Source organism: Spirilliplanes yamanashiensis, from assembly GCF_016863475.1.
Classification (GTDB): domain Bacteria; phylum Actinomycetota; class Actinomycetes; order Mycobacteriales; family Micromonosporaceae; genus Spirilliplanes; species Spirilliplanes yamanashiensis.
Genome location: NZ_BOOY01000016.1, coordinates 1 through 112,704 on the forward strand (window position 1 = coordinate 1; position 112,704 = coordinate 112,704).

The 112,704-nt window shown below is 76.2% G+C and carries 103 protein-coding genes and 1 riboswitch (1 of these 104 only partly in view); of the genes, 57 read left to right on the forward strand and 46 right to left on the reverse strand.

The window, feature by feature from the left end:
* Positions 1-1,155: discoidin domain-containing protein (locus Sya03_RS30950; RefSeq protein ID WP_239107325.1), on the forward strand; the 1,155-nt coding region annotated here is incomplete at its 5' end.
* 52 nt (positions 1,156-1,207) lie between these two features.
* On the opposite strand, the gene Sya03_RS10875 is transcribed toward Sya03_RS30950, so the two are convergent.
* Positions 1,208-1,828 (reverse strand): hypothetical protein, encoded by a 621-nt coding sequence (locus Sya03_RS10875; protein ID WP_203938115.1) that lies wholly within the window; start codon positions 1,826-1,828, stop codon positions 1,208-1,210.
* Positions 1,829-1,878: 50 nt separating this feature from the next.
* The gene (locus Sya03_RS10880) at positions 1,879-3,582 is read right to left on the reverse strand and encodes a sensor histidine kinase (RefSeq protein ID WP_203938116.1); all 1,704 of its coding nucleotides are present in this window, start codon (positions 3,580-3,582) and stop codon (positions 1,879-1,881) included.
* A 68-nt stretch (positions 3,583-3,650) separates the two neighbouring features.
* On the opposite strand from Sya03_RS10880, the gene Sya03_RS10885 reads away from it, so the two are divergent.
* The 3 genes from Sya03_RS10885 to Sya03_RS10895 all read left to right on the forward strand — a co-directional run bounded on the left by Sya03_RS10885 (position 3,651) and on the right by Sya03_RS10895 (position 5,367).
* Entirely contained in the window at positions 3,651-3,953 is a 303-nt protein-coding gene (locus Sya03_RS10885) for a hypothetical protein (RefSeq protein ID WP_203938117.1), read from the forward strand.
* Between the two features lie 117 nt (positions 3,954-4,070).
* Positions 4,071-4,643, forward strand: a complete 573-nt coding sequence (locus Sya03_RS10890; RefSeq protein ID WP_203938118.1) for a DoxX family membrane protein — start codon at positions 4,071-4,073, stop codon at positions 4,641-4,643.
* A gap of 88 nt (positions 4,644-4,731) precedes the next feature.
* A complete protein-coding gene (locus Sya03_RS10895) occupies positions 4,732-5,367 on the forward strand; it encodes a response regulator (RefSeq protein ID WP_203938119.1) in 636 nt (211 codons plus the stop codon).
* 10 nt (positions 5,368-5,377) lie between these two features.
* On the opposite strand, the gene Sya03_RS10900 is transcribed toward Sya03_RS10895, so the two are convergent.
* Both Sya03_RS10900 and Sya03_RS10905 read right to left on the reverse strand, forming a co-directional pair.
* Positions 5,378-6,385, reverse strand: coding sequence for an AraC family transcriptional regulator (locus Sya03_RS10900; RefSeq protein ID WP_203938120.1), 1,008 nt, complete (start codon positions 6,383-6,385; stop codon positions 5,378-5,380).
* An 86-nt stretch (positions 6,386-6,471) separates the two neighbouring features.
* The gene (locus tag Sya03_RS10905; protein ID WP_239107391.1) at positions 6,472-7,404 is read right to left on the reverse strand and encodes an Acg family FMN-binding oxidoreductase; all 933 of its coding nucleotides are present in this window, start codon (positions 7,402-7,404) and stop codon (positions 6,472-6,474) included.
* Positions 7,405-7,557: 153 nt separating this feature from the next.
* Between Sya03_RS10905 and cobF the strand changes: the two genes are divergently transcribed.
* Positions 7,558-8,313 (forward strand): precorrin-6A synthase (deacetylating), encoded by a 756-nt coding sequence (gene cobF / locus Sya03_RS10910; protein ID WP_203938121.1) that lies wholly within the window; start codon positions 7,558-7,560, stop codon positions 8,311-8,313.
* On the opposite strand, the gene Sya03_RS10915 is transcribed toward cobF, so the two are convergent.
* Both Sya03_RS10915 and cobN read right to left on the reverse strand, forming a co-directional pair.
* Positions 8,310-8,588, reverse strand: coding sequence for an Rdx family protein (locus tag Sya03_RS10915; protein WP_203938122.1), 279 nt, complete (start codon positions 8,586-8,588; stop codon positions 8,310-8,312). The two genes, cobF and Sya03_RS10915, sit on opposite strands and share 4 nt — an antisense overlap.
* Positions 8,588-12,127: a cobaltochelatase subunit CobN gene (gene cobN / locus Sya03_RS10920; RefSeq protein WP_203938123.1), complete on the reverse strand. Its 3,540-nt coding sequence runs from the start codon at positions 12,125-12,127 to the stop codon at positions 8,588-8,590. The genes Sya03_RS10915 and cobN overlap by 1 nt, the downstream gene beginning before the upstream one ends.
* Positions 12,128-12,178: 51 nt before the next feature.
* Positions 12,179-12,249, reverse strand: a riboswitch (cobalamin riboswitch).
* A gap of 129 nt (positions 12,250-12,378) precedes the next feature.
* Here cobN and Sya03_RS10925 point away from each other — a divergent pair.
* The 5 genes from Sya03_RS10925 to Sya03_RS10945 all read left to right on the forward strand — a co-directional run bounded on the left by Sya03_RS10925 (position 12,379) and on the right by Sya03_RS10945 (position 16,542).
* A complete protein-coding gene (locus Sya03_RS10925; protein WP_239107328.1) occupies positions 12,379-13,521 on the forward strand; it encodes a ferredoxin-like domain-containing protein in 1,143 nt (380 codons plus the stop codon).
* 11 nt (positions 13,522-13,532) lie between these two features.
* Positions 13,533-14,153, forward strand: a complete 621-nt coding sequence (locus Sya03_RS10930) for a precorrin-8X methylmutase (protein ID WP_203938124.1) — start codon at positions 13,533-13,535, stop codon at positions 14,151-14,153.
* 2 nt (positions 14,154-14,155) lie between these two features.
* On the forward strand, positions 14,156-15,643 hold the full coding sequence (locus tag Sya03_RS10935; protein WP_203938125.1) for a precorrin-2 C(20)-methyltransferase: 1,488 nt from the start codon (positions 14,156-14,158) through the stop codon (positions 15,641-15,643).
* A 69-nt stretch (positions 15,644-15,712) separates the two neighbouring features.
* A complete protein-coding gene (locus tag Sya03_RS10940; protein WP_203938126.1) occupies positions 15,713-16,030 on the forward strand; it encodes a peptidoglycan-binding domain-containing protein in 318 nt (105 codons plus the stop codon).
* The gene (locus Sya03_RS10945; RefSeq protein ID WP_203938127.1) at positions 16,027-16,542 is read left to right on the forward strand and encodes a hypothetical protein; all 516 of its coding nucleotides are present in this window, start codon (positions 16,027-16,029) and stop codon (positions 16,540-16,542) included. The genes Sya03_RS10940 and Sya03_RS10945 overlap by 4 nt, the downstream gene beginning before the upstream one ends.
* Here Sya03_RS10945 and Sya03_RS10950 read toward each other — a convergent pair.
* From Sya03_RS10950 to cbiE, 3 genes are read right to left on the reverse strand one after another with little or no spacing between them, the layout of a single operon-like run.
* Complete coding sequence (locus tag Sya03_RS10950) at positions 16,515-17,282, reverse strand: cobalt-precorrin-6A reductase (RefSeq protein WP_306891565.1); 768 nt, start codon at positions 17,280-17,282, stop codon at positions 16,515-16,517. The genes Sya03_RS10945 and Sya03_RS10950 overlap by 28 nt on opposite strands.
* On the reverse strand, positions 17,279-18,019 hold the full coding sequence (gene cobM, locus Sya03_RS10955) for a precorrin-4 C(11)-methyltransferase (RefSeq protein ID WP_203938128.1): 741 nt from the start codon (positions 18,017-18,019) through the stop codon (positions 17,279-17,281). The genes Sya03_RS10950 and cobM overlap by 4 nt, the downstream gene beginning before the upstream one ends.
* Complete coding sequence (cbiE, locus tag Sya03_RS10960; protein ID WP_203938129.1) at positions 18,016-19,224, reverse strand: precorrin-6y C5,15-methyltransferase (decarboxylating) subunit CbiE; 1,209 nt, start codon at positions 19,222-19,224, stop codon at positions 18,016-18,018. The genes cobM and cbiE overlap by 4 nt, the downstream gene beginning before the upstream one ends.
* Positions 19,225-19,364: 140 nt before the next feature.
* Between cbiE and Sya03_RS10965 the strand changes: the two genes are divergently transcribed.
* The 5 genes from Sya03_RS10965 (at position 19,365) to Sya03_RS10985 (ending at position 24,923) form a co-directional block, all read left to right on the forward strand.
* Complete coding sequence (locus tag Sya03_RS10965; protein WP_203938130.1) at positions 19,365-20,285, forward strand: hypothetical protein; 921 nt, start codon at positions 19,365-19,367, stop codon at positions 20,283-20,285.
* Positions 20,286-20,352: 67 nt separating this feature from the next.
* Positions 20,353-21,168 carry a universal stress protein gene (locus tag Sya03_RS10970; RefSeq protein ID WP_203938131.1) on the forward strand — a complete coding sequence of 272 codons (816 nt, stop codon included), beginning with the start codon at positions 20,353-20,355 and terminating at the stop codon, positions 21,166-21,168.
* Positions 21,169-21,198: 30 nt separating this feature from the next.
* Positions 21,199-23,016: a glycoside hydrolase family 15 protein gene (locus Sya03_RS10975; protein WP_203938132.1), complete on the forward strand. Its 1,818-nt coding sequence runs from the start codon at positions 21,199-21,201 to the stop codon at positions 23,014-23,016.
* The gene (locus Sya03_RS10980) at positions 23,001-24,053 is read left to right on the forward strand and encodes a glucose 1-dehydrogenase (RefSeq protein ID WP_203938133.1); all 1,053 of its coding nucleotides are present in this window, start codon (positions 23,001-23,003) and stop codon (positions 24,051-24,053) included. The genes Sya03_RS10975 and Sya03_RS10980 overlap by 16 nt, the downstream gene beginning before the upstream one ends.
* An 84-nt stretch (positions 24,054-24,137) precedes the next feature.
* On the forward strand, positions 24,138-24,923 hold the full coding sequence (locus Sya03_RS10985; protein ID WP_203938134.1) for a universal stress protein: 786 nt from the start codon (positions 24,138-24,140) through the stop codon (positions 24,921-24,923).
* A 2-nt stretch (positions 24,924-24,925) separates the two neighbouring features.
* On the opposite strand, the gene Sya03_RS10990 is transcribed toward Sya03_RS10985, so the two are convergent.
* From Sya03_RS10990 to Sya03_RS11005, 4 genes are all read right to left on the reverse strand, one after another.
* Entirely contained in the window at positions 24,926-27,628 is a 2,703-nt protein-coding gene (locus tag Sya03_RS10990) for a putative bifunctional diguanylate cyclase/phosphodiesterase (RefSeq protein ID WP_203938135.1), read from the reverse strand.
* A 138-nt stretch (positions 27,629-27,766) separates the two neighbouring features.
* Entirely contained in the window at positions 27,767-28,531 is a 765-nt protein-coding gene (locus Sya03_RS10995) for an ATP-binding protein (RefSeq protein WP_203938136.1), read from the reverse strand.
* 58 nt (positions 28,532-28,589) lie between these two features.
* Positions 28,590-30,305, reverse strand: a complete 1,716-nt coding sequence (locus Sya03_RS11000; RefSeq protein ID WP_203938137.1) for a CheR family methyltransferase — start codon at positions 30,303-30,305, stop codon at positions 28,590-28,592.
* A 60-nt stretch (positions 30,306-30,365) separates the two neighbouring features.
* Entirely contained in the window at positions 30,366-31,370 is a 1,005-nt protein-coding gene (locus Sya03_RS11005) for a chemotaxis protein CheB (protein ID WP_239107330.1), read from the reverse strand.
* Between the two features lie 220 nt (positions 31,371-31,590).
* Here Sya03_RS11005 and Sya03_RS11010 point away from each other — a divergent pair, with 220 nt between their 5' ends.
* From Sya03_RS11010 to Sya03_RS11020, 3 genes are all read left to right on the forward strand, one after another.
* Positions 31,591-32,718 carry a SigB/SigF/SigG family RNA polymerase sigma factor gene (locus Sya03_RS11010; RefSeq protein ID WP_203938138.1) on the forward strand — a complete coding sequence of 376 codons (1,128 nt, stop codon included), beginning with the start codon at positions 31,591-31,593 and terminating at the stop codon, positions 32,716-32,718.
* 98 nt (positions 32,719-32,816) lie between these two features.
* Positions 32,817-33,257: a DUF4383 domain-containing protein gene (locus Sya03_RS11015; protein ID WP_203938139.1), complete on the forward strand. Its 441-nt coding sequence runs from the start codon at positions 32,817-32,819 to the stop codon at positions 33,255-33,257.
* A 155-nt stretch (positions 33,258-33,412) separates the two neighbouring features.
* A complete protein-coding gene (locus tag Sya03_RS11020; protein ID WP_203938140.1) occupies positions 33,413-33,802 on the forward strand; it encodes a DUF1761 domain-containing protein in 390 nt (129 codons plus the stop codon).
* Here the strand turns inward: Sya03_RS11020 and Sya03_RS11025 are convergent.
* Together Sya03_RS11025 and Sya03_RS11030 are read right to left on the reverse strand one after the other, a co-directional pair.
* Positions 33,774-34,622, reverse strand: coding sequence for an SDR family NAD(P)-dependent oxidoreductase (locus Sya03_RS11025; RefSeq protein ID WP_203938141.1), 849 nt, complete (start codon positions 34,620-34,622; stop codon positions 33,774-33,776). The genes Sya03_RS11020 and Sya03_RS11025 overlap by 29 nt on opposite strands.
* Complete coding sequence (locus Sya03_RS11030; protein ID WP_203938142.1) at positions 34,622-36,070, reverse strand: flavin-containing monooxygenase; 1,449 nt, start codon at positions 36,068-36,070, stop codon at positions 34,622-34,624. The genes Sya03_RS11025 and Sya03_RS11030 overlap by 1 nt, the downstream gene beginning before the upstream one ends.
* A 157-nt stretch (positions 36,071-36,227) precedes the next feature.
* Between Sya03_RS11030 and Sya03_RS11035 the strand changes: the two genes are divergently transcribed.
* From Sya03_RS11035 to Sya03_RS11045, 3 genes are all read left to right on the forward strand, one after another.
* Positions 36,228-36,674, forward strand: a complete 447-nt coding sequence (locus Sya03_RS11035; RefSeq protein WP_203938143.1) for a PepSY domain-containing protein — start codon at positions 36,228-36,230, stop codon at positions 36,672-36,674.
* 64 nt (positions 36,675-36,738) lie between these two features.
* Complete coding sequence (locus Sya03_RS11040; protein ID WP_203938144.1) at positions 36,739-37,665, forward strand: ATP-binding cassette domain-containing protein; 927 nt, start codon at positions 36,739-36,741, stop codon at positions 37,663-37,665.
* A complete protein-coding gene (locus Sya03_RS11045) occupies positions 37,662-38,444 on the forward strand; it encodes an ABC transporter permease (protein ID WP_239107332.1) in 783 nt (260 codons plus the stop codon). The genes Sya03_RS11040 and Sya03_RS11045 overlap by 4 nt, the downstream gene beginning before the upstream one ends.
* 177 nt (positions 38,445-38,621) lie before the next feature.
* Here the strand turns inward: Sya03_RS11045 and Sya03_RS11050 are convergent, their stop codons facing one another.
* Together Sya03_RS11050 and Sya03_RS11055 are read right to left on the reverse strand one after the other, a co-directional pair.
* Positions 38,622-38,984, reverse strand: a complete 363-nt coding sequence (locus Sya03_RS11050) for an STAS domain-containing protein (RefSeq protein WP_239107334.1) — start codon at positions 38,982-38,984, stop codon at positions 38,622-38,624.
* Positions 38,981-39,265 carry an STAS domain-containing protein gene (locus Sya03_RS11055; RefSeq protein WP_239107336.1) on the reverse strand — a complete coding sequence of 95 codons (285 nt, stop codon included), beginning with the start codon at positions 39,263-39,265 and terminating at the stop codon, positions 38,981-38,983. Before Sya03_RS11055 ends, Sya03_RS11050 begins: the two co-directional genes overlap by 4 nt.
* A gap of 136 nt (positions 39,266-39,401) precedes the next feature.
* Here Sya03_RS11055 and Sya03_RS11060 point away from each other — a divergent pair, with 136 nt between their 5' ends.
* Genes Sya03_RS11060 through Sya03_RS11070 form a run of 3 tightly spaced genes read left to right on the forward strand, consistent with a single transcriptional unit; the run spans position 39,402 to position 41,985 of the window.
* Positions 39,402-40,079, forward strand: a complete 678-nt coding sequence (locus Sya03_RS11060; RefSeq protein WP_203938146.1) for a response regulator transcription factor — start codon at positions 39,402-39,404, stop codon at positions 40,077-40,079.
* Complete coding sequence (locus Sya03_RS11065) at positions 40,076-41,428, forward strand: sensor histidine kinase (protein ID WP_203938147.1); 1,353 nt, start codon at positions 40,076-40,078, stop codon at positions 41,426-41,428. The genes Sya03_RS11060 and Sya03_RS11065 overlap by 4 nt, the downstream gene beginning before the upstream one ends.
* Entirely contained in the window at positions 41,425-41,985 is a 561-nt protein-coding gene (locus Sya03_RS11070; RefSeq protein WP_203938148.1) for a GerMN domain-containing protein, read from the forward strand. Before Sya03_RS11065 ends, Sya03_RS11070 begins: the two co-directional genes overlap by 4 nt.
* On the opposite strand, the gene Sya03_RS11075 is transcribed toward Sya03_RS11070, so the two are convergent.
* From Sya03_RS11075 to Sya03_RS11105, 7 genes are all read right to left on the reverse strand, one after another.
* On the reverse strand, positions 41,961-42,884 hold the full coding sequence (locus tag Sya03_RS11075; protein WP_203938149.1) for a GlxA family transcriptional regulator: 924 nt from the start codon (positions 42,882-42,884) through the stop codon (positions 41,961-41,963). The two genes, Sya03_RS11070 and Sya03_RS11075, sit on opposite strands and share 25 nt — an antisense overlap.
* A gap of 7 nt (positions 42,885-42,891) precedes the next feature.
* Positions 42,892-43,488, reverse strand: a complete 597-nt coding sequence (locus tag Sya03_RS11080) for a cysteine hydrolase family protein (RefSeq protein WP_203938150.1) — start codon at positions 43,486-43,488, stop codon at positions 42,892-42,894.
* Between the two features lie 70 nt (positions 43,489-43,558).
* A complete protein-coding gene (locus Sya03_RS11085; RefSeq protein WP_203938151.1) occupies positions 43,559-44,419 on the reverse strand; it encodes a tryptophan 2,3-dioxygenase in 861 nt (286 codons plus the stop codon).
* A gap of 15 nt (positions 44,420-44,434) precedes the next feature.
* Positions 44,435-45,367 (reverse strand): CPBP family intramembrane glutamic endopeptidase, encoded by a 933-nt coding sequence (locus tag Sya03_RS11090; RefSeq protein ID WP_203938152.1) that lies wholly within the window; start codon positions 45,365-45,367, stop codon positions 44,435-44,437.
* Between the two features lie 94 nt (positions 45,368-45,461).
* Positions 45,462-48,557, reverse strand: a complete 3,096-nt coding sequence (locus Sya03_RS11095; RefSeq protein WP_203938153.1) for a PDDEXK family nuclease — start codon at positions 48,555-48,557, stop codon at positions 45,462-45,464.
* A gap of 151 nt (positions 48,558-48,708) precedes the next feature.
* Positions 48,709-49,314 carry an adenylate/guanylate cyclase domain-containing protein gene (locus Sya03_RS11100; protein ID WP_203938154.1) on the reverse strand — a complete coding sequence of 202 codons (606 nt, stop codon included), beginning with the start codon at positions 49,312-49,314 and terminating at the stop codon, positions 48,709-48,711.
* A 36-nt stretch (positions 49,315-49,350) separates the two neighbouring features.
* Entirely contained in the window at positions 49,351-51,933 is a 2,583-nt protein-coding gene (locus tag Sya03_RS11105) for a CHAT domain-containing protein (RefSeq protein ID WP_203938155.1), read from the reverse strand.
* A gap of 107 nt (positions 51,934-52,040) precedes the next feature.
* On the opposite strand from Sya03_RS11105, the gene Sya03_RS11110 reads away from it, so the two are divergent.
* From Sya03_RS11110 to Sya03_RS11120, 3 genes are read left to right on the forward strand one after another with little or no spacing between them, the layout of a single operon-like run.
* Positions 52,041-53,414 carry a S8/S53 family peptidase gene (locus tag Sya03_RS11110; RefSeq protein ID WP_203938156.1) on the forward strand — a complete coding sequence of 458 codons (1,374 nt, stop codon included), beginning with the start codon at positions 52,041-52,043 and terminating at the stop codon, positions 53,412-53,414.
* Positions 53,415-53,430: 16 nt separating this feature from the next.
* The gene (locus Sya03_RS11115; RefSeq protein ID WP_203938157.1) at positions 53,431-54,048 is read left to right on the forward strand and encodes an RNA polymerase sigma factor; all 618 of its coding nucleotides are present in this window, start codon (positions 53,431-53,433) and stop codon (positions 54,046-54,048) included.
* The gene (locus tag Sya03_RS11120; protein WP_203938158.1) at positions 54,026-54,484 is read left to right on the forward strand and encodes a hypothetical protein; all 459 of its coding nucleotides are present in this window, start codon (positions 54,026-54,028) and stop codon (positions 54,482-54,484) included. The genes Sya03_RS11115 and Sya03_RS11120 overlap by 23 nt, the downstream gene beginning before the upstream one ends.
* Before the next feature lie 11 nt (positions 54,485-54,495).
* Here the strand turns inward: Sya03_RS11120 and Sya03_RS11125 are convergent, their stop codons facing one another.
* On the reverse strand, positions 54,496-56,151 hold the full coding sequence (locus Sya03_RS11125; RefSeq protein ID WP_203938159.1) for a methyl-accepting chemotaxis protein: 1,656 nt from the start codon (positions 56,149-56,151) through the stop codon (positions 54,496-54,498).
* A 169-nt stretch (positions 56,152-56,320) separates the two neighbouring features.
* On the opposite strand from Sya03_RS11125, the gene Sya03_RS11130 reads away from it, so the two are divergent.
* Entirely contained in the window at positions 56,321-58,297 is a 1,977-nt protein-coding gene (locus Sya03_RS11130) for a response regulator (RefSeq protein WP_203938160.1), read from the forward strand.
* A gap of 77 nt (positions 58,298-58,374) precedes the next feature.
* Positions 58,375-59,340: a sulfite exporter TauE/SafE family protein gene (locus Sya03_RS11135; protein ID WP_203938161.1), complete on the forward strand. Its 966-nt coding sequence runs from the start codon at positions 58,375-58,377 to the stop codon at positions 59,338-59,340.
* A gap of 9 nt (positions 59,341-59,349) precedes the next feature.
* Here Sya03_RS11135 and Sya03_RS11140 read toward each other — a convergent pair whose 3' ends face one another.
* The gene (locus tag Sya03_RS11140) at positions 59,350-59,892 is read right to left on the reverse strand and encodes a hypothetical protein (RefSeq protein ID WP_203938162.1); all 543 of its coding nucleotides are present in this window, start codon (positions 59,890-59,892) and stop codon (positions 59,350-59,352) included.
* A gap of 124 nt (positions 59,893-60,016) precedes the next feature.
* Between Sya03_RS11140 and Sya03_RS11145 the strand changes: the two genes are divergently transcribed.
* Positions 60,017-61,276 carry a sensor domain-containing phosphodiesterase gene (locus tag Sya03_RS11145; RefSeq protein WP_203938163.1) on the forward strand — a complete coding sequence of 420 codons (1,260 nt, stop codon included), beginning with the start codon at positions 60,017-60,019 and terminating at the stop codon, positions 61,274-61,276.
* Here the strand turns inward: Sya03_RS11145 and Sya03_RS11150 are convergent, their stop codons facing one another.
* The 4 genes from Sya03_RS11150 to Sya03_RS11165 are packed head-to-tail and all read right to left on the reverse strand — an operon-like array spanning position 61,277 to position 67,121.
* The gene (locus Sya03_RS11150) at positions 61,277-61,951 is read right to left on the reverse strand and encodes a potassium channel family protein (RefSeq protein ID WP_239107338.1); all 675 of its coding nucleotides are present in this window, start codon (positions 61,949-61,951) and stop codon (positions 61,277-61,279) included.
* Positions 61,941-63,263 carry a TrkH family potassium uptake protein gene (locus Sya03_RS11155; protein ID WP_239107340.1) on the reverse strand — a complete coding sequence of 441 codons (1,323 nt, stop codon included), beginning with the start codon at positions 63,261-63,263 and terminating at the stop codon, positions 61,941-61,943. Before Sya03_RS11155 ends, Sya03_RS11150 begins: the two co-directional genes overlap by 11 nt.
* 23 nt (positions 63,264-63,286) lie before the next feature.
* Positions 63,287-65,728 carry an ATP-dependent helicase HrpB gene (gene hrpB / locus Sya03_RS11160; protein ID WP_203938308.1) on the reverse strand — a complete coding sequence of 814 codons (2,442 nt, stop codon included), beginning with the start codon at positions 65,726-65,728 and terminating at the stop codon, positions 63,287-63,289.
* A 7-nt stretch (positions 65,729-65,735) separates the two neighbouring features.
* Positions 65,736-67,121 carry an MFS transporter gene (locus Sya03_RS11165; protein WP_203938309.1) on the reverse strand — a complete coding sequence of 462 codons (1,386 nt, stop codon included), beginning with the start codon at positions 67,119-67,121 and terminating at the stop codon, positions 65,736-65,738.
* A 195-nt stretch (positions 67,122-67,316) separates the two neighbouring features.
* Between Sya03_RS11165 and Sya03_RS11170 the strand changes: the two genes are divergently transcribed.
* Positions 67,317-67,586 (forward strand): hypothetical protein, encoded by a 270-nt coding sequence (locus tag Sya03_RS11170; RefSeq protein WP_203938164.1) that lies wholly within the window; start codon positions 67,317-67,319, stop codon positions 67,584-67,586.
* A gap of 44 nt (positions 67,587-67,630) precedes the next feature.
* Entirely contained in the window at positions 67,631-69,016 is a 1,386-nt protein-coding gene (locus tag Sya03_RS11175; RefSeq protein WP_203938165.1) for an ATP-binding protein, read from the forward strand.
* On the opposite strand, the gene Sya03_RS11180 is transcribed toward Sya03_RS11175, so the two are convergent.
* A complete protein-coding gene (locus tag Sya03_RS11180; protein WP_203938166.1) occupies positions 69,006-69,797 on the reverse strand; it encodes an MBL fold metallo-hydrolase in 792 nt (263 codons plus the stop codon). The two genes, Sya03_RS11175 and Sya03_RS11180, sit on opposite strands and share 11 nt — an antisense overlap.
* Before the next feature lie 81 nt (positions 69,798-69,878).
* Here Sya03_RS11180 and Sya03_RS11185 point away from each other — a divergent pair, with 81 nt between their 5' ends.
* Positions 69,879-70,541, forward strand: a complete 663-nt coding sequence (locus tag Sya03_RS11185; protein ID WP_203938167.1) for a DUF998 domain-containing protein — start codon at positions 69,879-69,881, stop codon at positions 70,539-70,541.
* A gap of 10 nt (positions 70,542-70,551) precedes the next feature.
* Entirely contained in the window at positions 70,552-71,901 is a 1,350-nt protein-coding gene (locus Sya03_RS11190) for an FAD-binding oxidoreductase (RefSeq protein ID WP_203938168.1), read from the forward strand.
* Between the two features lie 30 nt (positions 71,902-71,931).
* Here Sya03_RS11190 and Sya03_RS30955 read toward each other — a convergent pair whose 3' ends face one another.
* A complete protein-coding gene (locus tag Sya03_RS30955; protein ID WP_239107341.1) occupies positions 71,932-72,711 on the reverse strand; it encodes a hypothetical protein in 780 nt (259 codons plus the stop codon).
* Positions 72,712-72,749: 38 nt separating this feature from the next.
* On the opposite strand from Sya03_RS30955, the gene Sya03_RS11200 reads away from it, so the two are divergent.
* Entirely contained in the window at positions 72,750-72,902 is a 153-nt protein-coding gene (locus tag Sya03_RS11200) for a hypothetical protein (protein ID WP_203938169.1), read from the forward strand.
* Positions 72,903-72,925: 23 nt separating this feature from the next.
* Positions 72,926-73,789, forward strand: a complete 864-nt coding sequence (locus tag Sya03_RS11205) for a PfkB family carbohydrate kinase (protein WP_203938170.1) — start codon at positions 72,926-72,928, stop codon at positions 73,787-73,789.
* 7 nt (positions 73,790-73,796) lie between these two features.
* On the opposite strand, the gene Sya03_RS11210 is transcribed toward Sya03_RS11205, so the two are convergent.
* Positions 73,797-74,912 (reverse strand): carboxylate-amine ligase, encoded by a 1,116-nt coding sequence (locus tag Sya03_RS11210; RefSeq protein ID WP_203938171.1) that lies wholly within the window; start codon positions 74,910-74,912, stop codon positions 73,797-73,799.
* Positions 74,913-74,961: 49 nt separating this feature from the next.
* On the opposite strand from Sya03_RS11210, the gene Sya03_RS11215 reads away from it, so the two are divergent.
* The 3 genes from Sya03_RS11215 to Sya03_RS11225 all read left to right on the forward strand — a co-directional run bounded on the left by Sya03_RS11215 (position 74,962) and on the right by Sya03_RS11225 (position 77,453).
* Entirely contained in the window at positions 74,962-76,416 is a 1,455-nt protein-coding gene (locus Sya03_RS11215) for a GGDEF domain-containing protein (RefSeq protein ID WP_203938172.1), read from the forward strand.
* 94 nt (positions 76,417-76,510) lie between these two features.
* Positions 76,511-76,711 carry a hypothetical protein gene (locus tag Sya03_RS11220; RefSeq protein ID WP_203938173.1) on the forward strand — a complete coding sequence of 67 codons (201 nt, stop codon included), beginning with the start codon at positions 76,511-76,513 and terminating at the stop codon, positions 76,709-76,711.
* Positions 76,712-76,799: 88 nt separating this feature from the next.
* Positions 76,800-77,453, forward strand: a complete 654-nt coding sequence (locus Sya03_RS11225; protein WP_203938174.1) for a DUF998 domain-containing protein — start codon at positions 76,800-76,802, stop codon at positions 77,451-77,453.
* Between the two features lie 6 nt (positions 77,454-77,459).
* On the opposite strand, the gene Sya03_RS11230 is transcribed toward Sya03_RS11225, so the two are convergent.
* Entirely contained in the window at positions 77,460-79,118 is a 1,659-nt protein-coding gene (locus tag Sya03_RS11230) for an FAD-binding dehydrogenase (protein WP_203938175.1), read from the reverse strand.
* Between the two features lie 86 nt (positions 79,119-79,204).
* Here Sya03_RS11230 and Sya03_RS11235 point away from each other — a divergent pair, with 86 nt between their 5' ends.
* Positions 79,205-80,326 carry a PucR-like N-terminal domain-containing protein gene (locus tag Sya03_RS11235; RefSeq protein WP_203938176.1) on the forward strand — a complete coding sequence of 374 codons (1,122 nt, stop codon included), beginning with the start codon at positions 79,205-79,207 and terminating at the stop codon, positions 80,324-80,326.
* Here the strand turns inward: Sya03_RS11235 and Sya03_RS11240 are convergent.
* On the reverse strand, positions 80,316-80,726 hold the full coding sequence (locus Sya03_RS11240; RefSeq protein WP_203938177.1) for a MarR family winged helix-turn-helix transcriptional regulator: 411 nt from the start codon (positions 80,724-80,726) through the stop codon (positions 80,316-80,318). The genes Sya03_RS11235 and Sya03_RS11240 overlap by 11 nt on opposite strands.
* Before the next feature lie 151 nt (positions 80,727-80,877).
* Between Sya03_RS11240 and Sya03_RS11245 the strand changes: the two genes are divergently transcribed.
* On the forward strand, positions 80,878-82,590 hold the full coding sequence (locus tag Sya03_RS11245) for an ABC transporter ATP-binding protein (RefSeq protein ID WP_239107393.1): 1,713 nt from the start codon (positions 80,878-80,880) through the stop codon (positions 82,588-82,590).
* Between the two features lies 1 nt (position 82,591).
* On the opposite strand, the gene Sya03_RS11250 is transcribed toward Sya03_RS11245, so the two are convergent.
* Positions 82,592-83,593, reverse strand: a complete 1,002-nt coding sequence (locus Sya03_RS11250; RefSeq protein WP_203938179.1) for a LacI family DNA-binding transcriptional regulator — start codon at positions 83,591-83,593, stop codon at positions 82,592-82,594.
* A 104-nt stretch (positions 83,594-83,697) separates the two neighbouring features.
* Here Sya03_RS11250 and Sya03_RS11255 point away from each other — a divergent pair, with 104 nt between their 5' ends.
* Together Sya03_RS11255 and Sya03_RS11260 are read left to right on the forward strand one after the other, a co-directional pair.
* Positions 83,698-86,067, forward strand: a complete 2,370-nt coding sequence (locus Sya03_RS11255; protein WP_203938180.1) for a beta-glucosidase family protein — start codon at positions 83,698-83,700, stop codon at positions 86,065-86,067.
* Positions 86,068-86,129: 62 nt separating this feature from the next.
* The gene (locus Sya03_RS11260; RefSeq protein WP_203938181.1) at positions 86,130-86,954 is read left to right on the forward strand and encodes a phytanoyl-CoA dioxygenase family protein; all 825 of its coding nucleotides are present in this window, start codon (positions 86,130-86,132) and stop codon (positions 86,952-86,954) included.
* A gap of 9 nt (positions 86,955-86,963) precedes the next feature.
* On the opposite strand, the gene Sya03_RS11265 is transcribed toward Sya03_RS11260, so the two are convergent.
* Positions 86,964-87,371 carry a VOC family protein gene (locus Sya03_RS11265; protein ID WP_203938182.1) on the reverse strand — a complete coding sequence of 136 codons (408 nt, stop codon included), beginning with the start codon at positions 87,369-87,371 and terminating at the stop codon, positions 86,964-86,966.
* A gap of 83 nt (positions 87,372-87,454) precedes the next feature.
* Between Sya03_RS11265 and Sya03_RS11270 the strand changes: the two genes are divergently transcribed.
* On the forward strand, positions 87,455-89,323 hold the full coding sequence (locus Sya03_RS11270) for an ABC transporter ATP-binding protein (protein ID WP_203938183.1): 1,869 nt from the start codon (positions 87,455-87,457) through the stop codon (positions 89,321-89,323).
* Here the strand turns inward: Sya03_RS11270 and Sya03_RS11275 are convergent.
* Positions 89,278-90,663, reverse strand: a complete 1,386-nt coding sequence (locus Sya03_RS11275) for an SMI1/KNR4 family protein (protein ID WP_203938184.1) — start codon at positions 90,661-90,663, stop codon at positions 89,278-89,280. The two genes, Sya03_RS11270 and Sya03_RS11275, sit on opposite strands and share 46 nt — an antisense overlap.
* Positions 90,664-90,703: 40 nt before the next feature.
* Positions 90,704-91,378: an MBL fold metallo-hydrolase gene (locus Sya03_RS11280; RefSeq protein ID WP_203938185.1), complete on the reverse strand. Its 675-nt coding sequence runs from the start codon at positions 91,376-91,378 to the stop codon at positions 90,704-90,706.
* 78 nt (positions 91,379-91,456) lie between these two features.
* Here Sya03_RS11280 and recQ point away from each other — a divergent pair, with 78 nt between their 5' ends.
* Positions 91,457-93,301 (forward strand): DNA helicase RecQ, encoded by a 1,845-nt coding sequence (gene recQ, locus Sya03_RS11285; protein WP_203938186.1) that lies wholly within the window; start codon positions 91,457-91,459, stop codon positions 93,299-93,301.
* A gap of 47 nt (positions 93,302-93,348) precedes the next feature.
* Here the strand turns inward: recQ and Sya03_RS11290 are convergent, their stop codons facing one another.
* From Sya03_RS11290 to Sya03_RS11300, 3 genes are all read right to left on the reverse strand, one after another.
* Entirely contained in the window at positions 93,349-95,649 is a 2,301-nt protein-coding gene (locus Sya03_RS11290) for an MMPL family transporter (protein WP_203938187.1), read from the reverse strand.
* A gap of 9 nt (positions 95,650-95,658) precedes the next feature.
* A complete protein-coding gene (locus tag Sya03_RS11295; protein WP_203938188.1) occupies positions 95,659-96,210 on the reverse strand; it encodes a TetR/AcrR family transcriptional regulator in 552 nt (183 codons plus the stop codon).
* Between the two features lie 91 nt (positions 96,211-96,301).
* Positions 96,302-97,510, reverse strand: coding sequence for an MFS transporter (locus Sya03_RS11300; protein ID WP_203938189.1), 1,209 nt, complete (start codon positions 97,508-97,510; stop codon positions 96,302-96,304).
* A 39-nt stretch (positions 97,511-97,549) separates the two neighbouring features.
* On the opposite strand from Sya03_RS11300, the gene Sya03_RS11305 reads away from it, so the two are divergent.
* Both Sya03_RS11305 and Sya03_RS11310 read left to right on the forward strand, forming a co-directional pair.
* Complete coding sequence (locus Sya03_RS11305; RefSeq protein ID WP_203938190.1) at positions 97,550-98,224, forward strand: class I SAM-dependent methyltransferase; 675 nt, start codon at positions 97,550-97,552, stop codon at positions 98,222-98,224.
* A gap of 62 nt (positions 98,225-98,286) precedes the next feature.
* Positions 98,287-99,312 carry a LacI family DNA-binding transcriptional regulator gene (locus tag Sya03_RS11310; protein WP_239107345.1) on the forward strand — a complete coding sequence of 342 codons (1,026 nt, stop codon included), beginning with the start codon at positions 98,287-98,289 and terminating at the stop codon, positions 99,310-99,312.
* A 1-nt stretch (position 99,313) separates the two neighbouring features.
* On the opposite strand, the gene Sya03_RS11315 is transcribed toward Sya03_RS11310, so the two are convergent.
* On the reverse strand, positions 99,314-99,874 hold the full coding sequence (locus Sya03_RS11315) for a TIGR03086 family metal-binding protein (RefSeq protein WP_203938192.1): 561 nt from the start codon (positions 99,872-99,874) through the stop codon (positions 99,314-99,316).
* Positions 99,875-99,938: 64 nt separating this feature from the next.
* Here Sya03_RS11315 and Sya03_RS11320 point away from each other — a divergent pair, with 64 nt between their 5' ends.
* A complete protein-coding gene (locus Sya03_RS11320; RefSeq protein ID WP_239107347.1) occupies positions 99,939-100,694 on the forward strand; it encodes a helix-turn-helix domain-containing protein in 756 nt (251 codons plus the stop codon).
* A gap of 25 nt (positions 100,695-100,719) precedes the next feature.
* A complete protein-coding gene (smpB, locus tag Sya03_RS11325; RefSeq protein WP_239107349.1) occupies positions 100,720-101,232 on the forward strand; it encodes an SsrA-binding protein SmpB in 513 nt (170 codons plus the stop codon).
* Positions 101,233-101,257: 25 nt separating this feature from the next.
* Here smpB and Sya03_RS11330 read toward each other — a convergent pair whose 3' ends face one another.
* Positions 101,258-102,835, reverse strand: a complete 1,578-nt coding sequence (locus Sya03_RS11330; RefSeq protein WP_203938194.1) for a DHA2 family efflux MFS transporter permease subunit — start codon at positions 102,833-102,835, stop codon at positions 101,258-101,260.
* A 323-nt stretch (positions 102,836-103,158) separates the two neighbouring features.
* On the opposite strand from Sya03_RS11330, the gene Sya03_RS11335 reads away from it, so the two are divergent.
* On the forward strand, positions 103,159-104,379 hold the full coding sequence (locus tag Sya03_RS11335) for a glycoside hydrolase family 26 protein (RefSeq protein WP_203938195.1): 1,221 nt from the start codon (positions 103,159-103,161) through the stop codon (positions 104,377-104,379).
* A gap of 9 nt (positions 104,380-104,388) precedes the next feature.
* Positions 104,389-105,009, forward strand: a complete 621-nt coding sequence (locus Sya03_RS11340; protein WP_203938196.1) for an L-threonylcarbamoyladenylate synthase — start codon at positions 104,389-104,391, stop codon at positions 105,007-105,009.
* A 4-nt stretch (positions 105,010-105,013) separates the two neighbouring features.
* Here Sya03_RS11340 and Sya03_RS11345 read toward each other — a convergent pair whose 3' ends face one another.
* A complete protein-coding gene (locus Sya03_RS11345) occupies positions 105,014-105,505 on the reverse strand; it encodes a hypothetical protein (RefSeq protein WP_203938197.1) in 492 nt (163 codons plus the stop codon).
* A gap of 37 nt (positions 105,506-105,542) precedes the next feature.
* On the opposite strand from Sya03_RS11345, the gene ligD reads away from it, so the two are divergent.
* From ligD to Sya03_RS11370, 5 genes are all read left to right on the forward strand, one after another.
* The gene (gene ligD, locus Sya03_RS11350) at positions 105,543-106,496 is read left to right on the forward strand and encodes a non-homologous end-joining DNA ligase (RefSeq protein ID WP_203938198.1); all 954 of its coding nucleotides are present in this window, start codon (positions 105,543-105,545) and stop codon (positions 106,494-106,496) included.
* Between the two features lie 107 nt (positions 106,497-106,603).
* On the forward strand, positions 106,604-107,185 hold the full coding sequence (locus Sya03_RS11355) for a P-loop nucleotide/nucleoside kinase family protein (RefSeq protein WP_203938199.1): 582 nt from the start codon (positions 106,604-106,606) through the stop codon (positions 107,183-107,185).
* A 76-nt stretch (positions 107,186-107,261) separates the two neighbouring features.
* Positions 107,262-108,257, forward strand: a complete 996-nt coding sequence (locus Sya03_RS11360; protein WP_203938200.1) for a LacI family DNA-binding transcriptional regulator — start codon at positions 107,262-107,264, stop codon at positions 108,255-108,257.
* Positions 108,254-109,630, forward strand: coding sequence for an FGGY family carbohydrate kinase (locus Sya03_RS11365; RefSeq protein WP_203938201.1), 1,377 nt, complete (start codon positions 108,254-108,256; stop codon positions 109,628-109,630). Before Sya03_RS11360 ends, Sya03_RS11365 begins: the two co-directional genes overlap by 4 nt.
* Positions 109,631-109,640: 10 nt before the next feature.
* A complete protein-coding gene (locus Sya03_RS11370) occupies positions 109,641-110,561 on the forward strand; it encodes a hypothetical protein (RefSeq protein WP_203938202.1) in 921 nt (306 codons plus the stop codon).
* Positions 110,562-110,617: 56 nt separating this feature from the next.
* Here the strand turns inward: Sya03_RS11370 and Sya03_RS11375 are convergent, their stop codons facing one another.
* On the reverse strand, positions 110,618-111,616 hold the full coding sequence (locus tag Sya03_RS11375; RefSeq protein WP_239107397.1) for a LacI family DNA-binding transcriptional regulator: 999 nt from the start codon (positions 111,614-111,616) through the stop codon (positions 110,618-110,620).
* 232 nt (positions 111,617-111,848) lie between these two features.
* Here Sya03_RS11375 and Sya03_RS11380 point away from each other — a divergent pair, with 232 nt between their 5' ends.
* Positions 111,849-112,704, forward strand: the 5' portion of a protein-coding gene (locus tag Sya03_RS11380) for a zinc-dependent alcohol dehydrogenase family protein (protein WP_203938204.1). Its footprint extends 170 nt past the window's final position; only the first 856 of its 1,026 coding nucleotides appear in the window; the start codon lies at positions 111,849-111,851; its stop codon lies beyond the right edge, outside the window.

Here is a 112,704-nt window from a genome sequence, read left to right on the forward strand (position 1 = left end):
GTCTCGGCGAACCCGCTGACGGTGCGCTTCTCGGACGGCACGAACCTCACCGTGCCGGCCGGCAAGACGGTGACCAGCGGCGCGCTGACCTGGAGCGGCGGCAACGCCTCGGGCGGCGTCGTGGTCCCGGACCCGACGACGCCGACGCCGGGGCCGACCACCCCGAGCCCGGACCCCACCACGCCGACCCCGGGCCCGACCACCCCGAGCCCGGACCCCACCACGCCCACGCCGGGCCCGACGACGCCGACCCCGGGCCCGACCACGCCGGGCCCGACGACGCCGCCGTGCTCGCCGACCGGCACCCTGCTCTCGCAGGGCCGCACCGCCACCGCCTCCAGCAACAGCGCGCAGGCCGCGCGGGCGGTCGACGGCAACCGCGGCACCCGGTGGACCAGCACCGCGAGCAACAACCAGTGGCTGCGGGTCGACCTGGGCGCCGCCCGCACCATCGGCAAGGTGGAACTGGACTGGCACACCAGCTACGGCCGCGGGTACCAGATCCAGACCTCCGCGGACGGGGTCACCTGGACCACGGTGCACACCACCACCGACGGCACCGGCGGGCGTGAGCTCGTCGACGCCAAGGGCACCGGCCGGCACGTCCGGTTCCAGGGCACGGCGCGCGGCACCAGCGGCGGCTACTCGCTGTACGAGTTCCGGGTGTACGCGGCCTGCCCCGACCCGGTCGTGGCCACCCGGCACCTGCAGGCCGACGGCGCCCTCGCGGCGGCCGCCGGACCGGCCGGCACGGTCGCGCTGACCGCTGCCGCGGGCAACCACGACGGCTCGCCCGTCAACGCCCGGGTGTTCACGGCGACCGGCGTGTCCGGCACCCACACCGGCGCGGCGACGCGCTTCGACCTGGGCGTCGACGCGGGCTCCAACGTCGGCAACGGCACCCAGGTCCGGGTGTCGTACGACCTGACCGGCGACGGCACCTGGGAGCGGGTCGAGACGTACCGCTACTTCGCCACGGACCCGGTGCCGGGCGCGGAGCGCTACACCGAGGCGCAGGGGCTCTCCTCCGGCGTCGGCACGCTCGGCGACCTGGTCAACGGCCAGGTCAAGGTCGAGGTGTGGAACGCGATCGGCAGCACGGCCAGCACCCTGGCCGTGGGCGCCGGCTCGACGGTGACGCTGCCGCTGCGCTGACGCCACCACCGACGGACGGCCCCGCGACCCCGTGTCGTGGGGCCGTTCCGCGTCAGCGGGCCGCCACCACCGCGGCCGGCTCGGGGCGCACCGCCCAGCCCTCGACGGCGGCCGCCAGCGCGACGGCCGACAGCGCCTCACCCACGCCCAGCCACGTGTCGCCCACGCCCGGCGGCCCGACGACCAGCCGGATCACGCCGTCGGCGCCACCGGCGACCAGCAGGCCACCGGAGCACTCGGCGGCGGCGGCGCGCAGCCGGTCCAGCACGTCGGCCGGCACCGGGCCGGACGCCTCGGCAAGGGTCGGCCGCAGCGCGATCGCCCGGTGCAGGCGCACGGCGTCGGGGGTCGGCCGTTCGAACGCCGTCAGGCGCAGCCGGGCCAGCAGCTCCGGACGGTCGGGCTCGGGCCGCCGCTCGACCTCGGCGACGGCGCCGAGGCCGGCCAGGGCGACGCACGCGTGGTGCAGCGCCGATCCGCCCGCCACCAGTCCGGCCGGGCTCCGCTCGCCCGCGAGCACCAGGTCGGCGCGGGTGCCGGCGATGGCCCAGCGGCACTGCGCCGCGGCCGGCCGGGGTGCGCGGTCGGCGGCGCGGGCGGCACGGGCGAGGGTCTGCTCGGCGCGGAGGTGCCGAGAACTCCCGCCGCGGTCGGTGAAGACGATGGTGGCCATTCCCCGACGGTCCCCGACGGCCGCGCCGCCGCGTAGGGCCGATGGTCCCGTTACAGCGGGACGGTCCAGGTCACGACGGTGCCGCGGGGATCGCCGGGCTCCAGGCTGCAGGTGCCGCCCAGCTCGTCGGCGCGGCGGCGCAGGTTGCGCACCCCGCCCACGCTGGCGACGTCGCGGTCCACCCCGATCCCGTCGTCGGAGACCTGCACGGTCAGCCGGTCGGGGCGGGCGGCGACGGTGACGTGCACCGTGGTGGCCTGGGCGTGCCGGGCCGCGTTCGACAGCGCCTCGCGCAGCACGGCGACGACCACCGGGCGCAGCTCGTCGGGCACCACCGTGTCGATCGGGCCGTCGGTGACCAGCTGCGGGCGGAAGCCCAGCGGGCCGCGGGCCTCCTCCACCAGGGCGCGGACCTCCGAGCGCAGCGCCCCGTTCACCGGGGTGCGCAGCTCGAAGATGGCGCCGCGGATGTCGCGGATCGTGGTGTCCAGGTGCTCGACGATCGTGTCGATGCGCTCCTTCGCCTGCGGGCGCACCCCCTGCAGCGCGACGCCCTGCAGCTGCATGCCGGCCGCGAACAGCCGCTGGATCACCACGTCGTGCAGGTCGCGGGCGATCCGTTCCCGGTCGCCCAGCACCGCCAGCATCTCCCGCTCCTCCTGGGCGCGGGCCCGCTCCAGCGCCAGCGCCGCCTGCCCGGCGAACGTCTCGACCAGCGCCACGTCCGGCCCGTCCAGGTACGCGGCGGCGCCCGCCCGGTACGCCACGGCGAGCACGCCGAGCGTCTCGCCGTCCGCGGCGAGCGGCACCAGCAGGGCCGTGCCCGTCGGCAGCGGCACCGCCCACTCGGCGGCGGCGCCCAGGTCCTCGACGACCGCGATGTGCCGTTCGCGCACCACGGCGCCCAGCTCGCCGTCGCGCGCCGACACCACCGACCCGGCCAGCCCGGCCGGCACCTCGCCCGCCACCACCTCGACGGCCAGCTCGCGGCCGCCGTCGTCGGTGAGCACCAGGGCCAGGCACGCCTCGGCGACCTCGCGGGCCCGCTCGGCGACCAGCCGCAGGGCGGTGGCCCGGTTGATCTCGCCCAGCAGCACGCCGGTGATCTCGCCGGCCGCCTCCAGCCACCGCTGCCGGCGCTGTGTCTGGTGGTAGAGCCGGGCGTTCTCGATGGCGGCGCCCGCCGCCACCGACAGCGCCCGCATCAGCTCCTCGTCGTCGTCGGTGAACTGCCCGCCGCCCTCCTTCTCGGCCAGGTACAGGTTGCCGAACACCTGGTCGCGGATGCGGACCGGGACGCCGAGGAAGCTGTGCATCGGCGGGTGGTGCGGCGGGAAGCCGTACGCCCGGGGGTGGGCCGTGATGTCCGGCAGCCGGATCGGCCGCGGGTCCTCGATGAGCAGGCCCAGCACGCCGTGGCCGTGCGGCAGGTCGCCGATGAGGTCGTGGTTCTCCTTGCTGAGCCCGTGGGTGATGAAGTCCGTGAGCGTGCGGTCGGGGCCGACCACGCCGAGCGCGCCGTACTTCGCGTCGGTGAGCCGGCACGCGGCGGCGACGATCCGCTCCAGGGTGCTGTGCAGGTCGAGGTCGGTGCCGATGCCCACCACGGCGTCCAGCAGGGCGCGCAGCCGCTCCCGGCTCGCCGAGACCTCGCCCACCCGGTCGAGCAGCTCCTGGAGGAGCTCGTCGAGCCGGACGCGGGACAGCGGGGACAGCGGCAGCGACGGCGCCTGCCAGCCCGGTTCGTCGGCCATGCCGTGGATCCTATCGGCGGGACCTGCGGCCCTGTCCCCGATACTGCGGGCCCGGCACGCTGGCGGCCATGGCGATCGTGTCGTTCGTGCTGCGCACCCGGGGGCTGCGGTGGCTGCTGGACCGACGGCTGTGCGAGATCCGGTACACCTCGGCGCGCGGCCGGGCCGTGGCGCTGCCTGTCGCGTACCGCCGGGCCGGCGAGGGCGCGCTGCTCGTGACCGTCGGCCGGGCCGGGCGCAAGACCTGGTGGCGGCACTTCCGGCACGGCCCGCGCCCCTGCCGGGTGCTGCTGCGCGGCCGCGTCGTGCCGGCCACGGCGGAGGCCGTCGGCACCGCACCCGTCACGGTGTTCGTGACCCTGACCGGCTGACCGGCGCTTGGGGGACCAAGGTCCCCCCGGGTCCTGTCGGGCGGCCCTGCCCGCCCGGGTGACCCCGGATGTCTCATGGAGTCGACAACGAGAGAGCACCACAGACCAACCGAAGGGATGATCGTCATGACCGCGACGATCGAACGCCTCGCCAACCACCGGGCGACCGGGACCGAGCAGCCCGCCGCTGCCGAGACGACCGCCGCGAAGGCCACCCGCTACACCCTCGCCGGGCTGCGGCTGGCGCTCGGCTGGATCTTCCTCTGGGCCTTCGTCGACAAGCTGTTCGGCCTCGGCTTCGCCACCCCGGAGAAGAACGCCTGGATCAACGGCGGCAGCCCCACCAAGGGCTTCCTCGGCAACGCCGTCCAGGGCCCCTTCGCCGACTTCTACAAGAGCTTCGCCGGCGCCGCCTGGGCCGACTGGCTGTTCATGATCGGCCTGGCCGCCATCGGCACCGCCCTGATCCTCGGCATCGGGATGCGCATCGCGGCCGCCGCCGGCGGGCTGCTGCTGGTCCTCATGTGGACCGCCGTCCTGCCCCCCGAGAACAACCCCTTCATGGACGACCACCTCATCTACGCGGGTGTCCTCGCCGTCCTCGCCCTCACCGCCGCCGGCGACACCCTCGGCCTCGGCAAGCTCTGGGCCCGGATCCCCCTGGTGCAGCGACTGCCCTTCCTGAAGTGAGCTGATCGTCCCGCGGCCCGCACCCCTCCCCCGGGGTGCGGGCCCTTCGTTGTGCGCCGAATCGCCGCGCGGGCGGTAGAAAGGACAGATGATCCGTGTCTTCCTGCTCGACGACCACGAGGTCGTCCGCCGTGGCCTCGACGACCTGCTCACCGCCGCCGGCGACATCGAGGTGGTGGGCGAGTCCGGCTCCGCGCAGGAGGCCGTGCGCCGCATCCCTGCCCTGAAGCCCGACGTGGCGGTGCTCGACGGCCGGCTGCCCGACGGCAGCGGCATCGACGTCTGCCGCGACGTCCGCGCCGTCGACCCCAGCATCAAGGGCCTCATCCTCACCTCATACGAGGACGACGAGGCCCTCTTCGCCGCCATCATGGCCGGCGCCGCCGGCTACGTCCTCAAGCAGATCCGCGGCACCGACCTCGTCGACGCGATCCGCCGCGTCGCCGCCGGGCAGTCCCTGCTCGACCCCGCCGTCACCCAGCGGGTGCTGGAGCGGATCCGGCACGGCGCCGAGCAGCCGCGGGAGCTGCGCGACCTGACCGACCAGGAGCGGCGCATCCTGGAGTACATCGCCGAGGGGCTCACCAACCGGCAGATCGCCCAGCAGATGTTCCTCGCCGAGAAGACCGTGAAGAACTACGTGTCCAGCCTGCTGGCGAAGCTGGGCCTGGAGCGCCGCACCCAGGCGGCCGTGCTGGCGACGAAGCTGCTCGGCGAGCACTGAGCGGGGCGGGTCAGCCCTCGCCGCGCAGGGTGTCCCGGGGCCCGACGCCGTAGCGGGAGCGGTACCGGGCGGCGAACCGGGCCGGGTGCCCGAACCCCCACCGGCGCGCCACGGCGGCGACCAGCCCGTCGGCGAGGTCCACCGGCGCGTCCGCGGCCAGCAGCTCGGCCCGGGCCGCCGCGAGGCGTTCGCGCCACACAAAGGACATCGGGCCCACCCCGAACCGGCGGCGGAACCCGTGCCGCAGCGTCGGCACGCCCACCCCCGCGATCCGGGCCAGCTCGCCCGCCGTGTACGCGCGGGCGGGGTCGGCCCGGACGGCGTCCGCCACCCGGGTCAGGGCGCGCGCCGGGCACGCCGGCGCGCCGCCCGTGGCCGGGTCGACCGCGGCGAGGGCGTCGCGGAACTGGTGGCCCGTGCTCAGCAGCAGCGCGGCGATCAGCGCCTCGGCCAGCGGATCCGCCACGGCGGGGCACTGCGCCAGCCCGGCCGGTTCCTCGATCCCGGCGGCGAACCAGCGGATCAGCCCGGCGCAGATCCGGCCGTGGCCCGCCCGGGTGTCCATGCGGGCGGACAACCGGATCGGGCCGCGGACCGGCCGGTCCAGCTCGGCGGCCAGCTGGCCCTCCACGGCGGCCCGGCGCAGCCGCAGGGCGATGAAGTGGCAGTCGGCGCCGGAGCGGTGCAGGACGGTGTCGCCGACCGGCCGGTACACCCCCGCGTGGCCCGGGGCGCCGGTGACCGGCCGGCCGGCCTGCGCGGCGGCGAACGAGCCGGTCAGCGGCAGGTTGACGTGGTAGTCGCCGAGTTCGCCGCAGGCGCCGGCGATCTCCGCCCCGTAGCGCATGTCGCCGACCGTGAACGGGCCGGCGTGCAGGAAGGCGAACCGGGCGGCGAACCCCGCCGCCGGGTCGGTCAGCCGCAGCGTGCGGGGGTACAGGTGGGCGCCGCACACCTCGCGCGCCTCGTCCAGGTCGGTGGTGGTCAGCCGCACCACGGCCGCGCCGGTCACGTCCATGACTCCTCCAGGACGGGTCGCCGATGCCTGCCACCATCGTCGTGGGTGCGGCGGGGCCGCGGCAACCCGGCGCGCGGGCGCCGCCGCTACTGCGCCCGGGAGGTGTCCACGGTGGCGCGCGGCGCCAGGCGCGGGGTGACGGCGGGACCGGCGTGCTCCGGGTCCGCGATGCCCAGCCGCAGCACCAGGTACGGCCAGCCGAACCCGGAGATCAGCCGGCGCAGCGCCGAGCGGGTCACGTCCACCTCGATCACCGCGCTCAGCGGCAGCAGCGCGACCCCGTTCACCGTCGCGGTCAGCCACGCCGCCGACAGCGCCTCGCCGGCCCGCAGCCAGTCGGCGCGGTCGTCGCCGGGGCCGTACAGCACCCCGTACACGGCGGCCCGGTCGTGGCCCTCCCCCACCGGCAGCGTGCCCGGCCGGCCGAAGTCGCGGGCCGGGACCGTCGTCGCGGGCGGCACCGCCGGCACGGCGCTCGCCGGCACGCCCAGGCCGTCGCCGCGGCTCGTCCAGTAGGCCAGCTCCGCCTGGGCGCGCTCGTCCGCGGCCTCCACCGCGGCGGCCCGGTTCGCCGCCGCCGCCAGGTCGTACACCTGGCCGGGGTCCAGCACGTGCAGGTGGACGCCCTCGGCGCGGGCCGCCTCGGCCAGCACCGACACCGCCGCCGCGGACAGCGGCTCGGCGCCGAGCGGCCGGCGGTCGGTGTGCCGCACCCACATGCTCTGCACCAGCCGCATCGCGGCCGGGTCGGGGGTACGGGCCTCGCCGGGCAGCACCACGGCCAGCAGGTCCGGCCGGGCCGGGTCGGGCAGCCGGTGGATCACCGCCTCCCAGCCCTCCGCGGCCAGCGCCACCCGGGCGTGGTGCAGGGCGGCGCCGCAGCTCACGATCGCCAGCCGCCCTTGCGGGTCGACGGCGGCCAGCTGCCGGTGGGTGTCGAGGGTCAGCTCCAGGCGGTCCGGCAGCACCGTCCACCGCCACGGCTGCGTGTTGTGCACGGACGGGGCCCGGCCCGCCATCGCGGCGGCGTCGGCGAGCGCCCGGGTCAGCTCGGCCACAGTTCCTCCCAGTGCATGCGGTCCTCCCCCCACGGTGCCGCGCGGGGCGCCGGACGACCTGAGGCGAAGGTCCCGTCCCGGCGGGCCCTGTGGCGTACGGCAGACTCCTACCCCGTGCGACAGATCGACGTCATCGGGATCGGCGCGGGCGACCCCGGCCACCTCACCCTGCAGGCCGTGGCCGCCATCGCGCGCGCCGACGTGTTCTTCCTCCTCGACAAGGGCGAGGCCAAGGACAGCATGATCCGGCTGCGGCGGGACATCCTCGCCGCCCACGCCAGGCCGGGACACCGCGTCGCCGAGGGCCGCGACCCCGACCGCGACCGCACCCCCGCCGACTACACCGGCACGATCGCCGACTGGCGCACCCGCCGCGCCGCCGTCATGGCGGGCCTCATCGCCGACCTGGCCGACGGCGAGACCGGCGCCTTCCTCGTCTGGGGCGACCCGGCCCTGTACGACAGCACCATCGCCATCCTGGACGAGATCCTCAGCGCCGGCGGCGTCCCGTTCACCTACACGGTCGTGCCCGGCGTCAGCAGCGTCTCCGCGCTGGCGGCCCGGCACCGCACCGGCCTCAACCGGGTCGGCCGCCCGTTCCAGGTCACCACCGGCCGCCGCCTCGCCGAGGGCTGGCCGGACGGCGTCGACGACGTGGTGGTCATGCTCGACGCCCAGCAGGCGTTCACCGCCTACACCGGCCAGGACGTGCACATCTACTGGGGCGCCTACCTCGGCACCCCGGACGAGATCGCCGTTGAGGGGCCGCTGGCGGAGGTCGCCGACGAGATCCTCCGGGTCCGCGCGGAGGCCCGCGAGCGGCACGGCTGGATCATGGACACCTACCTGCTGCGCCGCGGCGGGAGTTAGTGCCGGCGGTCCGAGTGGCCCAGGTCGAGGTCCGGAGCGATGCGGTCGCGGACCAGGCGCTTCAGCTCGGGCAGCTCCGGGAAGCCCTGCGCCTTGCGCGACCAGATCGGCTCGCCGTCCAGGCGGATCTCGAAGACGCCGCCGGTGCCCGGCACCAGCGCCACCTCGCCCAGTGTCGTCGTGAACGTGGTCAGCAGCTCCTGGGCCGTCCACGCCGCGCGCAGCAGCCAGCGGCACTGCGTGCAGTACTCGATCTCCAGGCGCGGCCCGGGCATCAGTCGTCGCCCTCCAGGTCGCCCTCGGTGTCCAGGTAGACCTGGCGCAGGGCGGCGAGGGTATCGGGCGACGGCTGCTCCCACAGGCCGCGGTCGGCGGCCTCCAGGAGCCGTTCGGTGATGCCGTGCAGGGCCCACGGGTTGGCCTGGGTCATGAACTTCTGGTTGTCCGGGTCGAGCACGTACGACGCGGCCAGCTGCTCGTACATCCAGTCGGCGACCACGCCGGCGGTGGCGTCGTAGCCGAACAGGTAGTCGACGGTGGCGGCCAGCTCGAAGGCGCCCTTGTAGCCGTGCCGGCGCATCGCGGCGATCCAGCGCGGGTTGACCACGCGGGCGCGGAAGATGCGGGCGGTCTCCTCGGTGAGGCTGCGGGTGCGGGTGGCGTCCGGGTTGGTGGAGTCGCCGACGTACGCGGCCGGGGCCTTGCCGGTGAGCGCGCGCACGGTCGCGATCATGCCGCCGTGGTACTGGAAGTAGTCGTCGGAGTCGGCGATGTCGTGCTCGCGGGTGTCGATGTTCTTCGCGGCGATGTCGATGCGCCGGTAGGCGTTCTCCATGTCCGGGCGTGCCGGGGCGCCGTCGAGGCCGCGGCCGTAGGCGAAGCCGCCCCAGACGGCGTAGACCTCGGCGAGGTCGGCGTCGCCGCGCCAGGTGCGGCTGTCGATGAGCGGCAGGATGCCCGCGCCGTACGCGCCCGGGGCGGAGCCGAAGATGCGGGTGGTGGCGCGGCGGCGGTCGCCGTGGGCGGCCTCGTCGGCGCGCACGTGGGCGCGCACGAAGTTGTCGGCGTCGGGCTCGTCCAGGCCGGCGACGAGCTGCACCGCGTCGTCGAGCAGGGCCACGACGTGCGGGAACGCGTCGCGGAAGAAGCCGGAGATGCGCACGGTGACGTCGATGCGGGGGCGGCCCAGCTCGTCCAGGCCGATCGGCTCCAAACCGGTGACGCGCCGCGACGCGGGGTCCCAGACCGGGCGGACGCCCAGCAGGGCGAGGATCTCGGCGATGTCGTCGCCGGCGGTGCGCATGGCGCTGGTGCCCCACGCGGACAGCCCGACCGAACGCGGCCAGTCGCCGTGGTCGGCGCGGTAGCGGGCGAGCAGGCTGTCGGCCATCGCCTGGCCGGTCTCCCAGGCGAGCTGGCTGGGGATGGCCTTGGGGTCGACGGAGTAGAAGTTGCGGCCGGTCGGCAGCACGTTGATGAGCCCGCGCAGCGGCGAGCCGCTGGGCCCGGCGGGCACGTAGCCGCCGTCGAGGGCGTGCAGCACGTTGGTCAGCTCGTCGGTGGTGCGGTCCAGGCGCGGGACGACCTCCTCGGCGGCGAACCGCAGCACCCGCGCGACGGTCGCGTCGGGGGCGACCCGGTCGGCGGCGGCCGGGTCCCAGCCGGCGGCCTCCATGGCGGCGACCAGCTCGCGGGCCTGCGCCTCGACGCGGTCCACGTCGGCCCGGTCGGCGGAGGACTCGCTCAGGCCCAGGGCCTCGCGCAGGCCGGGCAGGGCGGCGACCTGGCCCGCCCACATCTGCCGGGCGCGCAGCATCGCCAGCACCAGGTCGACCCGCGCCTCGCCCTGCGGGGCCGCGCCGAGCACGTGCAGGCCGTCGCGGATCTGCACGTCCTTGACCTCGCACAGCCAGCCGTCGACGTGCAGCAGGAAGTCGTCGAACTCCTCGTCGCCGGGGCGGACCTCCAGGCCGAGGTCGTGGTCGAGGCGGGCGGCCTGGATGAGCGTCCAGATCTGGGCGCGGATGGCCGGCAGCTTCGCCGGGTCGAGGGTGGCGATGGTGGCGTGCTCGTCGAGCAGCTGCTCCAGCCGGGCGATGTCGCCGTAGGACTCGGCGCGGGCCATCGGCGGGATCAGGTGGTCGACGAGGGTGGCGTGGGCGCGGCGCTTGGCCTGGGTGCCCTCGCCCGGGTCGTTGACGAGGAACGGGTAGATCAGCGGCAGGTCGCCCAGCGCCGCGTCGGTGCCGCAGCTCGCCGACATGCCGACGTTCTTGCCGGGCAGCCACTCCAGGTTGCCGTGCTTGCCGACGTGCACCATGGCGTGCGCGCCGAAGGAGTCGGCCAGCCACCGGTACGCGGCCAGGTAGTGGTGGCTCGGCGGCAGGTCCGGGTCGTGGTAGATGGCGACCGGGTTGGCGCCGAAGCCGCGCGGCGGCTGCACCATCAGCACCACGTTGCCGCTGCGCACGGCCGCGAGCACGATGTCGTCGCCGTCGACGTACAGCTCGCCGGGCGCCGGGCCCCAGTGCTGCTCGACGCCCTCGCGCAGGTCGGCGGGCAGGGTGGCGAACCACTGCCGGTACCGCGCGGCGGGGATGCGGACCGGGTTGCCGGCCAGCTGCTCCTCGGTGAGCCAGTCGGGGTCCTGCCCGCCCGCGGCGATGAGGCCGTGGATGAGCGCGTCGCCGTCCGCGGTCTCGTGCTCGCCGACGTCGTAGCCGTGCTCGCGCATCGCGGCCAGCAGCCGCACCACGGAGGCGGGGGTGTCGAGGCCGACGGCGTTGCCGATGCGGGAGTGCTTCGTCGGGTACGCCGACAGCATGATCACGATGCGCCGCTCGGCCGGCGGGACGTGCCGCAGGGCGGCGTGCCGGACGGCGAGGCCGGCGACGCGCAGGGCGCGCTCCGGGTCGGCGACGTAGACGCTGAGGCCGTCCGGGTCGATCTCCTTGAACGAGAACGGCACGGTGATGATGCGCCCGTCGAACTCCGGGATCGCGACCTGGGTGGCGGCGTCCAGCGGGGACAGCCCGTCGTCGGACGCCTCCCAGGCGGCGCGCGGGCTGGTCAGGCACAGGCCCTGCAGGATCGGCACGTCGAGGTCGGCGAGCACGCCGACGTCCCACGCCTCGTCGTCGCCGCCCGCGGTGACGGTGGCGGGCTTCGTGCCGCCCGCCGCCAGCACGGTCACGACCAGGGCGTCGGCGGTGCGCAGCTCGGCGAGCAGGTCGTCGGGCGCGGTGCGCAGCGACGAGGTGAAGATGGGCAGCGGCCGGCCGCCCTTGGCCTCGATGGCCTGGCACAGCGCCTCGACGAACGCCGTGTTGCCGGCCATGTGGTGGGCCCGGTAGTAGAGCACGGCGACGACGGGGCCGGTGGCCTCCGAGACGCGGGGCAGCCCGCCCCAGTCGGGGGCGGGCGCGGGGGCGGCGAAGCCGTGGCCGGTCAGCAGGACCGTGTCGCTCAGGAAGTCGTGCAGCGCGGCCAGGTTCGCCGGGCCGCCGTGCGCCAGGTACGCGTGCGCCTCCGCGGCCACCCCGGCGGGCACCGTGGACAGCTTCATCAGCTCCGCGTCGGGGGCCTGCTCGCCGCCGAGCACCACCACGGGGACGCCGTTCGCCAGCAGCGCGTCGAGGCCCTCCTCCCACGCGCGCCGCCCGCCCAGGATGCGCACCACGACCAGGCCGGCGCCGTCGAGCAGGGCGGGCAGGTCGGCCGGGGCGGTGCGGGCCGGGTTCGCGAGCCGGAAGTCCCGGCCGGCGGCGCGGGCGCTGAGCAGGTCGGTGTCGGACGTCGACAGCAGAAGCAGCACGGCTCTCCCCCTCGGGGTCCGCGCCCCGAATCGTGGTGTCCGCGGCGACCGGAGTTCCTGGCTGCCCCCGGGTGAGGGGATCACAGTGGCGGGACCGCGCCGGACTTGCACCGGGCTTCCTCCGCTGCGTCGCCGCGCGTGTTGCCCACACTCTCCTGACCCGGCCCGCCCCGCGTCAAGGACGGTCGCCCGGTGTGACGTGCCCGACCGGGCGCCGGGCGGCGCCGGGGGCCGCCCGTAGTATCCGGCGGGTGCCCACCCCGCCCCCCGGCCGCCGCCCGGGTCCCGACGCGTGCCCCGGCGCGCTGCGGCTGCACGCCGCGGCCGACGGCCCGCTAGCCCGGGTCCGCGTGCCCGGCGGCGTGGTGACCGCGGCGCAGCTGCGGGCGGTCGGCGCGCTCGCCCGGGCGCACGGCGACGGGCACGCCGAGCTGACGTCGCGGGCGAACCTGCAGCTCAGGGCGCTGCGGGCGGAGCCGGTCACGCTGGCGGCGGCGCTGCGCGCGGCCGGGCTGCTGCCGTCGGACACCCACGAGACGGTGCGCAACATCCTGGCCTCGCCGCTGGCGGCCACCCGCCTGCCGGTGGCCCGGCTCGACGCGGGCCTGTGCGCGGACGCCCGCCTGGCGGACCTGCCCGGCCGGTTCCTGTTCGCCCTCGACGACGGCGCCCTCGACGTGGCCGCCCGGGCCGACGTGGCCGCCGTGCCGGCCGGCGGCGCCACGGCGATCCTCCTCGCAGGCGCCGACGCCGGGGTCCGGGTCGCGGACCCGGTGGCCGGGCTGCTGGCGGCCGCGCACGCCTTCCTCGACGAGCGGGCCGCCCAGGGGGGCACGGCCTGGCGGCTGGCGGAGCTGACCGACGGCCCGGCCCGCGTCGCGGCCCGGCTGGGCGGCGCCCTGGACGGGCCCCGGCTCGCCGTGCGGCCCGGCTCGCCCGTCGCGCCCGGGCTGCTCCCGGGGCCCGCGGGGCCCGCGGTGTCCGCGCTCGTCCCGCTGGGCCGGTTGCACGCCGACCAGCTCGACGCCCTCGCCGCCGCCGGCGACCCCGTCGTGGTGACCCCGTGGCGCGGCGTCGTCGTGCCCGGCCTCGCCGACCCGGCGCCGCTGGCCGCCGCCGGGCTGGAGACCTCGCCCGGCAGCCGGTGGGCCGGGGTGAGCGCCTGCGCCGGCCGGCCCGGCTGCGCGAAGTCCCACGCCGACGTGCGCGCCGCCGCGGACGCCGCGACCCGGCCCGGCGGCGGGCGGCCCGTGCACTGGACCGGCTGCCCGCGCGGCTGCGGCGCCCCCGCCGGCGACCACGTCCGGGTCGAGGCCACCGCCACCGGCTGGACGGTCGACGGCCGCCCGGCGGCCACCGGCGACCTGGCGGCGGCCGTCGCGGCCGCCCGATGACGGAGGAACGCATGCACGAGTACGTTCGCGACGGCGCGGAGATCTACCGCCGGTCGTTCGCGACGATCCGGGCCGAGGCCGACCTGGGCCGGTTCGACGCCGGCGAGGCCCGCGTCGCCGTCCGGATGATCCACGCCTGCGGCATGGTCGACCTGGCCGCCGACATCGGGTTCAGCCCGGGGGCCGTGGCCGCCGGGCGGGCCGCCCTGCTGGCCGGGGCGCCGATCCTGTGCGACGCCCAGATGGTGGCGTCCGGGGTGACCCGCACCCGGCTGCCCGCCGGCAACGACGTGGTGTGCACGCTGCGCGACCCGGCCGTCCCCGGCCTCGCCGCGCGGCTGGGCAACACCCGCAGCGCCGCCGCCCTGGAGCTGTGGCGCGACCGGCTCGGCGGGGCCGTGGTGGCGATCGGCAACGCCCCGACGGCCCTGTTCCACCTGCTCGACATGGTGGCGGCGGGCGCGCCCCGGCCCGCGCTGGTGATCGGCGTCCCGGTCGGGTTCATCGGGGCGGCCGAGTCGAAGGACGCCCTGGCGGCGTCCGGGCTGGAGCACGTCGTGGTGCGCGGGCGCCGCGGCGGCAGCGCGATCACGGCCGCGGCGGTCAACGCCCTGGCCAGCGAGGAGGAGTAGCGGTGACGGGTCGTCTGTACGGCGTCGGGCTGGGGCCCGGGGATCCGGAGCTCGTCACCGTCAGGGCGGCGCGGCTCATCGAGGGCGCCGACGTGATCGCGTACCACGCGGCCCGGCACGGGCGGTCGATCGCCCGGTCGGTGGCCGAGCCGTACCTGCGGGCCGGGCAGATCGAGGAGGCGCTGATCTACCCGGTGACCACCGAGACCACCGACCACCCGGGCGGCTACCAGGGCGCCATCGACGAGTTCTACGCCGCGGCGGCGGAGCGGCTCGCCGCGCACCTCGACGCGGGCCGCGACGTGGTGGTGCTGGCCGAGGGCGACCCGTTCTTCTACGGCTCCTACATGCACATGCACAAGCGGCTGGCGCACCGCTACCCGGCGGAGGTGGTGCCGGGCGTGACGTCGGTCAGCGCGGCCGCCGCGGTGCTCGGCCGGCCGCTGGTGGAACGCGACGAGGTGCTGACCGTGCTGCCCGGCACGCTGCCGGCCGACGAGCTGGCCGCCCGGCTCGCCGCCACCGACTCGGCCGCGGTGATGAAGCTGGGCCGCACGTTCGCCGGGGTGCGGGAGGCGCTGGAGCGCGCGGGCCGGCTCGACGAGGCGTTCTACGTGGAGCGCGCCACCATGGCCGCCGAGCGGCGCGGCCGCCTCGCCGACGTCGACCCCGCCACCGTGCCGTACTTCTCGCTCGCCCTGCTGCCGAGCCGCGCCGGCCTGCCCGAGCCGCCCGCGGCCGCGGCGGCGCCGGGGCGCGGCGGCGTCACCGTCGTCGGGCTGGGCCCGGCCGGCCGCGAGTGGCTGACCCCGGAGGCGCAGGCCGCCCTGGCCGAGGCCGACGACCTGGTGGGCTACGGCCCGTACCTGGACCGGGTGGCGCCGAACCCGCGGCAGCGCCGGCACGCCTCCGACAACCGGGTGGAGGCCGAGCGGGCCGCGTTCGCCCTGGACCTGGCGCTGCGCGGGCGCCGGGTGGCGGTCGTGTCGGCGGGCGACCCCGGCGTGTTCGCGATGGCCGCCGCCGTGCTGGAGGTCGCCGAGGACCCGCAGTGGAAGGACGTCAGCGTCCGGGTGCTGCCCGGGCTGACCGCCGCGCAGGCCGTGGCGAGCCGGGTCGGCGCCCCGCTCGGGCACGACTTCTGCGTGCTGTCGCTGTCCGACCGGCTCAAGCCGTGGGAGGTCATCGAGCGGCGGCTCGCGGCCGCGGCGGCCGCCGACTTCGTCATCGCGATCTACAACCCGGCGTCGAGGTCACGCACCGCCCAGCTGGTCCGGGCCCGCGAGGTGCTGCTCGAACACCGCGACCCGGCCACGCCCGTGGTGATCGGCCGCGACGTCGGCGGCAGCGGCGAGTCGGTGCGGGTCACCACCCTCGCCGAGCTGGACCCGTCCGGCGTGGACATGCGCTGCCTGCTCATCGTCGGCTCGTCGCAGACCCGCTCCAACGGCACGACCGTCTGGACGCCGCGCACCTACCCCGCCCTTTAGGGCGCACCTCCGGACGTTGTCCGCGCCGCCGCGCGAGCCCACCCTCGGGAGCTGAGGAGAGGGGGCGCGATGGCGGACGAACCGGAGCTCACCGAGGGCGCCGAGGGCGAGTGGGTGTCCTACCTGCAGCAGTGGCTGGCCACCCTGGGCTCGTACCAGGGGCAGGTGGACGGGCAGTTCGGCCCGGTCACCCGGGCGGCCGTGGAGCACGTGCAGGACCGGTACGGGATCGGCGGGTCCGGCGCGGCCGGCGCCGAGACGTGGAACCTCATCGCGGCCGCCCGCGACAGCGGGCCGCTGGAGGCCGGCATCGAGTGGGGCGACCAGCAGCTCGACGAGGTCGACGTGCCCGAGATCGGCGCCGACGAGGAAGGGGTCCGGGCATGAGCGGCGAGGGCGGCGACAAGTTCACCAACTGGGGCAAGTTCGCCTGGGACATCCTGAAGGACAACCGGCCGGCCGTGAACACCGAGGCCGACTACGTCAACGCGGTGCCGGCGAACGCGAGCTGGGCCGACCTGTCGGCGCCGCACGGCACCAACCACTTCACCTGGAAGTGGGTCGGGCCGGGCTGGATCATCCGCGACTTCTGGTTCGACATGATGCTCAGCTGGACGTACGGGGCGCGGTGGCGCGGCGGCGGCGCGTACATCACCAACGCGGTCGTCACCGTCACCGACTACAGCGTCGGGGTGGGCGGCTACGACATCCGCATCGCCTGCCGGGTCGGCAACATCGAGAACGGCGGCTCGGAGACCGCGCCGTACCCGCGCATCCCGATCGACGTCAGCATCGGCTACAGCAACTGGCTGTACGGCGGCGGCGGCACCTGCCGGTTCCTGGTGGCGGGCACCGGGGCGGGCAACGCCACCTACGACTCGTCGGCCCGGGACGTCTGAGACGTCTGAGCCCTCAGCCACGCGGCGGCCCCGGCGACCGTCCCCACCGCGGGGACGCCCGCCGGGGCCGGCGGCCGGTCCACCACCACCACGGGGATGCCGCGCTCGCGGGCGGCGGCCAGCTTGGCGGCGGCCAGCTCGCCGCCGCTGTCCTTGGTGACCAGCACGTCGATGCCGTGCTCCGCCATCAGCGCCCGCTCCCCGGCCAGGGTGAACGGGCCGCGGTCGAGCACCACGGTCAGCCGGGCGGGCAGCGGCGGCGCGGGCGGCTCCACCGACCGGGCCAGCACGTGCGCGGACAGGCGGGCGTACGCGGCGAAGCTCTGCCGGCCGGTGGTGACGAAGATCCGCTTCCCCAGCGTGCCGGCCAGCGCCGCGGCGGCCTCGACGGTGGGCACCCGCCGCCAGTCGTCGCCGGGCTCCTGCCGCCACGGCGGGCGGCGCAGCGCGAGCAGCGGCACCCCGGTGGCGGCGGCCGCGGCGGCCGCGGACCGGCTGATCGCGGACGCGAACGGGTGGGTGGCGTCGACGAGCGCGCCGACCCGCTCGGCGCGCAGGTAGGCGGCCAGCCCCTCGGCGCCGCCGAACCCGCCGATGCGCAGGCCGCCGGCCGGGATGATCGGGTCGTCGGTGCGCCCGGCGAGCGAGCTGACCACCGTCAGGGCCGCCTCGCCGGCGCACGCCGCGGCCAGCTCGCGGCCCTCGGCGGTGCCGCCCAGGATCAGGACGCGCAGGCTCACCGGCAGCGCGCCGACGAGTAGAGGTGGCTGTCGGGGAACTGCTCGGCGGTCAGCGCGGCGCCGACGACGATGACGGCGGTGCGCACAATCCCGGCCGCCTCCACCGCGGCCGCGATCGTGCCCAGCGTGCCGCGCACGATCAGCTCGTCGGGGCGGCTGGCGCGGGCCACCACGGCGACCGGGCAGTCCGGCCCGTAGACGGGCGCCAGCTCGGCGGCCACGGCGGCGATCCGCTGCACGGCCAGGTGCAGCACCATCGTGGCCCGGCTCGCGCCGAGGGTGGCCAGGTCCTCGCCGGGCGGCATCGGGGTGGCCCGCTGCGCGATCCGGGTGAGCACCACCGACTGGGCGACGCCGGGCACGGTGAACTCCCGGCCCAGCGCGGCGGCCGCCGCCGCGAACGCGGGCACGCCGGGGGTGACGTCGTACGGCACCCCGGCCGCGTCCAGCCGGCGCAGCTGCTCGGCGACCGCGCTGAACACCGACGGGTCGCCGGAGCACAACCGGGCGACGTCGTGGCCGGCGGCGTGCGCGGCGACCAGCTCGGCGACGATCTCGTCGAGGGTCAGCCCGGCCGTGTCGACGAGCCGGGCGCCGGGCGGGCACCAGGCCAGCAGCTCCGGCGGGACCAGGCTGCCCGCGTACAGGCAGACCGGTGAGGCGGCGATCAGGTCGCGGCCGCGCACGGTGATGAGGTCGGCGGCGCCGGGGCCCGCGCCGATGAAGTGGACGGTCACGGCCGGGTCACCGCCCAGATCGTCACGGGCATCAGGGGTCTCCATCCGGTGAAGCCGCCGACGGGCGCGGCGCGGTGCACGGCGAGCCGGGTGAGGTCGCCGCCGAGGCGGGCGTGCGCGGCGGCGAGGACCTGCTCGCTCTCGATCGTCACGGCGTTGGCGACGAGCCGGCCGCCCGGCGCGAGCGCGGCCCAGGCGGCGTCGACCATGCCGGGCGCGGTGACCCCGCCGCCGACGAACACGGCGTCGGCGGGGCCGGCCAGCTCCGCGAGGGCCTGCGGCGCCCGCCCGGTGACGACGGTCAGCCGCGGCACGCCCAGCGCTTCGGCGTTCGCCCCGATCCGCGCGGCGCGGACCGGGTCGGGTTCGACGGCCACCGCCCGGTTGGCGGGGTGCGCGCGCAGCCACTCGATGGCGATGCTGCCCGACCCGGCGCCGACGTCCCAGAGCAGCTGCCCGGCGGCGGGCGCGAGCCGGGCCAGCGTGACGGCCCGGACCTCGCGCTTGGTGAGCTGGCCGTCGGAGTCGTACGCGTCGTCGGGCAGGCCCGGGGTGGTCGGCAGCAGCGGGGCGTCCGGGCCGGCCACGCACCGCACGGCGACCACCCGCAGCGGGTCGCCCGGCGGGTGCGGCCACGCCGCGGCGGTGCCGGTCAGCACGCGTTCGGCCGGCCCGCCGAGCTGTTCGAGCACGGTGACCGGGCTGTCGCCGTACCCCCGGGCGGTGAGCAGGGCCGCGACCTGCGCGACGTCGGCGCCGAGGACGAGCACCCGGCGGCCGGGCTGCACGGCCGGGTGCAGCGCGGCGACGGGCGCGGTGACCAGGCTGACCACCTCGGTGTCGTCGAGGCGCCAGCCGAGGCGCGCCGCGGCGAGCGACGCCGACGACGGGTGCGGCAGCACCCGCAGCCGGTCGGGCCCCAGCAGCCCCGCCAGGGTGGCGCCGATGCCGTGCCACATCGGGTCGCCGCTGGCCAGCACGCAGACGGCGCGCCCGCGGTGCGCGGCGAGGACCCCCGGCAGGGCGGGCACCAGCGGCGACGGCCACGCCTCGCGCCGGGCGCCGACCGCGGCGGGCAGCAGGCCGAGCTGGCGCGGGGCGCCCAGCACGACGTCGGCGGCGGTCAGGGCGGCGCGGGCGGCGTCGCCCAGGCCGGCCCAGCCGTCCGCGCCGACGCCGACCACGGTGACGGGGGGTTCGAGCACGCCGTGACGCTATCGGGTGCCGGTGCGCCGGTGCGGGCGGCGGGGACGTCGCAGTGGTGTCCGTCTCGGCACGCCCGGCCCGCCGGGACCGGCCTTTCCGGCGTGGCCGCCCGGCGGCGGGCGTGGGTAGCGTCGGCGCCGTGCTGAGCCCTGCCGTGCGGGTCGTGGGCCCGCTGCGCGGTGTCGCCCCGGACGGGGTCCGCGCCGCCCTGGCCGGCCTGCACACCCTCGACCCGCGCCACCCCCTGCTCGGCGGCGCGCCCGACGGCGACGCGCTCGCCCGCCGGCTGCGCACGGCGGTGCGGGCGGCGCCCGGCGCCGGCCCCGCCGAGCTGGCGCACCTGCTGCTCGCGCCCGGCGCCGCCCGGGTGCTGGTCGGCGACGCGCACGTCGCCACCCGGCTGGCCGCCCCAGAGCCGATGCTGCGGGAACTGCTGCTGGCGGCGGCGCAGCGGCGGGCCGCCCGGCCGCTGCCCGTGCCGCCGCCCCGCGGGTGCCGCCCGGCGGTCCGGCCGGCGCCGCCCGACCCGCGCCCGCTGCGCGACTGGCACCCCCGGCCGGCGACCGCGACCGCCGTCGCCGGGCCGGGCGCGGCGGCGCCGGGCACGGGCGCCGCCGCGCTGACCGTGCGGGTGGCCCGCGCCCTGCGGGCCGTCGGGCTGCCACCGCACGGCGTGGGCGCCGTCGTCGACGGGCGGCGGCTGCCCGCGGCCGACCTCACCGACCCGGCCGCGGTGGCGGCGGCGCTGCGCCGCGCCCGCCCGGCGCGGCCCGACCCGGCCGTCGTCCCGCCGAGCGTCGTGGCCGCCGAGCCCCAGCCCCGCCTCACGCTGCGCCGCGCCGACCACGGGCTGCTCGCCGACCTGCCGTGGGCGGCCGGGCCGCGCGCCGACGTCACCGCGGCGGGGCACTGCCCGCCGGAGGGCGTCGTCGTGGCCGCCACGACCCTGGGCGGCGAGCTGCACCTGACGGCCACGTTCCACGCCACGACGTTCCCGGCGGAGCTGGTCGCCGCGGCGCTGCGGCTGGCCGCCGGGCAGCCGGCCCCCGGCCGCGGCTGACCACCGGCCGCCCGGGGCGGGGCTTTCGGCCCTGCCCAGGACCGCCGGGCCCGCGCAGGCTGGGCCCATGGGAACCATCGAGATCGTCGTCGGGACCGACGGGTCGGCCCCCGCCACCGCCGCCGTCCGCTGGGCCGCCGAGGAGGCCGCCCGCCGGCACGCCGTCCTGCGCATCGTGCACGCCGCCGACGCCGACGTCGGCGAGGAGATCGACGGCCTGCTCGCGCACGCCGAGTCGGTCGTGCGCAGCGCCGTCCCGCACGTGCCGGTCCGCCGCCAGATCGGCCAGGGCGACCCCGCCGACGTGCTCCTCGCCGCCGCCGCCCGAGCCGCGCTCGTCGTGATCGGCCACCGGGGCCGCGGCGGCTTCGCCAGCCTGCTGCTCGGCTCCGTCGGCCACGACGTGACCACCCGGTCGCTGTGCCCCGTCGTGGTGGTGCGCGGCAAGGTCGGCGAGCGCCTCGGCAGCCCCGTCGTGGTCGGCCTCGACGGCTCCGGCGAGTCCGCGTACGCCGCCCGGCTCGCCTTCGAGCACGCCGATGCCGCCGGCTGCGGCGTCCTGGCCGTGCGGGCCTGGCAGCCGATCACCCCGTGGGGCCCCGGCATGACCCCGCTGCCGTACGACCCGGACGCGTTCGAGGCGGCCGAGCGCGCCGCCCTGGCCACCGACCTCGCCCCGTGGCGCGAGAAGTTCCCCGACGTGCCGGTCGGCACGCTGGTGGCCCGCGGCGCCCCGGCCCCGGTGCTGGTACAGGCGTCCACATCGGCCCGGCTCGTCGTGGCGGGCAGCCGCGGGCACGGCATCGCGGGCACGCCGCTCGGCTCCGTGGGCCTGCACCTGCTGCACCACGCCGACTGCCCGGTCCTGCTCGCGCACGGCTGAAACGGCCCTCGCCGGGGTAAGCAGCCAGCCATGGCGCTGCCCATCGAGGACTACGCGATCGTCGGGGACACGCAGACCGCCGCGCTCGTCGGCAAGGACGGGTCGGTCGACTGGCTGTGCGTGCCCAGGTTCGACTCCGGGGCGATCTTCGCCGCCCTGCTGGGCACCGAGAGACACGGGCGGTGGCTGCTGGCGCCCGCCGAGGACGTGCGGGCGGTGCGCCGGCGGTACCGGGGCGACTCGCTGGTGCTGGAGACGGAGTTCGACACCGACTCCGGCACGGTGCGGGTCATCGACTTCATGCCGCCGCGCGGCGAGGCGCCCGACCTGGTGCGCATCGTCGAGGGGGTGCGCGGGCGGGTGCCGATGCGGATGGACCTGCGGCTGCGGTTCGACTACGGGCGGGTGGTGCCGTGGGTGTACCGGGAGCAGGGCGACCTGGTGGCCGTGGCCGGGCCGAACGCGGTGTGGCTGCGCACGCCCGTCGAGACGTTCGGCGAGGACCTGGCGACGCGGGCCGAGTTCACGATCGGCGCGGGCGACCGGGCACCGTTCACGCTGACCTGGCGGCCGTCGCACCTGCCGCCGCCGCAGCCGCTCGACCCGGTCGTCGAGCTGGGCGCGACGGAGGGGTTCTGGCAAGGCTGGATGTCGGCGTGCACCTACGACGGCGAGTGGCGCGAGGCGGTGGTGCGCTCGCTGCTGACGCTGAAGGCGCTGACGTACGGGCCGACGGGCGGGATCGTCGCGGCGGCCACCACGTCGCTGCCGGAGCAGCTCGGCGGGGTGCGCAACTGGGACTACCGGTTCTGCTGGCTGCGCGACGCCACGATCACGCTGCAGTCGCTGCTGTACTCCGGCTTCCAGAGCGAGGCCCAGGAGTGGCGCAAGTGGCTGCTGCGGGCCATCGCGGGCGACCCGGCCGAGATGCAGATCATGTACGGGGTGGCGGGCGAGCGGCGGCTGGAGGAGTACATCGCCGACTGGCTGCCCGGCTACGACGGCAACCCGGTGCGGATCGGCAACGCGGCCGCCGAGCAGTTCCAGCTGGACGTGTACGGCGAGGTCATGGACGCCCTGCACCAGGGCCGCCGGGCCGGGCTGAAGCGCAACGACCCGGCGTGGGGCCTGCAGGTGAAGCTGATGGAGTTCGTGGAGGCGCACTGGCGCGACCCGGACGAGGGCATCTGGGAGGTGCGCGGCGGCTCGAAGCAGTTCACCCACTCGAAGCTGATGGCGTGGGTGGCCGCGGACCGGGCGGTGAAGGCCGTGGAGACGTTCGACCTGAAGGGCCCGGCGGCGCGCTGGACGGCGCTGCGCGACGAGATCCGCGCCGACATCCTGACCCACGGCTACGACGAGCGCCGGCGCACGTTCACCCAGTTCTACGGCTCCGCGGAGCTGGACGCGGCGATGCTGATGGCGCCGCTGGTGGGGTTCCTGCCGGCCTCGGACGAGCGGATCCGCGGCACGGTCGCGGCGATCGAGTCGGAGCTGCTGCAGGACGGCTTCGTGCAGCGCTACACCCAGCCGCCGGGCGAGGGGGTGGACGGCCTGCCGTCGGGCGAGGGCGCGTTCCTGGCGTGCTCGTTCTGGCTGGCCGACAACTACGCGCTGATGGGCCGCGACGACGAGGCGCGGGAGCTGTTCGAGCGGCTGCTGGCGCTGCGCAACGACGTGGGCCTGCTGTCGGAGGAGTACGACGCGAAGGCGGGCCGGCTGGTGGGCAACTTCCCGCAGGCGTTCAGCCACGTGCCGCTGATCGACACGGCGCGCAACCTGTCGGCGCGGTCGACGGGCCCGTCGCAGGAGCGCCAGGAGGAGGGGCTGCGATGCCCGCGGGTCTGACGGTGCGGCCGGGCACGCCCGGCTCGCTGGAGCTGACCGAGCTGCCGGAGCCGGTGCCGGGCGACGGCGAGCTGCTGGTGGACGGCCTGGCCGTGGGCGTGTGCGGCACCGACCGGGAGATCATCGCCGCCGAGTACGGCACGGCGGCGCCGGGGCGCGAGCGGCTGGTCATCGGCCACGAGTCGCTGGGCCGGGTGCGCTCGGCGCCCGACGGCAGCGGATTCGCCCCGGGCGACCTGGTCGCGGGCGTGGTGCGCCGCCCGGACCCGCAGCCGTGCCTGGCGTGCGCGCACGGCGAGTTCGACATGTGCCGCAACGGCGGCTACACCGAGCGCGGCATCAAGGACCTCGACGGGTACGCGGCGCAGGCGTGGACGGTGGAGGCCGCGTACGCGGTGCGGCTGGACCCGGCGCTGGAGCGGGTGGGCGTGCTGATGGAACCGGCGTCGGTGGTGGCGAAGGCGTGGGAGCAGATCGACCGGGTGGGCGGCCGGTCGGTGTTCGAGCCGCGCACGGTGCTGGTCACCGGGGCGGGCCCGATCGGGCTGCTGGCGGCGCTGATCGGGGTGCAGCGCGGCCTCGACGTGCACGTGCTGGACGTGGTGGCCGACGGCCCCAAGCCGGCGGCGGTGCGCGCGCTGGGCGCGCGGTACCACGCGGGCCCCGTGGCGGACGTGGCCGCGAAGCTGGGCCCGGACGTCATCGTGGAGGCGACGGGCGTGCCGTCGGTGGTGTTCGAGGCGATCGCGGGCACCGGCGCGTACGGCGTCACGTGCCTGACCGGGGTGTCCCGGCCGGGCCGCCGGTCGCGGGTGGACGTGGGCGCGGCGAACCGGGAGCTGGTGCTGGAGAACGACGTGGTGGTGGGCTCGGTGAACGCGAACATGCGGCACTGGGCGGCCGCGGCGCAGGTGCTGGGCGCCGCCGACCACGGCTGGCTGGACGGCCTCATCACCCGGCGGGTGCCGCTGGAGCGTTTCGCGCACGCGTACGAGGCGCAGCCGGACGACATCAAGACGGTGATCACGCTGGGCTGACCGCCGCGGGGACGGGTCTTCCGGCCCTGCCGCACGGCGCCGCCGCGGGCGAGGCTGAGGGCAGTCCCGCCCCGAGGAGGAGCCATGCGGATCGTCGGCACGTACCCGCGCGCGGAGGTCGTCGCCGGGGTGGACGGCTCGGGCGCGAGCCTGGCCGCCGTCCGCTGGGCCGCCCGGGAGGCGCGCCGCCGCGACGCCGTGCTGCACCTGGTGCACGTGCGCGACGCCCGGGCCGGTGAGGCCGGGATGCTGTTGTCCCACGCGGAGTGCGCGGCGCGCGAGGCGGCGCCCGGGGTGCCGGTCCGGGCGCGGACGGCCGCGGGCGACCCGGCCGACGTGCTGGTGCGCGCCGCCGCGGGCGCGGAGCTGGTGGTGCTGGGCCACCACGCCGAGCCCCGACCGGTGGAGCTGCTGACCTCCGTCGGGCAACACGTCGCCTCGCACGCGCCGTGCCCGGTCGCGGTGGTCCGCGGCGCGGGGGCCCGGCCGCCGGTGTGCGGCGAGGACCGGCGCCCGGTGGTGGCCGGCCTGGACGACTCGCCCGGGGCGGCGCGCGCCCTGGGGCTGGCGTTCGAGGAGGCCGACGCGGCCGGCTGCCACCTGGTGGCGGTGCGGGCGGGCACGGCGGCGGCGGGGCTGGCCGCGCTGCTGGAGCCGTGGCGCGAGAAGTACCCCGACGTGCAAGCGATCGCGGTGGCCCGGCCCGGCCCCACGGCGCGGGTGCTGACCGAGTCGACCCACGCGGCCCGGCTGATCGTGGTCGGCCCGAGCCGGCTGGGCGGCCTGGCCGGCGCGGTGCTCGGCTCGGCCGCGCTGCACCTGCTGCGGCACGCGGACTGCCCGGTGCTGGTCGACCGCGGGACGCGCTGAGTTCAGACCGCGATCGGGCGCGCGGGCCGCCGGGCCAGCAGCCCCCCGGCGTCGGCCGCCGGCACCGGCCGGCTGAACAGGTAGCCCTGGGCCAGGTCGCAGCCCATGCGGCGCAGCGCGGCGAGCTGGTCCTCGGTCTCCACGCCCTCGGCGACGGTGGCCATGCCGAGGCTGCGGCCGAGCTGCACGATGGTGTGCGCCAGGGTGGCGGCGTCCTCCTCGTCGCCGAGCCGCTCCACGAACGAACGGTCGATCTTGAGGATGTCGACGGGGAACCGGCGCAGGTACGCCAGCGACGAGTAGCCGGTGCCGAAGTCGTCGATGGCGAGCTGCACGCCGAGCGCCTTGAGCCGGGTGAGCTGCTCCAGGTTCTGCTCGGTGTCGGTCATCAGCACGCTCTCGGTGACCTCGAGGCAGATCCCGTCGGGGCGCACCCCGGTGCGGGCGATGACGGCGGCGACCCGGCCGGGCAGGTCGTCGCGGTCGAACTGGCGCACCGACACGTTGACGGCCATCCGGATGCGGCGGCCGTGCTCGCGCTCCCAGGCGACGGCCTGCCGGCACGCCTGCTCCAGCACCCACTCCCCCAGCGGACCGATCACGCCGGTGGCCTCGGCCAGACCGATGAAGTCGCCGGGCGGCACGAGCCCGCGGGCAGGGTGCTGCCAGCGCACCAGCGCCTCGAACCCGGCGACGGCGTCGTCCAGCGCGAGGTCGACGGTCGGCTGGTAGTGCACGGTCAGCTCGTCGCGGTCCAGCGCCCGGCGCAGGTCCGCCTCCAGCTGCAGCCGGTCCATCAGGCCGGCGTGCATCCGCGGGTCGTAGCTGGCGACGGTGCCGCCGCCGGCCGCCTTGGCCCGGTACATGGCGAGGTCGGCGTTGCGCAGCAGCTGGTCGGCGTCGACCGCGTCGGCGCGGCCGGCCACGGCCAGGCCGACGCTGCCGCCCGCGTGCACGTCCTGCCCGGCGATGGGGAACGGCGCGGCCAGGGCGGCGACGATGCGGCGGGCCACCGTCTCGGCCTCGCTCAGCTCGGCGGCGGCCACCAGCACGGCGAACTCGTCGCCGCCGAACCGGGCGACGGTGTCCTCCTCGCGCACGGCGGCGCGCAGCCGGTCGGCGACCTGCACGAGCAGCTGGTCGCCGGCCGCCGGCCCGAGGGCGTCGTTGACCTCCTTGAACCCGTCCAGGTCCAGGTACAGCACGGCGACGTGGTCGGTGCGCCGGCGGCCGCGCAGCCGCTCCTGGAGGTGCTCGTGGAACAGCGCCCGGTTGGCGAGCTGGGTGAGCGCGTCGTGGAACGCGGAGTGCATGAGCTGGTCCTGCAGCTCCTTGCGCTCGCTGATGTCGCGGGTGTTGAGCACGACGCCGCGCACGTTCGGGTCGTCCAGCAGGTTCGTGACGGTCATCTCGACCTGGCGGAGGCCGCGGTCGCGGTGCCGCAGCGTCGCCTCGACGACGGTGGTGGCGTACGGGCGGGTGGCGACGGCGCGCAGCGCCTCGTGCAGGCGGGCGGCGGACTCCTGGTCGCCCATGTCGCTGATCGAGCGGCCGGTCACCTCGGCCGGCTGCCAGCCGAACACCCGCTGCACCGACTCGGACTGGTAGAGGACCACGCCGTCCAGCCCGACCACCGTGACGACGTCGGAGCTGTGCTGCACCAGGGCGTGGAAGCGCTGCTCGCTGGCGGACAGCTCGGCGGTGCGGGCGGCGACGCGGGCCTCCAGGTCCCGGGTGAGGGCCCGGTTCTCCAGCAGGGTGAGCAGCTGGCGCACCCCGATGAGCACGATGACCGCCGCCCACACGTACATGATCAGCCGGTCGAACCGCGGGTAGTTGAGGCAGGTGACGACGACCGCGGCGAAGACGGCCGCGTACGGCAGCATGACGCCCACCGGGCGCTCGTCGGCGCCGGCGACCACGACGGGCCGGGCGTCCGGCTTCCGCAGCGCCGCCAGCATGATGAGCAGGAAGCCGCCGGACCAGCCCGCGTCGAGCATCCCGCCGGACTGGAACGCGCCGACGATCGTCACGTACGCGTAGCCGCTGTCGGCCACCGCGATGACGAGCATGCCGGCGCCGATGAGCGACAGCGGCACGTCCCGCACGCCGACGCGGCGCAGCAGCACCAGCATGTACAGCACGACGGTGACGATCATGACGTCGTGCAGCGGGTAGGCGAGGATGGCGGCCTTCGTCAGACCCGCCGCCCGGCCGCCGATCAGCGGCTTCATCAGCAGGATGTAGCTGATGAGCAGCGCCGAACCCCCGAGCACCAGGCCGTCGAGGACGCCGCGGCAGCGCTGCGCCGGGCTCTGCCGGATGCCCGGCAGCAGCAGGACGCCCGCCGCGGCGAGCGGCGCGAAACCCAGGTAGCCGACGTCCGGCAGCGACGGGAACGGCACCCCGACCCCGTTGACCGTCTCCGACCAGAACCAGCCCACCTGCCCCAGCGCCCACGACAGCACCCCGGAGCCGAGCACGGCCCAGGCGAGGCGGCGACGGCCGGCCGAGCGGACGGCCCGGGTCAGGGCGGCGATCGCGGCGGCGGCGGAGGCCAGCAGGTTGCCGGCGTTCGCGACGTCGCGGGCGATCACGTCGCCGCCGATGTTGGCCTCCAGCAGCAGCCCGTAGCCCAGCACGGCCGCCGCGAGCAGCGCGCACCCCACCACCCACCGGCGGTCGGCGCGGGGCTCGGCGGACATGGGGCACTCCGGGCGGTACGAGGGACGGTGGACGCTGCCTGTGAGATCGGGTGCAGAGCCGCCGAGCTGAGTTTTCCCTGTACCCATGGACGCCCGTGACCGCGCCGCGGGCCGCCCGTGCGGGGCGGGCCGGCCCCGTCAGGCGTCGCCGGCGGGGTCGCCGAGCGGGAAGCTCGCCCACACCACCTTGCCGCCGGCCGTGGGCAGCGATCCCCAGTGCAGGGCCAGGGCCGCCACCAGCGGCAGGCCGCGCCCGCCGTCGCGGCCGTCGGCCGACGGGCCGGGGGTCGGACGGATCACCGGCTCGTCCGGCGAGCCGTCCTGCACGGCGACGAGCAGGTGGCGCGGGCGCAGCGACAGCCGCAGCGTCACCATCGTGCGGGCGTGCTGCACCGCGTTGCTGACGAGCTCGCTGACCGCCAGGCTGGCCGGGAAGACGAGGTGCGGGATCTCCCACCGGACGCACGCGTCGGTCACCAGGTCGCGGGCGTGCCGGGCGGCGCCGGCCACGGGCAGCAGCTCGTCGGAGACCGTCTGCGGCGGAACGTGCCGCCGGGCGATGTCCGCCCGCGCCGCGACGACACTCGGGTGCACGGGCAGCCGCCGGTGGATGCCCCGGCTCAGGGCGGCCGCCAGCACGGGCGCCGGGGCGCACAGCGCCACGGGGATGCCCGGCCACATGGCCGCCTGCCGGCCGACGGCGGTGAACACGGTGAGCGCGAGCGGATCGGTCAGGCGCACCCGCGCCAGGTCGACCAGCACGGCCGCCGGCTGCTCCGCGAGCGCCTTCAGCAGCGTCAGCCGGAGCTTCGGCGCCGACTTCCGGTCCAGCGTCCCGGTCGCCGTGAGCACGCGACAACCGGCGTCGTCGTCCTCGGCACTGAAGCTCAAGGAGCCGGACATAGGCGCCTCCTGTCGGCCCGGGTCCGCGTCGGGTTCCCGGTCCCCGCCTCCGCAAACGTCAGACGATGGCCGCATCGGACCCGGCCGGCTCGTCGGTCTCCATCACCACGATCGCGCCGGTGACCTCGCCGTTCGCCCCGTTCAGCGGCGCGCACGACACCCGGACCGTCACCGCCCGGCCGCGCCGGTCGACCGCCTCCAGCCGCACGGTCGGCACGTCGCGGTCGCCGGTCAGGGCCCGCTTCAACGGCGGGCGCACGTGCGCGATGGGCGGCCCGATGTCGAGGTTGAGCAGGTGCCGGTCGACGACCGCCACGCCGGCGCGCAGGCCGGCGAAGACGGCGTCGAGGAACGCGTTGGCCCGGTCCAGCTCGGCGGTGCTCCGGTGCAGCTGGTCGTTCATGCTCTGGAGCTCGTCGTTGGTCGACTGCAGTTCCTCGTTGGTGGTCTCCAGCTCCTCGACCGTCGACTGCAGCTCCTCGTACGCCGACTCCAGCTCGCGGTTGGCGTGCTCCAGCTCGTCGCGCAGCCGGCGGGCCGCCGTCACGTCGTGGAAGATGAGCGCGACGCCGAGCAGGCTGGAGTCGCCGCTGACCAGGGGGTTGATCTGCACCTCGAGGTGCAGCGCCTCGGCGCCGGGGCGGGCGTACTCGATGTCGGTCAGGCGCAGCGGGCGCCGCTCCACCTGGGCCTGCTCGATGTACTTGCGCAGGTCCGCCGGGCGGTAGGAGATCTCCAGGTCGCGGAACGGCCGGCCGACGTCGCGGGCCGACACGCCGAACAGGGTGTCCGCCCGCCGGTTGCTGAGCGCCACCAGGCCGTCGGCGGTCACGATCACCTGCGCCACCGGGTCGGCCCGGAACGCCTCGCCGCGCAGCTGGTCGAGGCCGACGAGGCCGTGCCGTTCGGCCGGGGCGCTCGGCTCTCCGAACGCGGCGCCGTTGGGCGCCGCCGGGCGCGGCACCTTGCGGAACACCCGGCGCTTGAGATCGGCCGGCACGAACACGGAGCCGTGACTGAGCAGCATCTCGGCCTTGCCGAGGAACAGCGCGCCGCGGTCGACGAGGGCGAAGTGGAACCGGTTGAGGATGCGGGCCTGGGTCTCGGCGTTGAAGTACATCAGCGTGTTGCGGCACGACAGCACGTCGATGCGCGAGATTGGCGCGTCCTGCACCAGGTCGTTGCGGCCGAAGATGACCGAGCGGCGCAGGTCCTTGCGGAACACGAACCGGTTGCCGGGCTGCGGCTCGAAGTAGCGCTCCAGCAGCTCGGGCGGCACGGCGGCGGCCGCGCTGCGCTCGTCGTAGGAGGCGTGCCGGGCCTCGTCGAGCTGCACCTCGTCGACGTCCGTCGCGTAGATCTTGACCCGCTGCCGGAACTGCTCGGGCCCGAGGATCTCGGCCAGCAGCATCGCCAGGGTGTACGCCTCCTCACCGGACGCGCAGCCGGCGCTCCACAGCCGGATCGGGGTGGCCGCCGGCTTCTCCGCCACCAGCGGCTCCAGCACCTCGGCCCGCAGGTAGTCCCACGCCTCGGCGTCGCGGAAGAAGCCGGTGACGTTGATGAGGACCGTGTTGAACAGGGCGGTGAACTCGTCCGGGTGCACCTGCAGGTGATCGAGGTACTCGCCGTAGTCGGCGATCCGCAGCGTCGTCATCCGGCGGCCGACCCGGCGCATGAGGCTGGATCGCTTGTAGCCGGTGAAGTCGAAGCCCCGGGCCTCCTTCAGGTACGTCAGGAGTGCCTCGAACCGGGGATCCGTCGGGGGCGTCATCGGGTGCCGGCCTTCCGCCTTGCGTCGCGTGCCCGCTGACGCTACCGCAACCCGGCGCCGTCACCGCTGTTCGGCGGGCGCGGGCCCGGGCTCCTCCACCGGTGGGCTGCCGAGCTCGTCGATGAGGCGCCGGATCAGCCGCCCGGCCTTCTCGGCCTCCCGCGCCGAGCGGTCGTAACGGTCGCTGACGTGACCGCCGCTGTGGCCGTCGGCCATCCGGCGGCTCAGCGCCGCCTTCTCCTCCAGCGCCCGCAGGGCCATCCACAGCGCCCCCTCGGTGGCGACGGCCTGCTCGTCGAGCAGGCTCTCCGGCGACCAGGCGTGGCCGACGCGGCAGCGGAACCGGGGCAGCGGCTCGTGGCCGAGCTCGTGGAGCGAGCCGCCGCAGCTGGGGCAGCCGTAGCCGGCCGGGGCCACGGGCAGGTCGGCGGTGGTGACGTCGGCGAGGTCGCTCATGGCCACCTCGAGGTCGAGCTGCGGGTCCGGCCGGTCGTCGGCCGGCGTCGGGTCGGGCAGGCTCATGGCGGTGATCCCGGTGAGGAGGCCGCCGATCTTCGCGGCGGGCAGGACGTGGTCGGGGGTGGCGCGGGCCAGGGCGGCCGCAGGCATGCTCGGGAACAGGGCGTCGGCCGGGTCCTGCACGACGGTCAGCCCGCCGTGCGCGGCGACCGTCTGCAACCCGGCGGCGCCGTCGTCGCGGGAGCCGGACAGGACGACCGCCACGACCCGGCGGCCGTAGGCGCGGGCGGCGGACCGGAACAGCGGGTCGATCGCCGGGCGGTGGCCGTTCTCCGACGGGCCGTGGCTGAGCCGGATGCGCCCGCCGATGACCAGCAGGTGCCGGTCGGCGGGCGCGACGTAGACGCGGCCGGGGCGCAGCTCCTCGCCGTCGACGGCGTGCCGCGCCGGCAGCGGCCCGGCCCGGTCGAGGATCGCCGGCAGGGCGCTGGGCGCGTCGTGCGGCACGTGCAGGACCACCAGCAGTGCGCCCGGGAAGTCCGGCGGCAGACCGGCGACGAGCGCCTTCAGCGCCTCCACGCCGCCCGCCGACCGCCACCACGTCACGTTGCCTCATCGATTCACCCAATCCTCACCGCTCACCGGTGGCAAGCGACGGCCGCACCTGGCGGCATCCGTGCGCGGATGATGTTCCGGGGCGACGTTTGCGACCGGCGCGGCCGGGCAACCCTGGGGTCGACGTCTGCTGATGTGCTACACAAACCGGGATGATTCCCCCCCCCTTACGCGGTGGGAACAAGGTGGCTTCACCGGAGGGGAACGAGAGATGCCCGATCCCACCCAGGTCAGACTCCGGGTCTCCGAGGCCTTCGAGGACCTCGACGAACTGGCGGAGCGGTACGCCGCGGACGCGGCCGGCCTCCCCGACGAGGCCCGGCGGCCCCTGCGTGACGAGCTGATCGACCGCTCGCTGCCGTTCGCCCGCCGCCTCGCCGGCCGCTACCGCAACCGCGGCGAGCCCGCCGACGACCTGGCGCAGGTCGCCTGCCTCGGCCTCGTCAAGGCCGTCGACCGCTACGACCCGAGCCGCGGCTCCTACACCGCCTACGCCACCGCCACCATCTGCGGCGAGATCAAGCGCCACTTCCGCGACCGCACCTGGGGCGTGCACGTGCCGCGCCGGCTGCAGGACCTCTCCCTCGCCGTCGGCCAGGCCACCCGCACGCTCACCGCGACCCTGCAGCGCACGCCCACCTCCGCCGAGATCGCCTCGTACCTCGACATCGGCGAGGCGGACGTCGCCGACGCGCTCGAGTCCGCCGCCGGCTACTCCCCCGCCTCGCTCAACACGCCGCTCGGCGAGGGCGGCGCGGAGATCGGCGACCTCGTCGGCCACGTCGACGCCGGCATCGGCCTGGTCGACGACCGGCTCACCGTGGCCCGCCTCATCTGCCGGCTGCCCGCCCGCGAGCGGCGCCTGCTGGCCCTGCGCTTCTACGGCAACCAGACCCAGTCGCAGATCGCCGAGGAACTGGGCATCTCCCAGATGCACGTCTCCCGGCTGCTCACCCGCGCCCTCACCTGGCTGCGCGAGGCGATGCTCAGCGACACGCCGCCGCCCTGGGACGGCGCGCCCGACGCCCACGACAGCCGCCTGCACCTGGCGGTCTCCGTCGGCGGTGGCACCGTCACCGTCGTCGTCCGCGGCGAGGTCGACCGCGACAACGCCGACGAGCTGCGCCGCGCGCTGCTCGGCGCCATCAGCGCCGGCGCCGTCGACCGCCTCGTCGTCGAGTGCGCGGCGATGCCGCTCATCGACGCCGCCGGCATCGGCGTGCTCGTCGCCGTCCACGAGGCCGCCCGGGTGCGCCACACCACCGTGCAGGTCGCCGGGCTCCAGCCGCACGTCGCGCAGATCTGCGCCATCTCGGGCCTGAGTTCGCTGCTGGTGTGACCACCGGTCGCGATCCACATCGGATCGTCGGAGGGGTTTGCGGCACCGCTACGCGGGAATGCACCGCCGTCAGAACTCCCACGGAGGTGTGAAGGACCATGGTAGCCAGATCCCATTCGACCGGCGAACGATCCCTCGTCCGCACGGCCGCTCTCGTTGTCGCCGCCACGTTCGCGCTCGTCGGCGTCCTCGGGTTCATCCCGGGCATCACGACGAACTACGACACGATGCAGTTCGCCGGGCACGAGTCCGAGGCGATGCTGCTCGGCGTCTTCCAGGTGTCGATCCTGCACAACATCGTCCACCTGCTGTTCGGCGTCGCCGGGTTCGCGCTGGCGCGCACGGTCCCCGGCGCCCGCAACTACCTCATCGGCGGCGGCGCCGTCTACCTGGTGCTCTGGCTGTACGGCCTGGTCGTCGGCCACGAGAGCGCCGCCAACTTCGTCCCGGTCAACACCGCCGACGACTGGCTGCACTTCTTCCTGGGCGCCGGCATGATCGCCCTGGGCTTCCTCACCACCCGCCGCACCACCCGCTGACGACACGGGGCCGCCGGCGCGCCTGCCCTGCGGGGCGGGGCGCCGGCGGCCCTGCGTGTGCGTGGGTGCCGCCCGCCGTGTCGAGAACCGGCGGGCGGCCTCGACCCCCGATCGACGGCGCCCGACCGGGCGCCCCGATCCGGGGAGCACCCACCATGACCTCGACCGTCCTCGCCGCCGCCGTCGCCACCGTGGCGGCGTTCCTGCTCGGCGCCGCCTGGTACGCCGCGTTCGGCGCCACCCTCGCCCGGCTCAGCCCCGCCCACGCCGGCGACCGGCCCGCCCGGGCCCGCGACCCGCTGCTGGAGCTGCTGCGCTGCGCCGTCCTCGCCACCGTCGTCGTGATCCTGCTGCGCCGCCTCGACCCCGGCGGCGCCGCGGCCGCCGCCGGCACCGGGCTGCTGCTGTGGGCCGGCTTCCCCGCGGTGCTGCTCGCCGGGTCGGTGCTGCACGACGGGGTGCCGTGGCGGCCGGCCGCCGTCCACGCGGGCGATTGGCTGGTCAAGCTCGTGGTGATCAGCCTGATCGCCGGGCTGTGGCCCTGACGGCCCGGTCGGCCGTGCGGCGGGCGGCCCGCTCGATCAGCCGCCCGTACGAGCCGGGCAGCAGCCGGGTGAGCGCGTCCGGCAGCTTCGCCGACCAGCCCACCAGCACCCGGGCGCGGCGGCGCTCCGCCGCCCGCAGGATCACCTCGGCGGCGCGGGCCGGGTCGATGCGCAGCAGGCGGCTGAACTCGCGGGTGCCGGCGGCATGCTCGGCCTCCTCGACGCCGCTGCCGCGCCGGGCGGTGGCCGCGATGGCGGTGTTGACGCCGCCCGGGTGCACCACGGTGACGCCCACCCCGGCCGGCGCCAGCTCCTGGCGCAGCGCCTCGGAGAACCCGCGCACCGCGAACTTGCTGGCCACGTACGCGGTGTTGCCGGCGACGGCGGCGATGCCGAAGATGCTGGACACGTTGACGATGTGCCCGCCGCGCTCGACGGCGGGCAGCAGGGCGTGGCACAGCAGCACGGTGGCGCGGAAGTTGACGTCCATCACCCAGCCGAACTCCTCGGTGGTGACCTGGTCGAACCGGCCGCTGAGCGCCACGCCCGCGTTGTTGACGAGCAGCCGGATCCGCGGGTGCCGCTCGCGCACCGCGGCGGCCACCGCGGCGACGGCGTCCGCGTCGGCGAGGTCGACGACGTGGGTGGTCACCGGCACGGCGCCGAGGCGGGCCGCCACGGCGGCGAGGCCGTCGGCGTCGCGGTCGAGCAGGACCAGGTGGGCGCCGCGGCGGGCCAGCGACGCCGCGAGCGCGCGGCCGATGCCGGAGGCGGCCCCGGTCACCACGGCGGTGCCGCCCGCCAGGTCGAGCCGGCGCATCACGGCACCCGGGCCGGGGCCGGGGTGAACACGAGGCCCTCGTCGTCGACCGGGCCGTGCCGCAGCAGGCGGACGTCGCGGGCGTAGTCCTGGTGCAGCCGCCACGGGGTGACCCGGCCCTGGCGGGGCAGCCGGGCGGCGCTGCGCAGCACGTACCCGGAGGTCAGGTCGATGAGCGGGTCGGTGCCGCCGCCGGGCGGCGCGGCCGGCGTGGCGACGGCGGCGCCGGTCCGCTCCAGGTGGGCGAGCAGGCGGCACACGTGCTCGGCGACCAGGTCGGCCTTCAGCGTCCACGACGCGTTGGTGTAGCCGAGGGTGAACGACAGGTTGGGCACGCCGGACAGCATCATGCCCTTGTAGGCGACGGTGCCCGGCACGTCGACCTCGGCCCCGTCGACGGTGAGCGCGAGGCCGCCGAAGGCCAGCAGGTTGAGGCCGGTGGCGGTGACCAGCACGTCGGCGTCGACGGCGCCGCCGGAGGCGAGGCGGACGGCGCCCGGGTCGAAGCCCGCGATCGTGTCGGTGACGACGGAGGCGCGGCCGCCGGACAGGGCGCGGAACAGGTCGCCGTCGGGCACCAGGCACAGCCGCTGGTCCCATGGGTCGTAGCGGGGCGCGAAGTGGACGTCCACCGGGTAGCCGGCGGGCAGCTGACGGCGGGCGCCGCGGCGCAGCAGGGCCCGCACCAGGCGCGGCGCCCGGCGGCTGAGCCGGTAGAACGCGCCGGTCGTGCGGGTGTTCTTCCACCGGATCAGCCGGTACGCGCGCTCCGGCGACAGGCGCGCGCGCAGCAGGGCGGCGATCCGGTCGCGGGCCGGCATCGACAGCACGTAGCTGGGTGAGCGCTGCAGCATCGTGACGTGCGCGGCGCCGCGCCGGGCCAGGGCGGGCACGAGGGTGACCGCGGTGGCGCCGCTGCCGACGACCACGACGCGGCGGCCGGTCACGTCCAGGCCGGCGGGCCAGTGCTGCGGGTGCACGACCGGCCCGGCGAACGCCTCGACGCCCGGCAGCGGCGGCGTGTAGCCCTCGTCGTAGCGGTAGTAGCCGGTGCACAGCCACAGCCACGTGCAGGTCAGCTCGGTGCCGGCGGCGGTGGTGACGGTCCACCGGCCGTCCGCCCAGGCGGCGGTGACGGCGCGCTCGCCGTACCGGACGGCGGTGTCGACGCCGTGCTCGGCGGCGGTGGCGCGGATGTAGTCGAGGATGGTGGCGCCGTCGGCGATCGACGTCTCCGCCGTCCAGGGGCGGAAGGCGTACCCCAGGGTGAACATGTCGGAGTCCGAGCGGACGCCGGGGTACCGGAACAGGTCCCACGTGCCGCCCGGCGCGTCGCGCGCCTCGAGGATCGCGAACGTGGTGCCCGGGCGGTCGAGGGTGAGGCGGCAGGCGGCGCCGATCCCGGACAGCCCCGCCCCGACGATGAGGACATCGACGTGCTCGGTCATCGTCCGACCGTACCGGGAAGGCGGCGCCGCCCGGGCATCCGCGATCGGGCCGGGCCCCGGCCAGATTTCTGCCAGGGGACGGCCAGGAACGCGGCGCGGCCCGGCCGCCGGGCCCCGCCGGCCCGTACCTCCCGCCGACGGATCCAGGGAGGTCGGTATGCGCAAGGCGGTCGTGGTCACTCTCATCGGCGCGGGGCTCGCGGTGGCCGGATCGGCGGTGGCCGGCGCGGCCGTCGACCTGGGGCGGCTGCCGGCGGTCGGCGCGCCCGGGCCCGCCGCTCCCCCGGCGGACCCGCCCCCGCCCGCGGAGGAGGCGCCGCCGGCCGAGGAGGCGCCGCCGGCCGAGGAGGCGCCGCCCGCGGACGAGGCGCCGCGGGGCTTCGAGCTGGAGATCGATCCCGAGCTGGACGCGCAGTTCGGCCCGCGGGCGGTGAACGCCGCCGACGCCGCGGTGATCGTCGAGGAGGCGTTCCCCGGGGCCCGGGTGACCGAGGCGGAGCTGGACGAGCGCGACGGCGGCCCGGTCTGGGAGATGACGTTCGAGCTGGGCGGCGACGAGCGCGAGGTGGAGGTCGACGCCGACGACGGCCGGATCCTCGACTGACCCTTCCATTCTTGTACGGCGTACAGCTATAATCTCGTACGTCGTACAAGAATGGAGTGTCCGCATGATCCACACGCGCGGGTTGCGCAAGCGCTACTCCGGCCGGGTCGCGCTCGACGGCCTGGACCTCGACGTCGCCGCCGGCACGGTGCACGGCCTGCTCGGGCCCAACGGCGCCGGCAAGACCACCGCCGTCCGCATCCTCACCACCCTGCTGCGCCCCGACGGCGGCACCGCGGAGGTGGCCGGGCACGACGTGCGGTCCCGGCCGGACGCGGTGCGGGCGGCGATCGGGCTGGTCGGCCAGCACGCCGCCGTCGACGAGGTGCTCACGGGCCGGCAGAACCTGGTGATGTTCGGCCGGCTGCACCACCTCGGCGCGGCCCGGGCCCGGGCGCGGGCGGACGAGCTGCTCGACCGGTTCGACCTGACCGGGGCCGGCGCCACGCCCCTGGCGGCGTACTCCGGCGGCATGCGGCGGCGGCTCGACCTGGCGGCCGGGATGATCCGGGCGCCGAAGGTGCTGTTCCTCGACGAGCCGACCACCGGGCTCGACCCGCGCGGCCGCACCGAGGTGTGGGCGGCGGTGCGCTCGCTGGTGGCCGACGGCACGACGGTGCTGCTCACCACCCAGTACCTGGAGGAGGCCGACCAGCTCGCCGGCCGCATCTCCGTGGTGGACGCGGGCCGGGTCGTCGCCGACGGCTCCCCCGACGAGCTCAAGAGCGCCCTCGGCGGCGACCGGCTCGACGTGGTGGCGGCCGACCCGGCCGGCGTGCCGGCGGTGCGGGCCGTGCTGGCCGCGCACGGCGAGCCCGAGGTGGACGCCGACGAGCGGCGCGTCAGCGTGCGGGTGGCCGACCGGGTCGCCGCGCTCACCCGGGCGGCCGCCGACCTGGACGCCGCCGGCGTCGCGGTGCACGACATCGCGCTGCGCCGCCCCACCCTCGACGAGGTCTTCCTCGACCTGACCGCGAAGGAGCACGCGTGATCTGGGCGCTCGCCGACGGGTGGACGATGACCCGCCGCAACCTCACCCACTGGACGCGCCGGCCCGGGCAGGTGATCGTCGGCCTGCTGTTCCCCGTGCTGCTGGTGCTCATGTTCGGGTTCCTGCTGGGCGGCGGCATGGCGGTGCCCGGCGGCGGCGACTACCGCGAGTACCTGCTGCCCGGCATGTTCGCGCTGACCATGGTGTTCGGCATCGAGACGACGTTCGCCGCCGTGGCCCAGGACGCCGACCGCGGGGTCACCGACCGGTTCCGGTCGATCCCGATGGCGCGCTCCGCCGTGGTGGCCGGGCGCAACGCCGCCGACATGCTCAACGCCACCGCCGGCCTGCTGGTCATGCTGCTGTGCGGGCTGGCGGTGGGCTGGCGGTGGCACGAGGGGCTCGCCTCGGCGGCGCTGGCGGTGGCGCTGCTGCTGTGGCTGCGCTTCGCGATGCTGTGGGTCGGCATCTGGCTGGGCCTGGTCAGCCGCAACCCGGAGCTGCTCACCGCCGTGCAGATCCTGGTGTGGCCGGTCGGCTTCCTGTCCAGCGCGGTCACCTTCCCCGCCACGATGCCGGCGTGGCTGGGCGCGGTCGCGGAGTGGAACCCGCTGTCGGCGACGGCGAACGCCGCCCGCGAGCTGTTCGGCAACCCGGCCGCGGGCGGCGACGGCTGGGCGGCGCAGCACCCGGTGCTGCTGGCGGTGCTGTGGCCGGCCGTCCTGGTGGCGGTGTTCCTGCCGCTCGCGGTGGCCCGGTGGCAGGCCCTCGATCGATGACCGTCACGGAACCGTCATGACGCCGGGGGGTGTCCGCCATGTCCGGCGCCCAGGCTCGGAGGCGCGGCACCCCCGCCGCCCGGCCATCGAAGTCCCCCGCGGGCCCGGCGACTCGGGGTGCGCGGCCCGGTGCGCGGGCGACCCGGTTCGGGCGCCCGCGCGCCGGCCGGCCCGCCGCTACGGCAGGGTGCGCAGCCAGTGCAACGCCGACGGTCGGTCGGCGAAGGTGGGGAACAGCCCGCCCAGGCGCATGGTGTGCAGCACCGTGACGACGTAGCGCGACGGCGCCGCCAGGCACAGCACCGTCCCGCGGCGGCGGGCCCGGCGGTGGGCGCGCACGATCAGGGCCAGGCCGGCCGGGTCGACGGTCGGGGCGTCGCCCAGGTCGAGCACGACGTGGCCGGGGCCGTCGACGGCGGCGGTGAGGGCGGCGCGCAGCTCCCCCGTGACGCCGGCGTCGACGCCGGCGCGCACCCCCACCACGGCGGCGTCGGCCAGCAGGTCCAGGGTGACGAGGCGTTCGGCGGGCGGGGCGGTCACGGCTCCACCTCCAGCACGTGGTCGACGCGGGCCAGGCCGAGCATCCGGCGCACCCGCGGCACGGGGGCGCGCAGCGTGAGCCGCCCGTCGGCGCAGACCATCCGCCGGTGCACCTGCAGCAGCAGGACGATCGCCTCGGCGTCGATGCTGGGGCTGTCCGCCAGGTCGACGACGAGCCGGGCGGGCGCCAGGTCGGCGGCCTCGGTGATCACGCGGCCCCAGCGGGGCACCTCCGGCCCGCCGAACGGCCCGCTCACGACCACCACCAGCTCCGGGGTCAATCCGACCACCTCCCACGACACAGGTTCGGCCGGGCGTGTGGCGGGTGCTCCGCGGCCGTGTGACGGTTGCGTGACAGTCCGGCCGCACGGCCCGGTCCGCTGGTCACCGGCCCGCCGCCCGGCGATGATGGGGGGCGTGTCGGGAGTTCTGGTGATCGAGGACGACGACCGCATCCGCCTGTCGCTGGTGCTGGCGCTCGAGGACGAGGGGTACGCCGCCCGCGGCGCGGCCACCGCCGAGGAGGGCCTGGCGCTGCAGCGGTCCGAACCGGCGGACACGGTGCTGGTCGACCTCATGCTGCCCGGCATCGACGGCTTCGAGTGCATCCGGCAGCTGCGCCGCGACGACGACGTGCCGATCGTGGTGGTCAGCGCCCGCGACGACACCCACGACGTCGTGGCCGCGCTGGAGGCGGGCGCCGACGACTACGTGGTGAAGCCGGTGGCGATCAAGGAGCTGTCGGCGCGGCTGCGCGCCCTCAAGCGGCGTGCCCGGGCGGTCACCGCCGACCCGGTGCCCACGCTGACGTTCGGCGACCTGGAGATCTCCCCCGAGGCGGGCGAGGTGCGCAAGCGCGGCGCGGCGGTCGCGGTCACCCGCACCGAGTTCCAGCTGCTCTGCGAGCTGGCCGAGCACGCCGGCCGGGTGCTGTCGCGCCAGCAGCTGCTCCAGCGGGTGTGGCAGTACGACGGCGGCGACGAGCGGCTCGTCGACGTGCACGTGGGGCGGCTGCGGCAGAAGATCGAGGACGACTCCGGCTCGCCGCGGCACCTGGTGACGGTGCGCGGGCTCGGCTACAAGCTGCAGCGATGAGACGCGCCGGGCTGCGCGCCCGGGTGACGGCCGGCTTCACCGCGGGCGCGCTCGGGCTGTCGGCCGTGATGGCGCTGGTGTCGTACCAGATCACCCGGCAGTCGCTGCTGGCCGAGCGGGAGGCGACGGCGGTGCGGGCCGCCTACTACGACGCGGCCATCGTGCGCGAGGGCGTCGGCGCCGGGGCGCGGCCGGAGAACATCAGCGCGGTGCTGCGCACGCTCGACACCGGCGAGGACCGGCGGGCGGTGCTGCGCCGCGGCGACGTCTGGTACGCCCGGCAGGCCGACACCGGCGCGACCGGCGCCATCCCCGCCGAGCTGCAGCAGCGGGCCGCGCAGGGCCGGCCGGTGGTGCAGCGGGTCCGCGCCGACGGGGTGGCCGCGCTGGTCGTGGCGGTGCCGCTGGCGCCGGACACCGTCTACTACGAGATCGACTCGCTGCGCGAGCTGGAGCAGACGCTGCGGGTGCTGACGCTGGTGCTGACGCTGGTGGCGGCGGGCACCGGCGCGGCGGGCGCGGGGCTGGGCTGGTACGCCACGAGGTACGTGCTGCGCCCGCTGACCCGGGTCGCCGACGCCGCGCAGGAGATCGCGGGCGGGCGCTCCGACGCCCGGCTCGACCCGGCCGCGGAGCCCGACCTGGCGCGGCTCAGCACCTCGTTCAACCACATGGTCGACGAGCTGTCGGCGCGGCTGGAACGCGACCGGCGCTTCGCCGCCGACGTCAGCCACGAGCTGCGCTCGCCGTTGCAGACCCTCGCCGCCGCGGCCAGCGTCCTCACCCGGCGCGCGGACCGCCTCGACGAGCGGTCGGCCACCGCCGCCGGGCTGGTCGCCGACGAGGTGGCCCGGTTCCAGAGCCTGGTCAACGACCTGCTCGAACTGGCCCGCAGCGACCAGCCGGCCCGCCGGGGCCCGGTCGACGTGGCGCAGCTGGCCCGGCGGGTGTGCGCCGAGCACGGCGTGCCGGAGGACGTGGTGACCCCCGGGTCGTACGTGTGGCGGGTCGACCGGCGGCGCATCGAGCAGCTGCTGGGCAACCTGCTCGACAACGCGGCCGCGTACGGCGGCGGGGCGACGGCGGTGCGGCTGGCGTTCGACGGCGACCGGGGCCGCATCGAGGTGGACGACGAGGGGCCGGGCGTCAGCGCCGAGGACAAGCCGGTGATCTTCGACCGGTTCGTGCGCGGGCGGTCGTCCGGGGCGCGCAAGGACGGCGCGGGCACCGGCCTGGGCCTGGCCCTGGTGACCCGGCACGCGGCCGCGCACGGCGGCACCGTGCAGGTGCTGGACCGGCCCGGCGGCGGCGCCCGGTTCCGGGTCGACCTGCCGGAGTGCGCCCCGTGAGCCGGCGGTGGCTCGCCGCCGGGGTTCTCGCGGCGGCGCTGTCGGCCGGCGGGTGCGGGGTGCCGCTGGACGACGGGCCGCGCCCCGTCGAGGGCGGCCCGGACCTGTACCGCTCGGGCCCGCCCGCCTCCGGCGCGCCCGGGCCGGTGGCCGAGCGGCTGTGCCTGGTGCGCGACGGCCGGCTGGTGCGGGTGCTGCGCCGGGTCGAGGCGGCGCCGTCGGAGCAGGAGCTGCTGCGCGACCTGCTGGCCGGGCCGACCGCGGCGGAGGTCGCCGACGGGCTGTCCAGCGCGCTGACCGGCACCACCACGACGGCGACGGTCGCCCTGGCCGGCGGCCGCGCCACCGTGGAGGTGGGCGGCCGGTCCGCGGCCGGGGCGCGCAGCGACGAGGTGCTCGCCTTCGGGCAGATCGTCTGCACCCTCGGCACCCGGCCGGAGGTGGGCACGGTGTCGTTCACCGCGGGCGGCGAGCCGCTGCGGGTGCCGCGCTCCGACGGCTCGCTGGCCGAGGGTCCGCTGACCGTCGCCGACTACGCGGACCTCATCGCGTCCTGAGCGCGCCCGCGCAGCCGGCGCAGCATCCGCGGGTCGGTGAACCCGACGGCGCGGGCCGCCGCCTCCACGGTCGCGCCCTGGCCGATCAGGTACTCGGCGCGTTCGGTCCGCAGCCGCTGCTGGTAGCGCAGCGGGGTGTGCCCGGTCGCGGCGGTGAACAGCCGGGTCAGGGTGCGCTCGCTGACCCCGGACGCGGCGGCCAGCCCGCCCAGCGGCAGCGGCTCGGCGAACCGGGCGTCGATGGTGTCCTGCACCCGGTGCACCACGTCGCTGAGGTGGCCGCGGTGCCGCAGCATGGCGCTGGCCTGCTGCTCGTCGCCGTTGCGCCGGGCGTACACGACCATCTGGCGGGCGACGCGGGCCGCGGCCGCCGGGCCGTGCCGGACCGCGACCAGGTGCAGCGCCAGGTCGATGCCGCTGGCGATGCCGGCGGACGTGACCACCCGGTCGTCGACGACGTACAGCACGTCGCGCACCACGGCGGCGCGCGGGTACCGCCGGGCCAGCACGTCCTGCAGGTCGTGGTGGGTGGTGCAGCGGCGGCCGTCGAGCAGCCCGGCCCGGCCGAGCGCGTCCGCGCCCGCGCACACCGACGCCACCGTGCCGCCCGCGTCGTGGTGCGCCCGGAGCCGGTCGAGCGCGGCGGCGCCCAGCGGGTTCGGCCAGGCGGCGCCGGCCCGCCAGCCCGGCACGACGACGAGGTCGGCGGGCGCCAGCTCCGGCCACGCCGTGCCGGCCCGCACCGGCAGGCCCTGCGCGGTCGGCACGTCGGCGGTCTCGGCGACGTAGCTCAGCTGCCAGCCCAGCCCGAGGTCGCCGGCGGTGCCGAAGACCTGGGCCGGGCCGGCCAGGTCGAGCAGGTGCAGGCCCGGCGCCAGCAGGAAGACCACCCGGGGCACGATCCGGTCACACCCCCGCCGGTACGCCCGCGACCTCGTCGACCGTGCGCAGCGTGGCGAAGCGCCCGGCCAGGACGTAGCGGGTGCGCTCGGCGACCGCGGCGGCGGACAGCGTGCGCGGGTCGGCCATGACCTCCTCGATCGTGCGGCCGGGCGGCGCGTCCGGGTGCTCGATGGGGAACGTGGCGGTGGCGTCGGCGACGAACGTGACGGCGTAGCCCAGGTCGGCGGCCAGCCGGGCCGTCGTCTCGCAGCACTGCTCGGTGCGGATGCCGCACACCGTCAGCTCGCCCACCCCGTGCCGGGTGAGCAGCTGCTGCAGGCCCGTCGTCGTGAACGCGTTCGCCGACGTCTTCACCAGGGTCGGCTCGCCGGAGGCGGGCTCCAGCCCGGCCATCGGGCGCACGTGGCCCAGCTCCGGGTCGAACACGGTGCCGGTGCCCGGCTCGCTGTGCAGCACCCACACCACCAGCTCGCCGCGGGCCCGGGCGGCGGCCACCAGCCGCTGCACCCGGTCGGCGATCTCCGGGTTGTCGACGAGGGCCCAGCTGGGGCGGCGGCGGAAGGACTCCTGGACGTCGATGACGACGAGCGCGCTGGTCATGCCGTCGATCCTCGCCGCCGCCGGGGCGGGCGCGCAACGCACCATCGGGCCGCCCGGCGGACCGATCCGGTCACGACGGCGCCGTCCACGGCAGTTCCGTGCGCACGGCGTACAGCTCCGGGAAGAACGTCAGGTCCAGCGCCTTGCGCAGGAAACCCGCCCCGCTGGAGCCGCCTGTGCCGCGCTGCACCCCGATGGTGCGCTCCACCGTCTTGAGGTGCCGGAACCGCCACAGCTGGAAGTTGTCCTCCAGGTCGACCAGCTCCTCGCACGCCTCGTACGCGGCCCAGTGCTCCTCGGCGGCGGCGTAGATGCGGGTGAAGACCGGCACCAGCGCCGGCGTGAACTCGTGCGCCCGGGTCACGTCCCGGTCCAGCAGCTCCGCCGGGACGGCGTGGCCCTGCCGGGCCAGCCAGCGCAGGAACTCGTCGTACACGGTGGTCTGCTCCAGCGCCTCGGTCAGCATCGCGTGCGCGGCCGGGTCGTCGTCGAAGACGGCCAGCATCCGGCGGTCCTTGTTGCCGAGCAGGAACTCGACCGCCCGGTACTGGTAGGACTGGAAGCCCGACGAGGTGCCGAGGAAGCTGCGGAACTCGGCGTACTCGCTGGGGGTGAGGGTGGCCAGCACCGACCACTGCTCGGTGAGGCAGCGCTGGATGTGCTTGACCCGGGCCAGCCCCTTGAGGGCGGGGCGCAGGTCGTCGGCGGCGAGCAGCTCGCGGACCGCGCGCAGCTCGTGCAGCACCAGCTTCAGCCACAGCTCCGAGGTCTGGTGCTGGAGGATGAACAGCAGCTCGTCGTGGTGGACGGGGCGGCTGACCGGGTGCTGGGCGCTGAGCAGCTGGTCGAGCCGCAGGTAGCGCCCGTAGGACAGGTTGACCGTGAAGTCGCGCACGATCCCGTCCTCGAGGTCACGAGTGTTGTCGGCCATGTGCGCCAGTCTTCCTCACGCGGCCAGCGCCAGCGCCGGTTCCGCGGCGGGCGCCGGCGCCGACCGCACCGCCAGGCCGCGGCGCCGCGACCAGGCGAGCACCACCAGCGTGTACGCCGTCGTGACGGTCATGCTGACCGCGGCGACCTGCCACGGCATGTCCGCGGCGGTCTGGTCGACGCTGAGCAGCCCCGTCGCGGCGGCCACCGCGAGCATGACGCCGTTGTTCGCGACGTGCAGCGCGACCGCGGCCTCGATGCCGCCGGTGCGCACGCACAGCCAGCCGGCCAGCACACCGAACCAGGTCAGGTCCACGAAGCCCCACGGGGTGCCCCACCCGTGCAGGGCGGCGAACAGCAGCGCCTGCACCACGATCGGCACCACCGGGTTGCGCAGCAGGTTGCCGAACGCCTGCAGCAGCCACCCGCGGAACACGTACTCCTCGGCGGCGGACTGCGCCGCCACGACCGGCAGCAGCAGCGCGGCGGACAGCGCGAACCGCTCCCAGCCCACCCACACCGCCGTGGTGCCGTCGTCGGGGGCCAGCCAGTAGGCGCCGGCGAGGACCAGGCCGATCGCCGGCACCGCCACCGCCAGGCACCGGCCCAGCCAGCCCCACCGCACCCGCCCGGTCACCGACGACAGGCTGCCGGCGGGCCGCTCCTGCACCAGCCGCACCGCCAGCAGAATGATCGGCAGCAGCACGGCAACGCTGCCGAACGCGATCACCACGTCCGTCAGCGAAGACCCGCTGCCGAACCCGGCGAACAGCTCGCCGTCCGACGGGTCGCCGGCGACCAGCCCCCACCCGGCGACGACGGTCAGCGCGATCGCGCCCGCCCCGACGATCGCGCCGACGACGAACAGCAGGGACAGCCAGGCCCGGCCCCGCCGGTCGCGGGTGCCGAGACGGTGGAACGGGGCATCGGGAACGAGTGTCTGCGTCATGGCACCAGCGTCCCGGCCGATCGGGACCGCCGAATCCGCCCGCGGCGGGAAACCCGACCTGAACCTCCGGCATAGCCGCCCTCCCCCGCGCCGGTCAGGGCGGGTCAGCGGCCGTATGCCCTCTGGGCACCGCCGCACGGACGCTGTGCCGCACGTCGGCCGCGAGCACCGACATGATCTCGCCGGTGGTAACCGGATCGGCGCGTGCGGCGGCCTCGGCCAACGTGCGGCGGACGCGAGCTTCGGGGTCCCGGGCGAGCGCCATCGCGGTGTCCCGGTACCGGACGGGCCGGCGCACGCAGAGGATCGCGCTCATCTCCCGCACGCCCGGGCTGTCGTGCGCGGCCAGCAGCGCCGGGTCGACGTCATGAGTGTCGGCAGCCGGCAGCTCCGACAGGGCAACGGCCCCGGCGTGCACCAGCGCTGGATCAGGACTCCGGAGAAGCTCGACGGCCCGGTCGCGCACCCATTGCCGCTCGACGTCGGTGTCGGCGCAACCGACCGCCAGGTAGAGGCCGTCGCCGCGCAGGCTCGCCGTGCCGCCCTCGACGCGCAGGAAGCTCAATGGATGCGCGGGGCCGGTGAGCTCGCCGTCGAAGGCGCTGCCGTCACGCTCGCCGATGACGAAGGCCCGGGCCCGCGCGAACACACCCGCCCTGTCCTCAGGGGTCTCGGCTGCCACGAGGTTGCGGGCGGCCACGAGCGCTTCCTGCCGGTTTGCGGCGGTCTCCCGGGTGTCTTCGGCGATGTCGAGCAGCCGGTCCAGGCATGACCTCCGGTCGCCGGCACCGAGTACACCGGTGAGGTACGCGTCGGTGACGAGCCGAGAGCCGATCTCAGCGTGGCCCGGTTCCGGGGACTGCCGCGCCAGGATGCGGTCGCGGGCCGCCGCGGCGTCGGCCTTTACCGCCGGGTGGTCGGGCTGGAGCTCACGCCGGAGCACATCGGACAGGTACAGACCGGCGTCGGCAAGCCGCATGGCCTGCGTGACCAGCTCCGGGTGGCCGGGCAGCAGACCGAGCACGCGGTCGTCGACGGTGAGCTTGAGTGCCGCCTGGACGTCCCCGGCTGCCAGCTCGATCAGGCGGGTCAGCGCCGGCACCGTGAGGCTCGGATGGGCGACGGCGATCTCGACGCAGGCGCGGGCGTGTGCGCGGTCACCGAACCTGCGCCGGCCGGCCATGAGGTTCAGCACGGCGGTGGCCTGCTGCGCGGTGCCGCGGTGGGCCAGCGCGCACGCGGCGTCCTCTGCGGCGACGGTGAGCTCTGATCGCGGGGACTCCACCACCTCACCGGCCTGGCCGCGGGCGACCAGGCCGGTGAGCTCCCCGAGCAATCCTGCGGCCGCCGCGTCCCCGATCAGATCAGCTTGTGCCGCCGCCAGGGCGGCACGAGCCCGCAACACCCACCAGGGTTCCCCGCCCAGCGGGCCGGACGGCAAGAGCCGGTCACCTGCACGGCCGGCAAGGGCGATCAGCTTCTGTGCGCGGCCGGCCCGTTGATAGCAGACGGCGGCGCGGTCGAGTTCGGTCGTGTCGCAATAGACGTCGCCAAGGAACTCCAGAGCCTCCATCTCGTCGGCCCAGCTACCGGTCACGACCGCATCGACCAGCCAGCGCCGGGCGGCCAACACTGCCTCGATCGGGCGGTTCGCCAGGATCGCCGCCCGGGCGTGCTCAGCAGGGCGGCGGGCGCGGTCGATCAACCGCGCCGTTCCGGTGGTTCGGACGGCTTGAGCCAGTCGATGTTCCTCGTCGATGTCGCCGGTCACCGGACCGAACTGGACCTTGACTGCTCGGAGGGCGTAGAGCCAGTCGGCCGCGTCCTCTGCCAGGCCGTCATGGATGCCGTCGTGGACCGCGTCGCGCCAGGCGTCGACAGCCTCCTCCGCCCGGCTCTCCAGGGCGCAGCGCCGAGCCTCCCGGGCGCTGATGAGCGCGGCGGCGCGGCCGGGAACCTGATGCCGCCGGGCTGACCGCAGCAGAGTCCGCCGCTCAGCGGAGTCGTACTCGGCACGTACCAGCCGCAGTCGCAGCGCGACGTCCGCGTCCGCGTGAGCCACCGCCGATCCGATCAGGTCGTCCAGCTCGACGGGCGCGACGCCGTCGGTGGCGAACACACCCTCTGCGAGCAGCAGCACGAGGCGGGGGCGATAGGAGACGGTCGCCCGTGATAGCGCTTCGACCAACTCGTTCGGACGGGCGATCGGGTCGCCGGTGTACGACAGCGCAGCCCCGATCACCTCCGCGTGGGCCCCGCCATCCAACTCGGCAGTGCGCGAGGACAGGCCCTTGGCAGTCATGCGGTCCCCGAGCTCCAGCGCGCCAACCGCCAGCTCGGCCGCGAGGTCCGCGGCGGCACTACGAAGGCCGGCGGCCGCCAGCGCGTCGAGCTGACGGTTACGCAGCAGGACGCTGTGGCCACGGAAACCGTCGTCGCTGAGCCGCGTCGCCACGTCGCCGTACAACCGGGCCGCCGCCTCGGGCTCGGCCGGCCGCCGCCGGTCCGCCTCGCGCAGCAGCGGCAGCACGTCGCCGGTGGCGAGAGGACCGACGAGGATGCGTTCCGCCTGGGCCTGGCGGTCCGGTGCGGGTACCGGCACACCGGGTGGCGGGGCCCCCGTGCAGAACGTCCGCGCCGTCTCGCGCGTCCAGAACCGGGCCACCACGTCACCGAGGCTGCGCAGCAGCTCGTTGATCTGCTCCGCGCCCCACAGGTCCAGCTCGAAGTCGGGATGCGCGTCCTGAAGCCGGGCCAGCTCATCCGCCAGCTGGGTTGCCTCCGTCTGCGCCGACGTCGCCACGATCAGGTGGCGCGCGCCGAACGGGCGGCGCCCGGCGGCGAACGTCTCGACGGCGGCGCGCAGATGCCCGGCCGTGAACGTGTGGTAGTCCTTGCACTGGATGACGGTCCACCGGCCGTCCGTATCCCGCCCGGCCAGGTCGATGCCGTGCTGCGCCTGTCCCTGGACGCCGTACCGGCGAAATGTCATGCCTCGCAGGCCGAGCGTTCCGCGGGCGACGGCGAGGATCAGCTTCTCGAAGCGATCCCAGCCCAGGGCAAGGTCGAGGTCCTCCCCCGGCGGCCGGTTGCCGGGCCTACCCGGCTCGGGCGGGGTCCTGAGGTTGGCGTCCGAGGCGCACACCGACCAGCGCCCGACCGGAACGTCGGGCTCGTCTACCGAGGTCACGGTCCGAGTCTGCCGGGCGGCCCTGGTCGCGGCGCCGCCTGCCCCCAGGGCGGCGCCGCGACGGGCCGGCGGCGGGGGTCCGTAGGGCCGGACCGGGCCGCCGGGTGGGCGGCGCGCCCCCACCCCCCGGTGGGCGGCGCCGCGGGTCGGGTCAGCTCGCGGCCGCCAGGGCGGGCACGGCGAGCGGGAGGGCGGCCGGGGTCAGCCGGTGGGACAGCACCGCATCGGCGACGCCCTTCAGCCGGACGCGGACCGGACGGGCGCCCGGGGTGCGGGCGCGGGCGTGCGCGGCCGGGCCGACGGCGAGCTCGCCGGGGCCGGCGGTGTCGCAGAGGCGCTTGGCCAGGTTGACGGCGCGGCCCCAGACGCCGTACGCGGCCGGGTCCCAGGAGCGGGTCACGAGGACCTCGCCGTACTCGACGCCGACGTGCACGGCCGGGCGCGCCTGCCGGGGGCCGCCCGCGGCCACCAGCGACAGGCCGGCGCGCACCGCGTGCTCGGCGGGGTCGCCGGTGAAGCCGGGCAGGCCGAACACGCACATGAAGCCGTCGCCCAGCACCTGCTGGACCTGGCCGTCGTGCAGCCGCACGAGCAGCACCAGCTCGTCCATGAGGGGCCGGACGACGTCGTAGACGACCTCCGGCTCGGCGCGCTCCACCAGGTCGGTGAAGCCGCTCAGGTCGGCGAACAGCACGGCGACCTGGCGGCGGCCGTCGGTGTGCGGCGGGATGTGCTCGGGGCGGTGTCCTGCTTCCACATCGGATCAAGAGCGATCACGACGGCCGTTGATACGTCAGGCGGCACCATAGGCGCTGAACGTGCACCAGTTGACGTAGGCGTCGGGGGCCGTTCGGTCGAGGCCGGCCCGCGCGTCGTACAGGGCGCGGGCGAGCGTGCCGCCGGTGGCGAGGCGTTCGTGCAGGGCGGTCATGAGGTCCGCGGCGGCGACGTCGGGCACGGCGGCGACGCTGGCCACGACGCCGGCGGTGCCGCGGGCGAGCAGCGAGCTGATGAAGCCGACCACCTCGTCGCCGGCGTAGCTGACGTCGGCGCCGGACTGGCAGGACGCCAGGACGAGCCGGTGCGGGGCGGCGCCGCGGGTCTCCAGCTCCTGCACGGTGAGCGGGCCGTCGCTGAGCACCAGCGACGAGAACAGCGGGTTGTCGGAGCGCAGCCGGCCGTGGCAGGCGAGGTGGGCCAGGTCGGCGCCGCCGAGCAGCCGCAGCACCTCCTGCGCGGTGGAGCCGGGCGGCGTGACGACGGTGGCGTCCGGGTGCAGGGCGCGCAGCCGGCGCACCTCGGCGGTGGCGCCGGGCAGGTCGGGGCCCTCGACGAGGACGGTGGCGCCGCGCGGCACGTGCGCGCGGGCGGCCTCGCGGGTGCGGGCCCAGAACCGGGCCGACGGGGCCAGCGACAGCGGGGCGTCGTGCAGCGCCGACCACGGGATGCCGTGCAGGTGGCCGACGGGCACCACGACCAGCTCGGCGCCGGCCGGCACGCCGAGCGGGCGGATCAGCAGGTCGGTCAGCCGGGACACCCGCAGGTCGGCGCTGAGCCGGGCGGCGGCCAGCGACGACTCCGGCATCGGCTGGGTCATCCGGCGCAGGGCGAAGAACAGGGCGCGCACCTGGTCGAGGACGGGCGCGAGCGGCCCCAGGGCGACGAGCCGGCTGCGCCGGGGGCCGACCACGACGGCGACGAGGCGGTCGTGCAGCACCCCGTACTCGACGAGGACCCGGCCGGCGAGCAGCTCGCGCAGCCGGGCGGGCGGGACGACGGCGGCGGCCGCGCCGGAGCGGGCGTCGCCGTGCCAGGTGGCGCGGCGGATCCGGTTCTCGATGGTGCGCTGGCGGGCCAGCAGCGGGCCGGGCGCGCCGGCGGCGGCCCGGTCGGTGGACAGCTGCGCCAGCTCGGCGGCGACGCCGCGCAACTCGTCGAGGGCGTCGCCGACCGCGGCGTCGGGGGCGGGCTCCGGGGTGGGCTCGGCGGTGAGCAGGGCGGCGGCGCGGGTGCGTTCCATCCAGTCCAGGACGCGGGTGGCCGACCCGCCGCGCACCATCACGCCGAGGCCGAGCTGGCCCAGCTCCGCGCCGTGCCCGGAGGCGTGCGCGCGCAGCTCCACCGACGGCAGGGCGGTGCGGTGCCGGGCCAGGTCGGCCAGGCCGCGGCGGCAGTGCCGCAGCACCGCGCCGTCGTCGTGGCGCAGCCCGGCCGCCATCGCGGCGGCGACGTCGCCGCGCAGCCGCACCAGCACGGGGCTGCCGCGGGCGAGGCCGGCGGCGCGCTCCAGGAGGGCGACGGCGTCGCGGGTGCGCCCGAGCGCGGCGGCGATGCGCCCGGCGATGGTGTACGCGGGCACGGCGGTGGACCGGGTGCCGAGCCCGGCCAGGGTGCGGCTGATCCGGGCCGCGGCGCGCAGGTCGGCGGCGGTGGCGACGCCGAGGCGCAGCCGGGCCTCGGCGCGCACCAGCTCGGCCCGCGCCCGCCACGCGCCGCGCCGCTGCCGGGCGAAGTCGCGGGCGGCCGCGTCCGACGCCGCCTCGGCGGCGTCCGGGTCGTCGCCGAGCAGGGCGAGCTGCGCGACGCGCAGTTGCGCCTCGGCGCCCATCAGCGGCACCCCGTTGTGCCGGAACACCTCGACGGCGGACCGGGCGGCGACGCTGGCCTCGGGGATGAGCCGCAGGTCCATGAGGGCGTCGGCGTACTCGACGTAGTGCTCCCCCAGCGGCAGCCCGGCCGCCTCGTGGGCGGCGGCGGCCTCGTCGAACAGCCGCAGGCCCTCGACGAGGCGGCCGGCGTGGACGGTGACCCAGGCGCGGGTGCCGGCGACCAGCGCGACCAGGGCGGGACCCAGCTCGCGGGCGCGCCGGGCGGCGTCGTCGAGCAGGCGCAGCGCGTCGGCGTACCGGCCGTGCTGGGCGTCGATCATGGACAGGTTGTTGGCGGCGATGACCCGGGTGCGTTCCGGCAGGCCGGCGCGGGCGAGCAGGCCCCGGTAGGCGGCGGCCGCGGCGACGAGCCGGCCGATGTTCTGGTGCAGCACGGCGCGCTGGAACGCCAGCTCCGCGGCCCGGTCCGGGGCGACGATGGGGCCGGCGGCGTCCAGGTCGCGCCGGGCGGCCGTGATGCGGCCCAGCTCCTGGTTGACGGCGGCGCGGCTCATCAGCACGTCCGCGGCGATCTGGTCGAGGCCGTGCCGCCGGGCGATCCGGGCGGCCTCGTCGAGCAGGCGTTTCGCCTCGGTGTCGGCGAGCCGGGCGCGTTCGGCCCAGGCGAGCGCGCGCAGCGCCAGGGCCAGGGCGGCGGGGTCGGCCGCCTGCCGCGCGCGGCGCACCAGCTCCGTGGCGACCGGCCGGAACCGTCGGGGATCCGCCACAACTCCCTCATGGACACGCCGAGCGTGTATCACCAGGTCGTCAGCTGTCTCTATTTCCTTCAACGGACCAACTTCCGCTCGCCCCGAGAGAGACCAGGACACCCCCCATGAACTCGGACTCCGAGGCCGTTGCCAACCGTCCCTTCGCCAAGGACTACCCCGCGAAATCCTACGGCGGCGACGTCGCCCGCCTCCAGCAGGTGCTGGCCGTCCAGCTGGCGGAGCTGGGCGGCCGCGGCCAGGTCAACCAGGACACCCTGGTGGGCATCCTGATCGGCCGCCGCTCGGGCCGGCACGAGCTGCCGCAGCCGGAGGCGCTGCACGACGACCGCGGCACCTGCTACGTGGCGCGCAACGAGATCGTCATGCCGGCCGCGGCGTACCGGCACAAGGCGGTCCGCGGCCTGCTGGACCGCGAGCACTTCCGCGAGTACGGCGCCTGCCGGTGGCCGGGCCGCGGCGACCTGGTGCGGCTGCGGCAGTTCAAGCGGGGCGCCTCGGTCGTGCCGAAGCTGGTGCGCAGCTGCGACGAGGCCGGCGAGTCGGCGTGGCCGAACGCGCTGCTGACGATGGCCGCGGTCGGCAAGGGCATCGGCGGCCCGGAGCCGCTGGCGGCCGCGCCGCTGGCGCCGTTCGGCGAGTACCGCGAGGCGTGGCTGCGCGACCACCCGGCCCGGCGCACGGTGCGGGTCGCCGTCATCGACACCGGCCTGCCGCGCAGCCGCCGGGACAGCGACGGCTGGCTGAACCTGCAGCGCACCCTCGACGACGTCGACGAGCTGGACGTGCTGCCCTCGGGCCACGACGGCTTCCTCGACTTCCAGGCCGGCCACGGCAGCTTCGTGGCAGGCCTGGTGCAGCAGGTCGCGCCGGCCGCCGAGGTGCTGATGTACCGGGCCGCCGACACCGACGGCTTCGCCGCCGACGACGACATCGCCGACGCCGTCCGGGCCGCGCACGCCGACGGCGCCCACATCATCAGCCTGTCGCTGGGCGGGCAGACCCCCGACGACCGGCCGCCGCCCGCCATGGAGGGCGCGGTGCGCGACGTGCTGGCCGCGGAGAACCCGCCGGTGATCGTGGCGGCCGCGGGCAACTTCGGCACCGGCCGCAGGTGCTTCCCCGCCGCCATCGAGGGGGTGCTCGCGGTGGCCGCCCTGACCCCGGCCGGCACCGCCGCGGCGTGGTCCAGCCACGGCGCGCACGTGCGCTTCTCGACGATCGGCGAGGGCGTCAGCTCCACGTTCGTCACCGGCAAGGAGTCGCCCGTCTTCGACCCGCAGCCGGAGGAGTTCGGCCCGGACGCGTGGGCGCTGTGGAGCGGCACGTCGTTCGCGGCGCCCCAGATCGCGGGCGCGCTGGCCCGGATCTGCGCCGAGGACGACGTGGACGCGCAGACGGCCGTGGCGAAGCTCGACCGCCTCGGCACCCCGATGAAGGACTACGGTTCGGCACTGGTGATCCTCGAAGGACTGCAGTGATGCACAGGGGGCGACGATGGACCACGACGACCTGCGCGCGCTGGTCAGCGCCGGGATCGACGGCGACGAGGACGCGTGGAACGAGCTCGTGAGGCGGTTCGCCGGGCTGGTCGGCCACGTGATCCGCAGGTACCGGCTGCCACCGGCGGACACCCAGGACGTGGCGCAGCTGGTCTGGTTGCGGCTCGTGGAGCACCTGGGGCAGCTGCGCGAGCCGGCCGCCCTGCCGGGCTGGCTGGTCACGACGACGCGGCACGAGTGCGAGCGGCACCTGCGCACCACCGGCCGCAGCGTCGCGGTGGACCCGCTGACGATGGTGCGGGCGGACATCGCCGGCACGGAGGACATCGACGCCGTCCTGCTGGCCACCGAGCGCCGGCAGGTGCTGCTGGACGGGCTGGCCGAACTCGCCCCGCAGCAGCGGGAGCTGCTCATGATGCTCGCGGCGGACCCGCCGTACGCGTACGCCGAGATCAGCCGGCTGCTCGGCATCCCGGTCGGCAGCATCGGCCCGACCCGCAGCCGCATCCTCGACAAGCTGCGGGGTACGTCTGCGGTGCGGGCGTACCTGGAGGCGAACGCCGAGGTCGCACGAACGGAGGGTGGACGCCATGCCATCGCGGAACTGGAATGACGATGACGAGCTCATCCTCGACGTCACGGACGCCCTGCGGCCGGACCCCACGGGCCAGCGGGTGATCGCCGCGGCGGGCGCCGCCCGGGCCTGGCTGGCGTCCGACCCGGACACCGAGCTCGCCGGGCTGCTCTACGACTCGCACCTCGACCGGACCGCCCTGGTCCGGTCGAGCCTGTCGGGCGCGCCGCGGAACCTGGTCTTCGGGCTGGGCGAGCTGCGCGTCGAGGTGGAGATCGGCGACGCGGGCATCGAGGGCCAGCTGGTGCCCCCGGGTCCCGGCACGGTGCGGCTGCTGACCGTCGCGGGCACGGCGGCCGAGACGACCGCGGACGAGGTGGGCTGCTTCGCCCTGCCGGCCGTGCGCCGGGGCCCGATCCGGATCGAGTGCACCACCGCGGCGGGCACGGTCGCCACGGAGTGGATCAACACCTGACGGGCGGCCGGTCAGACCCGGAAGCGGCCGACGATCTCCCGCAGGTCGCCGGCCACACGGGTCAGGTCGGCGACGGCGGTGTCCGCCTCGGCCAGGCTGGCGGTGGTGGCCTGGGCGGCCCGCGCCACGCCGCCGATGGTGGCGGCGATGGCCGTGCTGCCGGCGGCGGCCTCGCCCACGCTGCGGCTCATCTCGCCGGTGGTGGCGGTCTGCTCCTCGACGGCGGAGGCGATGGTGAGCTGGTAGCCGTTGATCGTCTGGATGATCCGGGAGATCTCGGCGATGGCGTCGACGGCGCCGGCGGTGTCGGACTGGATGGCCTCGACACGCCGGGAGATGTCCTCGGTGGCCTTCGCGGTCTCCTGGGCCAGGTCCTTGACCTCGCTCGCCACGACGGCGAAGCCCTTGCCGGCCTCGCCGGCGCGGGCCGCCTCGATGGTGGCGTTGAGGGCCAGCAGGTTCGTCTGCTCGGCGATCGACGTGATGACCTTGACGACGTTGCCGATCTCGGCGGACGACGCGCCCAGCTTGCCGACGGTCCGGTTGGTGTGCTCGGCGACGCCGACGGCCTGCGTGGCGACCTGGGCGGCGTCGTTGGCGTTCTGGGCGATCTCGCGGATCGAGGCGCCCATCTCCTCGCTGCCCGCCGCGACGGTCTGCACGTTGCCGGAGACGTCCTCGGCGGCGGTCGCGACGACCCCCGCCTGAGCGGCGGCCTCCTGGGCACTGTCGGCGATGCGGCCGGTCACGCCGGCGAGCCGGCCGGTGCTGGTGCCGAGGGTGTGCGAGCCGGCGGTGAGCGCGCCGACGGTGTCGCGCAGGCCGTCGCGGGCGCGGTTGACGGCGGTGGCCATCCGGCCCAGCTCGTCGCGGGAGCGCACCTCGGCGGGCACGGTCAGGTCGCCGTCGGCGACGGCGCCGAGCGCCCGCTGGACGGTGGCGAGCTGCCGCCGGACGAGCCGGGCGACCACGTAGGTGACGCCCCCGGCGAGCAGCAGGCCGGTGAGCAGCGCGGTGAGCGTGAGGGCCAGGGCGGACCGGTACTCGTCCCGCACCTCCGCGGCCAGCGCGTCGCCCTCGGCGTCCTCCGCCGCCTGCAACTCGCCGATCGCGGTGTTCATCACCTGCTCGACGGACTCGAACGCCGCCGCCTGCTGCGCCTCCGGCGGCACCGACACGCCCGCGGGCGCCGGCTCGCGGAACAGCACCACGTCGCGCAGCCCCCGGTACGTGCGCATGGCCTCGGCGAACGCGGCCACCTTGGCGTGCCGGGCGGTCTCGGCGGGGGCGATCGCGTCGTAGCGGGCGACGGCCTCGTCGACCCGCCGGTCGGCGTCGCGCACCGCGGCGCGCCCGCTCTGCAGGGTGGCGGCGTCGTCCCGGGCCAGCGTGGTGACCAGGATGCCGCGGATCATGTCGCTCACGCCCGCGCGGATGTTCGCGATCTCCTGCAGGCCGTCGACCTGCCGCGCCTTCATCGACACCAGGTCGTCGCGCATCTCGGCGACCCGGTAGACGGTGAGGCCCGCGAGCAGCAGCGCGACCAGCGCCATCGCGGCCGCCGGGATGACGCTCTTGGCGGTGAGGCTGCGGTCGGCGAGCGCGGCGAGCAGGGGGCTGCGCGGCACGGTGACCGTGACGTCGGCGCCGGACTCCGGCTGCGGCATGGCAGGACCCTCCAGGGCACGGGGAAAGGCACGGGGACGGGCACGGGCGGACGCGGCCGGAGTCCCGGCCCATCGCCCTGTTCGGCGTGCCCCGGCGCGATCTGAGGGCTCGGTTGCAGGATCGCCGAACCGCCCCACGGAGCGGCCGGGCGCACGGACACTACGGACCATGCCCGTGACCGCACAGAAGCTCGCCGACCTCGCCCAGGCCCTCGACCGGTGCTGCTCCCAGGTGGGCACCGTGTGCGCGACCGGGGCCGCCGCCGCCGCCGACGTCGTCGGGGACGGCGCCGGCCTCCTGGTCCTCGGCGAGGACGGCCGCTACGGACCGATCGCCTTCCACCATCCCGACGCGACGTGGTCGCTGAAGCTGACCGGGGCGCTCGACCGCGCCGGGTCGACGCCCGCGGACGACCCGTACGCGGCCCGCCTCGCCGCCACCCGCCGCCCGCTGGTGCTCGGCCCCGGCGACGCCCTCGTCGAGCAGGCCGGCGTGCAGGCCGCCCTGCTCTGCCCCGTGATCGTCGACGACACCACCGCCGGGCACCTGGTGCTGGTGCGCACCATGCGCGGCGCCACCTACTCGGCCGACGACGCCGAACTGGCCCGCGAGGTCGCCGGCGAGGTGGGGCTGGCGCTGTCGTCGGCCCGGGCGACGGCGCGGCTGCGGGCCAGCGAGGAGCGCTACCGCCTGGTGCTGCAGACCATGCCGGAGGGGGTGCTCCAGCTCGACGCCGCCGGGCTCACCACCTACGCGAACGAGCCCATGGGGGTGCTGCTCGGGGTCCCCCACCAGCAGCTGACCGGCCTGGCGCTGACCGGCTTCCTGGACGCCCGCGGGCAGGCCGACCTGGCCCGGCGCACCGCCGAGTGCCGGGCGGGCCGGGCGACGGTGGGCGAGAGCCGGATCGTGCGCGCGGACGGCTCCGTGCGCACCGTGCGGATGGCGATGACGCCGCTGACCACGCTGACCGGCGACCCGGACGGCGTGCTGTGCATGATCACCGACACGACCGACCACATCGACGCCCGTGGCCTGAAGCGCCAGCTGGACCACCTGCGCCGGCTCGACGGCCTGGGCCAGCTCATCGGCGGCGTCTCGCACGAGTTCACCAACCTGCTGACGGTGGTGGCCGGCTCCGCCGACATGATCAGCGCGTCGGCGGACGAGGACTCGGCGCAGCACCAGCTGGCCCGCGACATCGTGCAGGCGGCCGACAACGGGCGGCGGCTGATCCACCAGCTGCTGGCGTTCGGCCGGTCGGACGGCGGGCGCGCCGAGACGATCGGGGTCGCCGACCTGCTGGCCGACGTGCAGCCGCTGTTCAGCCGCATCCTCGGCGAGCACATCGGCCTGGACGTGACGCTCGAGCCGGGCACCCCGCCGGTGCGCGCCGAGCGGGGCCCGCTGGAGCAGGCGCTGGTCAACCTCGTGGCGAACGCGCGCGACGCGATGTTGCACGGCGGCGTGCTGCGCGTCGCGGCGGGCAGCGGGGCGCCCGTCGACGGCGCCCCCACCGTGCACCTGACCATCACCGACACCGGCGCCGGGATGAGCGACGAGGTGCGCGCCAAGGCGTTCGACGCGTTCTACAGCACCAAGTCGAACGCGGCCGGGCTGGGCCTGGCCACGGTGGCGGGCATCGTGCGCGAGCTGGGCGGGCACATCGAGCTGGAGAGCGCCCCGAAGATGGGCACGACCGTGCACCTGCGGCTGCCGGCCGCCGTGCCGGAGGCGCCCGGCGGGGACCGTCCCGCCGCCAACGGCCCGATCGGGCACGTGCTGGTGGTCGAGGACCAGCCGGACGTGGCGCAGCTGGTGCAGCGCTTCGTGGAGCGGGCCGGCTACGGCGTCACCGTGGTCACCGACGCCCGCGACGCCGCCGCGAAGGTGGCCGCCGGCGCGCCGGTGGACCTGCTGATCACCGACGTGGTGATGCCCGAGATGACCGGCCCGGAACTGGCCGCCACGCTGCGCGAGCACCACCCGGCCCTGCCGGTGATCTTCATGTCGGGCTACACCGCCGCGGCGCTGGGCCCGCAGGTCACCCTCGACGGCAACAGCCTCATGGTGGAGAAGCCGTTCCACCGCTCCACGCTGCTCAGCGCGATCACCACGCTGAGCGGGCCGCCGCCGGAGAACTGACCCGGCCCCGACACGATCTTCACCGATTCGACCGGGTTAGTAGACAATTCCGTCCCAGCCGCCGAGACTTCCGTCCCATGGATGCGACGATGGCCCTGGCGGGCCTCGGGGTCGGGATCGTCGTCGGGCTGACCGGCATGGGCGGCGGCGCCCTCATGACGCCGATCCTCGTGCTGTTCTTCGGCGTGCCGCCGGTCGCCGCGGTCTCCAGCGACCTGGCCGCGAGCGCCGTCATGAAACCGTTCGGCGGGTGGGTGCACGCCCGGCGCGGCACGGTGAACTGGGCGCTGGTCGGCTGGCTGTGCGCGGGCAGCGTCCCGGCCGCGTTCCTGGGGGTGCTGCTGCTGCGCCTGCTCGGCGACGACGCCGCCGTCCAGAACGCGATCCGCACCGCGCTCGCCGTGGCGCTGCTGCTGGCCGCCGCGGGGCTGGTCGCCAAGTCGTGGACCGCCCGCCGCGACCGCACGGCGGTCCCCGCCCCGCTGACGGTGCGGCCGGTGCCGACGGTGCTGCTGGGCGTGGCGGGCGGGCTGGTGGTCGGCCTCACGTCGGTCGGGTCCGGCTCGCTGATCATCGTGGCGCTGCTGGTGCTGTACCCGATGCTGCGCGCCAACGACGTCGTCGGCACCGACCTGGTGCAGGCGATCCCGCTGGTCACGGCGGCCGCCCTGGGCCACGCCCTCTTCGGCGACCTGCACCTCGACGTCGCGGCGGCGGTGCTCGTCGGGTCCGTGCCCGGCGTCCTGATCGGCGCCCGGGTGTCGTCGCGGGCCCCGGCGGGCCTCGTTCGCTCGGCCCTGGTCGTGGTGCTGCTGGCCAGCGCCCTCAAGCTGCTCGACCTGCCGGACACCGTGGTCGTCGCCGTGGTGGCGGCGGCGGTGGTGGCCGCGATCGCCGCCGGGGTGGCCGCCCGGCGGCGGCCCCCGGCCACGGAGCCCGAGCCCGTCCGGGTGCCGGCGCAGCCGGGCCCGCCGCCCGGGCCCGGCCACAGGCCGAGCGGCGGGTCCGGCGTGCAGGAGACGCAGGCCGGCCCGACCGCCTGACGGCGGCGCTCAGCGGGTGAAGCGGGCCAGCAGGCCCTTCCGCACGGCCTGCGGCCGCTGCTGCTCGCCGGCGAACGCGCTGATGACGATGAGCGCGCCGGTGATCGCCGGGATCGCCCACTGCAGCACCTTGAGCTGGCGCTGCGCCTTGACGACCTCCTCCGGCGTCGTGATGGTCGGCTCTGTGCCGGACTCGACCGGCACGTCGGTCTGCTGGTTGACCTTGCGGCCCAGCAGGCGGCTGTAGCCGGTGACGCCGAGCGCGGCCACGGTCAGGCCGGTCTTCGCCGACGCCATCGCGCCCACGCCCTGCTGGGCGAACAGGCGGCCCGAGTTGCCGCCGAGCTGGCCGATGCTGCCCGCGAGGTGGGCGCCGATGGCGGCCGCGTTGACCGGGGTCCACCGGTTCCAGCCGGTGTTGGCGACCTGGCCGGCGGCGCGGGCGTCGTTCGCCTCGCCCGCGGCCTTGTTCAGCGACACGGCGTTGGCCAGCGAGCCGCCGAACCAGGCGGCCAGGCCGACGTCGTGCAGGGATCGGGAGAGTGTGTCCACGAGTCTGTCCTCCGTACGCAGGGATGTGTCCTCCGCCTACCCCCCGCCCGGTCCCCCATGCGGCCGTGGCACGGATGCGTCGGTCGGATGTCAGGTCGGCACGCCGCCCGCCGATCAGATCATCGTGCCCGACATCCACGCCGTGCTCGACGCCCGCACCGTCACCCCCGTGTTCCAGCCGCTCGTCGAGATCGGCACCGGCCGGGTGGCCGGCTACGAGGCGCTGACCCGCGGGCCCGCCGGGACGCCGTGGGAGTCGCCGCTGGCCCTGTTCGCCGCCGCGCGAGCGGCCGGGCGCGAGGCCGAGCTGGACTGGGTGTGCCGGGCGCGGGCATACGAGGCGGCGCTGGCCGCCGGGCTGGACCGCTCGACCGCCCTGTTCGTCAACATGGAGCCGACCGCGTGGCGGGCCGGCTGCCCCGCCGACCTGGCGGACGTGACCGCGCGGGCGGAGCGTCGGCTGCGGGTCGTCACCGAGATGACCGAGCGGTCCATCGCCGCCGACCCGTCGGCGCTGCTGGCGGCCACCGCGCAGTGTCGGGAGGCCGGCTGGGGCGTGGCGCTCGACGACGTCGGCGCCGACCCGCACTCGCTGGCGCTGATGCCGTTCGTGCACCCGGACGTCGTCAAGCTCGACATGCAGCTGCTGCGCTCCCCGCACGAGCCGCACACCGCGCGGGTGGTCGGCGCGGTGCGGGCGTACGCGGAGAGCAGCGGCGCGCTGATCCTGGCCGAGGGCATCGAGACCGAGCGGGAGCTGGCGGTGGCGCGCAGCATGGGCGCCGTGGTCGGCCAGGGCTGGCACTTCGGGCGGCCCGGGCCGCTGCCCGCCGGGCGGGCCGCCGGGACCGCCCTGCCGCTGCTGGGCGCGCCCGCGGCGGACCCCGCCCGGGAGCGCTCGGCGACGCCGTACTCGATCGTGGCGGCCGAGCGGCCGGTCACCCGGACCACCAAGAGCCTGCTCATGCCGACGAGCCGCATGCTGGAGGCCGACGCGGGCGCCGGGGCGCAGCCGCCGGTGCTGCTCGCCTGCTTCCAGGAGGAGAAGTTCTTCACGCCGGCGACGGCGCGCCGCTTCGCCGGCCTGGCGCGGCGCAGCCCGCTGGTCGCCGCCCTGGGCGCGGGGCTGCCCGCGGAGCCGGCCCCGGGCGTGCGCGGCGCCGACTTCGGCGCGGACGACCCGCTGCGCGGCGAGTGGAACGTCATCGTGGTGGGCCCGCACCACGCCGCCGCCCTGGTGGCCCGCGACGCGGGGTCGACCGGCCCGGACGGCGACCGGGAGTTCGACCACGCCGTCACGTACGACCGGGAGCTGGTCGTGGCGGCCGCCCGGTCGCTGCTGCACTGGCTGACGCCGGACCGCCGGCTGCAGCCCGCGACCTGATCAGGTGACGGCGGCGAACCGCTCCACGGAAGCGGTCGGGCCCGCCACGATGAGCGTGCAGCCGCGCGGCACCACGGTCTCCGGCCGGGCGTACTCGAAGTCGGCGCCGGGCCGCTTCACGCCGACGACGGTGACGCCGTAGTGGGTGCGCAGCCCGACGTCGGCCAGCGAGCGGCCGGCGGCGTCGCGGGGCGCGCGCACCTTGGCGATGGCGAAGCCGTCGTCGAACTCGATGAAGTCGAGCATCTTGCCGGTGATCAGGTGCGCGACCCGCTCCCCCATCGCCTGCTCGGGATAGACGACGTGGTGCACGCCGATCGAGCGCAGGATCTTGCCGTGCTTGGAGCTGGACGCCTTGGCGGTGATGTCGCCGACGCCCAGCTCGGTGAGCGCGACGACGGTGAGCACGCTGGCCTCGATGTTCGAGCCGATGCCGACGACGGCCCGGGTGAAGTCGGGGACGCCGAGCTGGCGCAGGGCGTCCTCGTCGGTGGAGTCGGCGGCCGCCACGTGGGTGAGCCGGTCGCCCCAGTCCTGCACGATCTCCTGGTTCTCGTCGATGCCGAGCACCTCGTGGCCCAGGTCCAGCAGGCTCTTGGCGACGGCGCCGCCGAACCTGCCGAGCCCGATGACCACCACGTTGTCCTCGGTGCCGGTGCCGTTGTCAGCCGACAAGGGGTCGCTCCTCCGGGTATCGGTACTTGCGGCGGCGGGTGTTGAGCGCGATGGCGGTGCCGACGGCGACGGTGCCGACGCGGCCCACGTACATCAGGATGACGAGCACCACCTGGGCCGGCTCCGGCAGGTTCGGGGTGATGCCGGTGCTGAGCCCGACGGTGGCGAACGCGCTCGTCACCTCGAACAGGGCCCGGTCGAACTCGACGCCGTCGGTGAGCCACACCAGGGCCAGGGTGCCGGTGGCGACCAGCGCGACGCCGAGCAGCGCGATGGTGATGGCCTGGCGCTGGGTCTCCTCGGCGATGCGGCGGTGCTTGATGACGACGTCGGGCTCGCCGCGCAGCTCCGCCCAGATCACGAACGCCAGCAGCAGGAACGTGGTGACCCGGATGCCGCCGGCGGTGCTGGCGCTGCCGCCGCCGATGAACATCAGGGCGTTGGTGACGGCGATCGTCTCGGCGTTGAGGTCGCCCAGGTCCACGCTGTTGAAGCCGCCGGAGCGGGTCATGACGTCCTGGGTGAACGCGGCGAGCACCTTGGTGGCGACGCCGAGCCCGCCGAGCGTGTCGGGGTTGCTCCACTCGAAGACGAGGAAGACGGCGAAGCCGCCGACGCTGAGCAGCGCCGTGCCCCACACGGTGAGCCGGGTGTGGGTGGACCACTTGCCGGGCTGGCGCCACTCCCGGAACAGCTCGAACAGCACCGGGAAGCCGATGGAGCCGAACAGCACGCCCAGCGACAGCGGCACGCACATCCACCAGTCGCCGACGAAGCGGGTGAGGCTGTCGGGGTAGAGCGCGAACCCCCCGTTGTTGACGGACTGCACGGCGTGGAACGCCGACTCGTACAGGCTGCGGCCCCACGGGTAGCCGTAGTGCAGGCGCAGCCGCAGCGTCAGGATCGCCGTGATGACCGCCTCGGCGATCAGCAGCGACCCGGCGACGCGCAGCAGCACCCCGCGCACGTTGCCGCTGATCAGCCCGGCGCTCTCGGCCTGGGCCCGCAGCCGGCCGCTGAGCCCGAGTTTGCGGGAGACGAGCAGGCCGAGCAGCGTCGCCATCGTCATGATGCCGATGCCGCCGACCTGCACCAGCACGGTGATGAGCACCTCGCCGAACGTCGACCAGTAGCTCTCGGTGTCGACGACCGCCAGGCCGGTCACGCAGACGGCGGACGTGGCGGTGAACAGCGCCGTGACGAACGGCGCGTGCCCAGGTTCGGCCCGGGCGGCGGGCAGCATCATGAGCAGGGTGCCGACGGTCACCGCCGCGAGGAACGCGAGCGGGACGATCCGGGCCGGGTGCCGCACCGCGCCTCCCCCTCGTCGGGTGGTCACTGCCGGGCGCGGCGGGCGGTGTGCCGCGTCGGCGCCGCGGTGGACGGATCTTCCGGCCACGGGTGGCGAGGATAGCGGCCCCGGAGCTCCGCGCGGACCTGCGCGTAACCCGTTGCCCAGAACGAGGCCAGATCGCGGGTGACGGCGACGGGCCGCCCGGCGGGCGACAGCAGGTGCAGCAGCACCGGCACCCGGCCGTCGGCGAGCCGCGGGGCGTCGCGCCAGCCGAACGCCTCCTGCACCTTCACGGCCAGCACGGGGGCGGCGGGGTCGGTGTAGTCGACGCGCACGTGCGACCCGCTGGGCACGGTGAGCCGTTCGGGCGCGACCGCGTCGAGCCGGGCCGCCTCCCGCCAGGACAGCAGCCCGCGCAGCGCCCCGGCGACATCAATCTTGGCCAGGTCGGCGCGGCGGCGGGCCCGGCCGAGGTCGGGCCAGTCCGCGGCGAGCAGCGCCGCGTCGTCGACGGCGGGCCAGGGCGGGCCGAGCGCGGCGTGGCAGAACGCGAGCCGGGCGCGCAGCTCGGTGGCCGCGCGCCGCCAGTCCAGCAGGGCGAGGCCCTCGCGGCGCAGCCCCTCGCGCAGCGCGGCACGCACGGCGTCCGGGTCGGGGTCGGTGAGCCGCCGCTCGGCCAGCACGATGGCGCCGAGCCGCTCGACCCGGCGGGCCACGACGTCGCCGCCGGCCCAGCCGACCTCGGTCTCGTCGGCGAGCAGGGCGGCGGCGGCGCGCCGGGCCGCCGGCTCGTCGAGCGGGGCGGCGGCGCGGATCCGCGCGGACGCCGCGCCGGGCGCCCGGTCGGCGTCGGCGACGGCCAGCCAGCCGGCGGCGGCGAGGCCGCTGCCGGGCGCCAGGTCCGCGGCGGTGCCGCCCGCCATGAGGTACGCCCGCCCGCCCGGCTCCCGGGCCCGGGCCACCCGCTCCGGGTACGCCAGGGCGACGACCAGCCCGGCCGCCAGGTCGTCGGGCAGGCCGCCGGGGTCGGGCGCGTCACCGGCGGCGCGCTGCAGCCGGCGGGCCTCGGCGCGCCACGCCGGGTCGCCGCGGGCCGCCCGCCACGCGGCGGCCAGGTCGTCGCCGGACCCGCGCCGCTCGTCGAGCAGGGCGACGATCTCGGCGGCCCGCCGGGCGCCCACGGCCGCGGCCCCGTCGAGCAGGGCGCGGGCGAGCCGCGGGTGGGTGCCGGCGCCGGCGAGGGCGCGCCCGCGGGCGGTGACGCGCCCGTCGGGGCCGACCGCGCCCAGCGCCCGCAGCGTCGCGGCGGCCGCCTGCAGCGCCCCGGCGGGCGGCGGGTCGGGCAGGGCCAGCCCGGCGCCGTCGGGGTGGCCCCACAGCGCCAGGTCGAGCGCGAACCCGGTGAGGTCGGCGGCGGCGATCTCCGCCTCCGGCTGGGCGGGCAGCCGGTCGTGCTGCGCCTGCGACCAGCACCGGTACGCCCGCCCGGGCGCCTCCCGCCCGGCCCGGCCGGCCCGCTGGTGGGCGGCGGCCCGGGACACCGGCACGGTGACCAGCGCGCCGAGGCCGCGGGCGTGGTCGGTGCGCGGCACCCGGCTCAGCCCGGCGTCCACGACGGCCCGCACGCCCGGCACGGTGAGGCTGCTCTCGGCGACGGCGGTGGCCAGCACGACCCGGCGGCCGCCGCCCGGGCGCAGCGCGGCGTCCTGGTCGGCGCCGGACAGCCGGCCGTGCAGGGCGACCGTGGGCACCCCGGACAGCCGCCGGGCCACGTCGCCGATCTCGCGGGCGCCCGGCAGGAACGCCAGCACGTCGCCGTCGCCCTCGGCCAGCGCCCGGCGCACGGTGGCGGCGACGTGGTCGAGCAGCCGGGGGTCGACGCGCAGCCCGTGCGGCGGGGTGACCGGGCCGGCCGGCGGGCACCACCGCACGTCGACGGGGTGCAGCACGCTCGCCGCCTCGACGACCGGGCCGCCGAGCACCTCGGCCAGGCGCTGCGCCTCGGCGGTGGCGGACGTGGCGAGCACCCGCAAGTCGTCGCGCAGGGCGGCGCGCACGTCCACCAGGAACGCCAGCGCCAGGTCGGAGTCGAGGTGCCGCTCGTGGCACTCGTCCAGGATCACGGTGGCGGTGCCGGCCAGCTCGGGGTCGCGGTGCAGCCGGCGCACGAGCACGCCGGTGGTGACGACCTCGACCACGGTGTCCGGGCCGGTGCGCCGCTCGCCGCGCACCGTGTAGCCGACGCGGCCGCCGACCTGCTCGCCGAGCAGCGCCGCCATCCGGCGCGCGGCGGCCCGGGCGGCGACCCGGCGCGGCTCGGCCACCACGACCTTGCCGCGGGCGTCGGCCAGCGCCAGCGGCACCACCGTGGTCTTGCCGGTGCCGGGCGGCGCGACCAGCACGGCCGCACCGGCGCCGGCCAGCGCGTCGCGCACCGCCGGCAGCGCCGCCACGATCGGCAGGTCGGGCAGCTCGGCGATCAGCACCGGATCAGTGTGGCGTACCGGCGCCGACGGGTTCGCCCGCGGCACGATCCTGCGCGCGCCGGTCGGCCCGGATGTCCGCCACCGCCGCCGCCAGCGCCACCGCGACGAAGCCGACGGTGACCAGCAGCGCCGGGCGCACCGCCGCGGACCAGTCGCCGCCGCTCGCCGCCAGCCGGTTGAAGAAGACCGCGCCGACGCCGGCGATGCCGACCGCGGTGCCGATGCGCTGACCGGTCTGCAGGACGCCGCCCGCGCTGCCGGCCCGCTCCACCGGGACCTCGGCCAGCGTCAGGGTCACGTTGGGGCTGATCACCAGGCCGCTGCCGAGCCCGGCCACGAGCAGCGGCAGCGCCATCGCCCAGCCCGCCCCGCGCCCCGGCGCCAGGTGCAGCGCCAGCACGGTGCCGGCCAGCCCGGCCAGCACGGTCGCGAGCCCGGCGGCCACCAGGCGGCGGCCGTGGGCGTTGACGAGCCGGCCGCCGGCCGCCGACGCCACGGCCGAGCCGGCCGCGAACGGGGTGACGGCCAGGCCCGCCAGCAGCGCGCTGTAGCCGAGGCCGGTCTGCAGGTAGATGGTCAGCACGAAGAAGATCGCGGTGAACCCGGCGAAGTAGCACAGCGCCAGCAGCGAGCCGAGCGCGTACGAGCGGCGGCGGAACAGCGCCAGGTCGACCAGCGGGGCGCGGGTGCGGCCGTACCGGCGTTCCCACGCCGCGAAGACGGCGAACACGGCCAGCCCGGCGGGCACGAGCAGCCACTTCGCCGGCGACGTCCACTGCCGCTCCTGCACCAGCGGCAGCAGGAGCAGCAGCACAGCGGCGCCGAGCAGCGCGACGCCGACGGGGTCGAGCGGCTCGCGGCGGCGGGCGGGTTCCCCGGCGGGGATCCACCGCCACCCGAGCACGATGGCGGCGACGCCGATCGGCAGGTTGATGAAGAACACCCAGCGCCAGCCGGCCTCGGCGCCGAACCCGGCGATGAGCGCGCCGCCGAGCAGCGGACCGACCGCCGTGGACACCCCGATGACCGCGCCCAGCAGCCCGAACGGCCGGCCCCGCTCCTCCGGCCGGTACAGCTGCTGGATCAGCCCGGACACCTGCGGGTTGATGATGCCGGCGCCCGCGCCCTGCAGCAGCCGCGCCGCGATCAGCCAGCCCGGGCCCGGCGCCAAGCCGGCCAGGGCACTCGCGCCGGTGAACAGGGCCAGCCCGGCGACGAACATGCCGCGCCGGCCGCGGGCGTCGCCGAGCCGCCCGGCGGGCACCAGCAGCAGCCCGAACGCGAGCGCGTACCCGCTGACCACCCACTGCAGACCGGCCTCGTCCAGGCCCAGCCCGCCCTCGATCGACGGCAGGGCGACGTTGACGATGCTGACGTCGAGCAGGGACATGAACGCGGTCACCAGCCCGACGGCGAGGACCTTGCGGCGGGCTGTCGGCGTCACCGCCGCCGGGTTCCCCGCCGGTCACCCGGCAAACCGCTGCGGTGGCCGCGGTCACCCGGCCTCCCGGCGCGGCACCTCTACGGCACGTACGCCGGCAGCAAGGCCGCGTTCGAGTCCGCCGGCGACGCACCGCGCCGGGCGGTGTCCACTCAGGGCGTCCAGGTGGTGATCGTGCAGTCCGGCGGCGCGGAGCACACCGGCCTGTACGGCGAGCTGATCTCCTCGACGGTGCGGTTCCCGTCCGCGTTCCTGCGACGCGCGATCACCGCCGAGAAGGCGGCGGCGACGATCGCGCGGATCACCACCACCCGGCGGCCCCGGGCCCGGTACAGCCTCGGCCCGGACGCGGCGCTCACCCTGCCGCTCGATCGCCTCCTGCCGACCCGGCTGATGGATCGCGTCCTCTCGTGACGGCTGCGGTGGCCGCGGTCACGGCGCGCTGGCATGCTCGGGGTATGGGCGACGTCATCGAGCACGCGGGCTGCCGGGTCACGTTGCCCGACAGCCCCACCGCGGGCCGGCAGCTGCTGACCGGGCAGCTGCCCGAGTCCGTCCGGGAGGTGCTGCTGACCCGCGCCGACGCCACCCGCGACGGCCTGCCCGTGGTGCGGCTGGAGGCGCGGATCGCCACCGAGCGGCCGCGCGGCGGCGCGCTGGGCCGCGACCCGCTCGGCGTGCTGCTGGAGCGGCGGCTCGCCGCGGGCGACGCCTGGGCGGCACGCATCGTGGGCGGGCTCGACCAGGCGACGGAGGCGTACCGCCGGTTCGTGCCGCCCACCCCGGAGCCGGCGCCGACGGTCGGCGTGCGGGCCGACGCGGTCAGCGGCCTGCAGGTCGCGATCGACCACCTGCCGGGGCTGACGACGGTGCGCGCGGTCGCGCCCGAGTCGCCCGAGCCGGTGCCCGCGATGCTGTGCCTGGTGCTCGACGTGCTGGCCGAGCTGGCGGGGCCGCTGGACGGCCGCGAGTTCGCCCTCGAACCGGAGGGCGCCGTGCCCCGGCCCGCGCCGCCGCCGGCAACGCCGTCGTCCGAGCGGGTGACCCTCGACCAGGTGGGCGGCCTGGACGCGATCGTGGCGCAGTTCCGGCAGATCGCGGTGTCGTTCCGGCACCCCGACGTGATGGCCCGCTGGGGCGCGCGCCGCCCGCAGGGCATCCTCATGTACGGCCCGCCCGGCACCGGCAAGACCATGCTGGCGCGGGCGCTGGCCAACGAGATCGGCGCCGAGTTCCGTGAGGTGCGCACCCCGGAGATCCTCGACAAGTGGCTGGGTGCGTCCGAGCGCAACATCAAGCGGATCTTCCGCGAGGCGCGCCGGTACCGGAACCCCACGGTGCTGCTGTTCGACGAGTTCGACAGCATCATCAGCTACGCGGGGCAGGGCGGCGACGCGGCGAGCCAGGCGTTCAACGCGGTCGCGGGCATCTTCAAGCAGGAGATGAACGACCTGTTCGAGGACAACCCGACGATCATCGTGGTGGCCACGACGAACTTCCCGCAGCGGGTGGACGACTCCCTGATCCGCTCCGGCCGGTTCGACGTGAAGCTGTCGGTGCCGCTGCCCGACGAGGGCGGCCGCACGGAGATCCTCCGCAAGATGGTCGGCGAGCTGGCCGCCCGGCACGAGCGCGACGGCTTCCGGATGTTCGCCCCGGACCTCGACCTGGCCGAGCTGGGCCGCGCGTCGCACGGCATGACCGGCGCGGACCTGCGCGAGGTGCTGCGCCGGGCGCAGCTGGCCAAGGCGATGCACGAGGCCCGCACCGGCGACCCGGCCCCGCCCATCACGGTGGCGGACCTGCTGGCCGAGCTGGACGCCCTGCGCGGCGTCAGGGCCTGACGGCCAGCGTCATCGTGTCGCCGCGGGCGATCGGCGTCACGTTCGGCACGCGAAGTCCCGTGGCGGCGGTGAGGAAGTCCGGCAGCCGCATCTTCTGCACCGCGTAGTCGTCGATGTGGATGGGCACGGTCAGCGCGGGCCGGACCAGCCGGGCCAGCTCGGCGCCCTGCCGGCCGTCCATCGTGAGCATCAGCCCGAGCAGCCGGGTGTTGCCCAGGTGCACGAGCATGACGTCGATCGGCCCGCACCGGCGCGGCACCTCGGCCAGCCACGGCCGGCAGAGGGTGTCGCCGGTGATGTAGATCCGCAGCTTGACGTCGTCGTCGGCGGCCAGCTCCACGACGGAGCCCATGACGTCGGGCAGCAGCCGGTCGACGACGCCGGGCCCGTGCCGGCCGGGCACGGAGGTGACCCGCAGCGTCTGCCGCCCGCGCGTCCAGGTGTGCGACTCCCAGGTGGCGAGCCCCTGCGCGGCGGTGAACCGCTTGCGGCGCAGCTTGCGCTCGGCCTGGCGGGTGGTGACGATCGGCAGCTCCCCCGGCAGCCGCAGCCGGGCCTCGCGGTCGAAGTGGTCGCCGTGCAGGTGCGACAGCAGCACGGCGTCCAGTTCGGGCACCGGCACGGCGGCCAGCGCCGGGTCCTTGACCCGCCGGGTCCACGCGCCGTAGCCGAGGTACACGCGGCTGCCGGCGGGCCCGAAGGCCGGGTCGGTGAGCAGCGTGAAGTCGCCGAGGCGCAGCACGGTGGTGGCGTTGCCGATGAAGGTCACGGAGGCGTCCACCCGGTCGCCGTACCCCGGTCCCGTGCCGTCATGCGTGGCGTCCCAGCCGGCGTCCAGAAACCGCTGGCAGGCTGGTCGGCGATGAGTCCACGAATCCTCGCCGGCCTCGGCGCCGCCTGCGTGGCGGCGTCGCTCGCCCTGTTCGCCTGGCTGCACGTCACCCCGCCGTCGGCGGGCCTGAGCTGGTCGCGGCGCACGATCAGCCAGTACGCCCTGCTCGACAACGGCTGGGCGTTCGACGCGGCGACGCTGCTGCTGGCGGCCGGCTCGGCGGCGGTGCTGGCGGCCCTGGTGCGGGCGCGGCTGCTGCGGGCCGGCTCGGGCGCGGCGGTGGCGCTGGCGCTGTGGGTCGCCGGGCTGGTGGGCGTCGTGTGGTTCGAGAAGCACAACTGGGCGGTCGGGCCGTCGATGAGCGGCGACATCCACCGGGTGGCGAGCCTGGTGGCGTTCCTGAGCCTGCCCGCGGCGGCGCTGCTGGCGGCGGCGCCGTGGCTGCGCGACCGGCGGTGGCGCGGCCCGGCCCGGGCGGTGACGCTGGGCGGCGTGGTGTCGCTGCTGTGCTTCACGCCGCTGCTGTGGGCGCTGGTCACCCAGCCGGTGACGGGCGTGGCGTGGTGGCGGGCGATCCCGCTGGGCGGCGTCGAACGGGTCCTCGGCCTGGCCGAGGTGGTCACCGTGCTGCTGCTGGCGTGGTGGGCCGCCCGGGCCCGCGCGGACCACCGCGCCCCGGCCACCGTCGCGTAGCGTTCCGCGCATGGACATCGGGTGGCTGTCCGGCGCGGGCGTCGCGTGGAGCACCGACCCGGCCGTGCGCGAGGCGCACCGCGCGGACCGCTCCGGCTGGCCGCCGGACGGCCGGCCCGCGGCCGTGGTGTTCCCGCAGGACGCCGCCGAGGTGCAGCGGGTGCTGCGGCTCGCGGACGCGCACCGCACGCCGGTGGTGCCGCGCGGCGCGGGCACCGGGCTGTCCGGCGCCGCCGCGGCCGGGGCGGGCGCGGTGGTGCTCGACCTGACCCGGATGAACCGGATCGTGTCGGTGAGCCCGGTCGACGCGGTCGCGGTCGCCGAGCCGGGCGTGCTGACCGCCGACCTGGACGCGGCCGCCGGGGCGCACGGCCTGCGCTACGCGCCCGACCCCGCCAGCGTCGCCATCAGCACGATCGGCGGCAACATCGCCACCAACGCGGGCGGGCTGCGCTGCGCGAAGTACGGCGTCACCCGCGACTCGGTGCTCGGCCTCGACGTGGTGCTGGCCGACGGCCGCCTGATCAGCACCGGCCGGGCCACCCTCAAGGGCGTCGCCGGCTACGACCTGACCGGCCTGTTCGTCGGCTCGGAGGGCACGCTCGGCGTGGTCGTGCGGGCCACGCTCCGGCTGCGGCCGATCCCGCTCGCCACGGCCACCACGGCCGCGTTCTTCGCCGACGTCGAGACGGCCGCCGCGGCGGTCGCCGAGCTGAGCACGTCGCGGGTACAGCCGGCCGTCGCCGAGCTGATGGACGAGGCGAACCTGCGCGCCGTCGACGCGGCGCAGGGCAGCGACCTGGCGGCGCGCGGCTCGGCGCTGCTCATCGTCCAGACCGACGGCGCCGGCGCCGAGGCGGAGGCGGCCGTCGTGACGGCGGTGCTGGCCCGCACCGCCACCTCGGTGCGCACCACCACCGACCCGGCCGAGGCGGCGGAGCTGCTGGCCGCGCGCCGGCTGTCGCTGCCGTCGATCGAGCGGATCGGCCGGCCCCTCATCGAGGACATCGCGGTCCCCCGCGCCCGGCTGGCGGAGGCGTTCCGCGGCATCGCCGCCATCTCGGCGCGGCACGGCGTGCCGGTGTTCACGGTGGCCCACGCCGGCGACGGCAACCTGCACCCGGTGCTCGTCGTCGACCCGGCGCTGCCCGAGGTGCCGGCGGCGGCGTGGCGGGCCGCCGACGAGATCTTCGAGCTGGCGCTGCGGCTGGGCGGCACGCTCACCGGCGAGCACGGCGTCGGCACGCTGAAGCGGCGGTGGCTGACCCGCGAGCTGGGCGCGGACAACCACGAGCTGCAGCGCGGCATCAAGGCGCTGTTCGACCCGCACGGCATCCTCAACCCGGGCAAGGCGATCTGACCCCGACGCTCGGCACCGCCCGGAACGGCCTCAGGACGCGGGACGCCAGCCGAGAGCCGGGCCGAGCCGGGTGGCCATGTCGGTGAGAATCTGCACGTAGTCGTCGTGGTCGAAGGTGAACGGCAGCGCGAACGCCACCTCGTCGACCTCGCGGAACGCGGCGTGGGCGTGCAGCCGCTCCGCCAGTTCGGCGGACGTGCCGACGAGGTCGGGCGAGAACAGCAGCCGCCCCGGGCCCTGCGGCGCGGCGGTGCGCGGCAGGCGCTCGGCGGCGTACGCGGCGTACCGGGCGCGCTGCGCCGCCGTCGCGCTGTCGGTGGGGATGACGACGAGGCCCTGCGAGACGCGGGCCCGCTCGCCGTCGGGATGCGCGGCGCGGAAGGCGCGGATGTGCGCGAGCTGGATCTCGGCGAAGCCGGCCTGCTCCGCGCGCTGCTCGACGGGGACACCGGCCACCCCGCCGGGGACGTGCCGCTGGCCTGGCCGGTGCTGCGCGACCTGTACGGCCTGACCGCCGCCGGGCCGCCCGCCACGCCGCCGCCCCCGCCGCCGCTTGACGGGCCGCACGAGCCGGACCCGCCGTTCGCCGCGGAGCGTCGGGAACGGCGGCGGCGCGAGCGGGCCGCGGAGGACGAGGCGGAGTACGCCGTGCTCGCCCGGCCGCTGCGTGGCGGCGCCGGCCCCGCCGGCCTGCCCCTGTCGGCCGTGCCGATCGTGCCGGTGGACAGCCTGCGCCGCGCGCTGCCGTGGTACGCCGGACCGGTCGCCGGTCTCCGACAGGTGCAGCTCGACGTCGCCGCAGGCCAGCACGGCGTAGCCGGACAGCGGCCGGGCGGTGAAGCCGAGCCGTGCACGTCGCCGACCCGGCGGCCCTGCACGCCCGGCTGCGCGCCGAGGACATGCCGGGCCTGCGCCGGCTGGAGGTCCGGCACGGCATCGCGGTCTTCTCGCTGATCGACCCGGACGGCAACACGCTCGTGGTGCGGTGCCCGGCGGGCTGAGCCGGGCGGGTCAGACTGGGGGCGTGGAGCGTGTCGTGTGCGTCGGCCTGGCGACGGTGGACCTGGTGTACCGGGTCGACCGGCTGCCCGGCGTCGACGAGAAGGCCCAGGCCACCGCGTTCGACGTGGCCGCGGGCGGGCCCGCCGCGAACGCCGCCGTGACCGCCGCCGCGCTCGGCGCGGACGTCACGCTGATCACCGCGATCGGCGCGCACCCGCTGGGCGCGCTGATCCGCGCGGATCTCGCCGCGTGCGGCGTCGAGGTGGCCGACGTCGCGCCGGACGCCACCGCGCCGCCGCCGGTCTCGGCCGTGACGGTCCTGGAGGGTACGGGCGAACGCACCATCGTCAGCCGCAACGCGGGCGACGTGGCGGCCGGCGTACCGGAGGGGCTGGACCGGGCCGTCGCGGCGGCCGGGGCGGTCCTGGTCGACGGGCACCACCCGGCGCTGGCCGTCGCGGCCGCGCAGGCCGCGCACCGGGCGGGCCGCCCGGTCGTGCTCGACGCCGGGCACTGGCGGCCGGTGTTCGCCGAGCTGCTGCCGCTGGCGGACGTGGCCGCCTGCTCGGCGGCGTTCCGGCACCCCGACGGCGCCGACCCGCTCGACCTGGGGTCGCGGCACGTCGTGGTCACCCGCGGCCCGCGCCCGGTGCTGTGGCGCTCCCGCGACGGCCGGGCCGGCGAGGTGGCCGTGCCGGTGGTCGCGGCGGCCGACACCGCCGGCGCGGGCGACGCCTTCCACGGCGCGCTGGCCGTCGCGGTCGCCCGGGACCCGGCGGTCGCCGACCTGCCGGCGGCGCTGCGCCGCGCGGTCGCCGTCGCCGCCGTCCGGGTGCAGCACGCCGGGCCGCGCGCGTGGCTGCGCCGGCTGCCCGGGGCCGGGTGACGGCGGGTCAGTCCGCCGTCGTGCGGGCCCGCTCGGCGAGCATCGCGCGCACGTCGCCGGTGCGGCGCAGGGCGGCCCGCTGCCGGGCGGCGCCGTCGCCGTCGCGGCGCAGCCGGTCCAGCCCCGCGCGCACGTCGTCCAGGTCGCCGGCGGCGGCCAGGGCGGGGCGCACGGCGTCGACGAACTCGTCGACCAGCTCCCACGCCGGGCGCGGCTTGCCGAGCCGCAGGTCGAGCAGGGCGTCGCCGAGGCCGTCGTGGGCGGCCCGCCAGTGGGCGGCCGCCAGCAGGTACGACGGCGGCCGGTGGGCGGGGACGCCGGCGCGCACGTCGGCGATCGCGGTGGCCACGGCCGCCCGGATCAGCGCGGCGGCGAGCACCGCGTCGTCCGCGGTGGCGCACACGTCGCCGACCCGGACCTCGATCGTGGGGTAGCGCGCCGACAGCCGGGCGTACCAGAAGATCATCCCGTCGTCGACGAGCATGCCGGACTCCAGCAGCGCGGCGACGGCCGCGTCGTGCTCGGCGGCGGAGGCGAAGTGCGGCGCGGGGCCCATGCCGGGCCAGCGCAGCAGCTGCATCGACCGCCAGCTGGCGTGGCCGGTGTCGGCGCCCCGGTACAGCGGCGAGTTGGCGGTCAGCGCCTGCACGACGGGCAGCCGGGCGCGCAGGTGGTTGACGACCTGCACGGCCAGCTCGCGGTCGGGCACGCCGACGTGCACGTGCATGCCGCACACCGCCGGGTCGTGCGCGACGGGCCCGTACCGCTGCCGGATGGTGTCGAAGCGCGCCCCGGGCGGCGCCCCCAGGTCGGGCTCGGCGACGGGGGTGGCGCCGACGGCGACGAGCCACGCCCCGGCCGTGCGGGCGGCGTCGCGGCCGGCGCGGCGCAGCCGGGTCAGCTCGGCGCGCAGCCCGGCCAGGCCGGTGCAGACGGGCGTGACCAGCTCGAGCATGCTGCGCCGGAACTCGACGCGGCTCTGGGCGCGCACGCCGGCGGGCAGCGCCGCGGTCACCTCGGCGGCCACCGGCAGGTTGCCGCCGTCCCGGGGGTCGAGCAGCAGGAACTCCTCCTCGACGCCGAGGGTCAGCGCGGCCGGATCGGGCGGGGTCACACCCAGCATGGTCGCACGCACCCCTCAACCCGGCCCGGCCCCGGCCGATTCACCGGACATGCCGCTTCCCCGCCCGCTGCGCTGGTACGCCGCCACGAGCCTCGCGCTCGTCGCGACGTACCTGGCGTGGCCGCAGGACTGGCGGATCGTGCCGTTCCTGCTGGTCACCGTGGGTGCCGTGCCGGCGGTGCTGGCCGCCACCCTCCGCACCCCGCGCGACGCCCCCCTGCTGTGGCGGACCCTGCTGGTCGCCCTGGTGTGCTTCAACGCCGGCAACCTCGTCTGGATCTACCACGTCTACGTGGCGGGCCGGGTCACCGGCGACGGCACCGCCGCCGACGGGCTGTTCGCGCTGGCCGGCGTGCTGCTGCTGGTCGCCGCCGTCGCCGTCGTGGTGCGCCGGGGCCGGCGCGACGTGGGCGGCATCATCGACGCGGCGGTCGTCGCGCTCGGCTTCGGCGGCGTGCTGTGGAGCACCGTGCTGCTGCCGCAGCTGGCCGAGGCGGGGGCGCCCATGACCCGCCAGCTGGCGCTGTTCGTGCACGTCTACGTGCTGCTGGCCACCCTCGGCGCGATGGCCCGCGTGGCGCTCGTCGCCGGGCGCACCGTCATCGCGCTGCACCTGTTCGTCGTCGCGCTGGCGTTCGCGGTGGGCGGGCACCTCGCGGTCACGTTCGCCACCGACCCGGTCACCGGAGTGCGCCCCGACTGGACGAACATGCTGTTCATGGCCAGCTACGCGGCGCTGGGCTGCGCGGCCCTGCACCCGTCCGCCCGGCTGATCACCCAGCCCGGCCCGGCCCCGGTCGACGACCTGTCCACCGGGCGGCTGGTCTTCCTGGGCGCCACGATCGCGCTCATCCCGCTCATCGGCGGCGGCCGGGTCGTGTTCGGGCTGCCCACCGACGGCGTCCTCATCGCCCTGGGCTCGGCCGCGGTCATCCCGCTGGTCATGATCCGCATCGCCCGCCTGTCCGGGCAGCGCCGCCGCGCCGAGCAGGCCCTGGTGCGCGCCGCCACCCACGACGCCCTGACCGGCCTGCCCAACCGCGCGGCCTGCCTGGACCGCCTCACCGCCGACCTCGCCGTGCCCGGCCCGGGGCAGCCCGCCGGCCTGGCCGTGCTGTTCTGCGACCTGGACGGGTTCAAGCCCGTCAACGACCGGCTGGGTCACGCCGCCGGCGACACGCTGCTCACCGCCGTCGCCGGGCGCCTGCGCGCGTGCACGCGGTCCGTCGACCTGGTCGCCCGGTTCGGCGGCGACGAGTTCGTCATCGTGCTGCACGACGCCGACCCGGTCACCGCGGCCGCCGTGCTGTGCGACCGGATCCGCGACGTGGTGCTGCGCCCGTACGCGGTGGACGGCGAGCAGGTGTGCGTCGGCCTGAGCGTGGGCGTGGCGTACGCCGGGCCGGACACCACCGCCGACGAGGTGATCGGCCGCGCCGACCTGGCCATGTACGCCGCCAAGCAGTCGAAGGCGATCGGCGCGCTGAGCCTCGCCACCGCCTGAACCCGAAAAGCGACCGGCCCACTCTCCTTCACTGCTCAACCGGCCCGCCGATGGGCAGGGGCGTCACAGGCACAACCGAGGAGAGGTGGCCCCCGTGCGCATCGGGACCTTCAACGCCGTCGCGGCGGCAGCACCGTTCAGCGTCCAGGCGGCCGGGCAGGCGCCCGACCCCGTGGCCCGCCAGGAGCAGGTCAACGCGACCGCCGACCTGCTGCAGGCGGTCCGCCACGTCGACATGCCGGGGGTGGCCTCGGCGAAGATCTCCCGCGACGGCGGGATCGACATCTTCCTCTGATCGCTCCGGCGTCCGATCCGGGCCGGCGTCTCCGACGTCCCTGCCGACGGCGCCCCACCGCGGGGCGCCCCGGCACACGGAGCGCCCCATGACGACGACCCGCAACCTGCTGCGGTGCGGCGTGGCCGCCGGCCCGCTGTTCCTCACCGCCACCCTCGCCCAGGCCGCCACCCGTGACGGGTACGACCTGGCGAAACACCCGGTCAGCCTGCTCGCCCTCGGCGCGCACGGCTGGCTGCAGGTCGCCACGTTCGTGGTGACCGGCCTGCTGTACACGGCCTGCGCCGTGGGGATGCGGCGCGCACTGCGCGGCGGCCCGGCCGGCCTCTGGGGACCGCTGCTCGTCGGCGCCCTGGGGGCCGGCCTGGTCGTCTCGGGCGTCTTCGTCACCGACGCGGGCGCCGGCTTCCCGGCGGGCGCCCCGGCCGGCGCGCCCGAGGTGTCGTGGCACGGCGCCCTGCACGGGCTCGGCGCGGCCGTCGCCTTCGGCGGCATGAGCGTCGGCTGCCTGGTGCTGGCCCGCCGCCTGTGGCCGGTGTGGTCGGTCGCCACGGCCGCCGCCGCGCTCACCCTGTCGTTCTGGCCGGACCCGGCCGGCGCGCCGCTGCGCCTGCTGGCCGCCTCGGCGGTGCTGTTCGCCTACGTCGCGACCGTCGCGCTGCGACTGCTGCGCGCCGGGAACCGCCCGCGCCCGGCCGGGCCCGCGCCGGTCGGGGCGGAGCGGGCGGCGACGGGGGGCTGAGCCGGGTCAGGCGGTGGCCTCGGCGGCGGCGCGGCCGGCGGTGCGGCCGGAGAACAGGCAGCCGCCGAGGAACGTGCCCTCCAGCGAGTTGTAGCCGTGCATGCCGCCGCCGCCGAACCCGGCGACCTCGCCCGCCGCGTACACGCCGGGCAGCGGGGTGCCGTCGGCGCGCAGGACCCGGCCGGACAGGTCGGTGTGCAGGCCGCCGAGGGTCTTGCGGGTGAGGATGTTGAGGCGCACGGCGATCAGCGGGCCGGCCTTCGGGTCGAGCAGCCGGTGCGGCGCGGCCACCCGCACCAGCCGGTCGCCGCGGTACGCGCGGGCGCCGCGCACGGCGGCGAGCTGGGCGTCCTTGCCGAACGGGTTGGCGACCTGGCGGTCCCGGTCCTCGATCACCCGGCGCACCGCGTCGGCGTCCAGGGCCGGGCCGCCCGCCTCGGCGGCGAGGGCGTTCATGCCGGCGACCAGTTCGTCCAGGGTGGGCGCGACGACGAAGTCGGCGCCGTGGCGTTTGAACGCCTCGACCGGCCCGGGGGCGCCGGGGGCGACGCGGCCGAGCACCTGGCGCACGCTGCGGCCGGTGAGGTCGGGGTTCTGCTCGGAGCCGCTGAGCGCGAACTCCTTCTCGATGATCTTCTGGGTGAGCACGAACCAGCTGTAGTCGTGCCCGGTCGCCATGAGGTGCTTCAGCGTGCCGAGGGTGTCGAAGCCGGGGAACAGCGGGGCGGGCAGGCGGCGGCCGGTGGCGTCGAGCCACAGCGACGACGGGCCGGGCAGGATGCGGATGCCGTGGTTGGGCCACACCGGGTCCCAGTTCTGCAGGCCCTCGGTGTAGTGCCACATCCGGTCGGGGTTGATGACCTGGCCGCCGGCGCGCTCGGTGATGGCCAGCATGCGCCCGTCGACGTGGGCGGGGACGCCCGCGACCATCCGGCGCGGCGGCGCGCCGAGGCGCTGGGGCCAGGCCTTGCGGACGAGGTCGTGGTCGCCGCCGATGCCGCCGGAGGTGACGACGACGGCTTGGGCGGCGTACTCGAAGGTCCCGGTCTCGGCCCGCGAGCTGGACCGCCCGCGCGGCACGTCGCTGGGTTCGAGCACGGCGCCGCGCACGCCGGTGACGACGCCGCCGGTGGTGACCAGGTCGTCGACGCGGTGCCGGAAGCCGAACCGGACGAGCCCGCGCGCGGCGGCGGCGCGGACCCGGCGCTCGAACGGCTCGACGACGCCGGGGCCGGTGCCCCAGGTGATGTGGAAGCGGGGCACGGAGTTGCCGTGGCCGTCGGCGGGGCCGCCGCCGCGCTCGGCCCACCCGACGACGGGGAACACCCGGTGGCCCATCCCCCGCAGCCAGGCGCGCTTCTCGCCGGCGGCGAAGTGCACGTACGCCTCGGCCCAGCGGCGCGGCCAGGCGTCCTCGGGGCGGTCGAACGCGGCGCTGCCCTGCCAGTCCTGCCAGGCCAGCTCGACGGAGTCGCGGATGCCCATGCGCCGCTGCTCGGGGGTGTCCACCAGGAACAGCCCGCCGAACGACCACCACGCCTGGCCGCCGAGGCTCTGCTCGGGTTCCTGGTCGAGCAGCAGCACCGTCCGGCCCGCGTCGGCCAGCTCGGCGGTGGCCACCAGGCCCGCGAGGCCGGCGCCGACGACGATCACATCCGCATCCATGACCATCAGATTAGGTACGATCATGCGCGTTCTCTCGTCCCGCGCGGCGGATCGCGCGCACCGATCTATCACCGGGGTGACAAAGCGTGGAGCCGCGGGTCGCCGAGCACCTGCGGGCGGTGGCCCCGGGGTTGCGCCGCCGGCTGCTGGCGACCGTGCGCGAGGCGATGCGCGCGCAGGGCCGCTCGCTGACCGGCGGGCAGGGCCGCGGGCTGACCCTGGGCGTGGAGACGGCGGTCGAGGCGTTCGTCGAGCAGGTCGCCGGCCCGGCCCGCGACCTGGACCCGACCCGGGCGGTGTTCCACCGGCTCGGCCGCACGGAGTACGCGGAGGGCCACCGGGTCGACGCGCTGCGCGCGGTGCTGACGGTCGGCGGCCGCGACGTCTGGGCGTACCTGGTGGAGCACCCGGGCCCGCTGTCGCCGGACGACCTGTACGCGCTGGCCGGGGCCCTGTTCGGCTTCATCGACACGCTCGCCGGCGCGGCGGCCGAGGGTTACCTGGACGAGCAGCGCGACGCCGCCCGGGACTGGGCGACGGTGCGCCGCCGACTGGTGACCCTGCTGGTGCAGCCGGACCCGCCGGGCGACCCCGCGCTGCAGGCGGCGGCGGACGCGGCGCGCTGGCCGCTGCCCGGCACGGTGGCGGTGCTGTCGGCGGAGGGCACGGACGCCGAGCACCTGGGCCGGGCCCTGGGCGGGGCCGCGGTCGCCACCGTCATCGGCGACGCGGTGCGCGCGGTGGTGCCGGACCCGCACCCGGCCGCGGTGGCCCGGGCGCTGGCCGGGCGGCGGGCGGCGGTGGGGCCGGCGGTGCCGCTGCGCCGGGCCCGGCTGTCGTACCGGCTGTCGGCCCGGGCGCTGGCGCTGCAGGCCGAGGGCGCGCTGCCCGGCGGCGTGCTGCACTGCGCCGACCACCTGCTGGACCTGCTGGCCGGGTGGGAGCCGGGGCTGGCCGGGCTGCTCGCCGACGCGGCGCTGGCCCCGCTGGCCGGGCTGCGGCCGGGGCCGCGCCGCACGCTGGAGCAGACGCTGCTGGCGTGGCTGCGCGCGGACGGCCAGGTGGTGCCGGCGGCCGAGGCGCTGGGCGCGCACCCGCAGACGGTCCGCTACCGGTTGCGGCGGCTGCGGGAGCTGTTCGGCGCGGCGCTGGACGACCCGGACGCCCGGCTGGCCCTGCACCTGGCGCTGCGCGGCCTCAACCGCTGAGCCTGCGCAGCATCCGGGCGAGTTCCGCCCGCTCATCGGGGTCGAGCGCGCCGAAGAACCGGTCCGCCTCGGCGCCGCGGGCCGCCCCGATGCGCTCGGCGAGCCGGGCGCCCTCCGCCGTGAGGGCCACCAGGGTGGCGCGCCGGTCGGCGGGGTCGGGCCGGCGCTCGGCGAGGCCGCGGCTCTGCAGGTCGTCGACGACCTCGGTGGCGGAGCGGGGGGCGATGCGCAGCCGCTCGGCCAGGGCGCCGGGGCGCAGCTCGCCCGCGTCGGCCAGCACCCACAGCGCCCGGGCCTGCCACGGCGTGACGCCGAGCGGGGTCAGCGCCTCGCGGGTGACGTGCCGCAGGCGGCGGGCCACGGCGCCGAACGCCTCGGCGAGACCGGCGTCGGGTTCCACCGGAATACCGTACCAAGAAGCGCTGTTGTAGCCTCATGATGAGGTTACCTCAGCAAAGGAGCGTCCCTTGGAATCCACCACCGACCGCGGGCGGGGCCCGCGCCCCACGACCTCCACCGTCACCGCCGCCGAGCGGGCGCAGGCCCGCGACGTGTCGCTGCGCCGCATCGGCCGGCTGTTCGCCCCCCACCGCGGCGCGCTCGCCGCCGTCACCGCGATCATCGTGCTGTCGTCCGCGCTCGGCATGGCGGCGCCGTTCCTGCTGCGCGAGGTCATCGACGTCGCACTGCCGGAGCGGGACCTGCGGCTGCTCGCCTGGCTGGTCGCCGGCATGGTCGCCGTCGCCGCGGTCACCGCCGCGCTCGGCGTCGCGCAGACCTGGATCGCCACCACCGTCGGGCAGCGGGTCATGCACCGGCTGCGCACCGACGTGTTCCGGCACCTGCAGCGCCAGTCGCTCGCCTTCTTCACCCGCACCCGCACCGGCGAGGTGCAGTCGCGCATCACCAACGACATCGGCGGCATGCAGTCCGTCGTCACCTCGACCGCGACGTCCGTCGCCGCGAACCTGACCACCGTCGTGGCGACCGCGGTGGCGATGGCCGCCCTGTCCTGGCAGCTGTCGCTCGTGTCGCTGGTGGTGCTGCCGCCCGCCGTGGTGCTGGCCCGCCGGGTCGCCCGGATGCGCCGCGCGATCACCGCCGAGCGCCAGCGCGAACTCGCCGACCTCAACGTCACCGTCGAGGAGAGCCTGTCGGTCAGCGGCGTGCAGCTCAGCAAGACGATGGGCGCGGGCGGCGCGCTCGTCGAGCGGTTCACCGCCTCGTCCGCCCGGCTCATCGACCTGGAGCTGCGCTCCGAGCTGGCCGGCCGGTGGCGGATGGCGTCCATGAGCATCCTGTTCGCCGCCATCCCGGCGGTCATCTACCTGAGCGCGGGCCTGCCGATGACCGCCGGCCGGCTCAGCATCGGCACGCTGGTCGCGTTCACCGCGCTGCAGGCGGGCCTGTTCCGGCCGCTGATGGGGCTGCTCAGCGTCGGCGTCTCGCTGACCGCCTCGCTGGCCCTGTTCGCCCGCATCTTCGAGTACCTGGACCTGCCGGTCGAGGTGCGCGAGCCCGAGCACCCGGTGCGGCTGGCCCGCCCGCGCGGGCACCTGCGGCTGGAGGGCGTCACGTTCACGTACCCGGGCTCGGCGGCCGCCGCCGTGGCGGGCGTCGACCTGGACGTGCCGGCCGGCACCAGCCTGGCGCTGGTCGGCGAGACCGGCTCCGGCAAGAGCACCGTCGCGGCGCTGATCGCCCGGCTGCACGACCCGACGGGCGGGCGGGTCACCGTCGACGGCGTCGACGTGCGCGACCTGTCGTTCGACGACCTCGCCGCCATCGTCGGCGTGGTCAGCCAGGAGACGTACCTGCTGCACACCACCGTGCGCGAGAACCTGCGCTTCGCCAGGCCGGACGCCACCGACGCCGAGCTGGAGCGCGCCGCCCGCGCCGCGCAGATCCACGACGTGATCGCCGCCCTGCCCGACGGCTACGACACCGTCGTCGGCTCCCGGGGGCACCGGTTCTCCGGCGGCGAGAAGCAGCGCCTCGCCATCGCCCGCACCCTGCTGCGCGACCCGCGCATCCTGGTGCTCGACGAGGCCACCAGCGCCCTGGACACCGAGACCGAGCGGGCGGTGCAGCGGGCCTTCGACACCCTCGCCGCGGGCCGCACCACCGTCACCATCGCCCACCGGCTGTCCACCGTGCGCGCCGCCGACCAGATCGCGGTGCTCGACCACGGCCGGGTCACCGAGCTGGGCTCGCACGAGGACCTGCTGGGCGCGGCCGGCCGCTACGCGGCGCTGGCCGCCTGACTCACGCGGAGCCGCGCCGGGTGACGGTGACGATGTCCGAGCCCGGCGGGCGCGGCTGCGGCTCCCCCGCGACGACGGCGACCACCGTGGCCGCCAGGTGCGCCGCGACCGCGTTCTGGTCGGTGGTGACGGTGGTGAGCGGCGGGTCGGCCAGCCGCGCGACCGGGATGTCGTCGACGCCGATCACCGCCAGGTCCGCCGGGGCGGCCAGGCCGTGCTCGCGCAGCCCGGCCAGCAGGGCGAGGGCCACCTCGTCGTTGTACGCGCACACCCCGCCGATCCGGTTGTCGCGCCAGCGCCGCACCGCCGCCGCGGCGTCGGGGGCGTCCAGCGGCACCACCTGCACGAGCGGGGCGTCGAGGCCCAGCTCGGCGCACGCGGTGCGCACGCCCTCCAGCCGCGGCTCGGCGAAGTGGCGCAGCCGCGCGTCGTCCGGGTAGGCGTACCCCAGGCGGGTGTGGCCGGTGGCCGCGAGGTGCTCGGCCTGCATGCGCCCGACGCGCTGCTGGCTGACCTCCAGCTCGCGGCGCTGCCGGCGGGAGCTGCCGAGCAGGGCGACCACGCTGGCGACGCCCGCGCCGCGCATGGCGGCGACGTCCGAGTCGGACAGCTCCTCGAAGGCGAGCACGGCGGCCGGGGTGATGGCCTTCCAGATCTCGGCCACCGGCCGGTCGCCGGGGATGACCGGGTGGATGACGAAGGTGAGGCCGCGGGCGGCGAGCGCGGTGGACAGGTTGGTCAGCAGCGCGCCCACCTCGGGGCCGACGGGCCAGTCCGGCAGCAGGCACAGCACCACGTCGGAGCGGCCGCTGCGCAGCGCGCGGGCGGCGGCCGACGGCGAGTAGCCGAGCTGCGCGGCGGCGGTCAGCACCCGCTGCCGGGTCTCCTCGGGGATGGACTGGTGCGGGGTGTTGTTGAGGACGTAGCTGACGGTCGCGCGCGAGAGTCCGGCTTGCCGGGCTACGTCCGCACTCGTCACCCGGCGACCCGGGGTCGCGGCCATGAGATGTCCGTCCCTTCGCTGCGTGCTCTTGCGATCACGGAATCACCATGCCTACCTTACTGACACGCGCAAGTTACACGTGTCAGTCCCGGGAGGTTCACCGCATGACCGACTACTCCGTGCTCCTGAAGGCCCTCGACCTGCCGGAGAAGGTGGCGCTGCTGACCGGCGCCACGGCGTTCACCCTCGCGCCGCAGGAGAAGATCGGGCTCGGCGAACTGCGGCTGTCCGACGGGCCGACCGGGGTGCGGGGCCTGAAGTTCAGCGGCGGCGAGGTCGTCGCGCTGCTGCCCAACGCCACGCTGCTGGCCGCCGCCTGGAGCACGGAGACCGCGTACGAGGTCGGCCGCCTGCTCGCCGACGAGGCGCTGCGCCAGCGCATCCACGTCGTGCTCGGCCCCACGGTGAACCTGCACCGCTCGCCGCTGGGCGGCCGGCTGTTCGAGGCCTACTCGGAGGACCCGCTGCTCACCGGCGTGCTCGCCGCCGCCTACGTGCGCGGGCTGCAGGAGCAGGGCGTCGGCGCCAGCCTCAAGCACCTGGTCGCCAACGAGAGCGAGACCGACCGCAACACCGTGAACAGCGTCGTCGACGAGGCGACCCTGCGCGAGCTGTACCTGCTGCCGTTCGAGATCGCCGTCGCCGACAGCAACGCCTGGACGCTGATGGCGGCGTACAACGACGTCAACGGCGTGCCGGCCACCGAGCAGCACCACGTCAACAACGAGATCGTCAAGGGCGAGTGGGGCTACGACGGCCTCATCATGAGCGACTGGTTCGCCACCAAGTCCGCGGCGCCCGCGGCCAACGGCGGCCTCGACCTCGTCATGCCCGTCAGCGACCCGTGGGGCGACAACCTGGTCGCGGCCGTGCGCGCCGGCGAGGTCGACGAGTCCGTCGTGGACGACCACCTGCGCCGGCTGCTGGTGCTGGCCGACCGGGTCGGCGCGCTGGGCGAACACCGCTCCTACCCGGACGCCCTGCCCGCCCCCGAGCAGCGGCGCGAGCAGCTCACCCGGCTCGCCGCCGCCGGCATGACCGTGCTGACCAACGACGGCGTGCTGCCACTGGACCGCACCCGCACCGTGGCGCTGATCGGCCGGCACGCCGTCGAGACGATCGACATGGGCGGCGGCTCGGCGCAGGTCAACCCGCCGTACCAGATCAGCGTCGCCGAGGGGCTGTCCGCACTGGTCGGCGGCGTCACCGTGACCGACGGCGTCGAGGTGCGCAACCGGCCCGCGACGGCCCGCGACTTCCTCGCCGACGGCGTGCGGATCACCCTGTACGACGCCGACGGCGCGGTCATCGAGGAGCGGCACAGCGCCACCGGCACCACCATGGTCGGCTTCGACGACGAGTTCGACGCCACCGTGGCCCGCATCCGGCTGTCCGCCACCGTCCTGACCGGCGGCCAGGTCGAGCTGGGCGGCACCGGCCCCGGCGACTGGGTCGTGCGGGCCGGCGACGACACGCTCACCTACGCCCTGCGGGTGGAGTCCGGCGGGTTCGCCGCGGAGATGCTCGCGCCGCCGTCGCGCACCGACGTGCTGCTCGCCGCGGCCGGCGAGACCGTCGAGGCCGAGGTGACGCTGCTGCCGAAGACACCGGAGGCGCCGCTGTCCGGGGTGGGCATGTTCGGCCTGATCGCCCGCCCGGCGCCGCGCGACGCCGCCGACGTCATCGCCGAGGCCGCCCGCGCCGCCGCGGCCGCCGACGTGGCCGTCGTGGTCGTGGGCCTGACCGAGGAGCAGGAGACCGAGGCCGTCGACAAGGCGACGCTGCGGCTGCCCGGCGCCCAGGACGACCTGGTGTCCGCCGTCGCGGCGGCGGCCCGCCGCACCGTCGTGGTGGTCAACGCCGCCACCCCCGTGCTGATGCCGTGGCGCGACGAGGTGGACGCGATCCTCTGGGCCGGGCTGCCCGGCCAGGAGGGCGGCCACGCGGTCGCCGCCGCCCTGCTCGGCGACATCGAGCCCGCCGGCCGGCTGGTCACCACGTTCCCCGCCGCCGACGGCGCCTCCCCCGCCTGGTCGGTGACGCCCGTCGACGGCGACCTGCGCTACACCGAGGGCACGTTCATCGGCTACCGCGGCCACGCCGCCGGCCGCGCCCCGGCGCCCGCGTTCTGGCTGGGCCACGGCCTCGGCTACGGCGCCTGGACGTACGCGGACGCCGGCGTGTCCGGCCGCACCGCCACCGTCACGATCACCAACACCGGCGACCGCGCCAGCCGCGAGGTCGTGCAGGTGTACCTGCGCCCGGCCGAGGCGGACCAGCCGGTGCGCCTCGTCGGCTGGGCGGCGGCCACCGTGGAGCCCGGCGCGTCGGCCACCGTCACCGTCGAGCCGGACCCCCGGCTGTGGCGCCGCTGGGACACCGCGGCGAACCGCTGGGCCGAACTGGCCGCCGGCGGCGAGCTGCTGATCGCCCGCGGCCTCGGCGACGTCCGGGCCACCCTGCCGCTGTCCTGACCCGTCGCGGCCGGGCGCGACCCGCCCGGCCGCGTTACGGTCGGTATAGAGGAGGATCACTCATGACGACCACCGAGACGCAGTACGACTTCGCCGCCGCCCGCGAGGCCCTCTACACCGACGGCATCACGGCCTGCCGGGGCGCGTTCAGCACCGACTGGGCCGACCGCATGCGCGAGGACATCATGGAGCTGTTCGCCGAGGCCCTGGCCCGGCCGAACGGCGCGGTCGGCCGCGGACCCAAGCGCTACTACGTGGAGATCCACCCCGAGCGCCTGCGCGGCTTCCTCGACATCGCCACCCACCCGTGGGTCACCGGCGTGTGCGAGGCCGTCCTCGGGCCCGGCTACAAGCTCGTCGAGGTCGGCTTCGACGTGCCCGGGCCGGGCGCGAAGAACCAGCCGTGGCACCGCGACTTCCCGTCCACGCCGGAGACCTACGAGCAGCGCCGGCTGACGTCGCTGGCGTTCAACCTGACCGCCGTCGACACCGTCCCCGAGATGGGGCCGTTCGAGATCGCGCCCGGCACCCAGTTCGAGCCCGGCACCGACTTCAACCACGGCATGTTCCCGCCCAAGACCGAGTACCCGCGGCTGCAGGAGCGCGCCCAGCAGAAGATGCCCAGGCGCGGGGACATCTCCGCCCGCTCGGCGCTGACCCTGCACCGCGGCACCGCCAACGTCTCGGACCAGCAGCGGCCGGTGCTCGTCGTCGGGTTCGTCGCGCCCGGCGCCGACGACTCGCGCAACGACCTGGTGTGCAGCCGCGCCTACTGGGACAGCCTGCCGGAGGACGTGCGGCGCCACCTCGGCGCGCGGGTCGTCGACGAGCTGACCCCGCTGGAGCAGAAGCACACCATCGAGGGCCTGGTGATGGGCGAGCCGTAGGCCGGCCGGTCAGCCCTGGGCGATGTTGACCATCCAGTCGACGCCGAACCGGTCCTTGCAGGCGCCGTAGACGTCGCCCCACATCTGCTTCTCCAGCGGCATCGTCACGGTGCCGCTTGCGGACAGGGCGTCCCACCAGCCGCGCAGCTTGTCCTCCTCGTCGCCGCTCAGGCTGACGGTGATGGCGGTGCCGGGCTCGTACGGCATGCCGGGCGGGGTGTCGGCCACCATCAGGGTGAAGCCGTCGGGCGTCGTCAGCTGGCCGTGCATCAGCTTGCCGGCGACGCCCTCCTCGGTCACGCCGTACTCGCCGAAGGTGCTCGCGCGCAGCTCCCCGCCGAACACTGAGTGGTAGAACTCCAGCGCCGCCCGGCCGTCGCCGTCGAAGCTGATGTACGGGTTCAGTGTCACGCTCATCGCGACCTCCTCGCGAAGGGAATCCTCAACCGCAGGCTAAACCCCTTGACCTGCACCGGAGTTCAGCTTTTACGGTCGCTTCCATGAGCATGGAGGTAGCGGCCTGGGACTCGCTGTACCGCACGATGCACGCGCAGGAGGGACGGGCGCTGTCGCGGGTGACGCTGCGGCGCGTCGCCGGGTTCGCCCGGCCGTACCGGGGGCTGCTGGCCGTCTTCCTGACCGCCAGCGTGCTGACCGCGGCGCTGACCGTCGCCGCGCCGGTGCTGGCCGGGCGGGTCGTCGACGCGATCGTCGGCGGGGGCGGCGACACCGGCCTGGTGCTGCGCCTGGCCGGGCTGATCGCCCTCATCGCGCTCGCCGAGGCCGCGCTGGGGCTGCTCACCCGGTGGCAGTCGGCGCGCATCGGCGAGGGGCTGATCCTCGACCTGCGCACCGCCGTGTTCGACCACGTGCAGCGGATGCCCGTCGCGTTCTTCACCCGCACCCGCACCGGCGCGCTGGTCAGCCGCCTCAACAACGACGTCATCGGGGCGCAGCGCGCGTTCAGCGACACCCTCAGCGGCGTCGTCGGCAACCTCGTCACGCTGCTGCTCACGCTCGCCGTGATGCTCACCTTCTCCTGGCAGATCACGCTCCTGGCGCTGGTGCTGCTGCCGATCTTCGTGCTGCCCGCGCGGCGGATGGGCAGCCGGCTCGCCCGGCTGGAACGCGAGGCCGCCGACCACAACGCGGCCATGAGCACCCGGATGACCGAGCGGTTCTCCGCCCCCGGCGCCACCCTGGTCAAGCTGTACGGCCGCCCCGACGAGGAGTCCGCCGAGTTCGCCGCCCGCGCCCGCCGGGTGCGCGACATCGGCGTGCGCACCGCCATGCTGCAGTGGGTCTTCATCACCGCCCTCACCGTGGTCGGTTCCCTCGCCCTGGCCCTGGTGTACGGCCTCGGCGGCGTGTACGCCATCCGCGGGCAGCTCGACCCCGGCACCGTCGTGGCGCTGGCGCTGCTGCTGTCGCGGCTGTACGCCCCGCTGACCTCGCTCGCCGGGGCGCGGCTGGAGGTGATGAGCGCGCTGGTCAGCTTCGAGCGGGTGTTCGAGATCCTCGACCTGAAGCCCCTCATCACCGACCGGCCGGGCGCCCGCGAGCTGCCCCCCGGCCCGGTCGGGGTGGAGTTCGCCGGGGTGCGGTTCGCCTACCCGGCCGCCGACCGGGTGTCGCTGGCGTCCCTGGAGGACGTGGTCAAGCTGGACGACCGCGGCGGCGAGGAGGTCCTGCACGACGTGTCGTTCCGCGCCGAGCCGGGCCAGATGGTGGCGCTGGTCGGCTCGTCGGGCGCCGGCAAGTCGACCATCGCCTCGCTGGTGCCGCGGCTGTACGACGTGGACACCGGCGCGGTCCGGCTGGCCGGCGTCGACGTGCGCGACCTGACCGCCGCGTCCGTGCGCTCCGCGCTCGGCGTGGTCACCCAGGACGGCCACCTGTTCCACGACAGCGTCCGCGCCAACCTGGTCTTCGCCCGGCCCGGCGCCACCGACGCCGAGCTGTGGGACGCGCTGCGCCGCGCCCGCCTCGACGACCTCGTCGCCGCCCTGCCCGACGGGCTGGAGACCGTCATCGGCGAGCGCGGCTACCGGCTGTCCGGCGGCGAGCGCCAGCGCCTCACCATCGCCCGGCTGCTGCTGGCCCGCCCCCGCGTCGTCATCCTGGACGAGGCCACCGCCCACCTGGACGCCACCAGCGAGGCGGCCGTGCAGGCCGCCCTCGGCGAGGCGCTGACCGGCCGCACCAGCGTCGTCATCGCCCACCGGCTGTCCACCATCCGCGCCGCCGACCAGATCCTCGTGGTGGAGGACGGCCGCATCGTCGAGCGCGGCACCCACACCGACCTGCTGTCACGCGGCGGCCGCTACGCGGAGCTGCACCGCACCCAGTTCGAACCGGCGGCCACCTGAGCTCGGGCGCGCTCCCAGCGCAGGTCGCCGCGGTCGACGACGAGGGTGTACCCGGCGACCGGCGCGCCGGTCTCCAGCGCCGCCGCCACCTGCTCCAGCAGCTCCGCCACCGAGCCGGGCCAGCCGACCGGGTCCAGGCCGCGCTCGCCGGTGAACTCGGCGACCCGGCCGGTGCCGCCCGGCCGCCGGTCCACGACCAGGCCGTCGCCGCCGATCGTCCACGCGAACGGCACCAGGCCGACGGGGCTGAGCCGGGCGTACCACTCGTCGTGGCCGGCGGCCACCTCCCAGTTCCCCGCCGCCTCGTCGCCGATGTCGGCCACCGACATCAGCTCGTAGCCGGGCGGCATGACGTGTCCGACGCCGCCGTCGTGGCGGCGCAGCGACGCCACCAGGTCGCCGGGGAACACCGTGGCGACCCGCCGCTGCACGGCGGCGATCGCCGCGGGGTCGGCGGGCCGCCCCAGGTCGGACGTGCCCGGGGCGACCGCCGCGAGCCGGCGCTCGATGCGCCGCCACGCCGCGGTCACCCGGGCGGTCTGCGCCGCTGTGGGCACGGCCGGGGTCAGCGCGGGGTCGGGCACCGGGCACACGTCGTCGCCAACGGAGAACACGGGATCGGGCTCCGGCGTCCACTCCGGCGGGCCCGGGCGCTCCGCTGCCGGGTCCGGCTCGACGTGGTTGACCGACGGCCCGTCCGGCCGCAGCGCGGCCGCGGTCCACAGCCCGGTCGCGACCACGACGAGCACGGCGAGCGCCGCCGCCGCGAGCCGCCGCACCGGCAGCCGGGGGCGGCGCGCCCGCCACGCCCGGAGCCGCTGGTCGCGCGGTGGCCGGGCGGCCGGGCGGCCCGTGCCCGCGTGCAGGTGCGGCGGCAGCCAGGCGCGGGCCTCGGCCCGCGTGGGCGCGCCCCGCACCGCCGCGGCGGCGCCGGCGGCCAGCACCTCGACCGGCAGGCCGCGCCCGCGCGCCGCGTCGGCGGCGAGGGTCGCGTCGTCGCCGGGGCCGGCCACCGGGATCACCGGCGCGGCCAGGGCCGCGGCGAGGTCGGCGAGGGTCCAGCCGCCGGGGCCGAGCGGGTCGAGCAGCCCCACCGGCGCGCCGGCGAGCACCAGGTCGTGGGTCTCGCCGAGGCCGCGCACCCGCTCGACCGCGTCCGCGAGCCGCTGCGGGGCGCCGGTCAGCACGTCGACCCCGGGCGGCGGCGGGCCCTCGCCGGTCAGCCGCAGCACCGCCACGGGCACCGCCGACGCGGCGGCCAGCGCCGCCACGGCGGCCGCCCACCCCGGGTCCGGCCCCGCGGCGGCGACCACCCACGCTCCCCCGCCGGGCCAGGTCACGACTGTCACCGTACGGGCCCCGCGGGCGTCGCGTGGCCGGTCAGGCGCGGGCGGCGTACTCCCGGAAGCGGTCGACCGCCCGGCCGCGCACGGCCGGGCCGTGGCCGAACACCGCGGTGTCGAAGTCGAGCTCCGCCAGCCGGGCGACGCTGCGGCGGGCCGCCGCGTGGTCGGCGGTGACCATCGCGGGGGTCGAGCCGAGCCGGCGGCGGCCGCCCGCGGCGGCGTCGCCCGCGAACAGGACGCCGCCGGACCGGTCGAGCAGGTACGACACGTGCCCGGCCGTGTGGCCGGGGGTGTGGATCGCGGTGATGCCGTCGACCCGGGTGGGCCCGTCGGCGGTCAGCACGTCGTCCACCGGGGCGGGTTCGGCCGCGCCGATGATCCGGCCGACCAGCTTGACCACCGGGTGGGTCGGCGTCACGCGTTCCGCGCCGGTCACGACGGGCACGTCGGCCGCGTGGGCGACGACCGCCGCACCGGAGCGCCGGCGCAGGTCGGCCAGGCCGCCGGTGTGGTCCGGGTGGTGGTGGGTGAGCAGGATGGTGTGCACGTCGCCGACCTGCCGGCGCAGCCCGTGCAGCGCCCGCTCGATGCGGTGGCCGCGGCCCGGCAGGCCGGTGTCGACGAGCACCACGCCGTCGTCGACCACGATCAGGTGGGCGTGGGCGTACCCGATCCGGACCTCGACCACACCGTCGGCCACCTCGCGCATGGCGCCGATCATCGCACCCCGCCACCCGTCCTGTGGACAACTCGGGGGCGCCTCACCGGGGGCTCGTAGGATCGCCGGATGACATCGGCAACCGGGCTCGGCGCGGACCGCGCGATCGAGGTCCTCAACCGGGTGTGGGGTTACCCGGCCTTCCGCGGCGCCCAGGGCGACATCATCTCCCACGTCGTCGCGGGCGGCGACGCGCTCGTGCTCATGCCCACCGGCGGCGGCAAGTCGCTGTGCTACCAGATCCCGGCGCTGGTGCGCGACGGCGTCGGCGTGGTCGTCTCCCCGCTCATCGCGCTCATGCAGGACCAGGTCGACGCGCTGCGCACCCTCGGCGTGCGGGCCGGCTTCCTCAACTCGACGCAGGAGCCGCACGAGCGGCGCGCCGTCGAGCAGGCGGTGCTGGCCGGCGAGCTCGACCTGCTCTACGTCGCGCCCGAGGGCCTCGGCGCGGGCGCCGTGCCGCGGCTGCTCGACCAGGCCCGCATCGCCCTGTTCGCCATCGACGAGGCGCACTGCGTGTCGCAGTGGGGCCACGACTTCCGGCCCGACTACCTGGGCCTGTCCATGTTGCACGAGCGCTGGCCGGACGTGCCGCGCATCGCGCTCACCGCCACCGCCACCGACGCCACCCGCCGCGAGATCGCCACCCGGCTCGACCTGACGGACGCCCGGCACTTCACCGCCAGCTTCGACCGGCCCAACATCCGCTACCGCATCGTGGCGAAGAACGAGCCGCGCCGGCAGCTGCTCGACCTGCTGCGCGCCGAGCACCCGGGCGACGCCGGCATCGTCTACTGCCTGTCACGGGCCTCGGTGGAGAAGACGGCCGAGTTCCTGTCCGCCAACGGCGTCGTGGCGCTGCCCTACCACGCGGGCCTCGACGCGCGCACCCGCGCGGCCAACCAGGCCCGGTTCCTGCGCGAGGACGGTCTCGTCATGGTCGCCACCATCGCGTTCGGCATGGGCATCGACAAGCCCGACGTGCGGTTCGTCGCCCACCTCGACCTGCCCAAGTCCGTCGAGGGCTACTACCAGGAGACGGGCCGCGCGGGCCGCGACGGGCTGCCGTCCACGGCCTGGCTGGCGTACGGGCTGCAGGACGTGGTGCAGCAGCGCAAGATGATCGAGACGTCCGACGGCGACCAGGCCCACCGGCGCAACCTGTCGCAGCACCTCGACGCGATGCTGGCGCTGTGCGAGACGGTCGAGTGCCGGCGGGGGCGGCTGCTGGCGTACTTCGGCCAGGAGTCCCCGGCGCAGTGCGGCAACTGCGACACGTGCCTGGAGCCGCCGGAGGCCTGGGACGGCACGGTGGCGGCGCAGAAGCTGCTGTCCACGGTGCTGCGGCTGCAGCGCGAGCGCGGGCAGAAGTTCGGCGCCGGGCAGTCCATCGACATCCTGCTCGGCCGCGAGACCGACAAGGTGCGCCAGTTCCGCCACCACGAGCTGTCCACCTGGGGCATCGGCACCGAGCTGCGCGAGGCGGAGTGGCGCGGCGTCGTGCGCCAGCTGCTGGCGCAGGGCCTGCTGTCGGTGGAGGGCGAGTACGGCACGCTGGTGCTCACCGACCGCAGCGGCGAGGTGCTGCGCAAGGAGCTGACGGTGATGATGCGCCGCGAGCCGGAGCGGCAGCGCGCCCGCGCGCCCCGGGCCCGCGGCGGCGGCGCGGCCCCGCAGGCCGACCTGCCGGCCGAGGCGGTGCCGGTGTTCGAGCGGCTGCGGTCGTGGCGGGCCGGGGTGGCGAAGGAGTCGGGCGTGCCGGCGTACGTGGTGTTCCACGACGCGACGCTGCGCCAGATCGCGGCGCGGCGCCCGGGCAGCCTGAGCGAGCTGGGCACGATCAGCGGGGTGGGCGAGAACAAGCTGGCGAAGTTCGGCGAGGGCGTGCTGGCGGCCCTGGCGGACCCGGAGTAGGCGGGCGGGGGGTGCGCCACCGGCGCACCCCCCGTTCACCACCGCCGTCAGACGGTCGCGGGCACGCGCTCCGGCTCGGCGGCGCCGGCCAGCTCCTTGCGCAGCTTCTCGCCCTCGATGTCGACGTTGGGCAGCACCCGGTCCAGCCACCGCGGCAGCCACCACGCGCCCCGGCCGAGCAGCGACATCACCGCGGGCACGATCGTCATGCGCACGATGAACGCGTCGATCGCCACGCCGATGGCCAGCGCGAAGCCCATCGACTTGATGACCGGGTCGTCGAGCAGGATGAACCCGGCGAACACCGACGTCATGATGAGCGCGGCGGCGGTGACGACGCGGGCGCCGTGGCCCATGCCGTTGATGGTGGCCTGCCGGGCGGTGTCGCCGTGCACGAAGTCCTCGCGCATCCGCGACACCAGGAACACCTCGTAGTCCATGGCGAGGCCGAACAGGATGCCGATGAGCAGGATCGGCAGGAAGCTGACCAGCGGTCCGGGGGTGTCGACGCCGAGCCAGCTCGCCAGGTGGCCCTCCTGGAACACCAGCACGGTGATGCCGAAGGTGGCGGCGACGGTGAGCAGGAAGCCGGCGGCGGCCTTGACGGGCACCAGGATCGACCGGAACACGAGCATCAGCAGCAGCACGGACAGCCCGACGACGAGCCCGAGGTACAGCGGCATGGCGTCGGACAGCTTCTCGGACACGTCGATGCCCACGGCGGTCTGGCCGGTGAGGGACACGTCGGCGTCCTCGACGCCCGCGACCGTGGCGCGGATGTCGCGCACCAGGTCCTCGGTGGCCTCGTCGGTGGGGCCGGTGGCCGGGATGACGGCGAGCAGCGCGGTGCGCTGGTCGGCGCTGAACGACGGCGGGGTGAGGGCGAGCAGGTTCTTCGTGCCGGTCAGCGACCCGGTGACGGACTGGACGGTGGCGGCGGTCGTCGCGGGCGAGTCGCTGGACACGACCATGGCGAGGCGGCCGGTGAAGCCGGGCCCGAAGCCCTCGGTGATGAGGTCGGCGGCCTCGCGCAGCGACGTGCCGGGGGCGGCGGAGGACGCGTCGGGCAGGGCGACGCGCATGTCGGAGGCGGGGATGGCGAGCGCGCCGAGGCCGACGACGCCGAGCAGGATGACCGGGATGCGGGCCTTGATGACGCCGCGGGCCCAGCGGAAGCCGAAGGTCTCCCGGCCGCCGGCGGTGGTGCCGGTGGCGGCGGCGCCGGGCGCCGCGTGGGCGGCGGTGTGGGCGGACGGCGCGGCGGGCTCGCCCGAGGCGGCGTGCTCGGCGGCGTGCCCGGCGGCGTGCCCGGCGGCGTGCTCGGCGGCGTGCCCGGCGGCGGCGCGGCGCTGGGAGCGGGACATGATCCGGGTGCCGGCGAAGCCGAGCAGGGCGGGCAGCAGGGTCAGCGCGACGAGCACGGCGACGGCGACGGTGCCGGCGGCGGCGAGGCCCATGACGGTGAGGAACGGGATGTCGACGACGGCCAGGCCGGCCAGGGCGATGACGACCGTGATGCCGGCGAACACGACGGCGGAGCCGGCGGTGCCGACCGAGCGGCCGGCGGCCTCGTCGGGCTCGTGCTCGGCGAGCAGCTGCCGGTAGCGGGAGGTGATGAACAGCGCGTAGTCGATGCCGACGGCGAGGCCGAGCATGAGGGCGAGGACCGGCGCGGTGCTGGTCAGCTCGATGGTGCTGCTGAGGGCGTACAGGCCGGCCATGCCGGCGCCGACGCCGAGCAGGGCGGTCAGCATGGTCATGCCGGCGGCGACGAGGGAGCCGAAGGTGACGACGAGCACGACGAGGGCGACGGCGACGCCGATGGCCTCGGTGGCGCCGACCTCGGGCTCGCCGCCCAGGACCTCGCCGCCGTGCTCGACGCGCAGGCCGGCGGCCTCGGCGGCGGCGCCGCTGTTCTCGTAGGCGGTGCGCTGGGCGTCGGTGACCTCGTCGGTGGTCTTCTCGAACTGCACCTGGATCAGCGCGTACCGGCCGTCGGGCGACAGGGCCCTGGCGGCGAACGGGTCGACGGCGCCGACGACGCCGGGCAGCCGGCCGGCCTCGGCGACGAGGGCGTCGACGGCGGCCTTGTCGGCGGTGAGCTGCTTGCCGGCCGGCGCGGCGACGACGATGGTGCCGGTGGCGCCGCTGGCCTCGGGGAACTCGCGGGCGAGGGCGTCCAGCGCCCGCTGCGACTCGGTGCCGGGCATGGTGAAGTTGCTGGCGGTCGGGCCCATGAACGCCGCGGCCGAGCCGCCGAGCGCGGCCAGCACGACGAGCCAGACGGCGAGCACGAGCTTGCGGCGCCGGAACGAGCCGCGGCCCAGCCGGTACAGGAGGGTTGCCATGTCGGATCCTTAGTCGGTCGGTCGGTCGGACGCGAGGAGCAGGGCGCGCCTGGCGACGCGGGTCAGCGCGTCCCGCAGGCCGGGGTGGGGGTCGGCGGCGTGTTCGAGGCCGACCTGGCACAGGCCGCTGAGCACGACCTGCGCGGCGATCTGGTCGGCGGGGTCGGCGGAGCCGCCGGCGAAGGCGCTGCAGAGCCGGTCGACGATCGGCTTGAACTCCGCCAGGGCGGGCATGTCGACGAGGTGCGGGTCGGCGTAGAGGAGGCCGACCTCGCTGCGGTACTCCAGGACGAGGTCGACGAAGCCGTCGACGGCGGCGGCGCGGGCGTCGTCGCCGGTCAGCCCGGTGAGGCGGGCGTCGAGGTCGAACGCGGCGGCGGCGGCGGGGCGCAGCAGTTCGCGCAGGATCGCGTCCTTGCCGGCGAAGTGGTAGAGCAGGGTGGCCTTGGAGCAGCCGACCGCGGCGGCGATGTCGCTGAGCGGGGTGCCGCGGAAGCCGTCGCGGGCGAACAGGCGCGCGGAGACGGTCAAGATGTCGTCGCGGGTGCGGTTGCGGGCCATCCGGCATCACCTCCGTCCCCCACCATGCCTGACCGATCGGCCAGGTTCTGACCGATCGGTCAAGATGTGACGCGGGTAACGACGGGGCGGGTCAGGCCACCGGGACGGGGCGGCGCTCCAGCCCGAAGCTCACCGCGGCGAGGCCGAGCCCCGCCGCCGCCAGGACGAGCCCCGCCCAGGCGGGCGACAGGTAGCCGTGCCCGCGGGCGATGACCACCCCGCCGAGCGCCGCGCCGAGGCTGTTGGCGATGTTCATGGCGGACTGGTTCACGGCGGCGCCCATCAGCTGCGCGCCCGGCGCGACGGCGATCAGCCGCGCCTGCAGGGCCGGGCCGAGGAACAGGCTGGCCGCCCCGACCAGGAAGGCGCCCGCGAACAGGCCGGCTGGCAGGTGGGCGACCAGCGCGAACGCCAGGATCGAGGCGAGCACGGCGGCGAACCCGCCCAGCATCGAGCGGCGCAGGTCGCGGTCGGCGGCCCAGCCGCCCAGGGCGTTGCCGGCGGTCATGCCGAGCCCGACGGCGCCCAGCACCCACGGCACCGCGGCCGGCCCCAGGCCCGCCACGTCGGTGGTGACCGGCGCGATGTAGCTGGTGACGGCGAAGAACCCGGCGAAGCCGATCGCGGCGACGCCCGCCACGAGCCACACCTGCCCGGAGCGGAACGCGCGCAGCTCCGCCCGCGGCGACGCCCCGGCGGCCACCGGGATCTCCGGCACCGTGCGCACCGACGCGGCCAGCGTGAGGGCGAACATGACCGTGATCGCCGCGTACGCCACCCGCCACCCGGCGTGCTGGCCCAGCAGGGTGACCAGCGGGACGCCCACCACGTTGGCCGCGGTGAGCCCGCTGAGCACCAGCGCGAAGCCGCGCGCCTGGCTGCCCGGGCCGAGGATCGTGGCGGCGACCATGCCGGCCGCGCCGAAGTAGGCGCCGTGCGGCAGCCCGGCGAGGAAGCGGGCCGCCAGCGCCAGCTCGAACGTGGGCGCGGCGGCGGACGCGGCGGTGCCGGCGACGAACAGGCCGAGCAGCCCGAGCACCAGCAGCCGCCGCGGCACCCGCGCGGTCAGCGCCGCAATGGTGGGCGCACCGGCGACGACCCCGAGGGCGTACGCGGTGATCGTCCACCCGGCGTGGGCGACGGCGTCAGGGGCCGAGCGGGCGTGCTCGGCGGGCAGCAGCCCCCGCGCGATCTCGGGCAGCAGCCCCATCGCGACGAACTCGGTGAGGCCGACGGCGAACCCGCCGAGCGCCAGGGCGGCGAGCGCGGCGCGCCGGCGGCCGGGGGTCAGCTCCTGCACGCCGCGACTATAGGACGGCGGCCACGCTACGGTCGGCGGATGCCCGCCGAGCGTGATCATGCCGACCCCGCGGGGACCGACGGGGTGCGCGCCGCCTACGACGCCGTCGCGCGCGGGTACGCCGACGCGATCGGCGGCGAGCTGGCCGGCAAGCCGCTCGACCGGGCGCTGCTGGCCGCCGTGGCGGAGCTGGCCGCCGGGGGCCGGCTCGCCGACGTGGGGTGCGGGCCGGGCCACGTGACCGCGTTCCTGGCCGGGCGTCACCCCGACGTGCTGGGCATCGACCTGTCCCCCGCGATGGTGGCCGTGGCCCGCGAGCGGCACCCCGGCCCGGCGTACGAGGCGGGCTCGATGCTGGCCGACCGGGCGGGCGCGCGGTGGGCGGGCGCGGTGGCCATGTACTCGGTGATCCACCTGTCCGACGCCGACCGGCGGCTGGCGTTCCGGCGGCTGCGGGCGGCGCTGCGGCCCGGCGGGTGGCTGCTGGTGGCGTTCCACGTCGACGAGGACGGTACCCCGGCGGGCGGGCGGCGCCGGGTCACCGACTGGTTCGGCGCGGCCGTCGACCTGGAGTTCCGGTTCCTGGACCCGGCGGCGGTGGCGGCCGAGCTGGCGGCGGCGGGCCTCACCGTGGAGTCGGTCACCACCCGCCGCCCGGCCGGCGGTGAGCACCCCAGCAACCGGGCGTACGTGCTGGCGCGGCGGGCCGGCTGAGCACTGGCGGGGCGCACGGCGCCCGTGCCACCATGCGCACGGGTTCACCGAAGGGAGCCGCCGTGACCGGAGCAGCACATCGGCCGGTGCCGGTGCGGCGGCCGACGATCGATCAGGTCGCGCGGCACGCGGGCGTCGGGCGGGGCACCGTCTCGCGGGTCATCAACGGCTCGGCGCACGTCAGCGACGAGGCGCGGGCCGCGGTGCACGCGGCGGTGGCCGAGCTGGGCTACGTGCCGAACCGGGCCGCCCGCGCGCTGGTCACCGACCGCACCGACTCGATCGCGATCGTGGTGTCCGAGACCGGCGAGCGGTTCTTCGCCGAGCCGTTCTTCGGCCTCATCGTGCGGGCGATCGGCGCGGCCCTCAACGACGCCGAGCAGCAGCTGATCCTCATCACCGCGGGCTCGCCGGCCGAGCGGGCCCGGCTGGAGCACTACCTGACCCGCCAGCACGTCGACGGCGCGGTGCTGCTGTCGCTGCACGGCGACGACCCGCTGCCCGGGCAGCTGGAGGAGCGCGGCATCGCCACGGTGCGGGTGGGGCGGCCGCCGGCCGGCGCTGGCGGCGGCTACTGGGTCGACGCCGACAACGAGGGCGGCTCGCGGCAGGCGGTGGCGCACCTGGCGGCGCGGGCCCGGCACCGGATCGGCGCTATCGCCGGGCCGCAGGACATGGTCGTCGGGCAGGCCCGGCTGGCCGGTTTCCGCGCGGTGGCGGGCGACGCCGCGCCCGTCGAGTACGGCGACTTCAGCGACCCGAGCGGCGCGGCGGCGATGACCCGGCTGCTGGAGCGCGAGCCGGGCCTCGACGGCGTGGTCGCCGCGTCCGACGCGATGGCGGCGGGCGCGCTGCGGGTGCTGCGCGCGGCGGGCCGGCGGGTGCCGGAGGACGTCGCGGTGGTGGGCTTCGACGACTCGGTCATCGCCGCCCAGACCGACCCGCCGCTGACGAGCGTCCACCAGCCCGTCGACCGGATGGGCCGCGAGCTGGTGGCGCTGCTGCTGTCCCGGCTGCGCGGCGGCGAGGACCCGGGCCGCCGGGAGATCGTGCTGGGCACCGAGCTGGTGGTGCGCCGGTCCAGCTGACTCAGGCGGGCCGCGGCGTCCACGCCGGGTCGCGGCCGCTCAGCCCGAGCGCCCGGTCGAGCGCGCCCGCGTCCGCCGGCACGGGCACCGGCGCGGCGAACAGGCCCATCCCCCGGCCCTGGTCGGCGAAGTCGCCGAGGAACGCGACGGCGGCCTCGGCGGCCGCGGGCGGGCAGGCGACGTCCTGGCCGGTGGCGCGGGCCAGGTCCCAGCCGTGCAGCACCAGGTCGGCGGACAGCATCGCGGCGACCACCCCGGCGGGCATGGTGGCCGGCCCCATGACGATCGCGGCGGCGGCCGGCCGCTCCCACGCGGCGACCGCCTGGGCGGCGATCGCGGCGGCGTCGGCGCCGGCCAGATCGCGCTCCCACAGCTCCGGCGGGACCGTGCCGTCGCGGGCCGCCAGGTGCAGCGCCGTGAGCACCTGGCGCAGGTGGTTCGCCACCGTCGCCACGTCCCAGCCCGCGCACGGCGTCGGCGCGCCCAGCCGCTCCGGGCGCACCCCGGCGAGCGGGGGCACGGCCACCGCGGTCGCGTCCGCGACCAGCTTGTTCGTCTCCATGCGGCCACGCTAGGCGGCGGCCGCGCGGGCGGTCTTGAACAAAGGCGACGGGTACGCTCGCCGGGTGCCCGGCATCCTGCACGCCCGCGCCGCCGAGGCGAGCTTCCGCTACCGCGAGGTGCCGCCGGCGCCCGCGCTGGCGCCGTTCGTGGCCCACCACTGGATCATCACGTGGGACCTGCGCGGCCGCGAGCCGCACACCCAGCACGTGCTGCCGTACCCGTCGGTGAACGTCACGTTCACGGCCGGCCGGTGCCGGGTGGCGGGGGTGCCGCGCGGCCGGTTCGCCGAGACGCTCAGCGGCGCCGGGCGGGTGGTCGGGGTGCGGTTCCGGCCGGGCGGCTTCCGGCCCGTGCTGGGCGCGCCGGTCGCCGGCATCACCGACCGGTTCGTGCCGGTCGAGGACGTGTTCGGCGCCGGCCTGGCGGACGCGGTGCTCGGTGCGGACGACGCCGGCGCGGTGACCGCGCTGGAGGCGGCGCTGGGCGAGCGGCTCGCCGGGGCCGCGCCGAGCCCGGCCACGGCCGTCGCGGAGCAGGTCGCCGCCGACCCGGCGGTCACCCGCGCCGACGCGCTCGCCGCCGCGCACGGCCTGAGCCTGCGCGCCCTGCAGCGGCTGTTCCACGACCACGTCGGCGTCGGCCCCAAGTGGGTGATCCGGCGTTACCGCCTGCACGAGGCGGCGGCCGCCGCGGCCGGCGGCGGGCTCGACCTGCCCGCGCTGGCGGCCGCCCTCGGTTACGCCGACCAGGCGCACCTGACCCGCGACTTCACCGCGATCGTGGGGGTGCCGCCGGCCCGATATGCGCGTGAACAGTGAGCCGGACGCCCGTACCCTTCACCGCGTGAAGCAGACGGACCCGGACCGCACCCTGGTCGCCTCCAACAAGAAGGCCCGCCACGACTACGACATCCTCAAGACGTACGAGGCGGGCCTGGTGCTGGCGGGCACCGAGGTGAAGTCGCTGCGGGCGGGCTACTGCTCGCTGGTGGACGCGTTCGCCCAGGAGCGCGAGGGCGAGCTGGTGCTCTACAACCTGCACATCGCCGAGTACGGCTTCGGCTCGTGGACCAACCACGCGCCGCGGCGCACCCGCAAGCTGCTGCTGCACCGCATCGAGATCGAGCGCATCCTCGCCAGGCTGCGCGACGCGGGCGGCGGGTTCACGCTGGTGCCGCTGTCGCTGTACTTCCGGGGCGGCTGGGCGAAGGTGGAGCTGGGGCTGGCGAAGGGCCGCAAGGCGTACGACAAGCGGCAGGTGCTGGCCAAGCGCGACGCCGACCGCGAGATCCAGCGCGCGCTGGGCCGGCACCTCAAGGGCCGCACGGCGGCCCGGGGCCGGGGCGGGCGCGGCTGAGCCGCACCGCGCCCCGGCCGGGGCGTCAGTGCATCACGACGGGCGTGGGCGGCGCGTCGGCCTCGGCGGCCAGCGGCCGTTCCATCTTCCTGCGGGGCAGGAACGCGACCGGGATGAACGTGGCCAGCACCAGCGCGAACGCCACCCAGAAGGTGTAGCCGAACGCGTCGGCGACGAACTCCAGCGCCCGGTCGATGAGCCCGGGCGGGGCGGTCTGCGCCAGCGCCGGGTCCTGCTGGGAGCCGATGGCCAGCTCCGCCTCGGTGAGCGGCTCCCCGGTCTGCGGGTTGACCGCGCCGGGGATCTCCGGCGAGCCGTTGAGCCGGCTGGTCAGGATGACCGACATGAGCGCGGCGCCGATGGAGCCGCCGATCTGCTGCAGGATGTTGACCAGCGTGGAGCCGCGGGCCACCTCCGGCCCGGACAGGGTGCGCAGCGCCGAGGTCATGATCGGCATCATCGTGCCGCCCATCCCGAGGCCCATCACGAACAGCGAGCCGAGCAGCAGCGTCTTGTCGGTGTCCGCGTCGAGCTGGGTGAACGTGAAGAACCCGGCCGCGATGAGCGCCAGCGCGAACGGCACGGTGCGGCCGATCGGGACGCGGTCGGCGAGGGTGCCCGCGATCGGCATGGTCAGCATGGCGCCGATGCCCTGCGGCGCCATCAGCAGGCCGGCCATGAGCGTGGTCTCGCCGCGCACCTGCAGCCAGTAGCTGGGGAACAGCAGGCCCGCGCCCATGAACGCGACGATGAAGACGAACAGCGACAGCGACGCGACCGTCAGGTTCCGGTTGCGGAACAGCCGCAGGTCGAGCAGCGGGTGCCGGGGCTTGAACGAGTACCACACGAACGCGATGACCAGGGCGGCGCCGACGAGCATCGTCGTCCACGTCTTGGTGGCGGTGATCGTGCCGGTCTCGGGCAGCGACGACACGCCGTACAGGAACAGCGCCAGGCCCGGCGAGAGCATGAGCGCGCCGACGACGTCGAACGACTCGGACGGCTCGGGGTTGTCCTTGGGCAGCACGAGCTGCGCGTAGATCAGCGCGACGAGGCCGATCGGCAGGTTGATCAGGAAGATCCACTTCCAGCTGGCGACGTCGATCAGCCAGCCGCCGAGGATCGGGCCGCCGATCGGGCCGAGCAGCATCGGCACGCCGAGGATGGCCATCAGCCGGCCGATGCGGTGCGGGCCCGCGGCCCGGGTCATGATCGTCATGCCGAGCGGCATGAGCATGCCGCCGCCGAGGCCCTGCAGGACCCGGTACGCGATGAGCTGCTCGATGGAGTCGGCCGTGGCGCACAGCCCCGAGCCGAGGGTGAACAGCAGCAGCGCCGCCATGTAGAGGCGCTTGGTGCCGAACCGGTCGGCGGCCCAGCCGGTGGCCGGGATGACCGTGGCGAGCGACAGCGTGTACGCCGTCATCGTCCACGCCACCTCGGCGTAGGAGGCGCCGAAGTCCTGCTGGAAGGTCGGCAGCGCGACGCTGACGACGGTGACGTCGAGGATCGACATGATCGCGCCGAGCACAACCACGCCGGCGATCTTGAGAACTGCCCCGTCAATTTTGTCCGCCGACGAGATGGCGTGTTGCTGGGACACCGTGACTCCCCCTGGGCGGCCGCGCACGGCCGATGTTTCCCGGACCCGTGGACCTGACGCGCCACGGTAGCAAGATGCGCAGGTCAGGGGCGGTCAATTATCGTCACACGCCCGGGTCGCCCGGCCGGTGTCAGCGCCGCCCGCAGCCGCTCGGCGAGCACCGCGTGAGCGGCCCTGGCCTGCGGGAACGCGAACCGGACCAGCGGCGCGGGCGCCGTCGGCGTGATCTCGGCCGCAAGGCGGGAGCCCCCGCCCGCGGTGGTGATCCGCGTCTCGTTGCGCACGGTCGTCGCGGGTCACCGGCGGGTGCATGATGGTCGCCGATGACATCACCGCACCCGCGCCGGCGCGCGGCGTACCCGGCCGTCGCCCCGGCCGTCGCCCTGGCCGTCGCCGCGGCCGTGGCGACCGCCGCGGCGCTGTGGGCGGCCCCCGGCGCCGACTCCCCCGCCCCGCCCGCGGCGGCGCCGCCCGCCTCGGTCCCGGCGGCGCCCCCGGCGGCGCCGTCCGCCGCCGGGCCGCCGGCCGCCGTGATCGGGTCGGCCGCCGCCGTCGCGCCGGCGTCGCGGGCGCCCGGCACACCGGCCGCGCTCAGCCCGCGGGCCTCGGTGATGCTGGCGCGGGCCCGGCCGGCGGGCCGCTGGCCCGGTGACAGCGGGCTGTCCGGCGCCAACGGCGACCCCGTCAACGACCGGGCGGCCGTCGAGCGGTTCTGCGCCGCCCGCGGCCGGTCGTGCGGCGTCGCACAGACCTACACCGACCGGACCAGCTGGGAGTCGATGACCCGGGGCACCGGCTGGACGTTCGCCGACTACGCCGGGTTCCCCGGGGTGCTGGTGGTGTCGCAGGGGCTGGTGCCGGAGGGCCGCGCCGCCGACCTGCCCGGCTGCGCCCGGGGCGACTTCGACGCCCACTGGCGCGACTTCGGCGCCCTGATGGTGCGGCACGGCCGCGGCGACTCGATCGTGCGGCTCGGGTGGGAGTTCAACGGCACCTTCATGCCGTGGCACGCCACCGACACGGCGACCTGGATCGCCTGCTTCCGGCGGGCCGCCGACGGCATCCGGGCCGGCAACCCGGCCGCGCTCATCGACTGGACGATCAACGCCCACGGCACCCCGGCCGGGGTGTGCGGCGGGCGCAGCACCAACTGCTACCCCGGCGACGCGTACGTCGACATCGTCGGCATCGACAACTACGACCACTGGCCGGCGTCGCGCACCCGCGCCCAGTTCGACGCCACCGCGAACCGCCCCGAGGGCCTGACCTGGCTGCTGGCCTTCGCGCGGCGGCACGGCAAGCTGTTCGCGGTCGGCGAGTGGGGCGTGGTGCCCACCGGCGACGCCGGGCGGGAGAACCCGGGCTACGTCCGGTGGATGCACGCGTGGTTCGCCCGGCACGCCCCGCACCTGGCGTACGAGGCGTACTTCTCCAACTGCGAGGCGGGCGGGGTGCAGTCCAGCCTGTTCCGGGCGGGCGACGCCGGCTGCCGGGCCAACCCCGGTTCGGCGCGCGCCTACGCCGCGCTCTGGGGCAGGCCCTAGGCTCCCCGCATGGCCAAGTACTTCGACGTGCACCCGGACAACCCGCAGCCGCGGGCCGTCGGCCAGATCGTGCGGCTCCTGCGCGACGACGGGCTGATCGCGTACCCGACCGACACCTCGTTCGCGCTGGGCTGCCGGATCGGCAACAAGGACGGGCTGGACCGGATCCGGGAGATCCGCCAGCTCGGCGACAAGCACCACTTCTCGCTGGTCTGCCGGGACTTCGCGCAGCTCGGTCAGCTGGTGCAGATCAACAACGCGGTGTTCCGGGCGGTGAAGGCGGCCACGCCGGGGCCGTACACGTTCATCCTGCCCGGCACCCGCGAGGTGCCGCGGCGGCTGCTGCACCCGCGCAAGAAGACGGTCGGCGTGCGCATCCCCGCCGCGGCCGTCGTGCAGGCCATCCTCGCCGAGCTGGGCGAGCCGATGCTGTCGAGCACGCTGCAGCTGCCCGGCGACGCCGAGCCGATGACCCAGGGCTGGGAGATCAAGGAGCGGCTCGACCACGCCGTCGACGCGGTGGTGGACGCGGGCGAGTGCGGCACGGTGGGCACCACGATCGTCGACCTGTCCGACAGCGAGCCGGTGGTGCTGCGCGCGGGCCTGGGCGACCCCGGCCGGTTCGCGTAGCGTCCTAGAACAGCTCGACCTCGTCGCCCGCGGCCCCGCCGGAGTGTGCGGGCGGCGGCCGGTCCGGGGCGAGCGTGTGCCGGCCCGCGCGCCGGGCCACCTCCAGCGTCACCATCCGCACCGGCTCCGGCGGCGCGGTGAAGCGGCCGGGCCCCCAGCGCACCCAGATCGCCACCCTGCCCGCCCCGGCCTCCGCGAGCAGCTTGTCGACCGTGCGGGCGCGGTGGGTGTGGTCCACCTCGACCGCGACGGGCCGGCCGCCGGGCCGGGCGAACGCCACGTCGAGCACCGAGTGCTGCCGCTGCAACGGTGGCGGCAGCGGCACCACGCTGGGCGCCCGCCGGTAGACGCGCCAGCCGCGCGCCGCGCCCCAGCCGGCCACGGCGTCGATGATCGCGGCCGTGGCCTCGTCCGTCGTCAGGTCCGTGAAGGTCAGGCCGGCCAGTCGCTCGGCGAGCGACGCCGCCACCGCCGGGCCGTCGTCGGCCGGTTCCATGGTCCGCAGGGTACGCGGGCAGGCTAGGTTGTCAGTCATGGCGTCGCCCGCGACAGAACTCGAGGTCGGGGACTTCACCGTGCGCCTGAGCAACCCGGACCGGGTCTACTTCCCGGCGCACGGCTGGACGAAGCTCGACCTGGCGAACTACTACCTGTCGGTCGGCGACGGCATCGTCCGCGCCCTGCGCGAGCGGCCGTGCATGCTGCACCGCTTCCCCGAGGGGGTGGCAGGCGACAAGGTGCACCAGAAGCGGGTGCCGAACGGCGCCCCGCCGTGGCTCGGCACGGTGCGGGTGCACTTCCCGCGCTACAACCGGCACGCCGACGAGCTGTGCGTGACCCGGCTCGCCGAGGTGATCTGGGCCGTCCAGATGTCCACCGTGGAGTTCCACCCGTGGAACTCGCGCAGCGCCGACACCGAGAAGCCCGACGAGTGGCGCATCGACCTGGACCCCATGCCGGACTGCCCGTTCGACCGGGTGCGCCGGGTGGCCGGCGTCGTCCGCGAGGTGCTCGGCGAGCTGGGCATCACCGGCTTCCCGAAGACCTCCGGCGGCCGCGGCCTGCACGTCTACGTGCGGGTGCGGCCCGAGCACGGCTTCGCCGACGTGCGCCGGGCCGCGCTGGCGTTCGCCCGCGAGGTGGAGCGCCGCGCCCCGGACGACGTCACCACGACGTGGTGGCGCAAGGACCGGGACCCGGCGGCGGTGTTCGTCGACTACAACCAGAACGCCCGCGACCACACCATCGCCAGCGCGTACTCGGTGCGCGGCAACGCCGACGCCACGGTGTCCACGCCGGTCACGTGGGACGAGATCGACGCGGCCGACCCGCGCGACTTCACCATCGCCACCGTCCCGGCCCGGTTCGCCCGGCTGGGCGACCTGCACGCCGCCATCGACGACGTGCACCACCCGCTGACCACCCTGCTGGAGTGGGCCGACCGCGACGAGCGGGCCGGCGTGCCCGACCCGGAGCGCGCGGACTGACCCGTCCCGGGTGGACGCCGGCGCCGCCCGGCGGGACCGGCGGCAGCGGCTAGGCTCGGGCCGTGGGGCGCTGCGGCGCCGTCGCCCGGCCGCCGGGAGGTCGCCGAATGTCCACCGGACGAAACCTGCCCGTGGTGCTGCTGACGGGCGCGCCGGGCACCGGCAAGAGCACCCTCGGCCGGCTGCTGGCCGGCCGGCTCGGGGCGGCCCTGCTGGACCAGGACGTGGCGACGAAGCCGCTGGTCGAGGTCGTCCAGCGGCTGGTGGACGTCGACGACCTGGACGATCCCCGGCTCGGCGGTCTGACCCGGGCGGCCCGGTACGAGGTCCTGGCCGATCTGGCCGTCGACAACCTGTCCGCCGGCGTGCCGGTGGTGCTCGTCGCCCCGTACACCACCGAGCGCGCCGACCCGCGGGCCTGGACGGTCCTGCGGTCGCGCCTGGAGGTGGCCGGCGGCGTCCCCCTCCTCGTCTGGCTCCACCTGGAGCCCGGGGAGATCGTGCGCCGGCTGCGCGCGCGTGGCGCGGCCCGCGACCAGGCCAAGCTCGCCGACGGCGAGGGGTACGCCGGACGGCTGGCCGCGCTGGCGGCGGCGCCGTCGGTGCCGCACCTGCCGCTGTCGGCCGAGCTGCCCCCGGACGAGCTGGTGCGACGGGTCGTCGCAGCGTCGGCCACACCTGTGCCATAACGTTTGCCATCGATGGCAACGGTGCCGGACACTGGCTTTTGCCATCGATGGCACAGCAGGAGTGGAGGCGACGTCCATGAGCGGGCACATCATCCTTCGCGACGTCGCGCAGGCCGCCGGCGTCAGCATGCGGACGGCATCGCGCGTGCTCAACAACGACCCGCGCGTCGCGGACGCCACTCGGCGGCGGGTGCAGGACGTCATCCGTGACCTCGGCTTCGTCCCCGACTCGGCGGCACGGTCCCTGCGGGCCGGCACCGACGCGACGATCGGCCTGGTCGTGGAGTCGGTGGACGACCCCTTCTTCGCCACGCTCGTGGGCGCCGTCGAGCTGGCCGCCTCCGAGGCGGGCAGGTCCGTGCTGATCGCCTCCACGCACCGGGATCCCGCGCGGGAGCGCACCCTGGTCGAGCAGTTGATCCGCCGCCGGGTCGCCGGTCTGATCCTGGCGCCGACCGCCGGCGACCACTCGTGGCTCCAGCCGGTCGCGGCGGCGACGCCCGTGGTGCTGGTCGACAGGCCGGCGGACGGCGTGGACGCCGACCTCGTCGGGGTGGACGACCGGGCCGCGACCGCCCGCGCCGTCGGCCATCTGGCGTCCCACGGCCACCGGCGCATCGCCTACGTCGGCGACCACCCGCGGGTGCCGACATCGCTCGCGCGGCTAGCGGGCTACCGGGAGGCGATGGCGGCGCGGGGCCTCGACGTGCCCGGCGACCTCGTGCGCGCCGACTGCCCTGATCCACGCAGCGCGGCGGACGCCACCCGCAAGCTGCTGGCGGGCCAGGCCCCGACGGCGATCATCAGCGCCGCGACCCGCTGCTCGCTGGGCGTCGTGCCGGCGCTGCACGCCGAGCGGCGCACCGACGTGGCCCTGGTGAGCTTCGGCGACTTCGCCATGGCCGACGCCCTGCAGCCGGGCATCACCGTGCTCGATCACCCCGCCGGCACGGTCGGGCTGGCCGCCGTCGGCCGCCTGACGGCCCGCCTGGCGGATCCGGACCTGCCCGTGCTGACCACGCACGTCCCGGTCCGCCTGATTCAACGCGGTTCCGGGGAGCTGACGGCATGAGCCCGGCCGACGGCGTCGTGGGCATCGACCTCGGCACCACGTCCACCAAGGTGCTGCTGCGGGACGTCCACGGCCGCCGGCTGTCGTTCGTGGAGGGCCGCACCCCGTGGACGACGACGCCGGACGGCGGCACGGAGACGACGGCCGAGGCGCTGACCGGCTTCGTCGTCGGCCTGCTGCGCACGGCCCTGGCCCGGGCAGAGGCGACGTCGGGCGACGTCCGCGTCCTTGGCCTCGGGGTCGCCGGGCTGGCCGAGAGCGGCGTCCTGCTCGACGGCGCCGGCCGGGCCGGCACCCCCGTGATCGCCTGGTTCGACCGCCGCGGCGAGGAGCAGGTGGCCCGCGTGAGCCGTCGGCATCCCGGCTTCCCGCGCATCTTCGTCCGGCGCACCGGGCTGCCCTGGGACTGCCAGGCCAGCGTCGCCAAGCTGATGTGGTTCGCCGACCAGGGCCTGACGACGACCGCGCAGCACCGGTGGCTGAGCGTTCCCGAATACCTCGTGCGGTTCCTGGGCGGCGACACCGTCAGCGAACCGTCCCTGGCGTCCCGGACCGGCCTGCTCGACCAGGCCGGCGGCCGCCCCTGGCAGGAGGGCGCCGACACGCTCGGCCTGGCTGCCGGGCTGCTGGCCGAGCCGCGTCCGTCGGGTGTGTCCGCCGGCCGGCTGCGCTGCGGCGCCCTGCCCGCGAACGTGCAGGGCGCCGTGCTGACGGTCGCCGGGCACGACCATCCCGTCGCCGCGATCGGCGCCGGCGCCACGGGCGCCGACGAGCTGTTCAACTCCACCGGCACGGCGGACGTCATCGCCCGCTCGCTGCCGGGGCGGTTGACCGACGACCAGCGGGAGCGGCTCGTGGGGCACGGCATCTCGGTCGGCGCCCACATCCTGCCCGACACGACCCTGCTGCTGGGCGGCGTCCGCGGGGGTCTGCTGCTGCGCCGGGTCCTCGGCCTGCTCGGCGCCACGGACGGCCTTGCGCGCGACCGGCTGGACGCCGCGGCGCTCGACGTGGGACCGCTGCCGGCGGGCCTCGAGCTGTCGGGGGCAGGACCGACCGGCGACGACGTCGTCCTGCGGGTCCGCGACGACGCCGGCCCGCCCGTCGTCTGGGCGGCCGCCACCCGCTACACGGCGGCCGAGACCCGCAAGCTGCTGACCACCCTGCACGGCGTCGTCCGGCCGCATCGGCGGGCGGTCGCCAGCGGTGGATGGACCCGCATGGCCAGCGTGCGTCGCGCCAAGGCCGCCGCCATCGACCACCTCGAGTTCGCCGACATCGCCGAGCCCGGCGTCGCCGGCGCCGCACTCGTCGCGCTGCGGGCCGCCTCGGCGCCCGCGGGCGTCCCGCTCGCTCCCCCGAGCCCCGTTTAGAAGGAGTCCCATGCCCGCCACGACCAGCAACCCCGTCCGCACCCTCGCCGACATCGCCGGGCCCGACGGCGTCTTCTCGATCATCGCCATGGACCAGCGCAACACGCTGCGGCGCATGTTCACCGCCGTCGGCATCGAGGCGACCGACGACGACCTGCGCCAGTCCAAGGCCGACGTGGCCCGCGCCCTGACGCCGCTGGCGAGCGGCATCCTGTTCGACCCGACGTACGGCGTCCCGGCGATCACCGGCAACGACGCGCTGGCGCCGTCCTGCGGGCTGCTGGTGGCGTCGGAGCCGGCCGAGCGCGGGAAGTTCGGCAGCGAGCCCATCACCCACCGCGACCCCGAGCTCGACTCGCGGTGGGTGCTCGGCCAGGGTGGCGACGCGAACAAGTTCTTCGCCCAGTTGCGGGCCGACCGCCCGGCGCCGGCGGCGGGCGAGCCGGACCTCGTCGAGATGTGCCTGCGGGCGGTGCGGGACGTCGTCGCCGACTGCGCCGCGACGGGCATCCCGTCGGTCGTCGAGAACCTCGTCTACCCGCTGCCGGGCGAGGACCTCACGGGACGCCGGCGCGAGGACGCCATCATCGAGGCCGCGCGGGCCCTGAACGAGATCGACTGCGACCTGCTCAAGCTCGAGTACCCGGGCTCCCCCGAGGGCTGCCGGCGGCTCGCCGAGGTCCTCGACCGCCCGTGGGCCGTGCTGTCGGCCGGCGTGCCGTTCGACGACTTCACCAAGGTGCTGCGCGTCGCCTTCGACGAGGGCGGCGCCTCCGGCTTCATCGCGGGCCGGTCCGTCTGGCGCGAGTCGCTCCCGCTGACCGGCAAGGACCGGCAGGCCTTCCTCACCGACGTCGCCCGGCCGCGGCTGGAGCAGCTGGTGGCCGTGGCCGCCGGTAGCGCCCGTCCCTGGACCGACGTCCGCGCCTGAGATCCGCCGTGTCCGGCCCGGCCGGCGAGCCCCCGGGCCGGACGCGGCCCGGGGCCTCAGCCGCAGTCCGGCCCGGGGCGGCCCCGGCAGGAACCGCGGGAGATCAGCGGCACCGGCAGGACGATCCTGCGCTTCAGCCGGCGGTTCGGGTGGTCGAGGCGTTCGAAGAGCCGCGTGGCCGCCGTCCGGCCGACGGAGGCCGGGTCCTGGTCGATGACCGTGACCGGCGGCTGCAGCGCGGCGGCGAGCGGGAAGTCGCCGAAGCTGACGAGCCCGACGTCGGTGCGGCCCGCTGCCTGCAGCGCGGGGATGATCCCGATCGACGTGCGGGCGTTGGAGGAGAACAGTGCGGTCGGCGGCTCGGGAAGGCTGAGCAGGTCGACCAGCGCCTTGGCCGAGTCCTCGTCCGAGGCGGCCGTCAGGGCCACCAGCCCGGGGTCCGGGTCGATCCCCGCGTCGGCGAGTGCGGCACGGTAGCCCTCGAGGCGCCGGGCCGTCGTGGCGATGGCGAGCGTGTCGCCGACGAAGCCGACGCGGCGATGGCCGTGCCGGAGCAGGTGCGTGGTGGCGGCGTGCGCGCCGCCGAGGTCGTCCTCGACGACGCTGTCGGCCACGATCCTCGCCGGTGGACGGTCGATGAAGACGATGACGGTGCGGTCCTGGCACGGCCGCAGGTACGACTGGTCCGCCGCGACCGGCGCCATGATGAGCCCCGTCACCTGCCGGCCGAGGAGCGCGTGGACCGCCGCCTGTTCGTGCGCCGGATCGGTGCCGATGCTGGTCACCAGCACCGCGACGCCGCGGGCCCGGGCGACGCGCTCGACCTCGCCGGTGAGCGCCGCGAAGAACGGGTCCGAGATGCTGGGCACCGCGACGCCGATGACCGCGTCGCGCCCCGACCGGAAGGTCCGCGCGAGCACGTTGGGCACGTAGCCGAGTTCGGCGATCGCCCGCTCGACGCGCTGCCGGACGTCGGCCGACACGTATCGGTCATCGTGCATCACCCGCGAAACCGTCTTGGCGCTCACGCCGGCCCGCTCGGCCACCTGACGCATCGTGCTCACGTCGTCATCCTTCCAGGTCACGGCATGTCGGGGGGCTCGGTCCGCAGCGCGGCGCACGCCTGTCCACCGGTGACAGCATAATCAAGATTTTCTCTATGTCACCGGTGACAGACAACGGTGACATGCCATAGCCTCAGGTTTCCGGACTGTTGCCCGAGTACGCCCCGAAGGCCGCGACGAGCGCTCCTGCCGTGGTCGTCCACCGCGAGGAAAGTGAGCCGCCATGAAGGCCGTCGTCTACGACGCCCCCCGCAGCTACGCCGTCACGGACGTCCCCACGCCGGAGGCCGGCGCCGGCGAGGTGCGCATCAAGCTCGACCAGATCGGGATGTGCGGCACCGACCTGCACATCCACGAGGGCGACTTCAACGCGGTCTTCCCCCTCATCCCCGGACACGAGGCGGTCGGCGTCGTCGACCGCCTCGGCGCGGGCGTCACCCGGTTCCGGCTCGGCGAACAGGTCACGATCAACCCCAACGTGCACTGCGGCACCTGCGACTACTGCCGGGCCGGGCGGCTCATCCTGTGCGCGAACCTCAAGGGCTGCGGCAGCAACTTCCCGGGCTTCTTCGCCGAGTACGTGACCGTCCCGGAGAACCTCGTGTTCTCCGTCGACGGCCTGCCGAAGGACACCGCCGTCTTCGCCGAGCCGGCGGCCTGCGCGATGCACGGGCTGGAGACGCTGCAGGTGCGGCCCGGCGCGAGCGCCCTCGTGTTCGGCGCCGGGCCGACCGGCCTGCTGCTCGCCCAGCTGATCGCGAGCGGCGGCGCCTCGTCGGTCACGGTGGCCGCCCCCAGCCGGTTCAAGCTGGACACCGCGTCGAGCCTGCGGATCGACCGCACCGTCCAGATCGACCGCGCCGACCGCGCGGGCAACATCGCCAGGGTCCGGGACGCGTCGCCCTCCGGCGACGGCTACGACGTCGTGGTCGAGGCGACCGGGTCGACGGCGGTGGCGGACATCTGCGTCCCGGTCACCCGCAACGGCGGCACAGTCATGATCTACGGCGTCACCCGGGCGGACGAGGTCGTCACGTTCCACCCGTTCGACGTCTTCCGCCGCGAGATCACCATCAAGG

What these genes read in the sequence shown, in the direction of transcription:
- Sya03_RS10875 (WP_203938115.1), bottom strand. Translation starts at nt 1,828, where the DNA reads ATGGCCACCATCGTCTTCACCGACCGCGGCGGGAGTTCTCGGCACCTC.
- Sya03_RS10880 (WP_203938116.1), bottom strand. Translation starts at nt 3,582, where the DNA reads ATGGCCGACGAACCGGGCTGGCAGGCGCCGTCGCTGCCGCTGTCCCCG.
- Sya03_RS10885 (WP_203938117.1), top strand. Translation starts at nt 3,651, where the DNA reads ATGGCGATCGTGTCGTTCGTGCTGCGCACCCGGGGGCTGCGGTGGCTG.
- Sya03_RS10890 (WP_203938118.1), top strand. Translation starts at nt 4,071, where the DNA reads ATGATCGTCATGACCGCGACGATCGAACGCCTCGCCAACCACCGGGCG.
- Sya03_RS10895 (WP_203938119.1), top strand. Translation starts at nt 4,732, where the DNA reads ATGATCCGTGTCTTCCTGCTCGACGACCACGAGGTCGTCCGCCGTGGC.
- Sya03_RS10900 (WP_203938120.1), bottom strand. Translation starts at nt 6,385, where the DNA reads ATGGACGTGACCGGCGCGGCCGTGGTGCGGCTGACCACCACCGACCTG.
- Sya03_RS10905 (WP_239107391.1), bottom strand. Translation starts at nt 7,404, where the DNA reads ATGGCGGGCCGGGCCCCGTCCGTGCACAACACGCAGCCGTGGCGGTGG.
- Sya03_RS10915 (WP_203938122.1), bottom strand. Translation starts at nt 8,588, where the DNA reads ATGCCCGGGCCGCGCCTGGAGATCGAGTACTGCACGCAGTGCCGCTGG.
- Sya03_RS10930 (WP_203938124.1), top strand. Translation starts at nt 13,533, where the DNA reads ATGCACGAGTACGTTCGCGACGGCGCGGAGATCTACCGCCGGTCGTTC.
- Sya03_RS10940 (WP_203938126.1), top strand. Translation starts at nt 15,713, where the DNA reads ATGGCGGACGAACCGGAGCTCACCGAGGGCGCCGAGGGCGAGTGGGTG.
- Sya03_RS10945 (WP_203938127.1), top strand. Translation starts at nt 16,027, where the DNA reads ATGAGCGGCGAGGGCGGCGACAAGTTCACCAACTGGGGCAAGTTCGCC.
- Sya03_RS10970 (WP_203938131.1), top strand. Translation starts at nt 20,353, where the DNA reads ATGGGAACCATCGAGATCGTCGTCGGGACCGACGGGTCGGCCCCCGCC.
- Sya03_RS10975 (WP_203938132.1), top strand. Translation starts at nt 21,199, where the DNA reads ATGGCGCTGCCCATCGAGGACTACGCGATCGTCGGGGACACGCAGACC.
- Sya03_RS10980 (WP_203938133.1), top strand. Translation starts at nt 23,001, where the DNA reads ATGCCCGCGGGTCTGACGGTGCGGCCGGGCACGCCCGGCTCGCTGGAG.
- Sya03_RS10985 (WP_203938134.1), top strand. Translation starts at nt 24,138, where the DNA reads ATGCGGATCGTCGGCACGTACCCGCGCGCGGAGGTCGTCGCCGGGGTG.
- Sya03_RS10990 (WP_203938135.1), bottom strand. Translation starts at nt 27,628, where the DNA reads ATGTCCGCCGAGCCCCGCGCCGACCGCCGGTGGGTGGTGGGGTGCGCG.
- Sya03_RS10995 (WP_203938136.1), bottom strand. Translation starts at nt 28,531, where the DNA reads ATGTCCGGCTCCTTGAGCTTCAGTGCCGAGGACGACGACGCCGGTTGT.
- Sya03_RS11000 (WP_203938137.1), bottom strand. Translation starts at nt 30,305, where the DNA reads ATGACGCCCCCGACGGATCCCCGGTTCGAGGCACTCCTGACGTACCTG.
- Sya03_RS11010 (WP_203938138.1), top strand. Translation starts at nt 31,591, where the DNA reads ATGCCCGATCCCACCCAGGTCAGACTCCGGGTCTCCGAGGCCTTCGAG.
- Sya03_RS11015 (WP_203938139.1), top strand. Translation starts at nt 32,817, where the DNA reads ATGGTAGCCAGATCCCATTCGACCGGCGAACGATCCCTCGTCCGCACG.
- Sya03_RS11020 (WP_203938140.1), top strand. Translation starts at nt 33,413, where the DNA reads ATGACCTCGACCGTCCTCGCCGCCGCCGTCGCCACCGTGGCGGCGTTC.
- Sya03_RS11025 (WP_203938141.1), bottom strand. Translation starts at nt 34,622, where the DNA reads ATGCGCCGGCTCGACCTGGCGGGCGGCACCGCCGTGGTGACCGGGGCC.
- Sya03_RS11030 (WP_203938142.1), bottom strand. Translation starts at nt 36,070, where the DNA reads ATGACCGAGCACGTCGATGTCCTCATCGTCGGGGCGGGGCTGTCCGGG.
- Sya03_RS11035 (WP_203938143.1), top strand. Translation starts at nt 36,228, where the DNA reads ATGCGCAAGGCGGTCGTGGTCACTCTCATCGGCGCGGGGCTCGCGGTG.
- Sya03_RS11040 (WP_203938144.1), top strand. Translation starts at nt 36,739, where the DNA reads ATGATCCACACGCGCGGGTTGCGCAAGCGCTACTCCGGCCGGGTCGCG.
- Sya03_RS11065 (WP_203938147.1), top strand. Translation starts at nt 40,076, where the DNA reads ATGAGACGCGCCGGGCTGCGCGCCCGGGTGACGGCCGGCTTCACCGCG.
- Sya03_RS11080 (WP_203938150.1), bottom strand. Translation starts at nt 43,488, where the DNA reads ATGACCAGCGCGCTCGTCGTCATCGACGTCCAGGAGTCCTTCCGCCGC.
- Sya03_RS11085 (WP_203938151.1), bottom strand. Translation starts at nt 44,419, where the DNA reads ATGGCCGACAACACTCGTGACCTCGAGGACGGGATCGTGCGCGACTTC.
- Sya03_RS11090 (WP_203938152.1), bottom strand. Translation starts at nt 45,367, where the DNA reads ATGACGCAGACACTCGTTCCCGATGCCCCGTTCCACCGTCTCGGCACC.
- Sya03_RS11110 (WP_203938156.1), top strand. Translation starts at nt 52,041, where the DNA reads ATGAACTCGGACTCCGAGGCCGTTGCCAACCGTCCCTTCGCCAAGGAC.
- Sya03_RS11115 (WP_203938157.1), top strand. Translation starts at nt 53,431, where the DNA reads ATGGACCACGACGACCTGCGCGCGCTGGTCAGCGCCGGGATCGACGGC.
- Sya03_RS11120 (WP_203938158.1), top strand. Translation starts at nt 54,026, where the DNA reads ATGCCATCGCGGAACTGGAATGACGATGACGAGCTCATCCTCGACGTC.
- Sya03_RS11125 (WP_203938159.1), bottom strand. Translation starts at nt 56,151, where the DNA reads ATGCCGCAGCCGGAGTCCGGCGCCGACGTCACGGTCACCGTGCCGCGC.
- Sya03_RS11130 (WP_203938160.1), top strand. Translation starts at nt 56,321, where the DNA reads ATGCCCGTGACCGCACAGAAGCTCGCCGACCTCGCCCAGGCCCTCGAC.
- Sya03_RS11135 (WP_203938161.1), top strand. Translation starts at nt 58,375, where the DNA reads ATGGATGCGACGATGGCCCTGGCGGGCCTCGGGGTCGGGATCGTCGTC.
- Sya03_RS11165 (WP_203938309.1), bottom strand. Translation starts at nt 67,121, where the DNA reads ATGTCCCTGCTCGACGTCAGCATCGTCAACGTCGCCCTGCCGTCGATC.
- Sya03_RS11175 (WP_203938165.1), top strand. Translation starts at nt 67,631, where the DNA reads ATGGGCGACGTCATCGAGCACGCGGGCTGCCGGGTCACGTTGCCCGAC.
- Sya03_RS11185 (WP_203938167.1), top strand. Translation starts at nt 69,879, where the DNA reads ATGAGTCCACGAATCCTCGCCGGCCTCGGCGCCGCCTGCGTGGCGGCG.
- Sya03_RS11190 (WP_203938168.1), top strand. Translation starts at nt 70,552, where the DNA reads ATGGACATCGGGTGGCTGTCCGGCGCGGGCGTCGCGTGGAGCACCGAC.
- Sya03_RS11210 (WP_203938171.1), bottom strand. Translation starts at nt 74,912, where the DNA reads ATGCTGGGTGTGACCCCGCCCGATCCGGCCGCGCTGACCCTCGGCGTC.
- Sya03_RS11215 (WP_203938172.1), top strand. Translation starts at nt 74,962, where the DNA reads ATGCCGCTTCCCCGCCCGCTGCGCTGGTACGCCGCCACGAGCCTCGCG.
- Sya03_RS11225 (WP_203938174.1), top strand. Translation starts at nt 76,800, where the DNA reads ATGACGACGACCCGCAACCTGCTGCGGTGCGGCGTGGCCGCCGGCCCG.
- Sya03_RS11230 (WP_203938175.1), bottom strand. Translation starts at nt 79,118, where the DNA reads ATGGATGCGGATGTGATCGTCGTCGGCGCCGGCCTCGCGGGCCTGGTG.
- Sya03_RS11250 (WP_203938179.1), bottom strand. Translation starts at nt 83,593, where the DNA reads ATGGCCGCGACCCCGGGTCGCCGGGTGACGAGTGCGGACGTAGCCCGG.
- Sya03_RS11255 (WP_203938180.1), top strand. Translation starts at nt 83,698, where the DNA reads ATGACCGACTACTCCGTGCTCCTGAAGGCCCTCGACCTGCCGGAGAAG.
- Sya03_RS11260 (WP_203938181.1), top strand. Translation starts at nt 86,130, where the DNA reads ATGACGACCACCGAGACGCAGTACGACTTCGCCGCCGCCCGCGAGGCC.
- Sya03_RS11265 (WP_203938182.1), bottom strand. Translation starts at nt 87,371, where the DNA reads ATGAGCGTGACACTGAACCCGTACATCAGCTTCGACGGCGACGGCCGG.
- Sya03_RS11270 (WP_203938183.1), top strand. Translation starts at nt 87,455, where the DNA reads ATGAGCATGGAGGTAGCGGCCTGGGACTCGCTGTACCGCACGATGCAC.
- Sya03_RS11280 (WP_203938185.1), bottom strand. Translation starts at nt 91,378, where the DNA reads ATGCGCGAGGTGGCCGACGGTGTGGTCGAGGTCCGGATCGGGTACGCC.
- recQ (WP_203938186.1), top strand. Translation starts at nt 91,457, where the DNA reads ATGACATCGGCAACCGGGCTCGGCGCGGACCGCGCGATCGAGGTCCTC.
- Sya03_RS11290 (WP_203938187.1), bottom strand. Translation starts at nt 95,649, where the DNA reads ATGGCAACCCTCCTGTACCGGCTGGGCCGCGGCTCGTTCCGGCGCCGC.
- Sya03_RS11295 (WP_203938188.1), bottom strand. Translation starts at nt 96,210, where the DNA reads ATGGCCCGCAACCGCACCCGCGACGACATCTTGACCGTCTCCGCGCGC.
- Sya03_RS11305 (WP_203938190.1), top strand. Translation starts at nt 97,550, where the DNA reads ATGCCCGCCGAGCGTGATCATGCCGACCCCGCGGGGACCGACGGGGTG.
- Sya03_RS11315 (WP_203938192.1), bottom strand. Translation starts at nt 99,874, where the DNA reads ATGGAGACGAACAAGCTGGTCGCGGACGCGACCGCGGTGGCCGTGCCC.
- Sya03_RS11335 (WP_203938195.1), top strand. Translation starts at nt 103,159, where the DNA reads ATGACATCACCGCACCCGCGCCGGCGCGCGGCGTACCCGGCCGTCGCC.
- Sya03_RS11340 (WP_203938196.1), top strand. Translation starts at nt 104,389, where the DNA reads ATGGCCAAGTACTTCGACGTGCACCCGGACAACCCGCAGCCGCGGGCC.
- Sya03_RS11345 (WP_203938197.1), bottom strand. Translation starts at nt 105,505, where the DNA reads ATGGAACCGGCCGACGACGGCCCGGCGGTGGCGGCGTCGCTCGCCGAG.
- ligD (WP_203938198.1), top strand. Translation starts at nt 105,543, where the DNA reads ATGGCGTCGCCCGCGACAGAACTCGAGGTCGGGGACTTCACCGTGCGC.
- Sya03_RS11355 (WP_203938199.1), top strand. Translation starts at nt 106,604, where the DNA reads ATGTCCACCGGACGAAACCTGCCCGTGGTGCTGCTGACGGGCGCGCCG.
- Sya03_RS11360 (WP_203938200.1), top strand. Translation starts at nt 107,262, where the DNA reads ATGAGCGGGCACATCATCCTTCGCGACGTCGCGCAGGCCGCCGGCGTC.
- Sya03_RS11365 (WP_203938201.1), top strand. Translation starts at nt 108,254, where the DNA reads ATGAGCCCGGCCGACGGCGTCGTGGGCATCGACCTCGGCACCACGTCC.
- Sya03_RS11370 (WP_203938202.1), top strand. Translation starts at nt 109,641, where the DNA reads ATGCCCGCCACGACCAGCAACCCCGTCCGCACCCTCGCCGACATCGCC.
- Sya03_RS11375 (WP_239107397.1), bottom strand. Translation starts at nt 111,616, where the DNA reads ATGCGTCAGGTGGCCGAGCGGGCCGGCGTGAGCGCCAAGACGGTTTCG.